Raw genomic sequence first — 110,397 nt, 5'->3', positions numbered from 1 at the left:
CCGCGGCCGCCTGTTCGTCGATGCCTCCAGTACGGACGGTTCGGCGGTCGGTGATCGCAACGTTTCGGGCACCGAGGTCCGTTCGGTGCGCCTGGGGGCCGAGGGACGCTACGGCACACTGGGCTGGGTGGTGGAGGGTGACTTCGCCGACAACGCGGTGGCCTGGAAGTCGGTCTACGCCACGCTGGACCACACCCTGTTCGGCCTGCCGGCCGATCTCACGATGGGCAACCGCTTGAACGATCGCGGTATCGATGGCTCCAGCAGCACCTCCAACACGCCGTTCCAGGAACGCAACGTGGTCGGCACGTTGATGCTGCCGCAGCGCGGCCTGTTCGGTGTCGGGCTGACCGAGCGGGTGTACGGAAAGGGCTGGCACGCCAGCCTGTCGGTGGCCGGCAACGATCTCAACAACGCCGGCACCGACAACGACAGCCAGACCTGGGCCACGCGCGTGCACTGGAATCCGCTGGACACCGCTGGCGCCACGTTGCATCTGGGCGCATGGGCGTTCCACGAGAAGATTCCCGCCGGGGCCAGCGGCGTGGTGCGCAGTTCGGCCATCGCGGGGCATTTCAACGATCTGGTCAGGATCACGCCGGGCACACTGCTGGGCGCCGAGCGCAGCACCGCGTACGGTGCGGAACTGGCCGGCTTCTTCGGCCCGGCGTGGGCAACGGGCGAGTGGGGTACGCGAAGCCTGCGCGGGGCCGATGCCGGCGGTCGCTACGATCGCGACCACGCGGCGTGGGCGATCTCGGCTGGCTGGTTCCTGGCGGGCGCCCAGCCTTCGTACTCGGGCAAGGCCGGTACCTGGGGGAAGGTGAAGGTCGCCGATCCGGTGACGCGCGGCGGCGGCGGTGCCTGGGAGCTGAAGGGCCGCTATGAAGACGTGGACTATGCCGAGCTGCCCAGTGGTGGTACCGGTAACGCGTGGACCCTGGGCGCGAACTGGTACCTCAACGATTTCAGTCGCGTGATGTTCGAAGCCGTCCGTTGGCAGACCCGTCACCGCAACGGCAGCGCAATGGGCAGGGATGAAGGCACCACCTTCAATACCCGCCTGCAGCTGGTCTTCTAGGGCAGGGGCGCCGCCTGCACTCTGGTCACAGCAGCAACAACGCTGCGATGAGTGCAGGTGGCATCACCAGCGCGCCGACGCGCAGGAAGTCGAGCGCGCTGACATGCTCGCCTTCGCGACGCAACGCCATCAGCCACAGCATCGTGGCCAACGAGCCGGTCACCGACAGGTTCGGGCCCAGATCCACGCCGACCAGCAATGCGGCACGGGTCTGCGCGGGCAGGTCCGCCATCTGCCCCAACGAACCAGCCGCCAGGCCGACCGGCAGATTGTTGGCCACGTTGCTCAGCAGTGCAGCGGCGCCGCCGGCCAGCCAGCTGGCCTGGTGCGGCGACGTTTTCGCCAGCGCCTGCAGCGCGCTGGCCGAACTCTGGATGACACCGGTCTGCGCTACCGCTTCTACCAGCACGAACAGCCCCGCCACCAGCGGCAGCACCCCCCAGGATACGTGGCGTAGCAGCGGCAGCGGGCTGCGTCGCTGGCGGATCGCCACCGCCACCACGCTCAGCGTGCCCGCGCAGAAGGTGGTCAGGCCCAGCGGCCCGTTCAAGGCGGACGTAACCAGCAGCACCGTGCCGGTGAACAGCACACCCAGCGCACTCAGGCGCCCACCCTCGGTCAACGGGCGATGCGCCGGCGCGGCCACCAGCGGCTGGGGGATCTCGCGCCGATGCACCCAGCGCAGGACCAGATAGGTGGCACCGATCGCCGCCGCCGACGGCAGCGCGAACTGCGCCAGCCACTGCAGCAGCGGCGGCATGTGCTGGCCGTACACCACGAGATTGGCCGGGTTGGAGATGGGCAGCACGAAGCTGGCCGCGTTGGCGATGAAGGCACAGACGAACAGGTAGGGCAGGGGATTGGCCCGGGCCGCCTTGCAGGCCGCGTAGACCGCCGGCGTCAGCACCACGGCCGTTGCATCGTTGGACAGGAATACCGTCACCAGCGTGCCGACCAGGAACACCAGGTCGAACAGGCGCCGCCCCGATCCGCCCGCGTGCCGCACCGCGTACAACGCCAGCCAGTCGAACAGCCCTTCGCGGCGGGCGAGCTCGGCCAGCACCATCATGCCGACCAGGAACAGGTAGACATCGCGGCCTTCGGCCACGGCGTGCCACGCGGTTTCCAGCGATACCGCACCCAGCAGCGGCAGCAGGGCGGCAGCACCCAATGCCCATGCATATTCGGGAATGCGGAAGGGTCGGAACAGCAGGCCGACAGTGGCAACAGTGACCGCTGCCCAGATGACGAGGGAGGAAGAGGGGGCGAGCATGGGGTAGGGGCTTCAGCGGCGCCTGCAGCGACACTGGCGCGAGTGGTCCTGTCGCGCGAGCAGCGGATGGGCGGCCGCTGCAAACATCGCAGGTTCCGGGTCGCAGCATCATAGCGCGCGGACCGGTGCAGCGAGTGATGCGGCCCGGCGCGTTCCGTGACGGACGCGGGCATCCAGGCCGTCGTCGCGTCCACGTGCTCTGAACATCATGATCAACCGCTACCAGCTGATGCCGGGGCCGGCGCAGTCGGGGCTGTGCATCAAGGTCGCCTCCCAGGACGAGGCCGCGCAGAAACTTGAAGCCGAAGTAGTGAAGCTGCTGGGGCCGGAGTGGTAGCCCCTGCCACTGCGGGATGCGCGGCAGGTCCGCAGGGTGCCCGGCGGGTGGCCCACCCGGGCAACGGGCATCGCGCCCGATGCCCGTCGCGTGAGCCCCTTACTTGGGCATCAGCACGGTGTCGACCACGTGGATGACGCCGTTGGACTGGTTGACGTCGGCAATGCTGATGCCTGCCTTGCCACCCCTTGCATCGATGACCCAGAGCTTGCCATCGTGGAGCGCCACGGTGAGAGGCTCGCCCTGCACAGTCTTGAGGCTGGCCTTGCCGCCGTGCTTGCGGGCATCGGCCAGGAGCTGGGCGGAACTGTAGTTGCCCGGGACAACGTGATAGGTAAGGATCCGTGTCAGCTGCGCCTTGTTTTCAGGCTTCACCAGCGTGCCGACAGTGCCCGCAGGCAGCTTGTCGAAGGCCCCATTGGTGGGCGCGAAAACAGTGAACGGGCCGGTGCCGTTGAGAGTGTCGACCAGGCCCGCTGCTTTGACCGCTGCGACCAGCGTGGTGTGATCCTTGGAATTGACGGCATTTTCGACGATGGTCCTCGTCGGGTACATTTCTGCCCCGCCCACCATTACGGTGTTGGCGGCGAAGGCGCTGGAGCCGGCCGAAACAAGTACAGCGAAGCCGACTGCGGCGGTGATGCGCTGAAGAGCGTTCACGGTGCATTCCTTTCTGGATGACCCGCACAGCGCGGGCATCTTTCCTACGGCGTGTGAGCTCGAACGGATGCAGCGGCCATCAAAGGCGCGCGCCAGCATGGGCGTTGGCCGGGCGCTGGAGGATGAGCGGGAGCCGTTTGCTGCGACGCCTGCGTGGTGACGACGCGAACGTCCTACACCCTCGCGACACGGTGCATTCACGGCCACCGACACCCGCGCTGTCCACACTGCACGTTCCTTCCACAGCACGAGGTGCCCCATGGCCACCTGTGATGTCTGCGGCAACAACTACGACAAGAGCTTCACCCTCCAGCAGGGCGGGCGCAGCGGCACGTTCGATTCGTTCGAATGCGCGATCCACGCATTTGCACCGCGCTGCGCACACTGCGATTGCGCTGTTATCGGGCATGGTGTTGAAGGAAACGGCCAGATCTTCTGCTGCGCACACTGCGCCGGTCATTCAGGTGTACAGGGTTTAGCCGACCGGGCCTGAGTCGCCGTCAACGCCATCCCGCTCCTGCCCAGAGACAAGCGAAGAAACCCGCACGACCCGCGCTGCGCCCGAACCAGCAAGCAGCGCCAGTGCCCGCCGCTTCTGCGCTGGCATCCCCGCCACGGCCTCCGACGCCAACACCACGTGGAATTCCCTGGCGTTGGCGTCCAACGCTGTAGCCAGGACACACGAATCGGCCGTCATGCCACACAGGCAAAGGCGGCGCACTCCCAGTTTGGCCAGCAGAATCGGCAAAGGGCTGGCCAGAAAGGCCGAGTGCTTGGGCTTGAGCACGAAGTAGTGACCAGGCAAAGGCGAGAGAAGGCTGGCGATTCGCCCTGCCGGGCCACCGTCGCGCCGGCACTGTTCCACCTGCTGGCGGAAGTCGCGCTTCCAATCCGAGAAATTGTCATTGGCGTAGATGACCGGCCAACCGCGTTCGTCGAAGTGATCCCTCAGGCGCCGGATCTGCCGGGCCGCCCGCTCTGCCGCCGGCGCCAGCTTTCCAGCGCCAGGGAAGTCGAATCGGCTGAACATGTCGATGATCAGCAGGGCCGTCGATGGATCAGCTCGCATGGCTCAATCACCTGTCTGTGCGTGTGGGGCCTCAACCGGCTTGGATTGCGGGGAGTCCTTCTGGCGCAGGAAAATCGTCAGCACCACCAGGGACAGCACAGCCAGGAATTCGCTCTGCCAGTTCTGCATGGATTCGAACCAGAATGTGCTGCTGGCGAGGTGCTCCACAAAGCCTGGCGGCGGCAATCCCTTCAACTGCTGTTCGGCCTCCTCGGCACGCCAGCTTCCCACTGCATGCAGCGTAAAGCTGAACAGGAACAACAGCCCGAACGCGATCGCAAGCGAATGACCGTAGAGCGTCTTCCATGGACCACCGCGCCTTACCGGCCACGGCGTGGGCCCCGGCTCGACGCGATTCTGTTCCTGCGCAGGGTCCAGCGGCCGCGATTCGGCCGAGCCGCGCTGGCGGAGGCTGACCGTCAGGAGCACATACATCCCCATCTGCAGGAACTCGCTCTCCCAGTTCTCGAATGTCGCGCTGACGAAGTGCCCCGTCGCGAGGTAGTGCCAGAGATCGATCGGCGCGCGTCCGTACTCGGCCAGTTCCTGGTTGTGCACGTGATGCCCGGCAACCGCCTGCCCGACGATGAACACAAGCGTGAGCACAAGCAGCACCAGCGAGAGACCGTTGCGTTTCCACATGCAACACCTCGTTCAGTCTGTTCCAGAGGCCGTGCGCGAAGCTTGCGCGGGTAGCAGGCCATGACCCGTGAATCCGGCGCATCCAGAATGTGAGGCGGACTCAACGCTTTCCGGTCGGGTCAGGATCAGGACGTTCGTAGTCTTCCGGTACGGCCTTGGGGCCATCGCCGTCGTCGGGCATGTCGTGCTCCTTCCACTTGGCTCGATCGTTGCGCCGCTTGTCCGGCGTGTGCGCCTTCGACTGATCGTCCACGTCTGTCGTCGGATTGAAGGGCAGCTTGTCGTTCATGGGCAGCTCCTGCGGCTAGAGACCGAAGACTGCACCGGGCCGGGTTAACACCATGACCCCGTAGAATGAACGCCGTGCACACCGGGATGTCACCGAAGCGGGATGGCGGCCTTGCGATGCTGGCGTCCCGAGCTCCTGGAGAAGCACGATGCAGGCATTGACCTATCACGGCCGCAAGGATGTGCGAGTCGAGACCGTACCGGACCCGGTACTGGCGGCCGAGGATGATCTGATCCTGAGGGTAACTGCCACCGCCATCTGTGGATCGGACCTGCACCTGTATCGCGGCAAGATTCCGGATCTGCACGATGGCGATGTGCTCGGCCACGAGTTCATGGGCGTGGTGGAAGAGGTCGGCAGCGGCGTGACCCAGGTGCAGCCGGGCGATCGTGTGGTGATCCCTTTCGTGATCGCCTGTGGAGAGTGCTTCCATTGCCGCCTGGCCGAGTATGCCGCTTGCGAAACCACCAATACCGGCAAGGGCGCCGCACTGAATCAGAAGGGCATGCTGCCTCCGGCCGCACTGTTCGGCTACAGCCATCTGTATGGCGGCGTGGCCGGGGGCCAGGCCGAATTCGTGCGCGTACCGAAGGCGAATGTAGGCCCGCTGCGCATTCCGGAAGGCATTGCGGATGAGCAGGTGCTGTTCCTGTCCGACATTCTCCCCACCGGCTACCAGGCTGCGCTGAACGCAGGGGTGAAGGCGGGCTCGACGGTGGCCATCTTCGGTGCGGGCCCGGTGGGGCTGATGAGCGCGGCCTGCTGCCGCCTGCTGGGCGCAGAGACCATCTTCATGGTCGACCATCTTCGTTACCGTCTGGATTATGCGCGCCGTACCTACGGTGTGACGCCCATCGACTTCAAGGAGATCGAAGACCCGGCGGACTACATCCTTGCCCAGACCAGCGGGCGGGGCGTGGACGCCTGCATCGAGGCGGTGGGCTTCGAGGCCGAGGGCAGTGCGCTGGAGTCAGCATTGACTGCCGTGAAGCTGGAGGGCAGCAGCGGCGTGGCGATCCGGCAGTGCATCGCGGCAGCACGCCGCGGCGGCGTGGTCAGCATCCCGGGGGTCTACGCTGGCTTCATCCATGGTTTTCTGCTGGGTGATGCGTTCGACAAGGGGCTGACGTTCAAGATGGGGCAGACGCACGTGCAGGGACTGATGCCGGAACTGCTCGACGCAATCATGGAAGGAAAGCTGCACCCGGGTGACATCATCTCGCACCGGATGCGCCTGGCCGATGCAGCTCAAGGCTATGCAATGTTTGATGCCAAGGACGATGACTGCCGCAAGATCGTACTGACACCCTGAGCGTGCCGCCATGAGCGCGATTGTCATCGCCTGTGTCTACGCCCTGTGGCTGGCTGCCGGATCGCTGGATTTCCATTTTCACCGGCGCACCGATCTTCCGCACACTTCCGCGATGCGCGAAAGCCTGCTGCATGGGGTGCAGCTGCTGCTGATCGGCAGCGGCGTGCTTGCCTGGCTCCTGCTGGAGAACACATTGTCGCTGGTCGCGCTTCTGGCAGGTCTGGTCATCGCACACGCGGTCGCCGGCTATCTCGATACCGTCAGCGCGGACGGCCGTCGACGCATCAGCCCGGCGGAACAACATGTGCACAGCGTGCTGGATGCCGCGCCGTGGGTCCTGCTGGCCTGGGTGGGCTGGCAGGCCCACCCGCGGTGGTCGCTCGAAGTGAAGCCTGCAGCACCGGACGTCTGGTGGCTCACCCTGCTGCCGGCGCTGGGCCTGGTGGTGCTGCCATGGCTCTGGGAACTGCGGCAGTGCGGGCGTGCAAGACAGCGCACGCAGACGGGGCCGTGAGGATCATGGTACCGGGCATTCATGTGCCCGCCACGCCATCAAGACAGACATGTGACCGCCTGCCGCCTACGTTCATGGCGTATCTCCATTGCAGGTCTGCCACCCATGCAGGATGTGACGTCATCCTCTTCGCTGTTCAATCGCGCACGCCAGGTGCTGGTGCAGCAACCGGAATTGCCTTTGCCCGGTGGCGGCCAGACGCTGCAGCGTTGGCAGGCGCTGGCAGCCTGGGGGGCAGAGGATCTTTGCCTGGCCAAGGTACTGGAGGCCCACTATGACGCCCAGGCGATTGCTGCCGAGTTGAGGGCGCCCATCCCTGCTGAAGACACGTTGCTGGCGGTATGGGCTGCAGAGGGTCCGGCCAACACCGTTCGCATCGATGCCGGCGGTGGGCTGTACGGTGACAAACCCTGGTGTTCCGGCAGCGCATGGGTGGATGCGGCACTGGTAACGGTTCGCAACCCGCAGGGCGTGTGGCTATGCCAGGTGGCGGCGGAACACTGGCACACACTTGCGGGCGAGCCATGGCCTGCCGTGGGCATGGCCGCAATCCCTTCCACCACGGTGCGCTTTGACGGCGCACCGATGGTGATCCTGGGGGCGCGCGATGACTACCTGCAGCGCCCGGGCTTCTGGCACGGCGGGGCAGGCATCGCGGCGGTCTGGTTTGGTGCAGCGGCTGCATTGGCCGAGCGCATGCGCCCGGCCTGCACCGAGGGGAATCGCGCGCGGCTGCTGGGTGAAGTGGACCTCGCCCTGGCTCCGGCAGCCGCGCTGCTTCGCGAACTGGCGGCGCACATCGACGCGGCGCCTGAACTGGCCCATCGCGAAGATGTATTGCGCGTGCGCTGTGTCGTTGAGCGCGCGGCAACGCGTGTGCTGGACCTGGCGGGTCGCGCGCTGGGCCCGGGCCCGATGTGCCTGGAGGACGCCCATGCCCGGCGCTGCGCGGACCTGACCGTGTTCCTTCGCCAGAGCCACGCCGATCGCGATTGGGAATGGCTGGGCGAGCAGCGTGCAGCACAGGAGGCAACATGGGCGCTGTAGCCAGGACACCCCTGCAAGGGGAAGGAACCCAGGAGCAGGCCTGGCTGCACTGCGATTGGCTCTGGCAGCAACCGACCACATCGGCAACCGCACTCTGCAGCGGGCATGACCGCATGGTGGTGGTCGCGCCGCATCCGGACGACGAAATCCTCGGCTGTGGCGGGCTGCTGCATCACGCTGTGGGGCAGGGTATCGACGTCAGTGTCGTTGCCGTGACCGACGGCGAAGCATGCTACCCGGGCGAGCCGTGGTGGACGCCCGAACGCCTGCGATCAGCGCGCCGAGCGGAGCTTGCCGCGGCATTGGGCGAACTCGGCATTCCGGTCGGCTCCATCTTCCATCTGGGTATCGCCGACGGCGCGGTCAGCGCGCATGAGCGGGGGCTGGAAGGTTGGCTGCAGCAGTATCTGCAACCGCGCGACCTGGTGCTGGCGCCATGGCGGTTTGATGGTCACCCCGATCACGAAGCGGCAGGGCGCGCTGCCTGCCGCGCCGCGCGGGCGGTCGGTTGCCACCGGCTGGAGTACCCGGTGTGGGGCTGGCACTGGCTTGACCCTGCCTGCGCACATATGGCGTGGGAGGTTCCGAAGCTGGTCGACATTTCAGCCGTGGCGTCCGCAAAGCGAAACGCGATCGCGCATTTCCGTACGCAGACGGGCGACGTGGCGGGCCTGAACAGCCCGCCGGTGCTGCCCGCACATGTACTCGCCCGATTCTTCCGAAACTACGAGGTATTCCTTGCATGAGCGCGCAGCCGTACTTCGATGACCTGCATGAGCAGGAGGACCCGTTCGGCTACCGCAGCCGGTGGTATGAAGAGCGCAAGCGTGCGCTGCTGCTGGCAAGCCTCAGCCAGCGCCAGTTCGCTCGCGGCTGGGAACTGGGGTGTTCCAACGGCGTACTGACCGAGGCGCTGGCCGCACGTTGCGAACGCCTGCTGGCAACCGACATCAGCCCACGTGCGGCGTTCCAGGCGCGCCGCAACCTGGCCCATCTGCCGCACGTGCAGGTTCATTGCGCCAGCCATCCCGAGCAATGGCCGCCAGGACGCTTCGACCTGATCGTCTGCGGCGAAATGGGCTACTACCTGGGGGCAGGCGCACTGCGCGAGCTGCGCGGTGGCATTGATGAAGCACTTCGCGATGACGGCCTGCTGGTCGCCTGCCATTGGTTGCCCTCGTTCCACGGACGCGCGAGCCGGACCGAGGTGGTGCATCGATGCCTGGGGGAAGGCCTGCAGGAAGCCTTCCACTACCGCGATGCGGACTTCGTGCTTCAGGGATGGACACGGGGCCCCTTGTCATTGGCCCGGAACGAGGGCCTGCGGTGATAGGCGTCCTGATACCCGCCCACAACGAGGCGGACAGTATCGCGCGGTGCCTGCAATCCATCCGGGTGGCGGCCCTTCACCCGGGCCTCGGCGGCGAAGCAGTGGAGGTGATGGTCGCGCTGGATGCGTGTACGGATGCAACGGGCACCATCTGCCGCCAACACCAGGTCGGCAGCGTACAGCTGGATGCACGCTGCGTCGGTGTCGCCCGGGCCGCAGCCGCTGCTGAACTGCTGGGGCGGGGCGCCAGGTGGCTGGCAAGCACGGACGCTGACAGCGAGGTGCCTCCCGAGTGGCTGGCCGCACAGGTTCAGGGCAGTTGTGACGCTTTCTGCGGACTGGTGGACATAGCGACGTCCTGCCAGGGTGAACGGCGCCTGCGCAGGGCATTCCAGGCAAGACAGCAGTGGGGCGACGATCATGGGCGCATCCACGGTGCCAACCTCGGCGTCTCTGCCTGTTCCTATCGGGCCGTGGGCGGCTTTGCTCCCCTGCACTGCAGTGAAGACGTGGCGCTTGTCAGAGCGCTGCAACGCTGCGGTGCGGTGGTGCGATGGGCCGGCGCTCCCGTGGTGATGACAAGTGCGCGTCTGCAGGGGCGCGCTACAGGCGGATTCTCCGCTTATCTGGCGGCGCTGGATGGCGAGCGCTCTCGCGCGGAAGCATCGGCCCTGATCACCTGAGGGGCAGCCACTCCGTCACGCAAGCGCCCCGTGTTATCGGAGCGTGCGGTTGAGGAGAGCGTTGGGACAGCGCGGGCCACGAAGGCCCTCATCCCTGCCTACCTCCGCGAAGCGATGATGGACGAGCAGGAAATTTCCTGCGTCAGAAGGAATGAACGTGCCCCTCCGTGCAGTCGCCTACGCAAGTGAGGCGACATCGGGGCTTTCCATGGACCATGTGGATGACCTCGCCAGGGCCGCCGCCCGCTTCAACTTCGAAGCCGGCGTTACGGGTGTACTTCTTTACGACGGGCTCCGTTTCCTCCAGTACATCGAGGGACCGGAAGACAGCATCAACGTGGTGTACAGCCGCATCTCGATGCGGCTGCTGTGGGTCGATGCCTCCGAGATCCGCAGCGTGGCGCGCAGCAACTGGGATGGGCTCTCCCGTGGCGGCGGGCTGCGCCAGCTGAGCCTGGTGGTGGCCCCGCACCTGGGGTGACCACCCCATGGCAATCAATGCGCCGGCGGTTGCACGCAGACATCCCCCATGACGCGCCGAACCGTCTCCTGCAACTCGCCGACGTGGAACGGTTTGGCCACGAAAGCGGCGCGACGGTGACGCTGCGGCACCAACTGGTCATAGACCGCGGATACGAACAGGAACGGAATGCCGAGTTCCGTCAGGCGATCAGCCACCGGGAAGACCACGCCGTCGCGAAGCTCGACATCGAGCACGGCGCCGTCGAATCGCTGGTTGTCCAGCAGCCCCAGCGCATCGAACACGCTGTAGGCATGCGTCACCTGGTCGCCTGCGTCCTCCAGCGCCTGTTCCATCAGCGCAGCCAGGTCGAGCTGGTCTTCCACCAGCAGCAGGTTGCATCTGCGCTGGCTCATTCCGGATTCCATACGTGCACGCCTGTGTTGTCCTGGGAACTGCAGTCTGTGCTGTGCTGCATCAACGCCATGCGTGTGCATTGTCAGCCCGGCGCGAAGCCTCCCCCGAGCGCGCCGCCAACCGGGTGGAGGAGGTGTGGAAGGTGCCCTGGATTTCGTTGACGGCGTCTTGGCACGCGCTGTGGATACTGCCGCCGTCCCCCGCATCGGAGATTCTGTCATGCCGCTATCCGGAACCGATTCTGTCGCTCCAGGCGTACTGCGTGTCGAGTGCATGCCACTCGACTGCGGCGGTGCCGCCATCGTCGTGGAGCTGGACCGGGCGCCTGAACGGGCCTGGATGAAGTCGCTGAAGCGAGCACTGCTGGCCGACGACGCCATGGAAGGCGCACAGGCCAAGTTCGATGGGCGCTTCGTCTACGTCGTGGGCGTGGATGGTGGCGGGCATCGTGCTCAACATCGGGTAATGCAGGCCGTGATGGCGGCGGGCGGCGCGTGCGCCTCGAACGCCAGGCGCGAGCGACCTGCAGCCGGCGTGGGCGTATCCAGCGCACTGGCGACCTGAGAGCACCTCCTGGGTGAAACACAGGGCTGCGGATGTTATCGCCGCATCACCACTGCGTGCAGCGCCCACCTTCAACGGCTCACACCGGCCGACAGGGCAGTGATTGCCGGCGCTCCACCATGGCCTCCGGAGGCATGTCGCCCCGCACCGGAGAACGAAATGGCAGACCAGAACAACGCCCGAAGCGAGCGCCTGTTGAAGTGGCTGCAGGACGCCTACGCCATGGAGCAGGAGGCGGAGACCATGATGAAGGCCATGGCTTCGCGGATCCAGAACTATCCCCACCTCGCTGCACGGGTCGCCCAGCACGTCCAGGAGACGCAGGGGCAGGCCGCCTCGCTGCGCCAGTGCATTGAAGCGCTTGGAGGAAGCGTGCCGACCGCCAAGGGACTGTTCGCCAGCATGACTGCGGCTCTCCATGCGGCCGGCACAAGCCTGATGGAAGACGAGGTGGTCAAGAGCGTGGGGCTCTCGTTCGGCTTCGAAAACACCGAGATCGCCACCTACCGGGCGCTGGTGATTGCTGCCGAGCGTGCCGCAGCGCCGGACATCGCCGCGGTCTGTGGCCAGATCCTGCAGGAAGAGATCGCCATGGCGCGCTGGCTGGAAGACCACCAGGACGGCCTGGTCGGTGCGTTCCTCAATCGCGACGAAACGCCGGGCGCGCAAGCCAAGCGCTGACCCCGAAGCCAGCACAGCCAGCCATTGGAGAAACCCCATGTTCTTTCATCACAAGAAGCTGATGTACACCGTGCGCGTGCGCGAATCCAACCCGCAACTCGCCAGCCTCATGCTTGAACAGTTCGGCGGCCCGCAGGGCGAGCTTGCTGCCGCCATGCGTTACTTCACCCAGGGACTTGGCGAATGCGATCCGGGCCGCAAGGACCTGCTGATGGATATCGCCACCGAAGAGATCAGCCATCTGGAGATCATCGGCACCATCATCGCCATGCTCAACCGCGGGCCGAAGGCCATTCAGTCCGAAGGGCTTGCCGAGGCCGAGGATATGCGGCTGCTGGGGCAGAACAGCACCAGCCATACCGAGCAGATCCTGTACGGTGGCGGGCCGGCACTGGTCAATTCCAGCGGGGTGCCGTGGACAGCGGCCTACATCGACTCGATCGGGGAACCTACCGCCGATCTGCGCTCGAACATCGCTGCGGAAGCGCGCGCCAAGCTGGTGTATGAGCGCCTGATCAACGTCACCGATGACCCCGGCATCAAGGACGCGCTGCGTTTCCTGATGACGCGCGAGATCGCGCACATGAAGTCATTCGAGAAGGCGCTGCACAGCATCCAGCCCAACTTCCCGCCGGGCAAGCTGCCGGGGGACCCTGCGTTCACCGATCTGTACATGGACATGTCGCAGGGCGACGGCGCCGACGACCTGCAGGGCAGCTGGAACAGCGGCGAGCTATGGGAGCGGGTCAGCGACCGCGAGGCACAGACCGCTGTGGATGGTGGCGACGGCGGCGGCACGGTGGACCTGGACGCGCGCGAACAAGCGGCGGTGCAGGCCATGGCCCTGCGTACACTCTCCGACCCGGAAGCGCGGCCGACCACCGGGGCCGAGCTGGGGGCCGGCCCGGGCGCGGGAGCACTGGACCTGCCACCACGCGAGCCATGAAAGGGCTGGGGCGCCCATCTGTGGCGCCCCAGTGGCGAAGCCCTTGATCAGCGTCAAGGCGTACGAAAGTGGGCGGACATCACGTCCGCCCACGAAGAGGTGCATCTGGCTTCAGGCGCGATCAGCGCTGCTGGCCGCCGCGGTTGTTGCCGCCGCCGCGTTCCTGCTGTTGCTGCCCGCCGCCCTGGTTACCGCCCTGGTTTCCACCCCCGCGGCTGTTCTGGCCGCCTTCGCGGCCGATGTCCGCCATGTGCTGGCGATCCTGGCTCACCGCTTCGCCGCCCTTGCGGCCGGCTTCACGTGCTTCTTCCGAGCTGAATTCATGGGCGTTGCCTGATTCGTGCGCGGCACGTCCACCCTTGGCGGCGATCTCGCGCTGCTTGTCCTCGTCCATCGAAGCGAAACCGCGGTTGCTGTTGCCCTGGTTCTGGTTCTGGTTGGCCATGGAAAGTCTCCCTGGGTTGAGCCGCCCGACTGGCGGCAGGGACCATCTTCCAGATCCGGCGCTAGACCGCGGTGGCATGACCGCCAACGTGGCGTCATCCGGAAGCCCACGATTCCTCATCCGGTCTCCACGAAACGTGGTGCACGCGCGTGTGCGCCGCAGGCGCGCCCGCCGCGCTCGATCACGTGTCAAAGCAATGCGGCGGGCCCGCGCCTCAACTCGACGCAGCCTCTACGCCGGCCTCACTGCACATACGACCCGCGTCGCTAAGGTAGAGCTGTCTGCAACAACCGGTGGTGCCATGCCTTTTCGTGCGATTGCCTATGTGAGTGAAGCTTCCCGAAGCCTGACCGAAGACCGGCTGCAACGGCTTGTGGCCGAAGCGGTGCAGTTCAACGAATCCGTCGATGTCACCGGTACATTGCTGTTCGACGGCTCGCGCTTCCTGCAGTATCTGGAGGGCCCGGAGGCCGGGATCAATGCGGCTTACGCGCGCATTCTCGCGGCCGGCAGCCACAGTGGGATCGTCGAACTGAACCGGGGCAGGGTGGGGCGCCGGCAGTTTCCGCACTGGCGGATGCGCAGCGTGCGGGTGGATGAGCTCGCGCTGGGGAAGATTGCCATATCCGACTGGACCGGCTTCGTGCGCAGCGCGTCGGCGCTGGAGTCGGGCGCCAGCGCACTGGATCGTCTGCTGTCGGTCTCGCAGTTGCAGACGGATGCAGGTGCGGGAGAGACCCTGGAACCGTACGGGCAGCTGGTACGATGACGGCGGCGGCCGCCCCGCGTGCATCCGCTCCACTGCGTGTCGGCTGTGCGGGCTGGTCGCTGCCGCGCGCGGATCAGGAAGCGTTCGGGGCGGGCGACACCGCGCTGCAGCGCTACGCCACACGCCTGCCGATGGTGGAGATCAACTCATCCTTCTATCGACCGCACCAGGCCAGGACCTATGCGCGATGGGCGGCGAGCGTGCCGGAGGGCTTCCGGTTCGCGGTGAAACTGCCGCGAGAGATCAGCCATGAGCGTCGGCTGCGCGACGCAATGCAACCGCTCGAGCGGTTCCTTGAAGGCGTGCTGGAGCTGGGTGAAAAGCTCGGGCCGTTACTGCTGCAGTTGCCGCCGAGCCTGGTGTACGACACGGCCACGGCCATAGCATTCCTGCGGGGCCTGCGCGCGCGTACCCAGGCCGATGTGGCGTGCGAGCCGCGCCACCCGAGTTGGTTCACGCCGGAAGTGGATGCGCTTCTGAGCGCGCATGGCGTGGCACGGGTTGCCGCGGATCCGGCACGTGTGCCGGCGGCAGCGACGCCCGGCGGTGACCGCGCGTGGAGCTACTGGCGCTGGCACGGCCAGCCACAGATCTATCGCAGTGCCTACGACGAACCCACCCTTGCCCACCTTGCGCGGCAGCTGCTGGCCGAGGCCGACGTGAAACGACCCGCCTGGTTCGTACTGGACAACACCGCACTGGGTCACGCCACCGGCAACGCCCTGCACCTGCAGGCGCTGCTGCAGGAGAAGGAACATGCCTGAAGGCCCTTCGATCGTCCTGCTGCGCGAAGCAGCGAGCCACTTCAAGGGGCGCGTGGTCCGCGCCGTCTCCGGGAACAGCCGGGTCGACCTGTCGCCGCTGCAGGGCAGAAGGGTCAAGGCGGTCCGCAGTTGGGGCAAGCACTTCCTGCTGGAATTCAGCCGCCACACACTGCGCATCCATCTGATGATGTTCGGCAGCTGGCGCATCGACGAACGGAAGCCAACCCCGCCGCGTGTATCCCTGCGGTTCGACAATGGCGAGCTGAACTTCTATGCGTGTTCCGTGCGGCTGATCGACGAGCCGTTGGACGAGGTCTACGACTGGCGCGCGGACGTGATGAACGATGCATGGGATCCGAAGCTGGCCCGGCGCAAGCTGAAGGCAATGCCGGACGTCATGGTTTGCGATGCGCTTCTGGACCAGACGGTCTTTGCCGGCGTGGGCAACATCATCAAGAACGAGGTGCTGTTCCGTATAGGCTTGCACCCCGCCACGCGGCTGGGCGACCTGCCACCGCGCAGGCTCACCGCGCTGATCACGCAGGCCCGCGCCTACAGCTTCGATTTCCTGGAATGGAAGCGCCGCTTTGAGCTGAAGAAGCATTGGCAGGTGCACACGAAGAAGGTCTGTCCCGTGTGCGGTGGCCCGATCAGCAAGCTCTACATGGGCACCACCCGGCGGCGCACGTTCTTCTGCCCGAACGACCAGGTGCTGTACGAACCCTGAGGCCGCCGTCCATGGCGGCCGGCTTCGGGGCGCGTCGATCAGGCGGCTTGGGCCGCCTTGGCATTGCCGCCGCCCTTGGCCAGCAGGGTGAGCTTCTCGTCGGTGGCCTTCTCTTCCTCAAGCGTCTCCAGCAGCAGCGGCAGGGCATCCTTGTAGCCCAGCTGCTTGGCCAGCGCGGCGATGGTGCCGTAGGACGCAATCTCGTAGTGCTCGACCTTCTGCGCGCCGCCGATCAGGGCCGCATCCCGCACCGGCCCCTTGTCGATGCTGTCGATCACTTCCTTGCCTTCTTCCACCAGGCCCTCCATCGCCGCACACTTGATGCGCTTCAGGCGAATGCCCAGGATCTCCACCACCTGGTCGATGCGCTCGATCTGGCCCTGGGTTTCTTCCAGGTGCGTCTCAAACGCCATGGCCAGGTCCGGGTTCTCGGCCGCACGGGCCAGGCGTGGGAGGGCCTTGGTCAGCTGCTTCTCGGCGCTGTAGATGTCCGAGAGTTCGTGGATGAACAGGTCTTCCGCCGTCTTGATAGCCATACTGGGCTCCGCAGTGAGTGGAGTGCCCAGCGTAGGTCCTGCCCGGTTTCGATCGGGCAGGGGCCAGGTGAAGGCCGCATGGGAGCGTCCACCCGAACTCTGCGCGCTGTCTTCACGATGCGGAATCTGTCGACGTCTGTTGGCGCCGATGCATCCAGGTCTTCGCCATGGCTTCACAATGGCATCGCTTCGTACCCATGCACCGGCCGGTACGGTCACTTCACGCCCGATCACCCGTGGAGACTCCCATGAGCGATGACAAGAAGAACACCGGCAGCCCGGACCGGGATCGTATCAACGTCAACGAAGATTACGAGCTGCAGTACTGGACCGCGACGCTGGGCGTGTCCGCCGCAGAACTTCGTGCCGCTGTCGCGGCGGTCGGCCCCACCGCCGTTGCGGTCCGCAAGCATCTGGGAAAATAGCGCGGAGTTGCCCATGTCGCTGGTCGAGTACCGCCGCAAGCGTCGTTTTGACCAGACCCAGGAGCCCGAGCCGGGCAAGGCGCTACCGAAAGGCCAACGCGCCATCTTCGTGGTGCAGTTGCACCATGCCAGCCGCAGGCACTACGACTTCCGCCTGCAGGTCGGGGACGCGCTGAAGAGCTGGGCCGTGCCCAAGGGGCCCAGTTACGACCCGAAGGTCAAGCGCATGGCGGTGGAGGTGGAGGATCATCCTGTCGACTACGCGAGCTTCGAGGGCGACATCCCCAAAGGCCAGTACGGCGGTGGCCATGTTGCCCAGTTCGACCACGGTGTATGGGCCACCCAGGGCGACCCGGAAGCACAGCTTGCCAAGGGACATCTGCGCTTCGAGCTGTTCGGCGCCAAACTGAAGGGCGGATGGCATCTGGTCCGCTCCGGGAAGCCGGCGCGCCAGCCGCAGTGGCTGCTGTTCAAGGAGGACGACGAATTTGCCGGCGATATCGAGGCGGACGATCTGCTGGCGGATGTCGCTGAACCCCTCCGGAGGATCTGAAGCGGTCGGGCGCCGGCAAGACTTCAAAGAAGAGGCTCGCCACTGTACCCGCCAGGCGCACCCGGGCAAAGAACTGGACGAAGAAGGCCCTGGCGCTCAGCAAGGCAAGAAGGGCCGCAGCGCCGTCCGGTCCATTCGAACCGCAGTTGGCCAGGCTGGGAGACGCGCCGCCCCAGGGCGAGCAGTGGGTCCATGAGATCAAATGGGACGGGTACCGCATCCTTGCCACGGTCGCCGAGGGCAAAGTGCAGCTTTGGTCCCGGAATGCACTGGAGTGGACCGGCAAGATCCCCGAGATACGTGACGCGGTGGCGGCACTGGGCCTGACTTCAGCCGCACTGGACGGCGAGCTCATCGCCGGCGCCGGCACCAAGGAGGACTTCAACCTGCTGCAGGCCACGCTCTCCGGCGAGCGCCAAGGTGTGCTGACGTATGCCCTGTTCGATCTGCTGCATCTCGATGGTGTGGATGTCGCTGATGCGCCCTTGCTGGAGCGCAAGGCCTTGTTGCAGTCCGTGCTGGAAGGGCAGGGCCGCCCATTGGCGTTCAGTTCGCACGTTCAAGGTGATGGCGATGAAGCCTATCGCGTGGCCGGCGAGCAGCATTTCGAGGGCATCATCTCCAAGCGCGCCGACCGCAGCTACCAGAGCGGCCGCAGCGAGGATTGGCGCAAGACCAAGCAACTGGCCAGCGACGAATTCGCGGTGGTCGGATATACCGCTCCAAAAGGCAGCCGCACCGGCTTCGGCTCGCTGCTGCTGGCCAGGCCGGATGCGAAGCATGGCTGGCTCTACGCCGGCCGCGTCGGGTCTGGGTTCTCGGACGAACTGATCGGTGACATCAGCAAGCGCATCAAGGGCGGTGGCGGCCGCAAGCCGACCGCCTACGTACCCACGCAGGACACCGACCTGCGCGCTGCGACCTGGTTCGAGCCGCGTTTCGTGGTCGAGGTCTTCTACCGCGGGATCGGTGGGCAGCAGCTGTTGCGCCAGGCGTCGTTGAAGGCGGTGCGGGCCGACAAGGATATCGCCGACCTTGCCGATTCCGATCGCGCTGGAACGTCCCCGGCGGCGGCGCGCACACCGGCAGCCTCGCGACCTGCGCGCAAGGCCAGGAAGGCACCGGTGGCCGATCGCGCGCCGCCGTCGCTGTCGTCTCCGGGCAAGATCCTGTTTCCCGGCGACGGTTACACCAAGCAGGACGTGTGGGATTACTACACAGCAGTGATGGATCATCTCCTGCCCGAGGTGATTGATCGCCCGTTGTCGATCATCCGATGCCCCAGTGGCACCGCAAAACCCTGCTTCTTCCAGAAACACCATACGGCCGGACTGGAACTGGTCGACGCGGTAAGGCTGAAGGAAGAAAGCGGCATCAATGCCCATTACCTGGTCGTGCGCGACCCGGCCAGCCTGCTCGAACTGGTGCAGTTCAACGCATTGGAATTCCATCCGTGGGGCAGCCACGCCGAAGCGCCCGAGCAGGCCGACCGGGTGGTGTTCGATCTGGATCCAGGACCGGACGTGCCCTTTGCCGAGGTCAAGAAAGCGGCCACCGACATCCGCAAACTGCTGGCGCAGCTGGAGCTGGAGTCATTCCTGCGTGTATCCGGCGGAAAGGGCCTGCACGTGGTCGTGCCGCTCAACCCGGGATGCGATTGGGACCTGACCAAGCGCTTTGCGAAGGGTTTCGCCGAAGCGCTGGCGCAATCCGAGCCGCAGCGGTTCCTGGCAACAGCCACCAAAAGCCTGCGCAACAAGCGGATCTTCGTTGACTATCTGCGAAACGGGCGCGGAGCAACGGCGGTCGCGTCCTACTCGTTGCGGGCCAGGCCAGGAGCGCCGGTGGCGCTGCCGATCGCATGGGGTGACTTGGCCAAACTCACGCGCGCCGACGCATTCACGATCAAGGATGTGCCGCCAAAGCTCAAACGGCGCCGCAAGGACCCGTGGGCCGGCATCGAGAAAGTGGAACAGAATCTCGCGCGGTGGGCGCAGGCGGACCCATAGCCTGCGCTCGTGCCCGGTACCGTCTGTCGGCCCGAATCCGACTGATTCACAATATGCACGGCGTTGAAACAATTGTCCGACGCAGTTGGCCTATGCTTGGGGCGCGGAATCTGGGGGGATTCTCTACAGGAGCAGCCGATGCCGATCCGGGCAGTCGCATACGTCAGTGAAGCGGGCCCAGCCGTTGCGGGTGATCCGCTGGGCCTTGGCAGTGGGAAGCTGGATGATCTGGTGGATGATGCCGCCCGCTTCAACCGTAATGCGGGCGTGACCGGGGTGCTGCTGTTCGATGGAGCCCGATTCCTGCAGTACATGGAGGGGCCCGAAGACGGCTTGAGCGTGGCGTACTCACGGGTGCTCGGTGCTACCAGCCACACGGGACTGATCGAATTGCAGCGCGGCAGGGTAGGCAATCGGCGTCTCCCGTTCTGGCCGATGCGCTGGCTCCCGACGCAGCCGGCGGTGATGAGACGCCTGGCCTGCGCAGACTGGCTGGGGTTTGTGCAGCACAGCGACGGCCAGGCCGAGGCTGAGACGGCGATGGACGTCATGGTCAGGTTGGTCGAACCCTATGCCATCGCGGCCTGACGTGATGGCTCAACGACCTCCATAGCGCGCCGCCCACGGGATCTCTCCGCTGCACACGTTGAGGTGCCCGGTGCGCATCACGCAATACATCCGGGCATCCGAGTCGGCACTGGCAGCAATGAAGTCCAGCGCCTCGGCGAGCATGCGGATGAACTGCGGCTCGGGGTAGAACGCCGCCCATTCCGGCAGCATTTCGTCCAGCTGCGCGATCATCAGGTCGATCTCCAGGTGCGTGCTCACAGCGGGCTCCTCCTTCCAGTCAAGCTAGCGACCGCACTGCAAGGGACGCGTCGTCGCCCGCACAGCGGGCGCAGGCGCGTCGCCCACGCGATGTTCACCGGCCTTTGATCGGCATCGATGCTGCTATGCGTGTGAGCATTTCCTGCACGGCTGCACCACTGCTGTTTCACCCCCGGCGGCGTATCACGGGAGGCTTCCAGCTGACTCTGCAAGGGTGTATTCATGGCCGACCCGTTACCGCGCGCCAGCCTCTGGTCCCGTGATGCCCAATCGAACAGCTTCCGTCCACTTGCCGGAACCACGCAGGCGGACGTGCTGGTGGTTGGTGCTGGCATGACCGGCCTGCTGACAGCGGCCCGCCTGGCCGATAGCGGCCTGGATGTGCTGGTGGTCGATGCGGGGCCCATCGGCGGGCGCAATACGGTGATGTCCACGGGCAATCTTTACGCGCCCGTTTCCCGGCTGGCAGACCTGATCGCGCGTTGGGGCGGTGACACGGCCAGTCGTATCGTGCAGTGGCGGCAGCAGGCGCTGCGGTCCATCGAAACACTGGTTCACCGCTACGATCTGCGCTGTGGCTTCGAACGCGTGGCCATGCAGTACGGCATGCAGGAGCGCACCCGCGAGGTCACTGCGCGATTCGAGCGTGAGCTGCAGGCCTATCAGCGCGTCGGCCTGCAATGCGAACACCACCAGTCCGGGCTGCCGTTCACCTTGGGCCACGCCTTCCGCGTTGCAGATCAGGCGCAATTGGATCCGGCGGCGTTCTGCATTGAGCTGGCGCGACATCTGGCGGGCCGAGTGCGCATCCACGACTGGACCCGGATCAACAGCATCGAGGCATCCGCCGGCGTTGCGACGGCCGACGGCGCCCGCATCCACGCCAGGCACTTCGTGTTGGCCACCCATTCGCCAGCAGGTTTCAACCTGGTGCAGGCCGAGATGGAGGTCTACCGCGAATACGGCGTGGCGGTACCGGTTGCCACGCCGCCCGCGGCAGGCATTCATTGGATTGCCGATCGGCACCGCTCGTTGCGCGGGGTGCGCGGTACTGATGGCCGTGACTGGCTGGTGCTGGTCGGCGAGACCCACCGCACCGGCGAAACGCCGCCGATGGATCCAGCCCAGCATCTGGTCGCCGACGCGCATCGCAATTTCACCGTGCAGGGCGAGCCGCTGTGCTGGTCCGCGCAGCAGTTCCGTGCAGCCGACCATTTGCCCTACATCGGCAGCAGCGCGCACGACAATGTTTGGGTGGCTACCGGCTATGGGCCGGACGGCTTGACCTGGGCGGGCGTGGCCGCGCGTGCGATTACCGAGGGAATCCTCGGCACGACCAGCGAGATCGAGCAGCTGCTCAGCCCCATGCGCTTCACACCGTTGCGCTCGGCGGCCGGCTGGGCCCGTACCAATGGCACGGTTGCGCGGCACATGGTGGGAGATCGCCTTGCTGCTGTGCCGTCGCACTCACCCACCGAGCTGGCCCGTGGCTGTGGCGCGCTCCTGGACGTGGGTGGAAAGCGAACTGCGGTCTACCGCGACGAGGGAGGGCGCCTGCACACGATGTCGGCGCTCTGCCCGCACCTGAAGTGCGTTGTTCAATGGAATGGCCATGAGCGCACATGGGATTGCCCCTGCCACGGCAGCCGCTTTTCCGCAACCGGAGCGCTGCTCGAAGGCCCTGCCAGGCAGGGCCTCACACCAGAACAGGCATAGGCGCAGGTAGCCGCCGGAGCAGCGACCTCAGGCTTCGGCGGTCGCGTCCGCATCGCAGGGCATGCAGCGTTCCTTCTTGGACTTGATGTCTGCAGCCGTCTTCGCCAGTGCCTCATAGCGCTGGCGTATCTCTTCAAGATGCGCCGGCTCCATCGACTCCAGGTTCAACAGCTCCTGGTTGGCATCCTTGCTGACACGGATCAGTTCATCCAGTTTGATGTGCAGCGCTGCGGTATCGGCGTTCTGCGTATGCTGGATCAGGAACACCATCAGGAAGGTCACGATGGTTGTTCCCGTATTCACCACCAGCTGCCACGTGTCATTGAAGTGGAAGGCCGGCCCGCTGGCAGCCCAGGTGATGATCACCCCCAGCGCTGCGACGAATGCCCCCAGGCTGCCGGACAATCGCGCCGTCGCGGCCGCGACACGGGCGAAGCCGCGCCGGATCACTCGTCACCTCCCGCGGCCTCCTCATCCGTGCGACGGTCTGGCAACCTCACCCGCTCCCCAAGGCGCTTGGCCTGCTCGTCCGGCGTGGGTGCAGCGACGAAGGGAGAGATCGGGTCGCTGGCGGGGAAGGTCTCCTGCAGCGCTTCGTCATGATTGCGGTGGTTGTGCAGCTTTGCCTGCAGCGAACTGACAGGATCGGGGCGCTGCGCCTCCGTGTCCGGATGGGGAAGGTCTTTCTGGTCGCGTTGCATGGTGCATCTCCAGGTTGATCACCACCTCGCAGGTGGTGGGCCCAGCATAGGAATGCGTTGTGAGCGGCCCCATCAAGGGCGGGGCAACGTGATGTCAAACCTTCAGGCAACGCGCACTAACAATCAGCAGGGCGGGGGAGCCCGGCGTCGGCCGCGGCGGCGCCACGCCATCACCTGGCCCACCACAGCCGTCAACAGCAGCATCGCATTTGTCACCACGAAGACCACGCTGCCCAGCATCGCGCTGTACACCGTGAACAGCGCAGACGCGGTCATCTGGCCTGCGAACAGCCACCTGGACACGGCTTCCGGGTTGGGCGACTGCCACTGCTTCACCATCTGCCGGATCAAGGTTGCCATCAGTACCGCCGTCGCGGCCCAGCCAAGTATGTCGGGGTGCATGAGGGCCTCCGGTGTGTGGACAGCCCCACGCTAGCCCTTGGCTGGGCAACGCCGTACGAACGAGAGGTGAAGACAGCATCCCGCCTCCGGCGCCCTCGCGCCATTCACTCCGGACCGGTGACAATGGCCGCTCGGGCGCACCATGCGCGATCCGCCCACCGAATGCAGGAATGCTGAGATGTCCAACACCCCCTTTGGCGAATCGTCATGTGCTGCCGCAGCCAGCGGCTGCATCGAGGTCCGCGGTGCGCGCGAGCACAACCTGAAGAATGTCGATGTCTCCATTCCACGCAATGCACTGGTGGTGTTCTCCGGCGTGTCGGGGTCCGGCAAGTCCTCGCTGGCCTTCGGCACGGTCTTCGCCGAGGCGCAGCGGCGCTACTTCGAATCCGTCGCGCCCTACGCACGTCGCCTGATCGATCAGGCCGGCGTGCCCGACGTGGATGCCATTGACGGGCTGCCACCGGCGGTCGCCCTGCAGCAGCAACGCGGTGCCAGCAATGCGCGCTCATCGGTGGGCAGCGTGACGACGTTGTCCAGCCTGGTGCGCATGATGTACTCGCGGGCAGGGGCCTACCCGGCCCACCAGCCCATGCTGTACGCCGAAGACTTCTCGCCCAACACCCCACAGGGTGCCTGCAGCACCTGCCACGGCCTGGGGCACGTCTACGAGGTGACCGAAGCGCTGATGGTGCCGGACCCGTCGTTGAGCATCCGCGAGCGCGCCATCGCCTCCTGGCCACCGGCCTGGCATGGCCAGAACCTGCGCGACATCCTGGTCACGCTGGGCTACGACATCGACGCGCCGTGGAAGAAGCTGCCGAAGAAGGACCGGGACTGGATCCTGTTCACCGAGGAAACGCCCACGGTGCCGGTCTATGCCGGCTTCACGCCGGCCGAGACCCGCGCCGCGCTCAAGCGCAAGCTGGAGCCCAGCTACATGGGCACGTACACCGGCGCACGCCGCTACGTGCTGCACACCTTTGCCAACACCCAGAGCGCGCTGATGCGCAAGCGTGTTTCCCGCTACATGGAAGGCCGCCTGTGCCCCGCCTGCCAGGGAAAGCGCCTGAAGCCGGAAGCGCTTTCGGTCACCTTCGCCGGCGTGGACATCGGCGAGTTCATGCGGCTGCCGCTGGACCAGCTGGCGGCCTTGCTCGAGCCCATCGCGCAGGGCGATTTCAGTGCACACAGCCACGGCGCGCGTACCAGCAGGCGTGCAACGCCCCGCGATCGCGCCAAGCGGGCAGCAAGTGGCCGCGCGACCCACGAAGGCGCCCCCGACGTGCGTCTGACCTCAGCCCTGTCAGAGGAAAAGCGCCTGGCGGCACAACGGCTGGCCGGTGGGGTCATGGCGCGGGTACGACAACTTCGCGAGCTCGGCCTGGGCTATCTCTCACTGGACCGCGCCACGCCCACACTGTCGGCCGGCGAACTGCAGCGCCTGCGCCTGGCCACGCAGCTCAGCTCGTTGCTGTTCGGCGTGCTGTACGTGCTCGACGAACCGTCGGCCGGCCTGCATCCGGCCGACAGCCAGGCGCTGTACGACGCGCTGGAACGGCTGCGCGACGGCGGTAACTCGGTGTTCGTTGTTGAACACGATCTGGAGCTGATGCGCCGCGCGCAGTGGCTGGTAGATGTGGGCCCGCAGGCAGGGGAACATGGCGGACGCGTTCTCTACAGTGGCGAGCCCGACGGCCTGCGCAACGTTCAGGATTCGCGCACGGCGCAGTATCTGTTCGACCGGGTGCCCGCGCCGGCCAGCCGGCAGCGCAGTGCCAACAGCTGGCTGACGCTGAAAGGCATCCACCGCCACAACCTGCACGGTGTGGATGCGCAGGTGCCGTTGGGGTTGCTGACTGCAGTGACCGGCATTTCCGGATCGGGCAAATCCAGCCTGATGGCGCAGGCGCTGCCCGAGCTGATGCTGCTGCACCTCGGGCATGAGACGGCAGACGACGGCGCCGACAGCGCACCTGCCGAAGGACCCACCGTAATCGAAGCAACGCGGGGCCAGCTGGCCGGCGACGTGGACGCCATCCAGCGCGTGGTGCAGGTAGACCAGAAGCCCATCGGCCGCACGCCACGCTCCAACCTGGCTACCTACACGGGCCTGTTCGACCACGTGCGCAAGCTGTTCGCCGCGACACCCGACGCGCGCCGTCGCCGATTCGATGCGGGCCGCTTTTCGTTCAACGTAGCCAAGGGGCGATGCGAGACCTGCGAAGGCGAGGGTTTCGTCAGCGTCGAACTGCTGTTCATGCCCAGCGTCTATGCGCCGTGCCCCACCTGTCACGGCGCCCGCTACAACGAGGCCACGCTGAAGGTGCAGTGGAACGGCCGCAACATTGCCGAGGTCCTGCAGATGACGGTGGACCAGGCCCATGCGTTCTTCGCCGAAGAAGAGGCCATCGCCCGCCCGCTGCAGTTGCTGCAGGAGATCGGCCTGGGCTACCTGCGGCTGGGCCAGCCGGCCACGGAGCTTTCAGGGGGTGAGGCGCAACGCATCAAGCTGGCCACAGAGCTGCAGCGCAGCCAGCGCGGGCGCACGCTGTACGTGCTGGACGAACCCACCACCGGCCTGCATGCATCAGACGCGGACAGGCTGCTGGTGCAGCTTCAGCGGCTGGTGGACGCAGGCAACACGGTGGTGATGATCGAGCACGACATGCGTTCTGTCGCACAGGCCGACTGGGTGATCGACGTCGGCCCGGGCGCAGGCAGCGCGGGCGGCACCATCGTGGCAGCGGGGCCACCGCATCAGGTGGCCCGCGCCAAGGGCAGCAGGACGGCACCGTTCCTGGCATCCGAGCTGGGGCAGGGTGTGCGCGAGCGGAATCGTCCGGCAGGAGGCGCCTAGCCGCAGGACAGCAGCGTCCAGCAACGATCGGCAATCTCTGCCGCGCCAGGGTGGCCGCGCAGGCTTGATCGTTTCGCAAGGCGGCACTGCAGGTCGTCCATCCAGGCTGACCGGGTACCGTGCGGATCTCTCACATAGATATCGCAGGCAAGCCGGATGACCGGCGCCACTTCGTGCCGGAAACTCATCGCGGGCAGCGCACCCAGATTGAACGCGGTTTCCCAGTGGGCCAGCTCGCGCTCCACATCGACAACGTGCTTGCTTCTTCCGTGGCTCACGGCGCCTACCCCTGTTCGAAACCTCACTGTACACGCTTGCTGCCGGGAGCCTGTTCATCACAACCGTTCATACAACGCGCTTGCCGGCACGTTCCCCTAACGGCAACAGGCCCACAGTCAATCGGCAGCACACTTGCTGCGACGGAGAATCGAAATGAACAGCGTCCCCGAACAGAACAGGATTGACCGCTCCAACGCTTCCGCTGAAGCAGCGCAGCCCGTGCAGCAGGGGCAGGTCGAGGGGGGCGAGCCCGGCGCGGAGGAGCCTGGCCGGCAAGGGGAACAACAGCAGCAGGACAAGAAGGATCGTAGCGATTCGAATCCAACGGACGAAAAGAAAGGCGGTCCCGGCGGTGATACGCACCGCTGAATAACAGGAGGAGCCGCGCGCCGCGCGGCTGCTTCCGCGCAGCAGACAGGGAGCGCGCATGTCCTCGCAAAGCCAGGCGATCAGCCTGATGACCAAGATCATGTACCAGTGCCGCCCGGAGAGAACGACGACGATGGCGCAATGCCGTTGCTGCGATGCGCCCAGTCCTGGCGGGATGGAGTGCGCACGGTGCCTGACCGGAAGGCTTGGCGAAACGATTCACAATCGTGGCGCAGCGTTCGGCTGGCTGGAGTCGTTCCGCAGGGTCCAGCAGGACGAAGCACACGTATTCGAATGCGCAAAGCGCGCCGATGCGGCATCTTCCTAGGCGTCGCATCCAGACCTGACATCGCGCAGGCGTATGCTCGGGTCATCCAGGAGCAACGCCATGACTTTTCCGATCTGCATCTACGATAGAACGGGCACGGGGCTCCGGCTGCCCACGGGGTGGTGGATCGACCTTCAGTCCGATCTGCCCGCGCTGGTGAACGGCGCCGCACGTATCGACCTTCCGCGCTCTTCGAAAGACGAGCATCCACGCTTGGATCCAGAGGTCCTGAGGGACCTCTTCCGGCGCATCGGGGGTTCGCAGTGGCTAGGTTGAATCCGGTGCGTTCCCTGGGAGTGCGCTGGCTGTTCTTCCGTCTTCGCAACGGCCAATCCATCAGTCCCGCCAGGTTGATGTCCGTCTGGTCCGAGGCTGCCGAATCCAATGAGTGCGCCGTGCGCCGCGAGATCATCGACGGCGCAGGCTACGTCTATGCCCTGTACGCGCCCAACAGCCTGCTTTCCCCCCGGCGTGTGGAGCTGCGCATGAGAGCGCTGCTGGAGGAGGCGGGCTACGCCTTCACGATGGGTAGCCTGGCAGGGCGTCACCCCGGCGACGGTTGAGGCGCGGCGCTGAGGCGCCGGCCGGACAGTCCATGTGTCGCTCTCATTCGGGGCCATCAGGCTCCAGAGGTTCGTCAGGTGCGGGATCGAAGAGCGCCAGCATCCGTTCCCGCCGGCACTGTTCGAGCCAGTGGTGCCATATCTCCACCTCGTCCATCAGCCCCGTGGCACCGCACGCGGGGCACGTGAGCGTCGTGCCCAATGGACTCGTCTTGATGCCCTCGTCCTGAGTCATTGATGAGCGCAAGCCGCAGCTCTTGCAGGTGGATCGCAATTGATCGAGGCGAACGATGGCCCCATTGCGCGCAAGAAGGGGCTGGATCGCGTGGATCCGGAAGGCATTGGGAGGATGCATGGCCGTGTCGTCTGGGGCTGGACACGGGAGCAAAGGATTCTGCGCCGGAGAAGAGCCGTGAGAGCGCAGTGTGCTTTGTTGGAGGTTAACCCTTCATCAAGGTGCACACCGCGCGCCATGATTGGCCTGAAATCCCACGGCCGCAATCGTGCACTGACGTGGACGCCGGCGCTCGTCCGGTGCCGGCCCTGCCTCTGGGCAGGAAGGGCTCCGCCATCACAACGGAGCCCCGTACACTCACTTTTCCTGCAGGAACGCCAGCAGATCCTGGTTGACCTTGTCCTTGTGGGTGTCGGTCAGGCCGTGCGGCGCACCCGGGTAGACAATCAGCTTTGCGCCCTTGATCAGCTTTGCCGACTGGCGGCCCGAGATATCGATCGGCACGATCTGATCGTCGTCACCGTGGATCACCAGGGTAGGAACATCGAACTTCTTCAGGTCGGCGCGGAAATCGGTGGCCGAGAACGCGGCGATCGAATCGTAGGTGTTCTTGTGGCCGCCCTGCATGCCCTGCGCCCACCACGCATCGATCAGCCCCTGCGACACCTTCGCGCCCGGGCGGTTGAAGCCGTAGAACGGGCCCGACGGAATGTCCTTGTACAGCTGCGCGCGGTTCTCCATCTGTGCCTTGCGGATGCCATCGAACACTTCGATCGGCAGGCCGTTGGGGTTGTCGGCGGTTTTCAGCATGAACGGCGGCACCGAGCTGATCAGCACGGCCTTCTTCACCCGCCCGGTGCCATGCCGGCCGATGTAGCGCGCCACTTCGCCGCCACCGGTGGAGAAGCCCACCAGCGTCACATCGTGCAGGTCCAGCGTATTGATCACCGTGGCCAGGTCATCGGCGTAGTGATCCATGTCGTTGCCGTCCCACGGCTGGCTGGAGCGCCCGTGGCCGCGACGGTCATGGGCAATGACGCGGTAGCCGTGGTTGGCCAGGAAGATCATCTGCGATTCCCAGCTGTCCGAGTTCAACGGCCAGCCGTGGCTGAAGGTCACGACCGGGCCGTTCTTCGGGCCCCAGTCCTTGTAGTACAGCTGCACGCCATCGGCGGTGGTGATGTAGCTGGCGGTGCGCGCGATGCTGGTGACTGCCGCCGGCGTGGCCGGTTCGGCGGCCTGCGCGGACAGGCCGGCCTGGACCGAGAGGGCGAGGGTGGCAACGGCCAGGGTACGGGCGAAGGTGTTCATGCGGGAACTCTCATGGGTGGGTGGTGAGACGTACTTTGCGCCAGCAATCAGGCATCTGGGATATGACAAGTCCGAATTTCTTGATAGATCGTCCTGATTGCGCGGACCCACAGTGGGGTCGACTGGATGATCATCCGAAGCTGCCCGACCTGGGCCTGCGCACTACCGAACGAGCCAGAGGCGCTTGCAATGGTGGCATTGCAGCCGGTTCCGCATTGCTTCCCGGAACGCAACATGACGTACCCCTTCACGGCGCTACCGCACCTGCGGCGTGCTGCCTAGGCTGATCCCACACGGCACCTGCCGTGTCCCGGGCCCACCGCTCACGCAGTGCCCACCTTCCCATGAACCACGCAGTGCTGGCGTGCCAGGCATCCGCGCCCTGGCCGCGCCGCGCCCTGCGTCGTGGGAAAGCGCCCGGAATCGCTAGCGCCAGCCTTCCATTGCTGCCCGCCCAACGCCTCATCGTGGAGATCCCTCATGTTCAGTATGGAAAACACCGCCGCGCCCATTGCTCCCGCCCTCGATGAACTGGTGCCCTCGCGTTACGCCCTGAAAGTGGGCGACGTCGAAGTGCTGGTGATCAGCGATGGCGTCCTGCCGTTGCCCACCCAGATGCTCGGCCACAACGTACCGGCCGCCGACCGTGCCCAATGGTTCGAAGAGATGTACCTGCCCCAGGATGCCTTCGACTGGGCATTGAACGTGATGGTGGTGCACAGCGGTGATCGCACCATCCTCATCGATGCCGGCCTGGGCATGGACCCGGACCTGCAGCTGCCGCGCGCCGGCCAGCTGATCCGCCGCCTCGGTGCCGCCGGCATCAGCCTGGGCGAAATCACCGACGTGGTGATCACCCACATGCACATGGACCACGTCGGCGGCCTGCTGGTTGAAGGCGTAAAGGAACGGCTGCGCCCGGACCTGAAAATCCACGTCGCAGCCGCGGAAGTGGAGTTCTGGAAGTCGCCGGACTTCAGCCGTACCAACATGCCGCAGGGCTTCCCCGATGCACTGCGCGCCACGGCCAAGCACTTCTGGGCCGAGTACAGCAGCTATGTGCACACCTTCCAGGACGAACAGCAGATCGCGCCGGGCGTGACGGCCCGCCGTACCGGTGGGCATACCCCGGGACACTGCGTGGTGCGCGTAGCGTCCGCGGGGCAGGCCCTGACCTTTGCCGGTGACGCGGTGTTCGCGGTCGGCTTCGACCAGCCGAACTGGCACAACGGCTTCGAGCACGATCCGGAGGAATCCGCACGCGTACGCATCGCTCTGCTGAAGGAACTGGCCGGTACCGGCGAAATGCTGGTGGCCACGCATCTTCCGTTCCCGTCAGTGGGCAGGGTGTCGCTGGACGGCGAGACGTTCCGCTGGGTGCCGGTGTTCTGGGACTTCTGATCGGATCCTGCGGATACAGCGCAAGCAAGGGTTTTCGACGGGGCGCATCAGCGCCCCGCTCGAATCCCGTAAGGGCGGCCGACAACAGACCCCATCCCTACCCGGGGAACTACTGAATGGCGGTCGGGCGAGCCAACCGCTGCAGCTTGTGCGGGTTGCGCTGTACCAGGATTTGCGTTATCCGCTCGCCATCGGTCTCGAAGGCCATCGCCGCCTCCAGCACGCCATCGAAATAGCGCAGCAGTCCCAACCGTCCATTGAGCATGGCCGGTACCATCCGCAATTGCGCGCTGCGCCGCAGGTGCGGGGCATACAGCAGCTGGGCAATGCGTGCGCCGCCGAGCAAAGGCCCGGGAAAGCTGGTGACGATACCGCCGCCGTCTCCCACCAGTTCGGCCGATTCGGCCATCAACGCCTTCATCGTGCGGAAATCGCCGCTGGACGCGGCCTCGGCGAAGCGGCGCAGCAGTTTCTGGTGCACGTCCTGCGGGACGTTGTAGCGCGGGCGCTCCTGCCTGAGCTGCTGGCGCGCGCGATGCACGATCTGCCGGCAGGCGGCCTCTGTCTTGTCCAGGGTGCGCGCGACCACGGCGTAATCCTGATCGAACACATCGTGCAGGAGGAAAGCCGCACGCGCATCCGGGGCCAGCCGTTCCAGCACACTGAGGAAGGCGACCGACAGATCGCTGGTGGTTTCCAGCACGTACTCGGGCGTGGCGGTGTCATCGGTCAGCAGCGGCTCGGGCAACCACATGCCTACATAGTGTTCTCGCGCATGCCGGGCCAGGCGCAGGCCATCAATGGCACGACGGGTGGTGGTCGCCACCAGCCAGGCTTCCGGATTCTCGATCTGTGACTGGTCGGCGCCATGCCAGCGCAGCCAGACATCCTGCACCACGTCTTCGGCTTCGTGCGAAGACCCGAGCATGCGGTAGGCCACGCCGAACAGGCGCGGGCGGAGGCGTGAGAACAGCGCAGTGGATTCGTCCATGCCAGCGTAGACGGGACAGGTCCCCGGATTGTGACACCCGGGAACCTGTCGTTGGTGCCAGCGCCGGACGTGCGATCAGTGCGGCGGCAGCACCGCCGGCTTGCCGATGTCCTTGATCAGGAACACCACGAACTTCGCCGGCTCGGTGGCGCTGGCGTTGCGGCCTACGGTGTGCAGATCGGCCGGGCCTTCATGGAAGGCCTCGCCCGGGCCAAGGGTGACTTCCTTGCCACCAGCAACACCCATCACGATCCGCCCTTCCAGGACATAGACGAAGCCATGGGCATCGTGGCGGTGGACAGGATCGGCGCCACCCGGCGGATACTCCACGGTAAGGATCAGCGCTTCCTTGCCGGGCTGCTCCGGCAGGGCGCGGGTCATCACCTCGCGCACCAGGGGCTGGGGCGCAGCAGAGGGCGGGGTGGCGGCAGCGCCGCACAGTGGCAGCAGCGCAAACAGGGCCAGAACAGAACGACGCATGGCAGGTCTCCAAAGCGGTAGAGCAGGGCCGCAGCATGGGGCAGCGGCGGAAGGATCAGGCCAGGCCGGCCTTGTCCAGGCCAAAGGCCGCGTCCAGCGTGCCGGGCGTGGTACGGAAGGCAACGTTGGCGCGGTTCCAGGCGTTGATCGCCATCACCGCGTGGGTGAGGTCGACCATTTCCTGATCGGACAGCTGGCCGCGCACGCGCGCGTACAGCTCGTCGGGCACACCCTGCGCCGGCAGCTGGGTCAGTACTTCGGTCCAGGCCAGGCAGGCGCGCTCGCGCGGGCTGAACAGCGTTGATTCACGCCATGCCGCCAGGTGATGCAGGCGCAGCGGGCGCTCACCACGCAGGGTGGCCTCCTTCACGTGCATGTCCAGGCAGAAGCCACAGCCGTTGAGCTGCGATGCACGGATGTTGACCAGATCGATGATGGCCGCTTCGATCGAGGCGGTGTGGGCGGCATGCGAGTACAGGCCGAGCTTCTTGAACAGTTCGGGGGATTGCGCGGCGTAATCCAGGCGTGCGGTCATGGTGTGTTCCTGTAGCGTGTGAAGGGCACAGCGAGGCTAGGCCTGCATTCGCAATGCCGGTAGGCGGGGGCCGGGCCGCACGCTGTTGCATGAAAAGCACCAATGTCCTGTCACAGCGGGCGATGCTCGGCCGTCTGCCGGGCATGGACACCTCATCGCACCTGCGCACCGCATCGCGCCCTGCCAGCGAACAGGTCTGGCAGGCCTTCCTCGCCGCATTGCGCGAATTGCCGCCCGATGCACGTGCGGTACTGTTGCTGCACGACGTGCTGGGCGCCGGATTCGAGGACATCGTGCCCCTGCTGGCGCTCGATCTTGCCGCGTGCAGGCAACGGTTGGCGCTGGCGCGGAGCCACCTGCACGCACAACGTGCCCGCCTGGAGCCAGGCCACCCATGAACGCCGCAACGACCCGCCCGGCCAGCGACGGCCACGATGCGCTCAATGCGTCCTTCTCCACCAGCTACGCCGGCGTGCTGGCCTTCATTGCAGTGGCGTCCGAGGGCAGCTTCGCGCGCGCGGCCGACCGCCTCGGCATCGGCCGCTCGGCCGTCAGCCGCAGCGTGCAGAAGCTGGAAAGCCAGCTGGGCGTGCGGTTGTTCCTGCGCACCACGCGCTCGACCACGCTCACCCGCGAAGGCGAGCTGTTCCTGGAGGGCTGCAACCCGGGCGTGACCTGCATCCTGCAGGCGCTGGAGGAAATGCGCGACCTGCGCGAGGGCCCGCCGCGCGGGCACCTGCGCATCAGTGCCAGCCACGGCTTCGGCCGGCGGGTGATTGCCCCTTTGCTGGCAGCCTTCCGTGCCGAGTACCCGCAGGTATCCGTGGAGCTGCTGCTGGACGAGCAGGCCCCCGACCTGGCCGGTGACCGCATCGACGTGGCGTTTCGCGATGGCCTGCTGGAAGACAGCCAGGTGATCGCCAAGCAGCTGGTGCCGATGCAGCTGGTCGTATGTGCATCACCGGCGTACGTGCAGGTGCACGGCCTACCCGCGTCGGTGGACGCGCTGCCCACGCATGCCTGCATCGGGCGGCGCCTGCCGGGCGGACGCATGCAGCCCTGGGAATTCCGTGTCGACGGTGCCGAAGTACACCTTCAGCCGCCTTCCGCAATGGTGTTCAACGATGCCGACCTGGCCCTGCAGGCCGTGATCGACGGGCTGGGCATCGCCCAGCTGCCCAGCTATCAGGTGCGTGAAGCGCTGTGGGCGGGCAGGGTGGTGACCTGCCTGGATCGGCATGCGCCGCTCGATCGCGGTCACTACCTGTGCTATCTCAGCCGCCGCCAGCTGCCCAAGCGCGTGCGGGCCTTCATCGACTTCAGCACGCAGCGGGTGCGCGCGCTCGAACTGGATGTGATCTCGCACTGGGAAGCTCGCCAGCAGGCCACCCCTCTGAAGCCAGTCGCACAGCCTGCCTGGGCCTGAGCACACTGGTGCGTGCCGGGCAACAGTGCGCGGCCCTTCAAGGGCCTACTGCCTCGCGCCCGCGCCACCTACGATGCCTGCGCCCGGCCACACCCCGGTAGCCCTTTTCATTCCAGGAGACGCGCAATGAAGTTCCTCGTCATCGGTGGTACCGGCCGCATCGGCAGCAAGGTGGTGGAGCGCCTGCGTGTCGCCGGGCATGCGGTCGTGGTGGCAGCGCCCTCCACCGGGGTGGATGTGCTGACCGGCGAGGGCCTGGATGCCGCCATGGACGGCGTCGACGTGGTGGTGGACCTGGCCAACTCGCCCTCGTTCGAAGATGCGGCTGTGCTTTCGTTCTTCGTAACCGCCGGCCACAACATCCTTACCGCCGCTGCCCGTGCCGGCGTACATCACCACGTTGCGCTTTCCGTCGTAGGCACCGGCAAGCTGGCAGCCAGTGGCTACTTCCGCGGCAAGATTGCCCAGGAGCGGCTGATCCGCGACTCGGGCCTGCCGTACACCATCATCCATTCCACGCAGTTCTTCGAGTTCCTGCCGGGCATCATCCAGTCCGCCGGCGATGGGGAGACCCTGCGGCTACCGGCCGCCGACGTGCAGCCGATTGCCGCCGAGGATGTTGCCGAAGCGGTGGCACGCATCGCGCAGCAGGCGCCAGCCAATGGCGTGCTGGAGATCGCCGGGCCGCAGCGCAGCGCGATGGCGGATCTGGCCAGGCGCTATCTGCAACTGACGGGTGATTCCCGGCAGGTCGTTGCGGATACCGAGGCGCTGTACTTCGGCGCGCCGCTGCAGATCGACACGCTGGTGCCGATCGGGCACGCGTGGCTGGGGCAGGTCGATTTCGAAGCCTGGCTGCAGCAGTCCGGCCTGTTGCAGCGGCAGCCTGCCTGAGCGGCCATCGATCGCCTGCCAATGACCGAGCTGAAGCCTCCTTCGCCCGCCATGCTGGACCGCTACCAGGGCGACGACGTGAAGCCGCTGTACACCGGCCGCGTGCGGGTGAGCGGTGGCCAGGCCCAGCACGGGCGGGCGTCCGGCGTCGTGCGGTCGGACGACGGTGCACTGGCGGTGGACCTGCGCCTGCCGCCGGAACTCGGCGGGCCTGGCGGCGGCGCCAATCCCGAGCAGCTGCTGGCCGCAAGCTACGCTGGCTGCTTCCACGGTGCCATGGTGCTGGTGGCCGCGCGTGCCGGCCTGCTGCTGCACAACCCCAGCATCGAAGTGGCGGTCACCTTCGCCCGTGATCCGGCAGATGGGCTGTACCTGCTGTCGGCCGAGATCGTGGTACATCTTCCCGGCATGGATGAGAACCTCGCCTGCGAACTGGTGCGCAACACCGAACGCGTCTGCCCATACGCCAAGATGTTCCATCGTGGCATCAGCCATGCGGTGCATGTTCGGGTCGGCCCGCAGGCTCCGCCTCTGTAGAATCGAGCCATGCTCGACTCCGGGAAGGTCCTGGCCTGACGATTACACGGCTAGGCCGTATTCCGCCACAACCCAGCTCGGCTACGATGGTGGCGCCGGCAACCTGGCCGGCGGGGCAGGGGGCGCAATGGACATGCAGGCACGGGGCGGATTCGAACCGCCCGCGAAGACCGATTCGCAGGAACTCACGTTCCACTGGCTCTACCAGCGGGTGCAGGGGCTGGTTGAGCACAGCATCTACCCCAAGGCGGGCAGGGTGGAGACGTGGGCGTTCCGCATCGGCATGGGTGCGGCGATCATCGGCATTCTCATGGGTCAGCTTCCGGATCGATGGCTGCCTTTTGGCGCAGTGCTCCAGGTGGTGGTTGCCTGCCTGGCAATCGAAATCGGAGGGTTCATTGTCGGTGGCGTCCTGGCCGCCCGCAGGGGCATTCGCCAGTTCAGCCAGCCGCGGCTCTCGCACGCCCGGGAGATGGATGAAGACTTTGCCCACTGGCAAGCAGTGGTGAGCGAGCTTCGCGACTTCCCGCGCGTCCAGCGCGAGCGGCGACTCAAGTTCGTCAGCACCTTGCGCACAAACATGATGGAGCGCATGGGCATGATGTATGGCGGCCTGCAGCGGCTGGGACCATTCCCGCTGTTGATTGCCCTCTACCTGCAGTTCCGTGGATGGAAATGGGGTGACTGGGCAGGCGCTTTCGATGTTGGCCTGCTAGGCGCACTGCTCATCTTCGCCATGGTGCTGCTGTACCTGCTGGGCTGGATGCTGATCGGCCTTCGCACCAGGCTCGATACCTACGTTGCCTTGTTGGAAGGCTCCATCCACGAGCCCGAGCCCTCCCAGTCAACGCCCTTGTAGCGTCGGGCCATCATGTTCTTCATGTTGAGGGACAAACAGGATTGTGAGCCATCCAGTGAGGCATACACATGGCCCAAGTTGGCAGGGTCGTACATTTCGCCGACTTCACAGATCTGTACCCCGCAGATGGGCATAGTGGCCCTTCGGTAGTGTGAGCGCGTCCATCCAGCCACGGGGTTTCCCCGAACGCCAGGAGGTCACTGTGCCAAGTTGTGATGAAGGAATGAAGTTGACGCGTCGCCAGGTGATCGCCGGCGGCGTCACGACCGTGGCGATGTCCGCCGCACCGGGGGCATCATCGCTCGCCGCCGAACTGGCGGCGCCCCCGCCGCCCAGGCCGCCGGTCATCAGCACGGTGGCCTTGACCGTCAACGGCGAGCGGCGGGAGCTTGAGCTCGACACCCGGACCACGCTGCTCGATGCCCTGCGCGAACATCTGAAGCTGACTGGAACGAAAAAGGGCTGCGACCACGGTCAATGCGGCGCCTGTACCGTGCTGGTCAACGGTGAGCGCATCAATGCCTGCCTCAGCCTGGCGGTACAGCACCAGGGCGATGCCATCACCACCATCGAAGGCCTCGGAACGCCCGATGACCTGCATCCGATGCAGGCCGCCTTCATCAAGCATGATGGCTACCAGTGCGGGTATTGCACGCCGGGGCAGATCTGTTCGGCGGTGGCGGTACTGGACGAGATCAAGCGGGGTGTGCCCAGCCATGTGCAGGCGGATGTCAGCGCACGCCCCCGGGCCACCAACATGGAAATGCGCGAACGCATGAGCGGCAACCTCTGCCGCTGCGGCGCCTATTCCAATATTGCCGAGGCGATGGCAGAGGTCGCTGGCGTGACCTCTGCAGGGAGGCGCTCATGAGGGCCTTCAGTTACGAACGCGCGAAATCCCCGGCCGAGGCCGCCAGGGCCGTCGCCGGTACCGAGGGCGCGAAATTCCTGGCTGGAGGGACCAATCTGCTCGACCTGATGAAGCTGGAGGTCGAGACGCCAGCGCACCTGGTCGACGTGCAGGACATCGGCCTGGACAGGATCGAACCCACCGACGAAGGCGGCCTGCGCATCGGCACGCTGGTCACCAATACCGCACTGGCCTCGCATGAGCGCGTGCGCCGCGACTACGCGGTGCTGACCCGCGCGATCGTGGCAGGTGCTTCCGGGCAGTTGCGCAACAAAGCCACCACCGGCGGCAACCTGCTGCAGCGCACGCGCTGCCCGTATTTCTACGATCCCAATCTGCCCTGCAACAAGCGCCTGCCCGGATCCGGCTGCGGCGCACTCGAGGGGTTCTCCCGGCAGATGGGCGTGATCGGCACCTCGGACAGCTGCATCGCGACCTATCCGGGTGACATGGCGGTGGCCCTGCGGGTGCTGGACGCCTCGATCCAGACCGTCAGGGGTGACGGCAGTACGCGCAGCATCCCGATTGCCGATTTCCATCGTTCCCCCGGCGACAAGCCGCAGCAGGACAACGTGCTGCAGCGCGGTGAGCTGATCACCCACGTCACGCTGCCACAACCCCTGGGCGGTCGGCACGTGTACCACAAGGTACGTGACCGCGCGTCCTATGCGTTCGCACTGGTGTCGGTCGCCGCGGTCGTGCAGCGTGACGGCTCGGCGCGGTTCGCCTTCGGTGGGGTCGCGCCGAAACCGTGGCGCGTCGAGGCAGCCGAACCGCTGCTGCGCGACGGCGTAAAGGCCGCGACCCGGCAGGTGTTCGCCGGTGCCCGCCCGACGCGGGAGAACGCGTTCAAGATCGCGCTCGCCGAGCGCACCCTCGCGGCGGTGCTGGTGGAAGGAGAGCGCTGATGCCCCTTGAATTCAACGCCCCCGCCGGCGACAACCTGTTCGACAAGGCCAAGGTCGTCGGCAAGTCGACGCCGCGCATCGACGGTCCACGCAAGACCACCGGCACCGCCCCCTACGCCTACGAGCGCCATGACGTGGCGCCGAACCAGGCCTACGGCTACATCGTCGGTGCGGGTATCGGCAAGGGGCGCATCATTTCGATGGATGCCTCCCGCGCACGTGCCGCGCCCGGCGTACTGGCGGTCATCACCGCACCGGAAACCAAGCCGGTCGGCACATCGAACTGGAACAATGCACCGTTGTTCGGCGGAGCCGAGGTGGCCCACTACCACCAGGCCATCGCCTGCGTGGTGGCAGAGACCTTCGAGCAGGCCCGCGCCGCCGCGGCGCTGATCCGCACCCGCTACGAGCGCAGCAAGGGCCGCTTCGATTTCCCGGCCCTGGCACCGTCCGCGCCGCTGGCAAAGGGGCGTGACGGCAAGCCCGACCGGCAGGCGCTGGGCGATTTCGACACTGCCTACGCGAGCGCCGCGGTCAAGCTCGACGAGACTTACCACACCTCCGACGAAAGTCATTCGATGATGGAGCCGCACGCCACCATCGCCGCCTGGGAGGGCGACACGCTCACGCTGTGGACGGCGAACCAGATGATCGACTGGGCCAGGCAGGGCATGGCGGCGATCCTCGGCATCGATCCTGCCAAGGTGCGCGTGGACTCGCCCTATATCGGCGGCGGCTTCGGCGGCAAGCTGTTCATCCGTGCCGACGCGGTGCTGGCCGCGCTGGCGGCCAAGCAGGTCGGGCGGCCGGTGAAGATCGCGCTGCAACGCCCGTTGATGCCCAACAACACCACGCACCGGCACGCCACCCTCCAGCGCGTGCGGATCGGCTGCGGAAAGGATGGCCGGATCTCCGCCATCGCCCATGAGAACTGGTCGGGCAACATCAACGGCGAGGATGGCGAAAACGGCACCCTGCAGACGCCCAAGCTCTATGCAGGCGCCAATCGCCTGGTGGCCAATTACATTGCCACGCTCGACATGCCCGAAGGCAATGCGATGCGCGCACCGGGCGAAGCACCGGGCCACATGGCGCTGGAAGTGGCGATGGACGAAATGGCCGAGAAGCTGGGTCTCGACCCGATCGCGTTCCGCATCCTCAACGAGCCCGAGGTGGTACCCGGCGATCCGTCCAAGAAGTTCTCCGACCGCAACCTGGTGCGCTGCCTGCGCGAAGGCGCGGAGCGCTTCAACTGGAACAAGCGCAACCCCAGGCCGGCGCAGGTCAGGGAAGGGGACTGGCTGGTCGGCATGGGCGTGTCTGCGGGCTATCGCGGTGCACCGACGATGAAGTCGGCGGCGCGGGTCCGGCTTGACGGCCAGGGCGGGGTGATTGTGGAGACCGACATGACCGACATCGGCACCGGCTCCTACACAATCATCGCGCAGACGGCAGCCGAGACCATGGGCGTGCCGCTGGAGCGGGTCCAGGTGACCCTCGGCGACTCCCGTCATCCCGCCTCCGCCGGTTCCGGCGGCCAGTGGGGCGCGGCAAGCTCCACCGCAGGCGTGTACGCGGCGTGCGTCAGCCTGCGCCGCAAAGTGGGCGAGAAACTGGGCTTCGACGGCGACACCGCAGACTTCGCCAACGGCCGCATCCAGGCGGATGGGCGGACGATCAAGCTGGCGGAGGCGGGCACACTGTCGGCGGAGGACGGCATTGCCTTCGGCGACTTCAAGCAAGGCTACGACGTCGGCACCTATGCAGGGCATTTCTGCGAGGTTGCCGTGCATGCCTACACGGGAGAGACGCGCATCCGCCGCATGCTTGCCGTATGCGATGGCGGCCGGATCCTCAATCCGCTGTCTGCACGCAGCCAGGTCATCGGCGGGATGGTGATGGGTGCGGGCGCGACCCTCATGGAGGAGCTGGTGGTCGACAAACGGCTTGGCTTGTTCATCAACCACGACCTGGCCGGCTACGAGGTTCCCGTGCATGCCGACATCCCGTACCAGGAAGTGGTCTTCCTCGACACGCTGGATCCGGTGATCTCGCCGATGAAGGCCAAGGGTGTGGGTGAACTGGGCATCTGCGGGGTCGGCGCCGCGATCGCCAATGCGGTCTACAACGCAACCGGCGTGCGCGTGCGCAACTATCCCATTACCCTGGACAAGCTGCTGCCCGGCTTGCCTGACGTGGGCTGACCCTTGCGCATGGACCGACCCGCAGCCTCGCCCAATCTGGACGTCTCCGCCGCAGGCGGAGGGGAGCCCGGCGATCTTGCCGAGGACCTGTCCGCAGCGCCGGGCTTCCTCGCCGAAGGCAGCCCGCGCGGCGTACTCGAGACGGCCTTGACGCGCGTGCGCGCGGGGGAGCACGCCGTGCTCGCGCTGGTGCTGGAAACCGATGGCTCCACCTACGCCGGTGCCGGCGACATGGTGCTGTTCTGCAACGGCGGCCAGGTCGGCTGGCTGAGCGGCGGATGCCTGGAGCCCGAGCTCGCGCGACGCGCGGAGCAGGTGGGCGCGGCAGGGCGGGTCGACTGGATCGAGATCGACACCCGCAGTGACGACGACCTGTTGAGCGGGTCCGCGCTCGGCTGCCGCGGCCGGCTGCGGATTGCGCTCCTGCCATTGCGTGCCATGGCAGGCATCGACGACGTCATCGAGGCTTGGTTGCGCGAGGGTGTGTCACTCCAGCGCGACCTTCGTACGTCGGGGCAGGTCATTTTCCGTGCCGGCCATCGCGAGCAGGCATGGCAGCTGCATCCGATGGACGGAGCGCAGTCCTTTGGCGAGGGCGCATGGCATTTGCCGTTGCTCCGGCTTCCGCGGGCCCTGGTGTTGGGAGGCGGTCCCGAAACGCCCTCCCTGGTTCCGTTGCTGCGCGGCCTGGGGTGGCGGGTCAGCGTGGCCGAACGGCGAGCGCGCTGGGCCTCAGCCGGGCAGGGCGCGGATGCGCATCTTCAGGCTAGCCCGGCCGAGGCCCTTCATGGCGACCCGTGCGACGCGGTACTGGTGATGCATCACGATTTCGAACTGGACCGGGAGGCGCTGGTGGCCCTGGCTGATATCAAAGTTGCGTTCATTGGACTGCTGGGTCCGCGGCGAAGGCGCGAGGACCTGTTCAAGCTGCTGACACCGGATCAGCGCCACCGCCTTTCCCCGAGACTTCGATCACCGGTCGGCCTGGACATCGGCGGCCGAGGGCCAGAGGCGATTTCGCTCAGCATCGCCGCGCAGCTGCAGCAATGGCGAAGCGCGCACGGCAGGTGACTGACGGGCATGCGGTCGTCGTGCTGGCTGCGGGCGGGAGCACCCGACTTGGCCAGCCCAAGCAGCTCCTGACCCGGCAGGGCGAAACCCTGGTACATCGCGTGGTGCGGTTGGCGCGCGAGCTCGCGCCAGCGCAGGTGCTGGTCGTGGTGGGCGCGAACGCACAGGCCGTGACATCCAGCATTGCCGGGCTGGAGGCCACTCCGGTAACCAACCACCACTGGGAACGCGGCCTGGCGAGCAGCCTGCAGGTTGCCAGCGCACACCTGCTGCCCACGGTGACTGCGGTGATGGTCGTGGCATGCGACCAGCCCGCAATCGAGCGCTCCCATCTGCAGGCGCTGCTTTCGGGTGCCCGCTCCTCGGCGTCAGGGTGCGCTGGCACCCGTCATGGAGACGCGCTTGGCATTCCTGCAGTAGTGCCGCGTGCATGGTTCAACTCTGCGGGTGCAAGCGGTGACCGCGGCTTTGGAGCGCGCCTGCGGCAACTTCCCGTCGATACGGTGCATGTCCTACAGGCACCGGAACTGGGCCTGGATATCGATACACCAGAAGATCTTGCGCGTGTGCGCGATGCGGGCTGGATCGATGCCGAGGTTGAGTTGCACGATCACGGTGCCAACGCCCGTCGCGCAGATGACTAGCGGCAGAGCCGGAGCCCGAACCCTCGCTGCCCTCAGCCCTGTAGAGTCGAGCCATGCTCGACTACGGCACGCCACATCGCGCCCCATCAGGCACATCACCAGCAAGAATCTGCAGCACCCGATCCAACAGAACAGGCTCCGGCACGTCAGCCAGTACCTGCTCCAGGTAATCCAACGGCTCCAACTGCCATTGGAGGAGCGCCCGCAACCGCACAACGGCAGGCGCCCGCAGCTCCGCGTCCAGTGAGACCTGCAACAGCAGATGTTGCGGGCGCCTCTCCAGCCACAGCACGGGTATGCCTCGGCAATGAACCTGGAACTCGGCATCTCGATGCCGCTCGACGAACTGGAAGCCCTGTTGTGGCCGAGCCTCCGCGAACTGCATGGCTTGGCGGCGCAATTGCAGAAAGCGATCGCCGGGGATGCTGTGGAAACCGATAGGCGAGGGCTTGGGCGGTGCCAGCCACTGCGTCTGTGCCGCAACCACCACCACAAGACAGAGCGCGGTGGCCACCCAGCGCCACCAGGCCACTCAGCCCTCCGGATGCAGTCGGGTACTGGCGTGTGCGGCAAGGCCGATTCCGGCCATGATCAGCCCCTCCATCACGCGCGGGCCAACGTACTGCTCCAGCTCGCCATTTTCGCGGGCGCGCTGCGCGGCCAGCAGAATCTCCAGGACCACGCGAAGCCCGGCCAGCGAGCAATCGGTATCCGCCAAGGCGATGCGTCGGCCCGGCATCTGATGGCGTTCTGGCCACGGTTGACCATCGGAGGCGGCGCCGGAGCCGATGCTGTGCAGCAGGGCGATGAGGGTGTTCGGGTCCAGCGCCGGGCCGTTGGCAGGCGCGTCGTGGATGGGGTGCGGGGCAGGGGAGTGGGGCTGGGTCATGGCGGGGCTCCTTGCGTGCATGCAGAAGCCGCCACCGATAAAGGTGGCGGACGGTGCGAGGTTCGAAACCCGGTCTACGCTAAAACCGGCAGGCACAAGGCCTCCGCGCACCGCCCGCCATAGCCGGCCGACGGATTGCCAGCCGGCACCACCTGATGGGTGATGCCGGCTGGCAAGCGTTTACTTCAGCGTAGAACCGGGGTTTCGAATCCCGACCACCGATGCGCGGTGGCAGGGCAAGGAATACGCGGACCTATGCGTGATGCCAATGCAGTAGGGCTGATGACGTCACTACTTTCAACATTTTCAGAATCGTTGCATACGACGAAACCAAGCTGGAGCCTTGCGCTGCAACGCTATCGACCATGTCGGTGGTGCAGCTCTGCGCGCTGTCGGCATCCGCCCGGTGGGGCTGTGAGCAAGGCGAATGCGACATGCCTGTCCAGCAATGCGCTTCCGATTGCGCGTGACGCGTCACGTTAATACGTGAAATCTGCGAAGCAAAGCGCTGCGTGTCACCATGTGGCGGGGCGGATCATCAGCAAAATGCCCCTTGGTACCTTATGGACACATCGGCCCAAGAAAGTTTTCATGTCTGGCATGACTGACGGGCAGCAACTACGCAACGCGCAATGGGGCAAGGTGTCGCGCCTGTTCAAGCCTGCGTTGATCATTAGCGCGGCGCTGGCGGCAAGCGCAGAAACGCTCTATCGCACAGGGGTATACCCGCGAGCCATCTTCGAGGCGGGCAGCGCTGATGCTCGAACCTGGTTGTATGTGGCATTGATGTACCTGATCGCCTTTCCAGTACTGTTTCTTTGGATGAGGCGACTGCTCGCAGGCTACCCCATGCCATGGAACCCGCCACTCAAGCGCTGGTTGCTGGGCGCGTTCTCCCTGATCCTCTGCAGCGGAATGATCATGCTGCCGGTCATCGTGCTGACTGTTGGAGGCAGCGCTGCAGGTCGCGGCAAAGGGCTGTATCAGCTGTTCACCGGCAGCCTCTTCGGCACATTCCTTGTGGGAACGGTGCTCGCCTACGGAGCGGCCCTGGGTGCATGGCTGCTGTTTATCGGAACCCCCAAGCTGCTCTTCCCCAAGCTGGCCTCGCGCTAGGCCCCTGCCATAGCTTCCTGGAAGTCCCGATGTTCGAGCCTGTCACCTGCTTCCAGGTCGTCAGTAGCCCTTCAACGCCGCCTTGGTCCGTTCCAACCAGGCGGCATTGTGGCTGCGCGCGTGGCGCGACCAGTGCTGGACATCGTCGATGATGCTGGCGAACATGCTGCGGGCTTGCTCCGCCAATACAGCTCAGGTATGCCACCTCGTCCTTGGCGAGGGAGGATGCGTTCGCAGATGCGGCATTGAGCATGACCGTACATGGCCTTAACCACCTAGGCCTCAGCCGCCAACTAAAAATAGAAATTGGACTACTTACTCTTACGCACATTCTGCCAGGTTGACTTTATCCAATCGTAGGGCGACTTCTTGGCTGTGGCGGCAGACGGCATGTAGCCAGCCCAAGACGTCTCACCCACAACCTCAATTACCATGACAGCCTTTTTATTGAAGGCAACCTTTGCCTTGTCGCGGATATCCGATGGCCCCACTTCATCTTTGGTTACCAGAAGCCACATTGGCTCCACCCAATGCCACCATCCAAATTTTTCCGATTTGATCCACGAGTGAAATTCGGCAGCTTCATCTTTCGAAGGTGACTCAACAGTTACGACGAACTTTCTCATTCAGGATCATCCTCTGACGAAGCTTCGATTCTGGCATTCGACTTAACTGGCAGGCGCCTTGAGGAAGCCTGCGGAAGGATGCCCTGACTATCGTCGCCACGATAGGCACTCTCTATCTGCAGCTTCTGCAATGAGAATGTCTCACTGCGAAGTGCGTCAGGGTTTTTAAGGGCGAAATACACATACGCCGCGAGGTACAGCGCCACAGATAAACCCAAGAAGACCCCAAACATTACAGTTAGCCAGTTTGTTCCTGTCACTGACATTGAGCCGATAGCTCCTGCGGCCATCAATGCTATCAACCACGCAAGAGATTTTAGGACGGTCGACCTCGATCCACTTGAAAGAGCTTGACTGAGCAAGTTCCACACCTCGTGAGACATTTAACCCCCTGACAAATATGCGTTGCCACACATGGCGAGTTACTCGAGATTCGGCGAATAGGCATAGCTCCAACCCATTACGGAGCTTTACTGCTACTTTGTAATCATAGCAGTAGAGCGGGGCGAATGGAGGGCACCCAGGTCGCTTCGTAGCCGAGGCGTCCTGCGCACCAGGATCTGCCATCCACGCGCCGATTGAACGGAACGACGCCGATCTGGAGCGATTGCGCGAATCCGACCCATTTGCACTGAAATTGAGCGTCCGCCAGCATCTGGCGAGATTGGCACCAAGAATGGCAAGGAGCAGGCTCTGTTCTTCCGGTCCGGAAATGAGTAGCAGTGGCCCGATCGCACAGCACGTGCATGCGTTGGCGTTCGGGTACTCGTTGCCGGTTAACATTTTCGTGGACTACCAATGGGCCGGGGTAGGGTTGTGTTGCTGGCGTGGCTGGCCTTTCATCAGCAGCAGTACTGGCTACTGGTCCCGGCTTTCGCCGCGATCTGCTGATTCAACGGCACCCTGCGGGCGCTGGCAGCGGCTCCGGTGGCGTTGGGCCTGTCTCGGGTGGAGCCCTGTGCACGACGGGACTTCTACGGCTACTAGGTGGGCCATCTGGCGTGCCTTGGGCTGGTGGCGCTTATACTGCCGCCGTGAGCACCGGCCAATTCCTTGGTGCTCAAGCATCAGGGGGATGCTATGTTCACAAGGATTGCAGCCGGATTGCTGCTGTGTGCACTCGCCGCGCCTGCGGCAGCCCAGCAGATTTACAAGTGCGTTACCAAGGCCGGGACCGAATACCAGTCAACGCCGTGCGTGAACGGTGAGGCGGCCAAGACGTGGGCAGTGGAGGTTGCACCTCGATCTGAGGGCGTCATTGAGAATGAGCGCCGCCTTGACGCTATTCGACAGCAGAATTCAGCGTCTATCGCGCCTCGGTCTGCACCAACGCGGCCCGTCTATCGGAACGGCGGTGGCGGTGCTCGTCTCCACAGCATTTCCCAGTACAAGGATCCGGACGCATGCGAAGCCGCCAAGGCCGAGCGAGAGCGTGTTTTCCGCATGTACGGCTCCAATCGGCCCTATATGGTGGGTCGCCACATGGACGATATGGTCTGGTCGGCCTGCAAATAGCCGACCCTGAAGAGCTCTTCGTATGGGTGAGTGAGAAATGAAAGACATAGACGAACGTCTCGAACACGCTGACGAGCGCGCCAGAGAATTCTTTGCCCGATTCAATCAGCAGAATGAGTACGCGATCCCGCTGCTCCAAGGTCATCTTTACGCCGAGGAGCAACTTGAAACCATCGTTCTTTCAGTTTTCGATCATCCAGATTGCGTGATCGACGCAAGATTGAATTTTTGGACTAAGACGAAGCTCGCGATGGCGGTAGTCGGGGGAGACCCTCAGTTGTGGAAGGCTGTTGAGAAGCTGAATTCTGCCCGAAATGAGCTGGCCCACGGCAGAGACGCTGCCCACTTGGAGCGTAAGATCGATTCTCTCGTCGCAGCTATGCCACTTAGGCGCGTAGAGCAACTACTCAATGCTCAAACGAGACTGGATCGGATGAAGATCTCAGTAGCCCTCATTTGCGGCTCTCTCGCACGCATGGCTGACAACTGCCAGAGAGCATGACTGGGGTGTAGAAGCAGCGCCCCTACGGAAGCGCCTCACATGCGCTGACGGCGTTTCGGCCCCGGTACCGGCAAGGCCACCAGCAGGTGGCCCGGCGTCAGGGCCAGCCATCACCACTGCCGACCGCTGTTTGCGCCGGCTCACCACGTCCCGCAGATTGACCACAGTGGAAGGATGATGGCGAACGCCGACATTGCGATACCGAGGAAAGAAAAGCCGGCCCAAGGGCATGCCGCGATCTCATCCTTGGCCGGGGACTGAGGGCGCAGGCAAGAGCCGGGCCAGAGGCCCAGCCATTGCCAAGCAGAGGACACGAACGCCGCGATAGCCCGATACAGCATTTCGCATAATGTATATTATGTTCAAAGCATCCCCGGGGACGCTGGCGTACCGTTCGCCTCAATCCCCTCGCGGCCTGGCAGCTACGGCTTCCTCCATCGTTCGATCAGGGTCTTATGCATGCCCCAGGCGATCCAGCCGCAGACCAAGCCGCCCCCCCGCGACAATGATCTCTTCCTCTTCAAAGGCGGCTCCATTCAGTCCTTGATAGGTCACGAAAGCCAACGCTCTCAATGACAGCAAGGCAAACAAAGCTGTAGGCGCCCAAAGCAGGACCTTCATCGTTCTCCCGCCTCCAATTGCATCGGCCGGTCACTTGCCCTGACAGGAACGTGATTTCCGCCCGGCGTGACGCGTCACGTTAATGGTCTATGGCAGTCCGCTGCCGCAGGCCCTCTATCTCAACCTGGCGCCCCTTTCTGCACTAGCTCGAAAGCAGCCCCTTCGCCAGAAGCGTGATTCGGGTCGCCGCATTGAGGTCGTACGCACCCAGATCCTTCGGTTCCACCCAGGCATGGGCATCAAACTCTTCGTTGATCGTAACGTCACGGTTCAGTGCTTCGCAGTCGAAGATCAGGTAGATCATGTGGATCTGCTCGCTGGAACCGTCCGGATAGAGCTTGGTGCGGATGTCGTCGCGGAAGGTCCATGGTTGAACGGCATCGATCTGCAGCGCGTGCCCCAGCTCTTCGCGGATCTCCCGGCGCAGGCCTTCCTCGATGCGTTCGGCGGGCTCCAGCCCGCCGCCGGACAGTCCCCATTGGCCTGGGAATGCACCACGGTCCAACGGCATGCGGCACAGCAGATAGGCGCCCTGGTTCTGGATCAGCGGGCATACGATGACGCGTTGTCTCACAGGGTCTTCCTTGGATGTTGGGCAGATGACGGAAGGATTGTATGAAACCCCGCGGCATCCCGATGGGTTGCAATTGATTTAGCGTGGCAGGTCACAACGAATCTGCGCGACGCGCCGGCTTCACACCCTGCCGCCGGTCACTTCGCAATAGTGCGGGGGTCCTCGTTGTTCGAGTGGTTCATGTCCCCTCCTCCTGCGCCCGTACATCACCTGCCCTGGCGACGGCGCATTGCCATCTACATCCTGCTGGGCTTGTATGTTGCCTACCTCCTGGCCGGCAACATCTTCCTCAACACCCCGCTGTTCGACCAGGTCACCAACCGCAAGCCGCACAAGTTCGTGATGACTACCGGCCCAGCCGTCACCTTGCTGCCCGGCCACGTGATCGCCTGGAACGTGCACATGCGCGGCCACGTCAACCACACCGTCTACGTGCTGCATGCCGACCGGGCAAGCGCCAGGCTGGCAGTCCTGCCGCTGTTCCAGCGCGAAGTTCGGGTTCCGCGCCTGCAGGCCACGGGCGTATCGGCCGAGATCAGCCGTGTTGAAGAGGCCATCCCGCCGCCCCCGCGCAGCGACCAGGGCTGGACGCTGCGTTTCGATGCCATCCACAGCGACAGCATCCGCAGCGCCCGTTTCGGCAAGCTGCTGATCATCGGCAAGGGTCAGGGCACGGTCGGCTTCGTCAAGCAGCTACGCGGCGGTCCTTCGGAACTGCTGGATTCAACCGTCACGTTCAAGGGGGCGGACACCAGCTTCGATGGCGTGCAGCTGCTGGGTGACATGAACCTGGCTGCACGCTTCAGCTACCCGCGCCATTACCGGGACCAGGCACCTGGGCTCGCCAAACTGAAGATACTGCATGCCCAGCTGGATGTTGATGCACGCAGCCAGGGCCTGCGCATGGATACGGATGCCACCACCCCGAAGATCTCCAGCGCACCGGTGCCGGGCCACCTGCAGCTCTCGGCACACCTGATCGCCGGCCAGCTGCAGCCCGGCGACCACGCTCTATGGCAGGTGCCGCTCTATCTTGGGGACGGCGCTCCCGATCGCGGCGTGCTGGCCCTTCAGCTCAATGTGGCCAATGACCTGCGCCTGCAGGCACGCCTGCCAGCCCGACCCGGCTCGGGCAGCGAAGTGGATGCGGACCTGCACGTCACCGGTCGTGACATTCCCTTCCAGGATCCGGCGCAGTTGCTGGAGCGAAGTTCCGGCACGGTGCGCGGCGAATGGACGTTCACCTCGCTCAACTGGATCCCTGCCCTGTTCGTCCGCAAGCCGTGGCTGCAACTGGACGGTGGCGGCACGCTGAAGGCCGACCTGCGGCTGCGCAATGGCGAGCTGAGCGAAGGCAGCACGGTGGACATTCCCTCTGCCGAAGCAGTCGCCGAGGTCGCCGGCGTCCGGCTTGCCGGTACCGCCAGCGCGCATGGGGAACTGAAGGCGGGCTCTCCCAACCAGGCCCTGCTTGCCGTCCGCCTCCCCCGCTTCACCGCGCGTCCCACCGATGCCAAGGACGTTCGGCTGTTCGATGGTCGTGATCTGGCGCTGGATCTGACCGGCGACGGTCGCCTGCAGGAGCTGCGCAAGGGCGTGCGCGCGCACCTGAGCTTCAGCGAAGCCACCATTCCAGATCTGTCGGCCTACAACCGTTATCTCGGTTCAAAACAGGTGCGCCTGCTGCGCGGCACCGGCTCACTCAGCGGTGATGCCACCCTCGATACCGATGGCCGCGTTGGCCATGGCACGGCCCGGCTGTTGGGGCGCAACGCCAGTGCCAAGGTGGCGGGGCTGGACATGGGCGGCGACGTCGACGTGAACGCTACGCTGCGCCGTGGCGACTTCAACCAGCGCCACTTTGATCTGTCCGGCACCACGGTCGAGCTACGCAACGTGCAGGTGGCGGGTACGGAGCGCGCAACCGCCTGGAAAGGCCGCGCGGCCTTCAAACGTGGCCGTATCGATGCGCAGTCGCCATTCCAGGTGGATGCCACCACGGATCTGGATCTCAGCGATGCCCGTCCGTTGCTCGCGCTGTTCGCAGAGCGCACCGACTACCCACGCTGGACGCTGTCCCTCCTCGATTCCGGTCAGGTGCAGGCACAGGCGACGCTGCGCTGGCGCCCTGGCCATCTGGTCATCGATGGACTGCAGGCCGAGAATGATCGCCTGTCGGTACGCGCGCGGCTGGATCTTCTGGAACAGCGCAAACGCGGCGATCTCTACCTGCGCTGGGGACTGCTGGGTGCGGGCATCGAGCTGGACGGTGACCGGCGCCAATGGCATCTGTCCAAGGCACGTGAGTGGTTTGATCAACAGCCTTCCCTGCTGCCGGCAAGCCAGGGCACGAGCGCCGCCGGCTCTTCAGACTGAGAAGGCCCGCAGCCTGCATCCATTCGCGGCCTCTGCGCGTACACGGGATCATGCGCATCAGGGATGCTGGACGGTATGAAGCGGAGTATGAAGCGGAGTTCGCAGGTTTTCGGGCTGCTGGGATGGGTGGCGATCACCTTCGTCGCGGCCGCCCTGGGCGCGTGGGCGTCCACATCCGCAGCCAGCTTCTACGCCACCCTCGATCTTCCCCCGTGGGCACCACAGGCCAGTGTCTTTGGTCCGGTGTGGACCCTGCTCTACGCCATGATGGCGATTGCCGCGTGGCTGGTGTGGCGCGAACGCGGCTGGCGCGGGGCACGACCGGCGCTGATGCTCTACCTGGTGCAGCTTGCCGTCAATGCGCTGTGGAGCTGGCTGTTCTTCGGCTGGAAGCTGGGCGCCCTGGCCTTCGTTGACATTCTTGTATTGATTGCGCTGGTTTGCGCAGCGATCGTCGCGTTTGCGCGCATCCGTCCGACTGCGGCGGCGCTGCTGCTTCCCTATCTGGCCTGGATCTCGTTCGCCTCGGCGCTCAACTTCGCGGTATGGCGAGCCAATCCCGGGCTGCTGTGATCTCCGCCGCTTACGCCTGGGCAACGGCCTGCGGGCGCCAGGTCCGCAGCAGGGCCGGCTTGAACGCCTGCTGCCCGCAGCCGGTAGGGCATCGCACCACCCGCGCCGCAGTATGGCTGACCAGGCCCTGCCCTTCTTCGGCCTTGAAGATCGTCTCGCAGGACAGGCAGCGGGCAACCAGCGAATACAGGTGCAGCAGCCGGCCACTGGCCGGGTCCTGCAGCGCATCCACATCCAGCAGTTCAAACTGGCAGCTGTCAGCCAGCATGCGGTACGGGGACAGGGGCGCGGGCTGCAGGTTCACGGGGCGGTCGCTCAGGGAAGTGGATCCACTCTAGGCAATGATCTGTCGAGCTGATGTGCAGCGTAGATGTATTCTTCGCGAAAACCTCAAGTGCTCGACCTCGTCCCTACATGAAGAATTCAGCTTGGACAGAAGCACGCTTCATACGCATACACTGGTAGGCGAATGCACGATTTTGCTTCACCATTGATGGGTACCGGATGTACCACTGGGCCTTCCAGCCATCCACGAATGATGAGTCCCGCCCTTGATGCCTTCTGCTGAGTCCGCGCACGACACTGCCTTGTCCAGTTGCGCGCGCGAACCGATCCACACCCCCGGCGCGATCCAGCCCTACGGTGTGCTTCTGGTCGTTGAACCGCAGTCCCTGCAGGTGCGCGAGCGCGCCATCAGCCAGCCCGGGCTGCTGCTGCAGTTCGGCGAACCGTTGATGCGGCACGTCAGTGAGGTGTTCGGCGGCGTGCTGGCGCCGTTCCAAGGCTTGTTCCAGCAGGCCGTGATCGGCAGCAGTGCCCATGTCGGTGCCGTGCATCTGGATGGCCACGGCCGGCATCAGCTGCTGGTGCACCGTTCCGCCACCGATCTGCTGGTCGAGCTGGAAGCACCGGTTCCGGGCCAGCCCGGCTCGCTGGAAGAGCTGTATCCGGCCATCCGCGAGCTGATGGCCGGCATCGAGTCGGCCAGCACCGTGGAAGATCTCTGCCAGCTGGCTGCCGCGCACATGCGCCGGCTCACCGGCTTCGACCGCACCCTGGTCTACCAGTTCGATGCTGGCTGGAACGGTGTCGTGGTGGCCGAGGATGGCAACGGCCTGTTGCCGTCCTACCTGGACCTGCGCTTCCCCGAATCGGATATTCCAGCACAGGCGCGCGAACTCTACCGCCGCAACCGGGTGCGCCTGATCGCGGACAACAGCTACACCCCGGCCCCGCTGATGCGGACCGAGGATCAACGCGACGCGCCGCCCACCGACCTGAGCATGGCGGTGCTGCGCAGCGTCTCGCCGGTGCACCTGCGCTACATGCGCAACATGGGGACCGGCGCGTCGATGTCGGTATCTCTGGTGCATGAAGGCCGCTTGTGGGGCCTGGTGTCCTGCCACACCGTGCAGCCACGCCGCCTGCCCTACCACGTGCGCACTGCCTGCGAGTTCATGGGCCAGATCCTGTCGCTGCAGATTGCGTTGAAGGAGCGAGCGCGTGCGATCGAAGAGCGCGTTGCCCGTCGTTCCATACTGGTCAAGCTACTGGGTCGCATGGCCGGCGACGAGGACTTCATGGCGGCCCTGCGCCAGGACGAGGCCAGCCTGCTGTCGCTGACCGGCGCGGCCGGCGCGGCGATCGTGCACAAGGGCGATTGCCTGCGTGTTGGCCAGTGCCCTTCCTCCAGCGACGTGCTGGCCCTGGCGAACTGGCTGGCCACGCAGCAGGCCGGCCAGGAAACCTACTGCACCGATCACCTGGCAGCCGACTGGTCGCCTGCCGCGCACCTCGCCGACGTCGCCAGTGGCCTGCTGGCGGTGTCCATTTCGCAGTTGCATGACAGTTACCTGATGTGGTTCCGCCCGGAAGTGGTGCGCACCGTGCGCTGGGGTGGCGATCCCCGCAAGGAAGCAGCACCGGGCGTGGCGCTGTCCCCGCGCAACTCGTTCGAGGCCTGGAAGGAGACCGTGCAGCAGCGCAGCCTGCCGTGGAGCGACGCTGACTGCGACGCGGCACACGAGATGCGCACGGCCATCGTCGATATCGTGTTGCGCAAGGCCGAGGAAATGGCCGAACTGAACGAGCAGCTGCTCCGCAGCAACAAGGAACTGGAAGCCTTCTCCTATTCGGTCAGCCACGACTTGCGCGCTCCCTTCCGTCACATTGTCGGCTATTCCGAGCTGCTGGGCAGCTCGGCGGGCGAACGCCTGAACGATACCGAGCGCCGCTTCCTGGACACGATCGTGGAATCGGCCAAGTCCGCCGGCACGCTGGTGGATGACCTGCTCAGCTTCTCGCAGATGGGACGCTCCACGCTGGGGCGTGTGCGGCTGGACATGACCGCGCTGGCCGAGGATGTGCGCCGGAGCCTGGCCCTGGACTACACCGGCCGCGACGTGCAGTGGACGCTCGCACCGCTGCCGGAGGTTGAAGCCGATCCGACGATGCTGCGCCTGGTCTGGCAGAACCTGCTGGCCAACGCGATCAAGTTCACCCGCGAGCGCGAACATGCAGTGATCGAGGTTGGTCACGAGCGAAACGACGAGGAAGACCACTTCTTCGTGCGCGACAACGGCTGCGGCTTCGACATGCGCTACGTGGACAAGCTGTTCGGCGTGTTCCAGCGCCTGCACCACGTCGAAGAGTTCGAAGGCACCGGCATCGGCCTGGCCAATGTCCGCCGCATCATCGGCCGCCATGGCGGCCGCACCTGGGCCGAGGGCGAGCCCGGCAAGGGCGCGACCATTCACTTCACCCTACCCCGCTCCACAGGAGAACACCCATGAGGGACCTGCGGCCGATCCTCCTGGTAGAGGACAGCCCCAAGGATGCAGAGCTGACGATGGCCGCGCTTGAGCGCTGCCAGCTGTTGAACGATGTCATCCATGTACGCGACGGCGCCGAAGCGCTGGATTACCTGCGCTGCGAAGGCAAGTTCGCCGGTGCCATGCACGGCGGCCCGGTGGTGGTGCTGCTGGACCTGAAGCTGCCCAAAGTCAATGGCTTGGAGGTACTGGAGCAGGTCCGTGGCGACCCGTACCTGAGCAGCACCCCGGTTGTGATGCTGACCTCTTCGCGCGAGGAGCAGGATCTGGTGCGCAGTTACGAACTGGGCGTCAACGCATTCGTGGTCAAGCCGGTCGACTTCAAGGAGTTCTTTGACGCCATCCAAGGACTGGGCATGTTCTGGGGCATCACCAACCAGCCACCACCGCACCGGCCCAGCGGCTCGGGGCAGCACAATGCGTGATGGATCGCGCCGCAGCGAGCGCCTGCGCATCCTCATGCTGGAGGACAGCGCGCTTGATGCGGAGCTGATCACCGCACAGCTGCGGCGTGCCGGCCTGGAGTTCGAGGTCGAGCGCCTGTGGACGCGCAATGCGTTCATCGAGGCCATCGACAGCCGTGCGTTCGACGTGATCCTCGCCGACCACGTGCTGCCCGGATTCGATGGCGATGCGGCCCTCGCACTGGCACGCGAGCGGATTCCGCAGACCCCTTTCATCTTCGTCTCCGGCACGCTGACCGAAGAGCTGGCGGTGCAGGCGCTGACCCGTGGCGCGCGCGACTATGTAGTCAAGCAGCGCCTGCAGCGCCTGCCGGATGCGATCCGTCGCGCCCGTCAGGAAGCCCATGAGCGCAACCAGCTGCTTCATGCGCAGGCTGCGCTGAATGAGAGCCAGGCGCAGCTGCAGCAGGTGACGGATGCCGTACCCGCGCTGATCGCCCAGCTCGACAACGCGCATCGCTACCGGTTCGCCAACAAGGCGTTCCTGGACTGGCATGGATTCAGCCTGGCCGAGTTGCTGGGCCGGACAGCGCGCGATGTCAGCGGCATTTCCGCCTTCGAACACGCCCTGCCGAGCCTGGAACGGGTGCTGCAGGGCGAACGCACCAGCTTCCAGGTCGAACTGGTGCACCGCAGCGGCCAATCACGATTCGTGCAGATGGACTGCGTGCCGGAGCATGCGGCCGATGGCAGCGTGGCCGGCTACATCTGCCTGGGTAGCGACGTCTCGCAGCTGAAACAGGCCGAGCTGGCCCTGCGCGAGGACAACCAGCTGCTCGAGCAGCAGGTGCAGGCGCGCACGGCCGAGTTGCGCGCCAGCAAGCGGCGCCTGCAGGCGATCTTCGAATCCAGCTTCCAGCATCAGATGCTGCTGGATCTGTCCGGGCGCGTGGTGGATGCCAATGACGCGTCACTGGCCGCAGTACTGGCGGACAAGAAGGACGTCGTTGGCCAACGCTTCGGTGAATCGCTCTGGTTCGCCACAACCGATGGCATCGGCGCGCTGATCGATCGGGCCGTCGCTGCAGCCGTGCAGGGCCGGAGTTCGCTGCATTCACTGGAGCTGGAACTCCCGACCGGGCCGCGCAGCTTCGATTTTTCGTTCCGTCCGCTGCTGGATGCCGAAGGCGTGGTCACCGCCGTGGTCTCCGAGGCCGTGGAAACCACGGCGCGCCTCCAGGCCGAACACGCACTGCGCCAATCACAGAAGATCGAGGCGGTCGGCCAGCTCACCGGCGGCATCGCGCATGATTTCAACAACATCCTGACGGTCATCTCCGGCAACATCGAGCACGCCATGCTGCTGAACGAGCGCGCGGGCGAAGCCGGAGCGACGGTCAGCCGCGCCCTGGACAACGCGCTGAAGGGTGTCGGGCGTGCCGCCAGCCTGACCCAGCGCCTGCTGGCGTTTGCCCGACGCCAGCCGCTGCACAGCCAGGCCGCCAACCTCCACGAGCGCCTGCTGGACATGCACGACATGCTGCAGCGTGCACTGGGTGAGCTGGTGCAGCTGGAGATCCGCAGCGCCGAGGACATCTGGTGCGTGGAGATCGACATCAGCCAGCTGGAGGCCTCCGTACTGAACCTGGCGGTGAATGCCCGCGATGCGATGCCGCACGGCGGCCGGCTGGTGATCGAGGTCGACAACAGCCACCTCGACCACGACTACGCTGCCCTGTTCCCGGATGCAACACCAGGCCAGTACGTGATGTTGCGGGTGCGCGACAACGGCCATGGCATGGACGCGGCCACCCTGGCCCGCGTGTTCGAACCGTTCTTCACCACCAAGCAGGTCGGCCGCGGCACCGGGCTGGGACTGTCGATGGTACATGGGTTCGTCAAACAGTCCGGCGGCCACGTGCTGATCGATTCGGTGGAAGGCGGCGGCACCAGCATCACCATGATGTTCCCGCGCTCGCCGCTGGCCCTGCCCCGCGAAGCACACATCCCGCAGACCGGCCTGGCCGGCTACTCATCGCGCGAGGAAACCATCCTGGTGGCCGAGGACAACGACGATGTCCGCGCCCACACGGTGGATTCGCTGCGGCTGCTCGGCTACCGCGTGCTGGAAGCCCACGACGGCCCCTCCGCACTGCGGTTGCTGGAGCGCCCCGATACCAGGGTGGACCTGCTGTTTTCGGACGTGGTGATGCCCGGCATGTCGGGCTGGGAACTGGTCCGTCAAGTCCGCGAACGCTGGCCGGAAGTGGCCGTCCTGTTCACGTCGGGCTATCCACGTGCCCACGATCAGGCGGGGAGCCAGGGACGCGCGGTTGCCCTGCTGCCGAAGCCGTTTACGCGAAGTGACCTGGCGCTGGCGGTACGCACTGCGCTGGAGGCCGCGCCACACTGAGCTCAGGAGGCCGGGTCGCCTGCGCCAGCGGCGATCCGGTTGATGTCCGCGCACTCCACCGTGGCCGGCGGATGCTCCCTGCCGGCCAGTGCAATCATCGCCTGACCGAGAGCCAGATTGCTGGTCATCAGCGATGGCGCAATCGCGCTGGCCAGCTTCATCAACGGCGCACCGCTCCAGTACAGGGGCTTCAACAGGGCATGACGGGTGCCGGTGCCCGGGACCGGCCTGACACCGCCCGGGCGCAGCATCACGGTGCGCACCGGCAGGCCCTGCAATGCGACCTCGGTCTCGCCCTTGATCGTCAACGGCATCAGCCGGCTCCGAGGGTCCGCGCCGGCACCGGATACATACAAAAAGCACCCTTCGGGATTCGCAGCCGCCCAGGCACGGGCCACCGCCAGGGTGGTATCCAGGGTCACGCGTCGGTACTCGGCCTCTGCCGTGCCAACCGGAGGCGCCCCGGCACAGTAGAAGCAGGCATCGAACCCGGCCAGTTCATCCGACCGGTCCTGGATACGCAGGAAGTCCGGAACGATCAGTTCGCTGCCGGCGCCGCTCAGACTTCCCGGATGGCGGACCAGCGCTGTCAGGCCGGACACCTGTGGTGAGCGTTGGCAGGCCAGCGCCACACCCTGCCCGACCAGGCCTGCGGCACCGGTCAACAGAATCCGTAATGCGCCCGTCCCGGCCATCGTCATCCCCGCTAGAGTTTCACGAAACGCTGGATCTTCCGCGCCAGCCAGCCACTGAACACCAGCGGCGCATCCAGCGATGACACGCAGATGCAGGGGACACCGGGCGCGGTCACCGGTTGATGTTCCACGTCTTCGTCCAGATCTGCCACGTCACCCGGTGCGAACAGCCCCAGCGCATCGTTGTAAGAACCCCGCAGGATCTGGGTCAGTTCGCTGCGGCCATGGCTGTGCATGGGCAGGCATTTGCCCGGGGCGATCTTCAGCATGATCAGCGAAGGCATCTGCTCTGCACGGATGCAGTGCACGCCCGGCGCCATCCAGCGCCAGCGCAGGTCGCTGAGCGAGGCGCCGAAGTACGGATGCAGCGATGCAGGCAGACGGTCCGGATTGGCCTCGGGGCGCTCCTTCGGCACGGGGCGTGCGACCCCAGCCATGGGCACCGGCGCCTCCGTGGCCAGCTGCATCAGCATTGCCTCGCGCAGTTGTTCGCGTCGCGTCTCCGCTGCAGGTGGTTGGGTCTGCTCCAGCAGCACCGAGCCGATCGCTTCGGCGTCACGCAGGCGCTGACGGCAATGCGGGCACTGCTCCAGATGGGCACCGGCGACGATGCTCAACGGCGCCGGCAGCGCGCCGGCGGCATAGCTCATCAGGGTCGATTCGTGCAGATGGTGGTGCGGATTCACAGCGCACCTCCCACTTTGGCCTGAAGCTGCAGAAAGGCGCGGCGCAGGTGCGATTTGACCGTTCCCAGCGGCATGCCCAGCGCCTCTGCGATCTCGCTGTGGCTCTTGGCCTCGAAATAGGACATCCGCACCAGCCGCGCCTGTACCGCGGGCAGTTCGTTGATGCGCTGACGCAGACGTGCCTGGTCGGCGAACTGCTCGGCACTGCTGCGCTCGATCACATCCAGTGTGGCAGCGTCCTCCACCGCTGCCTGCACCTGCATCCAGCTGCGCTCGCGACGGATGCGATCGATATGCAGGTTTCGCGCAATCCGGTACAGCCACGTACTGAGGGCGCCTTGGGCTGCGTCGTAGTCGGCGGCCCGCAGCCACAGGCGCAGCAGGCATTCCTGGGCCAGTTCCTCGGCGACGCCGTCGGGTGCACCCAGGCCGCGCAGGTACACGCACAGCCGCGGCATGAAGTAGTCATAGATCCGCATGAAACAGTCGCGGTCGCGCAGGCGCGCCACGCCGTCCATGTCACCGGCCCAGTTCGTCGGCTCGCTGCTCGGCTGCTGGGAACTGGACACGGTGCGTGCGCTATCGAAGTTGAGGAGTGTGCTGGCGGCGTCAGGGTACATCCGGGTTCGCGGCGGGCGGGTGAAGGTCTGTCCTCTGTACGCGCAGGGGCAGCAATTGGATGCAGACGGCACGACGCATCCAACCGGCCGCCCCCGCCGTATGACCTGGGCCCTCCTCTTCCGGATGAAGACCCATGCGCACTGCCTGGCTGCTGCTGTGCCTGCCCCAAGCCGCGCTGGCGGCACCCTGGTTGCGAAGCGAGGGCGTGGCCACCTCCGCGCAGGGCGACCTCCTCTACCGTGAAGTGCACTGGCGACGCGAGGCAACGGAGGGCGCCGAGCGCTGGGTGCTGTACCAGTGCCCGGATGGCCAACCCTTCGCCCGCAAGCATCTGCCCGCCAGCGCCCGCCCACAGGCACGGGGATATTCGCTGGAGGACCGCCGCAGCGGCCAGACCGCCGAGGTCGACGCCGCTGGCGACTCGGTGTCGATTGCATGGAAGGAGGATGCCGCCAGTGAGCTGCGCAGGCGCCGGCTTGAACAGCCGGCGGACGCGGTGATCGATGCGGGGTTTGATGCCGCAGTACGCCTGCACTGGCCGGCGCTGCTGCGCGGCGAGCGCATCACACTGCCGTTCCTGGTGCCTGCACGCCAGCGCTACTTCCCGGTGCAGGTGCGGCGCATCGGCCCGGTACGCTGGCAGGGCATCGACGCCCAGGCCATCGAGGTCAGCCTGGACACCTGGTACGGCGGCATCGCGCCGCGCCTGGCCCTGGTCTACGCCACGGCCGACCGTCGCCTGCTGGAGTTCCGCGGCACCAGCAATCTGCGCGATGCGCGCGGCACTTATCCGCAGGTGACGGTACGCTTCCGCTCGCCAGCTGCCGAGCGACCGGCAGGTGACTGGCAACAGGCGTGGGCGCAGCCCCTGGCCGAGCGTTGCGCCGTGACGCCCAGGTGAAGCGAAATTCAGTTCGAAGTGGCGCATCCATTGCGCACCCTGCTGCGTAAAGGAAGACACGACACCCGCCGAGATCCGCCATGGCCTCTGTAGCGCCCCTCCCCCGTCGACGCTGGCGCCTGCTGCGTACGTTGCAGCGGTGGGTGGATACCAGCAACGCCACAGAGACCACCGGCGAACAGCCAGGACGCATCGACTGGGTGCGCGCGGTACCCTTTGCACTGATGCACCTGGCCTGCATCGCGGTGATCTGGGTGGGCGTGTCATGGACGGCGGTCGTCGTGGCCACGGCGCTCTACGCCGTGCGCATGTTCGCCATCACGGCGTTCTATCACCGCTACTTCTCGCACCGCACCTTCCAGGCATCGCGTCCGGTGCAGTTCGTGTTCGCAGTCATCGGCGCGTCCAGCGTGCAGCGCGGCCCGCTGTGGTGGGCCGCCCATCATCGCCACCACCATCGGCATGCCGACCAGCCACGGGACCCGCATTCGCCGCGCGAAGGCGGCTTCTGGCGCAGCCACATGGGCTGGTTCCTCACCCGCGAGGCATTCGCGACCGATCTGTCGCGGGTACCTGACCTGGCGCGCTTCCCCGAACTGCGCTGGCTCGACCGTTTCGATACCGCCATTCCCGTGCTGCTGGCCGTCGGACTGTATGCATTGGGTGCAGCACTGGAACGCTGGGCGCCTGGCCTGCACACCACGGGCCCGCAATTGCTGGTGTGGGGCTTCTTCATCTCCACCATCGTGCTGTTCCACGCCACCGTCACCATCAATTCGCTGGCCCACCGTTTCGGCCGCCGCCGCTTCGAGACCCGCGACGACAGCCGCAACAACCTGTGGCTGGCGCTGCTCACCTTCGGTGAGGGCTGGCACAACAACCATCACTTTTTCCCCGGCACCGTGCGCCAGGGCTTCCGCTGGTGGGAGGTGGACCTGACCTGGTACGGACTGCGCGCGATGGCGGCGCTGGGCCTGGTCAAAGGGCTCAAGCCCATCCCCGGGTGGGTTCTGGCCAAGGCGAGGTACTGAGATGCGCATCGCGGTCATCGGCTCGGGTATCGCGGGGCTGGCCAGTGCCTGGTGGCTGGATGGCCAGCACGACGTCACGCTGTTCGAGGCCAACGATTACCTCGGCGGCCACACCCATACCCACGACGTGCAGGTGGCGGGCCGAGGCATGGCGGTGGATACCGGTTTCATCGTCTTCAACCCCCAGCACTATCCCTTGCTGTCGGCGCTGTTCGACGAGTTGGGCGTGGCCTCGCAACCGACCACGATGAGTTTCTCCATGCACAGTGAGCGCAGCGGCGTGGAGTACAACGCCACCTCGCTGGATGGGCTGTTCTGCCAGCGCCGCAACCTGGTATCGCCGCGCTTCTGGGGCATGCTGGCCGACCTGCGCCGGTTCTATCGCGACGCGCCGTTGCTGCTGGCCGAAGAAGACGGCCCCACGCTCGGCGATTACCTGCGCAGCCAGCGCTATGGCGAGGCATTCATCGACGAGCACCTGCTGCCGATGGCCTCGGCGCTGTGGTCCTCGCCGACGGCCACCGTGCAGGCGTTCCCGGCGCGCTACCTGGCCCAGTTCATGGCCAACCACCAGATGCTGCAGATGACCGGGCGGCCAAGCTGGCGGGTGGTCAGCGGGGGATCGACGCGCTACGTGGATGCGCTGCGTCGCCGCTGGCGCGTGCATGAGCGGCTGCAATGCCCGGTCAGCAGGGTCGAGCGCATGCCCTGGGGTGCACGCGTGCACAGCAGCGCCGGCGTGGAGGCCTTCGACGAAGTGATCCTGGCCTGCCACAGCGACCAGGCACTGGCGTTGCTTGCCGACGCAGATACCGTCGAGCGTGAGGTCCTCGGCGCCATCCGCTATCAGTCCAACGAAGCGGTGCTGCATACCGATGCGTCGTTGCTGCCGCGCAACCGCAAGGCGTGGGCGGCCTGGAACGCGCACGTACCACAGGATCGCGCGGCGCCCTGCACGGTCAGCTACTGCATGAACCTGCTGCAGGGCCTGCCGGGCGACATCCCCCTGGTAGTGACCCTCAACCGCAGCGAGGCAATCGATCCGGCCAAGGTGCTGCGGACCCTGCATTACGCGCACCCGGTACACGACCACGCTGCAGTGCGCGCACAGCAGCGCTGGGCGGAACTGCAGGGCCGCCGCCACACATGGTTTGCTGGCGCCTATTGGGGCTGGGGATTCCACGAGGATGGCATCCGTAGTGCCCGCCACGTGGTCGATGCCCTGCAGGCCTGCGCTCCGCATCGGAACGTATCGGCCTCGGATGAGGTGGCGGCATGAGTGCCAGCGCGCTCTACATCGGGCAGGTGATGCATCGCCGGCATCATCCGCATCCGCATGCATTCCGTTACCGCATCGCGCAGCTGCTGCTCGACCTGGATGAACTCGACACGGTGTTCGCCGGGCGCTGGTTGTGGTCGGTCAATCGCCGCAACCTGGCCGAGTTCCGCCGCAGCGACTACTTCGGTGATCCCGCGCGGCCGCTGGCCGATGCGGTACGCGACCACGCTGCAGGCACGCTTGGCTACCGGCCAGCCGGTCCGGTGCGCCTGCTCACCCACCTCCGCTTCGCCGGGCATGTCTTCAACCCGGTCAGCTTCTACTACTGCTACCAGGCCGACGGCAGCACGCTGGACTGCATCGTGGCCGAGATCACCAATACCCCCTGGAAGGAACGGCACGCCTATGTGCTGCCGGTTGCCACGGCGCTCCACGAAGGGGCGTCATTGCGTTGGCAGTTCGACAAGCGCTTCCATGTCTCGCCGTTCATGCCGATGGATTGCCGCTACGACTGGCGCTTCAACCGACCGGACCAGGACCTGCGCGTGCACATGCAGGTATGGCGCGACGGGGTGCGCCAGTTTGATGCCACCCAGGCCATGCAGCGACATGCCTTGAACGGCCGTGGGCTGGCCCGGGTGCTGGCCTGCTATCCGCTGATGACCACCCAGGTGGTGGCCGCCATCCACTGGCATGCACTTCGGCTGTGGATGAAACGCAACCCCGTGTACGACCACCCTGCTCTTGCCGAGAAACCACGATGAACTCGATGACCCCTCTGGTCGCCCTGCCGCGCCCCGGCGCCCTGGATGCGCTCCTGCGCCGCCGCCTGCTGGCCCAGCTTGCCCCCATGCGCGACGGTCGCCTGTGCGTACGTGACGCATTGGGCGAGGTCTGGCTGGGCGATGCCCGTGGCGAACTGCATGTCACCGTCACCATCGATGACCCGGGGTTCTATCGCAAGGTTGCAGCGCAAGGCAGTGTGGGCGCAGGTGAAAGCTACATCCAGGGCGAATGGCACTGTGATGATCTGGTGGCACTGATCCGGCTGCTGGTACGCAATCGCGACCTGCTGGACGGCATGGAGCGTGGCCCGGCCCGCGTGGGTGGCTGGCTGCTGCGGGGCTGGAACCGCCTGCGCCGCAACAGCCGTGAGGGCAGCCGCCGCAACATCGCCGCGCACTATGACCTGGGCAACGATTTCTTTGCCCTGTTCCTGTCGCCGGACCTGATGTACTCGTCGGCGTTGTTCGCCCGTGAGTCCGAACCGCTGGAATCGGCCTCGCGGCGCAAGCTCGACCGCATCTGCCAGCAGCTGCAGCTCAAACCCGGCGACCGCGTGGTGGAAATCGGCACCGGCTGGGGTGGTTTCGCGGTCCATGCCGCCCGGCACTACGGCTGCCATGTCACGACCACCACCATCTCTGCGGAACAGCATGCGCTGGCCGCCCGGCGCGTACGGGAGGCGGGCCTGCAGGACCAGGTCACGCTGCTGATGCAGGACTACCGCGACCTGCAGGGCCAGTTCGACAAGCTGGTGTCGATCGAGATGATCGAAGCGATCGGCGCCGAATACCTGGACACCTACATGGCCACGCTGCAGCGCCTGCTCAAGCCTGATGGCGTTGCCCTGCTGCAGGCCATCACCATCGAGGACCACCGCTACGAACAGGCCCGGCGCAGCGTCGATTACATCAAGCGCTATGTGTTCCCGGGCAGCTTCATCCCATCGATCAACGCGATCATGGCCGCCAAGAGCCGATCCAGCGACCTGCAGCTGATCGCCCAGCAGGATTTCGGCCACTCCTACGCATTGACCCTTCGCGCCTGGCGCCAACGTTTCCTGGCCCAGCTGCCGGCAGTGCAGGCGCAGGGCTTTGACGCGCGCTTCTGCCGGCTGTGGGAATTCTACCTGGCCTATTGCGAGGGTGGCTTCCTGGAACGTTCGATCGGCGTCTCGCATCTGCTGCTGGCCCGTCCGGACCACCGGCCCATTTTCGCTGCGACCGACAGCCACTGACATGCATCGCTTCTGGGCCAATCTGCTCGGCAACCAGCTGGTCTGGCTGTGTGCCGTGGCCGGCGCGGGCCGCGGCTGGCAGTGGCCCGCGCTACTGGCCGCGTCGCTCTACGTCGGCAGCCAGCTGTTGACCTCACCGCGCCCCCGGCTGGATCTGCGGCTGTTGATGTTGGCACTGGCCTGCGCATGGCTGGTCGACGCCAGTGCCGCCGCCAGCGGCACGGTGCGCTACGCGGCGGCCCCACTGGATTGGGCGCCACCGCCGTGGATCATGGCGTTGTGGGCGGCGTTCGCGATGACGCTGACCACGTCGATGCGCTTCCTGCAGCACCACCCGGCCCTGCCGGCCCTGTTCGGCCTGCTGCTGGCACCGCTGGCCTATCTGTCTGCCGCACGCGGTTTCGACGCAGTGCGGTTCGCAGATCCCGTATGGCCAGGACTGCTGGTACTGGGCGCGGGCTGGAGCATTGCGCTTTCCCTGCTGTGCCGGACCGCCCGTCGCGGCATGCACATCCCGCAGCCGCCCTTCGCAGGAGCGTCGTCATGATCAATCTGATGTGGGTCCTGCTGTACGCCGTACTGGTGATGAGCTGGGGCTGGGCCTGGCAGCGCCGCAGCCACAACATCGGCGTGGTCGATGTGCTCTGGGCAAAGGGCGTGGGCGCCTCGGCGCTGTTGCTGGCGCTGCTCGGCGACGGTGCGGTGATGCCGCGGATCGCGCTGGGCGTGCTCGGCGGCCTGTGGGGCAGTCGACTCGCCCTGCACCTGTGGCACCGGGTCCGTCACGAAGAAGAGGACGGACGCTACCGCTACCTGCGCCAATACTGGCACGGCCACCAGGGCAAGATCTTCGGCTTCTTCATGGCGCAGGCGTTGCTGATCGTCCTGTTCGCCCTGCCCTTCGTGGCGGTGGCTGCCAATCCTCGGGCCGACCTGACCCTGTGGGTGGTGGCCGCAGCGCTGGTCTGGCTGCTGAGCGTCGGCGGCGAAAGCCTGGCCGACCGCCAGCTGGCGCGTTTCCGCGCCGACCCGGCGAACAGGGGCCGCACCTGCCGCGTCGGACTCTGGCGCTATTCCCGCCACCCCAACTACTTCTTCGAGTGGCTGCACTGGTTCACCTATGTCCTGCTCGCGGTCGGCTCGCCACTGTGGTGGCTGGCCTGGGCCGGCCCGCTGCTGATGTACGTGTTCCTGCGCTATCTGAGCGGCATTCCATTCACCGAGAAACAGGCGCTGCGCAGCCGCGGCGACGACTATCGCGCCTACCAGCGCAGTACACCGATGTTCTTTCCCTGGTTTCCCCGTTCTTCCAAGGAGCATTCCGCATGAGCGCGATCCCGTCACTGAACCCAGCCGAAGATGCGGAAACCGGGCTGATCGCCTGGGCCGAACGCGGGCTGGTCCCCGATGCGGCGCTGCGTGCGGGCATCCGCCGCTTGTGCGCGCAGCGCCTGCATGAGGAGAGCGAGGGTGGCATCGAAGGCCAATCGGCACGCTTCAGCCGGCGCATCGCCGAGCTGGCCGACAGCCCGCTCGCGTTGCATACCGACGCAGCCAACCGCCAACACTATGAAGTGCCGGCAGCCTTCTTCCAGGCCTGCCTGGGCAAGCGACTGAAGTACAGCAGCTGCTACTACCCCACCGGGCGCGAAACGCTGGACCAGGCGGAGGACGCCATGCTGGAACTGTACGGCCAGCGCGCCGGACTGGCCGATGGCCAGCAGATTCTTGAGCTGGGCTGCGGCTGGGGCTCATTGACCCTGTGGATGGCCGAACGCTACCCGCAGGCGCATATCACCGCCGTCTCCAACTCGCACAGCCAACGCCAGCACATCATGGCGCAGTGCCAGGCGCGCGGCCTGGACAACGTCAAGGTGCTGACCTGTGACGTCAACCAACTTGATCTGCCGACAGCCCGGTTCGACCGCTGTGTCTCGGTGGAGATGTTCGAGCACGTACGCAACTACGAGCGCCTGCTGGCAGGCATCGCACGGTGGCTGAAACCGGATGGCGCGTTGTTCGTGCACATCTTCGCCCATCGCACACTGATGTACCCGTTCGAGACAGACGGCCGCGACAACTGGATGGGCCGCCACTTCTTCACCGGCGGACTGATGCCGGCCGCCGACACGCTGCTGCATTTCCAGCGCGACCTGCGCCTGGATCAACGCTGGTTGCTGGACGGCACCCACTACCAGCGCACGGCCGACCACTGGCTGGCCAACCAGGATGCCGCCCGCGAGCAGGTGATGCCGGTGCTGATCGCCACCTACGGCCAGGCTGCAGCGAAGGTCTGGTGGCAGCGCTGGCGGATGTTCTGGATGGCATGTGCCGAACTGTTCGGCTACGACGACGGCCAGCAGTGGCTGGTCGCCCACTATCTGTTCCGACCCCGCTGAGGTGCCCCATGCGCATGTTCTCGCTGCTTCCGCTGATCGCAGTCGGCCTGTTCGGCTCAGGCTGCTCCTCCAGCGACACCCGGCCGCTTCCGCGTGCGCCGTCGGTGGATGTGCCACGCTTCATGGGCGACTGGTACGTGATCGCCCATATTCCGTCCTGGCCCGAACGCGATGCCTACGATGCGGTGGAAAGTTATGCCTTGAAGCCCGACGGGCGCATCCAGACCACCTTCACCTATCGCAAGGGCAGCTTCGATGCGCCGCAGAAGTCGATGCACCCCGTCGGCCGTGTCGAGAAGGAAGGCAATGGCGCGATCTGGGGCATGCAGTTCATCTGGCCGATCCAGGCCGAGTACGTGATCGCCTGGCGGGATGACGACTACCGCCAGACCATCGTGGCGCGCAGCAAGCGCGACTATGTCTGGTACATGGCGCGTACGCCGCAGGTGTCCGACGGCGACTACCAGAAAGCCGTGCAGCGCATCGCCGAAATGGGCTACGACATCCGCCGGCTGCGGCGCGTGCCGCAATCCATCCGGTAGTGCGTGGCAACAACGACCCGATTGCGCCCTGCGTCATGCATCACCCGGCAGAGGATGCCAGAATTCCCGGACAGACCTGAGCCGGGGATCAGCACGATGGGCAGCCACGCAGAAGCGACATGGAACGGGCTTGAAGTGCGGCAGATCCGTGCGAGCGACCTGGATGTGATCTGTGCCCACCGCGAAGCCATGTTCCGCGAGAGTGGGCGGACCGAGGAGGTCCTGCGGGCGATGGCGGCTCCTTTCCGTGCCTGGCTGGCGCCGCGCCTGGCCTCGGGCGAGTACTTCGGCCATGTTCTTGCAGACCAGGGCAGAACCATCGCCGGCATTGGCCTGATGCTGATCGACTGGCCACCCCACCCTGCCCATCCGGAACAGGGCTGCCGCGGCTACGTCCTCAACGTGTATGTGGAACCGGAGTACCGCCGCCGGGGCATCGCCCGGAAGCTGATGGTCCTGGCAGACCACGCCTTCGCCGAGCGTGGCGCCACCTACGCGGTCCTGCATGCCACCGCGCAAGGGAAGCCGCTGTACGCCGACCTTGGCTGGGCCGGAACCAGCGAGATGGCACGCAGCCTGCGCGACGAGGGGCGAACGCCCTGAAGTCGATCCCGGCCGGTGCGGATCGGTGGCATGCCGCACCGGAAGCTTCCCGATGACATCCACGCCAAGCGCCATCACGCTTGCGGAAACGGCTTGTTTCCGCCCTGGCAATCCATCCCGCCAATGGATAGCCCCGAATCGATGGATAAAGCGCATCGATTCTTAGGAATAATCGCAAAAATCAAGCAATTTCGATGTTCGCCGCGACAGCAGCGCCAGAATGGTCATCACGCCCCATGGGCGCCGATCACCTCCCTGCGCATGAATGGACCTCCTGCCCCGCGCCCGCTGCGACTGGCACTACTGGACGACCACGAAGTCGTCCGTCGCGGCACTGCCCTGCACCTCTCCCGCGACGCCCGCTTCCGTATCGTCGCCAGCCACGCCCGCAGCGACGAACTCATCGACAGCCTCCAGCAGATGCGGGTGGATGTCGCGATCATCGATCTGACCCTGGCCCGCGACGATCGCAGCGCGTCCGAGCTGACCCCGCTGCTGCGCGAGCACTTTCCTCGCGTCACCCTGCTCGCTTTTGCGACCCTTTCACCCTCGATCCACATCAACCAGCTCATCGCCACGGGTGTCAGCGGCGTGGTCAGCAAGGCCGAACCACTGCCGATGCTCGCGGACGCGATCGTGCGGGTATCGCAGGGCCTTCCGCGACTGCCACCCGACTGCACGCTGCCGGGAGACTGCGAAGAGCTCAGCCGCAACGAGCGCGAAGTACTGGAGCTCCTGCTGGCGGGCCTGACCGTTTCGGAAATCGCGCTCCGCCGCCATCGCAGCATCAAGACCGTCAGCACACAGAAGGTTGCGGCCCTGCGCAAGCTCAGGCTGCGCAACGATGCCGAGATCTACGCCATGCGGCAGCAGCTGGAATCACCGTGAAGATGCGCGATCGAATGCGTACATCCACCCTCCTGCTGTTGGCGCTCATCCTGCTTCCCGCCGCGTCGGCCGAGGATGCGTCATCACTTGAATGGGGGCCGGGGCGCGAAGTCCGGGTGGCGACCACGCCGTCGCTGCACCCGGTACCCGCTGCACTCGCTGGCGGCACGACGTTGCCAAGCCTGGCCCATGGCTACGCCAATCTGGTTGCACGGCGTTCGCAGCTGCAGTTCCAGGAGCACCAGCATCCCAGCACCGGCGCATCGGTGGCTGCCGTCTGCAGACGCGAAGCGGATCTGGTACTGGTGATTGGCAACCACCTGCAGCCACCCTGCCCCGGCCTGGTGGCATCCAGCACGTTCCGCGGTGGCAAGACGATGCTCGCCGGCCGCAGCGGCGAACGCCTGCCACGCGATATCACGGAACTGGACCACCAGGTCCTGGCCGTGCTCGAAGGGGGGCCGTATGCGGGATGGCTGGCCGCGCGCCATCCGCACGTCCGCCTGCTACACCTGGCCGATCGGCACGCCACGCTGGCAGCTGTTGAAAACGGCACCGCCGATCTGGCAATCGGCCTGGAAACGACCCTGCGGCCCCTGATCCGTCGGCATTTCGCCGGGCACTTGCACCTGCAGCCTTTCGACAGCGATTTCTCCACCGACCTGCACCTGCTTGCGCGCCACGAAGATCGCCAGCTGCTGGAGCGCATCGAGCGGGCATTGCACGACATTACGCTGGAGGAACATGCCGGCCTGTTGCAGCTATGGGCCCAACAGGCGGCCCCCGCCTCGCTGGAGCACGTCCTGGACTGGATGCGTCAGCTGCCCCCGCAGTGGCTGCCGGCCCTGGCTGCCGCATTGGCAGTCGCCCCGTTCCTGTGGCATGCCTGGCACAGGCGCCTGCGTGCTGAAGGCCGTGCCCGCGCCCGCGCGATTGGCATGTTGAGCCACGAGGTGCGCAATTCGGCCCAGGCAGTCCTTGCCTCGATCGACCTGCTCAGCCAGCCGTCGGCGCCCATGGGGCAGCGAGAAGCGCTGGCGGCTGCACATGCCGCGGGCTCCTCGCTGCGCAACCTGCTCAACCGCTCGCTGGAGTTCTCACGCCTGGCCAGCGGCACCTTCAAGCCGCACGTAGAACCTTGCGACATTGCACGACTCTGCCGCCAATCGCTGGATGCAATTCGTCCCCAGGCTCGGCAGCGCGGGCTGGCGCTTCGCTTCGACTGCCTCCCCGAGCCCTGCCCCATTGTCGCCATCGATCCGGAAGGACTGCGCCGGATCATCGACAACCTGCTGGGAAACGCACTCAAGTTCACCGACGTCGGCGGCATCGAGCTGCGCCTTCAACTGACGCCAGGCAACCACCCTCGTGAGCTCATGCTGGATGTGATCGACAGCGGAATCGGCATCACTGCAGAGCAACTCACCGTGCTGTTCCAGCCATTCCAGCAGGGCGAAGACGGCAAGGAGCGCGGAGGCAGCGGATTGGGACTGATGATCGCGCATGCGCTTGCCCGCGCAATGGGCGGCAACCTGTCAGTACACAGCGTCCCCGGGCGCGGCAGTCGCTTCACCCTGCGCCTGCCGGTACGCCCGGCCAAGGCCAAGGTCACGTCAGCCGCCACCGCCGGCGCGGGAACGCCGCTGGGCGGGCTTGAGCTGCTGCTGGTGGAGGACCATGCCCTCAATCGCCGGGTCATCAGCGAGCAGCTGCGCCGCCTGGGTGCCGATGTACACGCGTCTGGCGACGCCGCCAGCGCGCTTGCCGAGCAGGCCGTGAGACCGCGCAGCGTGATCCTGCTCGACATCGGGCTCGGGGACATGGATGGCTATGCGCTGGCCATGCAGTTGCGCAGGCAGGCGCGCGCCCCGCTGCGACTGATCGCGCTGTCGGCACGCCGTGATCGTCGGCATGTGGCGCGCTGCCGGAAAGCAGGGTTCGACGCCACCCTGACCAAGCCACTACAGCTTGAGTCACTGCTGCGGGCGCTGGAGCTGCCGGCGACCGGACAGGCCATCGCAACGGGCACAGCCGCAGGTGACCCCGACTACATCACGGACATCGGCCACGAGCTGCTGCGGATCGAACAGGCCATCGATGACGCCAGTGCCACTGACCTATGCCATCACGCGCATCGGCTTCAGGGGGCCCTGCAGATATACGGGGCTGCCGCAGAGGCGGACACGGCGGGCGACCTGTGGGAGCTGGGTCGCGACGCCACACCCGACTGGGCCGATGCGCGACGCCTGTTGCGCGTCCTTCAGCAATGGCATGGCTCCCGCGCTGCGGAAGCCATGCCCGGGGTCTGATCAGGCCGCCAGACGCTCGACCTGGCGACGGGTCAGGTCGTTGAAGCGACCCAGCGACATCAGATGCTGGTGGATCAGCGCCAGCCAACCACTGCGATGCCACTCGATCACAGTGGCTTCCGGCAGCGCGACGAACTTCTCGACGTCGACGACCTGGAAACCATTGAGGTTGAATTCACGGCCATCCGGGGTACGCACGGTGGCGTTGCGCTCGACCAGCAGGCCGTTGTCGATCAGGGCCTTGGAGAAGGCCTGGGTCTGTTCGTGCTCACGGGTGAACTGGCCACAGAACTCCAGCGCCTGCTGCACCATGTCGGTGGCCTTGCCATCGACGAACAGCGGCTGGCCTTCGTCACCGCCCTTGACCACGCGCGAGCTCTCTTCGTCGATGCCCAGCAGGAAATCATTGTCCGAGCCGGTGTCGATGAAGATGAAGGGGTGGCGACGCAGGTAGGCCGGGATATAGGCCTCGTCTTCCCACAGGCCATCCTTGATGAACAGGTTCTGGTCGGATACGCCAACGGCAGCCATCGGCACTGCGGTCGGGCCAGCGAAGAGGATCGGGAAGTGGTGCAGCGCCAGCGAGAACTCGCCGAGCACCAGCGGAATGGCGTTGTTGCCCGCGGCAAACTCGAGCCTGCCCGGCAGGATGCGCAGGTCGGCGTGCACATCGGCCTGCAGCGGCACCGGACGGGTGTAGAACAGGGGGGCGTTGCTCGGCGCCGCTTCGGTGGTGGTGTCGCTGGTGGTGGTCATCTTGGGAACCGTTCGATCATGCGCGCCTGCCATCCCGGGCGCGCCAGCGGGAACAACCTGAATCCCGCATTATCAACAAGCTCGATGACAACGGCCACCCCATCGTCGGCCTATTTCAGCTGCAGGGGGTAGCGCTGCCAGAGCACATGGACCAGGAAACCGGCCAGTTCGGTGTCACGCGCGCTGACCGCCGCGCGGATCTTGTCCAGCAGCACCATGTCCGAACAGGACCGCACATCCGCGTGGTTGGCCTGCCCTGCCCGGCGCGCGCGGTAGCGCGCGGCCCGTTGCGCGTCACTCATGGCGTACCCGAACTTGGGCGGACGGCCGCGCTTTCGCGGCAGGGTCAGCTCCAGGGTTCCGGGGTCTTTGTCATCACGCATGAGAAGGGTGCGGGCGGCGGCGAGCAACGGGGGGTGCGCAATTTATCGTGAGGCATCACTTTAATCCAGCCTTTTCTGCAGTTTTGTTGCGATGCAATGCAAAAAATCGCATCCCGAGGACCCCATCCACGCATGGCGTGGATCTACTGCAGAGCTCGCGACCCGATCGCCCTGTAGATCACGCCATGCGTGGATGCGCGCCCCCGAACACAAAAAGGGGAGCCCGCGAACGGGCTCCCCCCACGTTTCCTCATGCAGCGCGTACCGGCTCGTAGCCGTGCAGGTGCGCCTCGCTACTCGCCCGCCCCTGGCTGAGCGAACGCAGCGACGTGGTGTAACCCACCAGCTGCGCCAATGGCGCAAAACCACTGACCTCAGCGCGACCGTCCTGGTCCTCGATGCGGGCGATGCGACCGTGGCGCCGGTTGAGGTCGCCGACCACATCGCCCACCGACGCCGACGGCGAATGCACCGTCACCGCCATCACCGGTTCCAGCAGCTGCGTGCCACCTTCGGCCAGCGCGGCCTTGATCGCCTCGGCACCCGCGCGATGGAACGCCATCTCCGAAGAGTCCTTGGCATGGGTCTGGCCATCGACAAGACTGACCTCGATGCCGACCACCGGATGACCCTGCGGCCCTTCCGACAGCGCGGCACGTACACCCTTCTCGACCGCAGCGATGAAGCTGCGCGGCACCACGCCACCGACGATGCGGTCGTTGAACACCACCTGGTCGTCCTCACGCGGCGACACATCCAGCACCACGTGCGCGAACTGGCCCTGTCCACCGGTCTGCTTGACCAGTCGCCCGACGACGCCGGTCATCGCACGCAGCGGCGTCTCCTGGTAGGCCACGCGCGGCGCACCTACGCCCACGTCCACCTTCCACTCACTGCGCAGGCGCTCGACCATCACCTCCAGGTGCAGCTCACCCATGCCCCAGACCAGGGTTTCCGCCGTGTCGCGATCGGTTTCGACGCGGAACGACGGGTCTTCCTGGGCCAGGCTGGCCAGGCCCTGCGCCATCCGGATCAGGTCGGCCGCACGCGCCGGCTCCAGGCGCCACGCCAGCACCGGCGCCTGGGCCTGGATATTCTCCAGGCGCAGCGGCTGCGCACGGCCGCTCAGCGTTTCGCCACTGACCGCATCCTTCCAGCCCAGCACCGCGACAATGTCACCGGCCACGGCCTGCTCGATGTCGTGGGTCTGGTCGGCCTGCACCCGCACCAGCCGGCTGACGCGCCGACCCTGCGGATGCTGCGAACTGGCCACGGCGTCGCCCACCTTCAAGGTGCCCGAGTACAGCCGCACGAAGCTCAGCGCGCCGTGCTGCTGGTGGGTGATCTTGAACAGCAGGCCGGCCAGCGGCCCCTCCGGATCCGGCGGCAGCACCACCTCGCCCTCATCGCTTTCAGCGCTGACGGCAGGGCGATCCAGCGGCGACGGCAGGTAGTCGACCACCGCATCCAGCAGCGTCTCGATGCCCTTGTCCTTGAACGCAGCACCGGCCAGCACAGGCACGCCCGCACCCGCCAGCGTCGCCCGGCGGATCGCCGCGCGCAGCTGTTCGGCATCGATCACGCGACCTTCCAGCCAGGCATCGGCCAGTTGTTCATCGTGATCGGCCACGGCTTCGACCAGCGCATCGCGCTGAGCCTGCCACTGCGCGCGTGCCGCGTCGTCCCACGGGGTCACCGTGGTTACGGCGCCATCCTGCCAGTGCAGTACGCGTTCATCGACCAGGTCGACCCAGCCGTTGAAGCCGCTTTCGCTGCCCAGCGGCACGCCCAATGCCCACGGTCGCGCCTGCAGTTTGTCCTGCAGCTGCTCCAGCACGCGCTCGAACGAAGCGCCTACGCGGTCCATCTTGTTGACGAAGGCGATCAGCGGCACGCGATGGCGACGCGCCTGGCGCCATACCGTCTCGGACTGCGGCTGCACGCCGTCCACGGCCGAGAACACGGCCACGGCACCGTCGAGCACGCGCAGTGAACGTTCGACTTCGATGGCGAAGTCGATATGGCCGGGGGTGTCGATCAGGGTCAGCCGATGCGGCGGCAGATCACGTGGCGCCCACTGCGCCTGCACGGCGGCAGCGCCGATGGTGATGCCGCGTTCGCGCTCGATCGCCGAGAAATCGGTGGTTGCATTGCCGTCGTGCACTTCGCCGACGCGGTGGATCTCGCCGCTTTTCCACAGCAGGCGTTCGGTCAGCGTGGTCTTGCCGGCGTCGATGTGGGCAATGATGCCGAGGTTGCGACGGCGGGAAAGGACGTGGGTGTTCATAAAGAGGTTCCTGCAAAGCCAACTTCAGGGGCCGCACACCCCGGTTGGCGACAGGGTGCGCGGCTAGCGTTCGGTCTCGGCGATCTGGTGCATGGCACGTTCTCCTTCGCAGTACTGGGTAGAGTCGAGCAGGTAGCGTCGACTGGGTAGCGTCGACTGGGTAGAGTCGACTGTTAGTCGACTAACAAAAAACAAAAACGAAAAGAGCGCCCCGGAGGGCGCTCTGTCGAAGGTCCAGCGATGGCCGCTTCAACGGCCTCGTGGGGCTCCAGGCAGACACGCCCGTTCCGCGCTTGCGCGGGTCAGGGTGAAAAACTTCAGGAGCGGCATCCGGTTCATGGGGCGCATTCTAGACCTGCCAATCTGGCGCGCAAGTGAATATTGCACACATTAATAGAACGATGAAGCCGACCGACATCGGGGTCGGGTCCCTTTGCCCAAAGCAAAGGGCTCTGACCCCTGCCATGCCCTACTTGCAGTCGTGCAGCTTGCGCGCCTCACCCACGGTCGCCGCCTGGTCGTCGCCCATCGAGATCCACCCCTTCAGCGACGTCGCCGGGTCCATGTGTGGCAGCCGTGCGCCACCGTGGACAACCACTTCGGTCCAGCTGCCCACCGGCGCCAGTTCCGACAGGCGTGCCGCCTGATCGTCCTCGGTACTGAACATGTCGTCCGGGCCCGCCGGAGGCGTGGTATTCACGGTTTCCGTCTTGCGGGTCCGGACCCGAAGTGCACCGTCCGGCAGCCGCTGGGTGATCACCTCGTATCGCTCAACACCATACGCCCAGCTGCTTTCGCCAACGCTGCGGGTCTCGCTGCCGTCATCGGCCACGGTCACCACCTCGCCTGCCGGCCCGATGACGCCCGCGACAGCCCCCAGGCCTGACATCAGCGCCTGGTAGACGATCATCTGCCGCTGTTCGGAGGTCAACGCACCGGCCTTGAGCTTGGTCGCAGGAATCTTCAGGTACGCCGTCTCCCTGCACAGCACCAGCACCTGCTGGTCGTCCCAGCTCACCGACATTTCCTCGTTGGCGAAGTACTGCGTCTTCATCGACGTCACAGCGGCACCGTCGCTACTGGAATGCCGGGTCTCGATCAGCGAGGCGTTCTCGGCCGCGTCGGTCAGCGAAACCTGAGCGGTCGACGCCGCATTGGCAGCGCAAGCGGAAGCAATCATTGCGGCGAGCAGCACGCTGCAGGTAACGGTGCGGAACATGGCATCAGTCCATTGAAGAAAACGAAGCAATCATGATACCCGGAGCAACCTGGCGGGCCCTCGCTCAGGTCACCACCACCAGCGGCACCCCGCGCCGCGGGTGCTCCAGCACCACCACATCCTGCTGGTAGACCCGCTGCAGGTTGTCTTCGGTCAGCACCTGCAACGGCGTGCCGTCGGCCGCCACCCTGCCCTGTTCCAGCAGCACGATGCGGTCGGCATAGCCGGCGGCAAGATTGAGGTCGTGCAGCACCACGATCACGCACGCACCGGCTTCGGCACAGGCGCGCACACTGCGCAGCGTGCGCTCCTGATGGCGCAGGTCCAGCGCGGCGGTCGGCTCATCCAGCAGCAGCAACGGCGTATCCTGCGCCAGCACACGCGCGAACGTGGTGCGGGCGGACTCGCCACCGGACAGCTGCTGCACCTCGCGCAGGCGCAGCGCCTGCAGTTCGGCGGCATCGATGGCCGCTTCCACCCGGGCATCGTCCGTGACCGGGTCCGGCGGGTGTGGCAACCGGCCCATCGCCACCACCTCCTCTACGCTGAAGGCGAAACGAACGCCGTGCTCCTGCGGCATTACCGCGCGCTCGCGCGCCAGCGGCCCGGCCTTGTAGCTGGCCAGCGGTTTGCCCAACAGGCTCACCTCGCCCGCATCGGCGCACAGGTCGCCGGCCGCTACCGCCAGCAACGTGGACTTGCCTGCGCCGTTCGGGCCAACCAGCGCAGTCACGGTACCCGGCTCGAACGCCAGCGAGATGCCATGCAGGATCTCGCGCTGCTGGCGGCGCACCACCAACTCGTGCAGCTTCAGCAGTACGCTCATGGCGCCGCCTTGCGGCGCTGCTGCAGCACCAGCCAGAGGAAGAACGGCGCGCCCAGCGCGGCCGAGAACAAGCCCAGCGGAATCTCCGCCGGCGGATCGAGCGTGCGGGCCGCGGTGTCGGCCACCACGATCAGCAGCGCGCCCAGCAGGCCGGACAACGGCAGCAGCCAGCGATGCCCGGGGCCGACCAGCAGGCGCGCCACGTGCGGCACTACCAGGCCCACGAAACTGATCGAACCGGCAAAGGCCACCGCCGCGCCCACCAGCAGCGCACTGAACGCCACCAGGCGACGCCGCGTGCGGGTCACGTCCAGCCCGAGGTGCTGCGCCTGGCGTTCGCCCAGCGCCAGCATGTCCAGCGGCGTGGCCAACCGCTGCAACGCGAACACGCCGATGGCAAACAGGGGCACCACCGCCGCCACATCGGCCCAGTTGGCACGCGCCAGCGAGCCCATCTGCCAGAACACCAGCGACTGCAGTTCGCTTTCGCTGGCGATGTAGGTGAGGAAACCGATCAGCGCCGAGCAGAACGCGGCCATCGCGATGCCGACCAGCAGCAGCGTGGCATTGCCACTGCCTTTCCCGGGCCGCGCCAGCGCATAGGTCAGGCCGATCGCCAGCGCACCGCCAACGAACGCGGCCACAGGCACCAGCCAGCCGGCTGCGCCCGCAGCGCCGAGAACAATGGCAGCCACTGCCCCCAGCGCAGCACCCTGGCTGACACCGACGATGCCGGGATCGGCCAGCGGGTTACCGAACAGGCCCTGCAGACTGGCACCGGCCATCGCCAGCGACGCACCGACCATCGCACCCAGCAGGGCACGCGGAATGCGCAGCTGCCAGACCACGGCCAGGTCGCGGCCGCTGACTGCTTGCGGATCGAGCAGCCCCAGCTTCACCGCCAACGCCTGCATCACCTCCAGCGGCGGCAGCCGCAGCGGGCCCACGGCGAACGAGGCCAGCACCGTACCCAGCAGTGCCAGCAACGCCACCAGCAACATCGTCCGCCCGCGACGGCGGCGCCGATCCGCCGGACTCATGCCTTCGGCAACGCCGCCAGGGCCTTGGCCAGCGCCAGCGCGCCCGCACCGGAACCGACACTGGTGTACTTCAGCTGCACGTCCGGCATCACCCAGACCCGATTGGCCTGCCCGGCCGGGGTCTGCTTCAGCGTCGGGTACGCCTTCCACAGGCCCTCGGCACCGCCGAACAGCTGCAGGTCATGCTCGGTCACCAGGATCACCTCCGGCGCTGCGGCGACCACGCCTTCATTGCTCAGCTGCGAGTAGTTCTTCACCCCCGCCTCGGTGCCGATGTTGACGCCGCCAGCCAGCGCGATCAGCTGCGCCGAGGCGCTGTCGGCACCGGCAACAGTCGGTGAGCCGCCAGCGCCGGTGGCCGACACGTGGATCAGTCGTGGCGCATGGCCCAGGCCCTTGCCAATCGCTGCAGCCTCGTCGAGCTGACGCTGCACCTGCGTGGCCAGTGCTTGCCCTGCCTCGGCCAGCCCTAGTGCCGCGGCGACCTTGCGCACCTTGTCCGGCGCTGGCTGCAGGTCATCGATGACTACCGCCGGCTCGCCCACTTCGCGCAGCTTCTTGGCCAGTTCGGTATGGCGGCGCAGGCTGTTGCCGAGGAACAGCGAGCCCTGCAGGCTCAGCACGCCCTCCACGCCAGTGGTTCGGTTGAACAGGAACTGGTGCGGCGCGGCCAGGCCGGCCTGGGTGGTGGTGTTGGTCGGCGCGGCAAATACCTGCTTGCCCAGCCCCAGTGCTTCGATCACCGCGATGACGTCGTCGCCACCGGCGATGATCCGGCTGGTATCGGCCACTTCGATATCGGCGCCATCATCGGAATGCACCTTGGCCGGCAGCACCGCCTTCTGGCCGTGCACGGCCGGCATTTCGGCTCCTGCCACGCGCTGCCAGCCTGCCGGCAGCGCGGTTTCCGCAGCGGCCGCCGTTGCTGCGGGCGACTCGGCAGGCGTATCGGCATCAGAGGGAGCCGACGAGCCGCCACAGGCAGCCAACGCCAGCGCAACAGCGAACGGAAGCGCACACAGGCGCAGACGGGACGCGATGTTCATGCACATTCTCCTTGCTGGCAGGGCGACGCGCACGCCGCCCCACCGTGTGACTTACTGCTTCGGGGTGATGCGGGTGATGCGGTCACCCTTCGGGTCTTCAGCGCCGCGCGACTTGTTCACCGCGAACACGTTGCCCTTGCCATCGGCGCGGACGTGGTTCGGCAGCGTGCCGCCATCAAGATTGGCGACCACCTTGCCGTCACCGTTCACCACGGTGACCGTGCCAGCGCCACGGTTGCTGACGTAGGCGAGGCCGGAGGCATCATCGAAGGCGACGTTCAGCGCGCCGGCGCCGACCGGCACATCGTGCAGCACCCTGCCGGCGGCCACGTCGACGATCAGCAGGTTGTCGGTGCCCTGCGAGGCCACGTACAGGCGGTTGCGTGCCGCATCAAAGGCCACGCCCGAGGCACTGATCGAATTGCCCAGATCGATGACCTTCTCGACCTTGCCGCTGGCCACATCGATCACCGCCGCTTCCGGGGTGCCGATGCTGACGGTGAACAGCTTGCCGCCCTTCTCGTCCAGCACCAGGCTCATCGGGGTGAACTTGCCGTCGTCCACGCCGGATTCCAGCGTCACCTGCGGCAGTTCCTTGAAGGTCTTCGCATCGAACACCGACAGGTGGTCCTCGCCGGTGGCAGAAGCGAACACCTTGCCGCGCGTGCCGTCGACCACCACGTCGCGCGCGTGCGGCACGGCATCGACCGGGAACTGATGGACCAGCGACAGGTCCTTCTGGCGATAGACCGCGATGGAATTCTGGCGGGTGTTGGTGACCCAGACATTGCCGTTGGTGTCATCCACGCCCACGCCGTAGACCGCATAGACCGCACCATTGGTGCTGCCCGGCACCTGCGCCGGGGTGATCGCCTTGGTCACCTTCAGCGACTTCGGGTCCAGCTTCAGCAGCTGCGACTGGGTCACCGGCGGGCGGCCCACCGCCGAGGTCACGAACACCGCATTGCTGGCGGCGCTGTAGGCCGACTGGTACAGGCCCGGCACCAGCTTGTTGGACTGGGTGGCGAACTGCGCCTGGCCGGACAGCGGCAGCTGCGGCGAGACGCGCAGCTTCAGCACGGTGGCCGCAGCCGGTTGGCTGGCGCGCACCACCACCGGATGGGTGCCCGGCACCGCGTCGGCCGGAATGCTCAACTGGGCCTTGAAGTTGCCATCCGCGTCGACCACCAGCGGCTGCGCGTTGAGCACGCTGTCGCCACGCAGCAGGCTGACCTTCTGGCCCGGCACGAAACCGCGGCCGACCACGTCGGCAGTGCTGCCGGGAACCACGTTCTCACCGCGTGAGACGACTTCACCCTTGAAGGTGGCGTTGGCCGGCTGGTCGAACACCGGCTGCGCGGTGGCGGTCACCGCCAGCAACAGGCCGGCGGCGAGAGAGGTGAGACGGAAAGACGGACGGAACGACATGGAAGGCTCCTTGCACACGTAGGCCGCGCCACGTGACGCGGGATTCATCGGTTGCCTGGGCCGCTGCACGCCGGCAGCCTCGCCTGGGTAGTGGGGTCGCACGGCATCGCGTGCGAAGGGATTCACTCGGCGGCGTTGTCACCATCCGTGGGGGCACCGTCACCGGCGCTGCGATCGGTCACGCCGTACAGTTCATGCAGCGCGGCATGGAACGAGGCCGGCAGCATCGGGCCGTGTCCCAGCCCCGGGAACTCGCGGTACTGCACGCTCATGCCCGGCACCTTGGCCAACCGTTCTGACAACTGCCACGCCGCATCCGGCGTGGCGCCACCGATGCGGCGCAGGTGCGCGACCACCCTTGGGTTGCTCAGGTCGCGCTTGCCACGATCGCCAACACGCTCGGCACCGCCCAGCATCAACCAGAGCTTTGCCGGCTGGCCATGCACGTTCTGCACGAACTGCTGTTCCGGATCACCCAGCGCCGCGCCCTGGCTCCACCACAGCGAGGGACTGGCCGCCAGATAGGACTGGAAGGCGGCGGGACGGGTGTACAGCGCATTGAGCACGAACAACCCACCCAGCGAGTGGCCCCACAGCGCTTGCTGCTGCGTATCGATGCGTGCGCGACGCTCGACTTCCGGCTTGATGCGGCGTTCGATCACATCCAGGAAGACCGCAGCACCACCGCCGACCGCCTGTGTCGTACCGCTCTCATCGTCGGCGCGGTCGATCCACGCGGTGTAGTCGCGGGTGCGCGCCTTGGAATCGATGCGCAGGTCGTTGTCGTAGCCGATCAGCACCAGCACCGGTGGCGCCTTGCGCGCGGCCAGCTCGGCCAGCAACGGCTGATCCAGCACCATGGCGACGGCATTGCCGTCCAGCGCGTAGAGCACCGGGGAGGGCGTCTTGCCGGCCTTGGCCGGAATCACCAGGTTCACCCGCCAGCGGCGTTGCTGGTCGGGACTGTCCACCACGAAATGCTCGAAGCGATAGCTGGCCGCCGGCTCGTCGAGTACGGTGTGGCCAATTTTCTGCAGTGGATTGCGCTGCTGCGCATGGGCGTACGGGGTGGCCAGGAGCAGACCCATCATCAAGGCGGCCAGGCCGCGGGCCAGCGGACCACGGCGCGAAGGCGGGACGAAATGCATCATCAGCGGCGGCAGGAGCGACCAATGGCCGCCGGTTCATAGGGGACCGCAGTCTACCTTAAACGCGAATGATTATCACATCGATCAAACGTCACACTGTGTATCACGCGCGCGATACGTTCATTTTCCCGGTTGCACCGGAAACACTGAATCCACTATTTTGCCCGGCAGCGGGGCGCAGGAGCGCCCTACCCTCGCAGGGCTGCGGATGGATGGGTGATCGAGCCATCGGCCGCGCCCTGTCTATTGCCAAACCTATCCACGCATGGCGTGGATCTACTGACCACCACCCACGGGAATGGATCCCGTGACTGCGAGAACACCTTGAAGCGCACCACCCTGATCGCCCTTTCCCTTGGCCTGCTCGCACCGCTGGCCGCCCATGCCGCACAGGACCTGCCAACGCTCTACCAGGCCTTTGAAGAGGCCGGCAATTCGTCACTGGGCATGGACCAACTCAACCAGACGGTGACATTCACTGCCGTCGCACTGAGCGTTTCCAGCAACCTGGCGGGCGAGCCACTGATCGAGGCCGGCGATGACCAGGGCAATGTCCTGGCCCGGCTGACCAGCGACGACGAACAGCAGGCGGCCAAGCTGGGCGCACTGGAAGAAGGCGCGACTTTCACCGCCAGCTGCACGCTGCAGTTCAGCTCGGGCACCGATTACCTGTCCTTCGGCGATTGCACCATCAAGTAAAGATGAAGCCGGCAAAATGCCGGCTTCTTTTCTTTGCCTCTGTAGCGTCGAGCCATGCTCGACTCATGCATCATCACGGCCCCGTAGGCACCGGACCATACACATTCTCCTGCGGCGTGCCCGGCAGCAGCGAGAAGATCATGATCACGATCCCGCCACCCGGTACCAGCGCCAGCAGGAACAGCCAGCCCGACTGGTTGCAGTCATGCAGGCGGCGTACGGTCACTGCGATCAGCGGCACGATCGTGGCCAGCCACATCACACACAGCAGCACCACCATGCCGATCAGGATGCCGGCCAGCGCTTCGGCACTGTTGCGCAGGAGGATCGCCAGCACGCCGGCCAGCAGCATCACTGCCGTTGCGACCAGGAACAGGAACAGCTGGTACATCCAGTACTCGCGGCGGTTCGCGCGGCCCTCGAACTGGGCGTAGCGCTTCAACGGCAGAATCATTTCCTGCACGGCATCGATCCTTGAAAAAGTAGCCGCGCAGTGTGCCAAATGAACGTGCCGGGAACAATGTTGCCACTGCAGGGTCGAGCCGTGCTCGACTGCCTTACCGAATATGCCAACAAGCCTGCCAAGAGCGAAGTCGAGCATGGCTCGACGCCACATGAACCGGGTCAGCGGCCCTTCGCGGCGCGCGCAGCCTCGCGCTCGGCGCGCAAACGATCCAGCTTTTCCTTCAACTTGATTTCCAGCCCGCGCGGCACCGGGTTGTAGTACACCCGTTCGCCCATCGCATCCGGGAAACCGGTCTGGTCGAGCGCGATGCCACCCTCCGCATCGTGGTCATACTGGTACTCGGCGCCGTAGCCCAGTTCCTTCATCAGCTTGGTCGGCGCATTGCGCAGGTGCAGCGGCACTTCTTCTGTGCCGCTCTCGCGCACATCGGACTTGGCCTGGTTGAAGGCCGCATAGCCGGCATTCGACTTCGCCGTGCTGGCCAGATAAAGCACCAGCTGGGCGAACGCGAGCTCTCCCTCCGGACTGCCCAGCCGCTCATAGATGTCCCACGCTTCCAGCGCCATGCTCTGCGCACGCGGGTCGGCCAGGCCGATATCCTCGATGGCCATGCGGGTCAGCCGGCGCGCCAGGTAAGACGGATCGCAGCCGCCATCGAGCATGCGGGTCAGCCAGTACAGCGCGGCGTCCGGGTTGGAGCTGCGCACGGATTTGTGCAGCGCCGAGATCTGGTCGTAGAACTGCTCGCCGCCCTTGTCGAAGCGGCGGGTACGATCGGCCAGCACCTGGGTCAGGGTCTGCGGCGTGATGCGCCCACCCTCCCCGCCCGCCAGCTCAGCGGCGATCTCCAGCAGGGTCAGCGCACGGCGCACGTCGCCGTCGGCGGCGGTCGCAATTTCCAGCAGCAGCTCGGGAGCGACCTCGATGTGCTCTTCACCCAGGCCGCGTTCGCGGTCACCCAGCGCACGCTCCAGCGCCTCAACGATGTCTGTGGGCGAAACGCCTTCCAGCACATGCACGCGGCAACGCGACAGCAGCGCCGAATTCAGCTCGAAGGATGGATTCTCGGTGGTGGCACCGACGAACAGGATGGTGCCGCGCTCGATATGCGGCAGGAACGCATCCTGCTGCGCCTTGTTGAAGCGGTGCACCTCATCCACGAACAACACGGTGCGGCGGCCTTCGGCGAAGCGTTGCGCGGCCTCGGCCAGCACCTGGCGCACCTCCGGCAGGCCGGACAGCACGGCAGAGATGGCGCGGAATTCCGCATCGGCGTACTCGGCCAGCAGCAGCGCCAGCGTGGTCTTGCCGCAGCCCGGCGGCCCCCACAGGATCATCGAATGCACGCGACCGGATTCGACCGCGCGGCGCAGCGCACTGTCCGGCGCCAGCAGGCGCTTCTGCCCGACCATTTCGTCCAGGGTGCGGGGGCGCATGCGCTCGGCCAGCGGGCGCATGTGTTCCCGATCGACGCTCAGCAGATCGGGTCCGGGGAATGAAGTGGAGCGATGTCTTGGCACCCGGTCATTGTACCGCGCCGCCCAACGGTAGCGCCGGACCGTGCCCGGCGGGCGGGACGCGATGTCTGGTAGTGCCGGCCGCTGGCCGGCAGATCAAAAGCATGTCAACCAAGGTTGACACCCACCAAAGCGGTGCCGGTTGAAACCCACCAGAGCGGTTGGCGCCGGGCCACAGGATTCGGTAGTGCCGGCCGCTGGCCGGCAGATCAAAAGCGTGTCAACCAAGGTTGACACCCACCAAGGCGGTGCCGGTTGGCACCCACCAGAGCAGGTAGGGCCAGGCCATGCCCGGCGACCACCATCAATTACCGATGACGTCGGTGCCCTTCGGCGGCGTAAAGCTGAAGGTGCCGGCGGCGAAGCCCGGGTTGCGCTTCCAGCCACTGAAGCTGATCACGGTACGCTGGCCAACCGCATCGGTGATTTCCATCTTGGCCAGCCCCTGCGCGTTGAAGCCCAGCGCGGCGTACTGGAAGCTGGCTTCGGTCTCGCGCTTCGGCGACAGCGACAGCCACTGCAGGCCGTCGCGCTGCGCGGCCTCTTCGCTGACGTCGTACTGCTGCTCCAGCAGCGCCGGGTTGATCAGCGCGGTCAGCGGGCTGTTCTGCTCTTCCTTGCCCTGCTCGCGCACGGTGGCCTGCTCCAGGTCCGGCTCGTACATCCAGACCTTCCTGCCGTCGGCCACGATCAGCTGTTCGTGCGGGCGCACGTATTCCCAACGGAACAGGCGCGGCGCCGACAGGGCCACGCGACCACTGGTTGATTCCTTCACCTTGCCGCGACTGTCGAACACCTGCTGGCTGAACTGGCCATCCAGGCCCTTCAGGCCGCTGGTGAAGGTCTTCAGGTCATCGCGGGCGCCAGCCCAGGCGCTGCCGGCGGCGGCGCAGGCCACGGCCAGGGTGGTGGTGGCAAGGAAACGGCGGAAGCGGAAGTTCATGCGGGAATCCTGTGGGCGCGGGCGCCAGGAAAGGTGGTTGCCAGTGTGCCCGGGGAAAGATGAATGGGCGATCAGGGCGACATTATGCCGCCCTGAACGTCCATCGGCGATTCAGCCACCGGATCCCGGCAGCTTGCCGTACAGCACCTGGCCGCGGAAGCCACGCCGCACTTCGCGATACAGCGCGCGGAACGCCGGATAGTCCTGCGGCTGGCACAACGCCTCTGGCCCACGCACTGCATTCTGCTGCAAGCGGTGGTGCACGATCACCTCCTGGCCCTCGCGACTCCAGTCCACCCGGTACTCGCCGGCTGCATTGGCGAAACGCTGGCTGGCCGGGATGGCGATGATCGGCGCATTGGCCGGGAACTGCAGGCGATAGGTTTCCTCGCGCAGGCTGGCATTGCAGTAGAACGGCGTTTCGTTGGCCGGCGCCGAGGCGGTGGCGTACAAGCCACGCACCGACTCGCCGCCCGGCGGGTCCGGCACGGCCATGCCGCCGGCCACGCTGAAGTCGGCGTAGTCCTCGGCCTGGAACGCCATGCGATAGCCAAACGGCCGGGTCAGATCGACCGGCACGCCCTGGATCTGCAGCTGCCCTCGCCCATCGAAACCGGAGGCGGCCATGATCTGCTCTTCAGCGCGCGCACGGTTCTGCGCGTTGAGCTGGGAGAACTGGGCACGCATGCCGATCTCGGCGTTCTCGCCCAGTTTCGGAATGGTCTCGCCGCGCAGGTTGCCGTTGGCGTCGAAGGTGAAACGCACCTCCATCGAGGTGGCATTGCGCTCCGGCGTGTTGGCCGGGGTGCGTGCCAGCGTGGCGTCGCGGGTACGCATCACCGGCGCACCCAGATCACCTTCCGGCAGCTGACCGAAGCGCGCCCACGCGGTGGTCGAATCCAGGTAGAGATCAAACTCGGGAATGTAGGTGATGGCGTGGTTGAAGCGGCCCAGCACCGGAATCTTCGGCAGCGTCGGACCGCCGCCGGCACCGATCAGCACCGGCGAGCTGGCGATGCCCTTGGCCGCCAGCAGCGCCTCCAGGATCGTCACATGGTCCTTGCAGTCGCCATAGTGGTTGTCGAGGATGCTCTGCGCGCTGTTCGGCTCCAGCCCGCCATTGCCCAGGTACACCGCCACGTAGCGGATGTTCTGCGCAACCCAGCGATACAGCGCATCAGCCTGCTCGCGGCGGTCGCTGATACCCGCGGTGATCTCATCACCCAGCGCCTGCAGCGCCGGGGTCACCTCGGCCGCCGGGCCCGCCTTGAGCTGGTAGGCGCGACCCATCTGCGACCAGTCACGATAGGTACTGGCCATGATGTTCGGGCCGAACTCCCAGCCCGCCGCCGACCAGTTCTGCGCCGGCATCGCCTCGCGACGCTGGTAGCGCCAGCGCCACTGCGCCTGGCCGTTCTTCACCGTCGGGCGATCGCTGCCCTGCACGCCGCGGCTGTCGATGAACATCGGCAGGTTGGCCGGCGCACTCAGGGTGACTTCGGCGTCCTCGTACTCGGTGAACACATTGAAGGTCTCCCACAGGCCGAAATAGCCCGGGAAGTACGGCGTGGCTTGGGTGCGGCGCACCTGGTAGTACAGACGGGTGCCCGGGGCCAGGTTCGGGAACACGATCACCCGCACCTTGCGGTCGGCATACATCGCCGCCGAAGCGCTGGAGTAGCTCTCCTGGGTGTAGATGCGGTCGGCCGGCACGTCGCGACGCTGGCCGTCGGCGGTGATGGTGTAGGCGCCGAGCACTTCCAGCGTCTCCATCTTCTCGCTGTAGCTCAGCCGCACCTGGCTGAACTGCTCGACGGAGGCCTTGGTCTTGAGCAGGACTTCGTAGGTTTCGGTCTGCACATTGCCCGCATCCGGCCGCACCTGGTAGTCGGCGCGGTAACGGACAATGCTGAAATTATTGCTGGCTTCGGTATCGCCGCTGGTGGAAGGCGGCGCCGTGGCGGGCGCGGAGGTGGCGGTGTCTGCCAGTGCCGGGCCGGCAGCCAGGAAGGCTGCCAGCGCCAGTGCCAGCGCGCTTGGTACGGGGTGAAGCATGCGTCGGTTCCTTGGACGTCGTGGGGGATACGTCGGGTCTTACTTCGGCGGCGGCGGTGCCAGCACCGTGCGGTCGCCGTTGTGCTCGGGCGGACTGACCACGCCGGCCGCTTCCATGGCCTCGATCAGTCGCGCCGCGCGGTTGTAGCCGATCTTCAGCCGGCGCTGCACGCCGGAAATTGAGGCACGGCGGGTCTCGGTGACCACCCGCAGCGCTTCGTCATACAAGGGGTCGGACTCATCGCCGGCAGAGCTGTTCTCGGGCAGGCCGGTGGCACCGACGACCACGCCGTCGCCCATCGTCTGCACTTCGTCCAGCACGCCGTCGACATAGTCGGCCGGGCCCATCGCCTTGAGATGTTCGACCACGCGATGCACTTCCTCGTCGGAGACGAAGGCGCCGTGCACGCGCTCGGGCATGGCGGTGCCCGGCGGCAGGTAGAGCATGTCGCCGTGGCCGAGCAGGGTTTCCGCACCGGACTGGTCGAGAATGGTGCGCGAGTCGATCTTGGAGCTGACCTGGAAGGCGATGCGGGTGGGGATGTTGGCCTTGATCAGGCCGGTGATCACGTCCACCGACGGGCGCTGCGTGGCCAGGATCAGGTGGATGCCGGCCGCACGCGCCTTCTGTGCCAGGCGCGCGATCAGCTCTTCCACCTTCTTGCCGACGATCATCATCATGTCGGCGAATTCGTCGATGAAGATGACGATGAACGGCAGCGTCTCCAGCGGGCGCGGTGCCTCGCCCAGCTCCGGGTTCGGCTTGAACAGCGGGTCCATCAGCGGCTGGCCGGCGTCTTGGGCTTCCTTCACCTTCTTGTTGAAGCCGGCCAGGTTGCGCACGCCCACCGCGCTCATCAGCTTGTAACGGCGCTCCATCTCGGCCACGCACCAGCGCAGGCCGTTGGCGGCCTCCTTCATGTCGGTGACCACCGGCGCCAGCAGGTGCGGGATGCCCTGGTAGACGCTCAGTTCGAGCATCTTCGGGTCGATCATCAGCATCCGCAGGTCTTTCGGCGAGGCCTTGAACAACAGGCTCAGCACCATCGCGTTGACCGCCACCGACTTGCCCGAACCGGTGGTACCGGCCACCAGCAGATGCGGCATGCGTGCCAGGTCGGCCACGGTCGGGCGACCGGCGATGTCCTTGCCCAGCGCCAGGGTCAGCACACTGGCCGACTTGTCATATTCCTTCGAGCGCAGCAGCTCGGACAGGAAGATCATCTCGCGGGTGACGTTGGGGATTTCCAGGCCGATCACCGACTTGCCCGGAATGACGTCGACCACGCGCACCGACTTCACCGACAAGCCGCGCGCGATGTCCTTGTCCAGCGAACTGATCTGGCTGACCTTGATGCCCGGTGCCGGCTCGATCTCGAAGCGGGTGATGACCGGGCCGGGATTGGCGCCGACCACCTGCGCATCGATGCGGAAGTCCTTCAGCTTGAACTCGATCTGCCGCGACAGGGTCTCCAGCGTTTCTTCGTCGTAGCCCTTGGGCTGCGGCTTGGGATCATCCAGCAGTGCCAGCGGCGGCAGGTCCGAGCCATCACCGTTGACGCCGCGGAACATCGGAATCTGGGTATCGCGCTTGGCCCGATCGCTCTTCTCGATCACCGGCTCCGGACGCGGCTCGATCTTCACCGGCTCGCGCTTGGCGCGCACCTCGGCGTCGGCCTTGCGCACTTCCTGGCGCTCCTCGCGCATCACCCGGGTCTGCTTCCACTCGGTGACTTCTTCCTTCTTGCGTTCCAGCAACGGCGCCAGCGACATCACGCCGCGGCCGATCTTCTCCATCACCGTGAACCAGGACAGCCCGGTCGCGAGCGTGATCGAGGCCAGCAGCAGCACCAGCACGAACAGGTTGGCGCCCAGCGCGCCGAAGCCCACCGTGAGCGAATTGCCCACCAGCTTGCCGAGGATGCCGCCGGCGCTGGAGACGTCGCCACTGAACAGGCGCACGTGCAGGAAGCCGGTGCCGGCGATGAGGAAACCGACCAGGCCGACCAGGCGCAGCGCAGGATCCAGGTCGTTCTCGCCCTTGCTCTCGCGCTTGAGCCCGAACATGGCGATCCACGCCAGCGCGCCGAGCACCACCGGCAGCAGGAAGGCGATGTAGCCGAACAGCTGCAGCAGCACGTCGGCGATCCAGGCCCCGGCGCGGCCACCCAGGTTGTGCACCGGCGCGACCACGCTGCCGGTATGCGACCAGCCCGGATCAGTCGCTGAATAGGTGAAAAGACTGGCCGCCAGGTACAGCAGGGCCGGCGCGATGGCGATCAGGCCCAGATCGCGCCAGAGACGCTGGCGGCGTGGATTGTCGGTCGTCGCCGCCGCGGCCGTGCGACGTGACGCCTTGCTGTCGTCGGACTTGGAGCGTTCGGGGACCTGCTTCGCCACCTTAGACCATACCTTTGGAATGCGCTGTTAGTGATTGATAATAAATGAGACGGCGTCAGTTTTCAGTTATGCGACGTCCGGCAGGCCAATCCGGGGGCCGAAACCACTGCTGGATGACGGCGTTCCGTTCATCGGCTTGAATCGCCCTGCCCCAGCCGCCACTCTATGACCAGCCAAGGATGCTGCGCAAACATCGCCAGCGCCTTGTCCCATCTACCTTTTCGCGAGTTTACATGAGCACCAGCCTGCCCTCCCGCCACCAGCGCCTCGTCATCCTCGGTTCCGGCCCGGCCGGTTGGACCGCCGCCGTCTACGCCGCTCGCGCCAACCTGAAGCCGGTCGTCATCACCGGCCTGCAGCAGGGCGGCCAGCTGATGACCACCACCGAGGTGGACAACTGGCCGGGTGACGCCCACGGCCTGATGGGCCCGGACCTGATGGCGCGCATGCAGGCCCATGCCGAACGCTTCGAGACCGAGGTCATTTTCGACCACATCCACACCGCCGACCTGTCGCAGCGCCCGTTCAAGCTGATCGGCGACAGCCACGAGTACACCTGCGATGCGCTGATCATCGCCACCGGCGCCACCGCCAAGTACCTGGGCATCCCGACCGAAGACGAGTTCAAGGGCCGCGGTGTGTCCGCCTGCGCCACCTGTGACGGCTTCTTCTACCGCGACCAGGACGTGGTCGTGGTCGGTGGCGGCAACACCGCCGTGGAAGAGGCCCTGTACCTGTCCAACATCGCCCGCAAGGTCTACCTGGTCCACCGCCGCGACACCCTGAAGGCGGAAAAGATCATGCAGGACAAGCTGTTCAAGAAGGTGGCCGAAGGCAAGATCGAGACCGTCTGGCACCACCAGGTGGAAGAAGTGCTGGGCAATGATGCCGGCGTGACCGGCGTGCGCGTGAAGTCCACCCTGGACGGCAGCACCCGCGACATCGACGCCCACGGCTTCTTCGTGGCCATCGGCCACCACCCGAACACCACCCTGTTCGACGGCCAGCTGGCAATGAACAACGGCTACCTGGAAATCCGTTCGGGCCTGGGCGGCAATGCCACCCAGACCTCGGTGGAAGGCGTCTTCGCCGCCGGCGACGTGGCCGACCAGCACTACCGCCAGGCGATCACCTCGGCCGGCTTCGGCTGCATGGCCGCACTGGACGCAGAGCGCTACCTGGACGCACAGGGCAAGGCCAGCTGAGAGGCTGACCCGCTCCGGTAGGGCCGAGCCACGCCCGACTCCGGATGAAAGGCCGACGCCAGTGCGTCGGCCTTTCTGTTTCATCTGCCCTATCCTTCCCTCATGCCTTCCCCCCGCTTCCTCGACTCCCTGCAGTCCATCCCCGCCACCGACTGGAATGCCCTGCACGACGGGCAGAACCCCTTCGTCAGCCACGCCTTCCTCTCAGGCCTTGAACAGCACGGCTGCCTGCGCGAGGACTGGGGCTGGCAGCCCCGGCACTTCACGCTCTGGGAAGGCGACAGCTTGGTCGGCGCCATTCCGGGCTACCTGAAGACCAATTCGCACGGCGAGTTCGTGTTCGACCATGCGTGGGCCAACGCGTATGCCCGTCATGGCCGCGACTACTATCCGAAGTGGCTGGGCGCGGTGCCGTACTCACCGGTCACCGGCCCGCGGTTGCTGGCCCGTCACGATTCAGATCGCGCCACCTTGCTGCCGGCATTGCGCGAGGCGCTGCCGGCACTGGACGTGTCCTCGGCCCATATCAACTTCCACACCGCAGTGGACGAGGCGCTGTTCGGCGATGACTGGCTGCTGCGCGAAGACGTGCAGTTCCAGTGGCAGAACCCGGGTGACTGGGCGACATTCGACCAGTTCCTCGGTGCGATGAACCACAAGCATCGCAAGAACATCCGCCAGGAACGGGCCAAGGTCACCCGCCAGGGCATCACCTTCCGCGTGGTGCACGGCGATGAAGCCAGCCGCGCGGACCTGCAGGCGATGTATCGCTTCTACCTGCAGACTTTCCTCGAGTACGGCAACGCCCCGGCGCTCACCGAGGCCTTCCTGCGCCATCTGGCCATTTCATTGGGCCGCGGGCTGGTGCTGTTCCTGGCCGAACAGGACGGCGAGCCGATTGCCGGCGCGCTGTGCCTGCGCGGTGGCGACACCCTGTACGGCCGCTACTGGGGCGGCGCCACCCTGCCCGGCCTGCACTTCGAGGCCTGCTACTACCAGGGTATCGAGTACTGCCTGCGCGAAGGGCTGACCCGATTCGAACCGGGTGCACAGGGCGAGCACAAGCTGGCGCGGGGCTTCCTGCCGACGCTGGTGCGCAGCCGGCACTGGGTGGCCGATGCGGATTTCGCAGAAGCACTGCAGGACTGGTGCCGGCAGGAACGGCGCGATGTGCGGCGCTACCAGCAGGAGCTGCAGGGGCATGGGCCGTTCCGCGTAGAGCCGTAGTGCCGAGCTGGCTCGACTGGCGCGGCGCCGAGAAGCGTGCCAACCAAGGTTGGCACCTACCAGGGCAGTGGGGCGCGCCAACCAACGTTGGCACCTACCAGGACAATGGAGAGCGCGCTGCGCTCAGGTGCACTGCCAGAAGTGCCCACTCACCCGACACGTCGCGCACCAGAACGTATAGAGCATGCCGCCGCTGCCCCATAGCAGCGTGCCCTCACTCGTGGTGGGCAGCGTCGAATCCAGCTGCATCACGAAGGGCATCTCCTCGCCGCAATCGACGCACGCCGGGTACCAGGCACGCTGCACCCAGCTGGGCGCGCCGCCCACGCGCGACAGGTTCTGCCGATGGTTGGACTGGCCCCAGTCCTGCTGCTGCCACCGCCTGGTATCCATGGCGACCAGGCCGATCTCGGCACGCACCAGGTCACCGCTGTCGGTCGGCGTGGCCGGCACCTCCAGACGCTGGCTGGGGTGGCAGCTGGGCAGGCCGACGGCATCGTGGCGATAGAAGCGCACGGGCGGGTCTTCCCAGCCGCAGCAGTCCAGGCACAGGCCCAGCGTGATCTCACCCGCCGCGCCCGGCTGCAGCGCGGCAGCGTCGGTTCGCATCAGGCGCTGCAGCGGTGCATGGCAGCTGCCACACAACGCTTCCATCGGTCCTCCCATCTGCCCCGCATGGTGCACCTGCCCACCATTCCAGGTTGGGTGCAGGCGCCAGATACGCTTGCGCCAGCTCGGTTCGTCCGCCTGCTGCGCGCGATGCTGCTCGCGGCCAAAGCGGATGTGCAGCGGCCGCTCCCCATGCAGGCGGCGCGGCAGCGGCCCATCCGCCACGCCGGCCCAATGCGCCCAGACCTCAGCATCCAGCGCGCCCCAGTCAGCGAGGTAGCCGCGGGCAACGGCATAGCTCTCGGGCTGCGCCGCGAGCAGCAGCGCCCTGGCCCGCGCCATTTCTCGATCGTCATCGGCTTCGGCCAGAATCTGTGCCCACTGCACGGCAGTGGCAGACGGCAGACCCCGCCACACCTGCGAAGCCAGCTGCAGCTCATTCTCACTGGCAATCGCCAGCAAGGCCTCCCAGTCGTCCTGCAGCACCTGCGGCGCCTGGTAGCTGGCGAATTCGATCACGCTGGCCTGCAGCTCACCGCGCTCACCATCACGATAGCGACGCCAGGCCTCGGCACAGACCGGCGCAACCGCTTCGTCGGGCAGCAGATCCAGCGTCATGTCGAGAAAGGCCGAGCTGGGTGAACGCCGGGCAAGGGCCAGCCGCATCAGCGCACCGAGCTGGCCCGGCTGCTCAGTCGCCAACGCCAGCAGCATGCTCTGGCTGTCGTTGCACGTGCGCGGGTTGTCGTGCACATCGAGGATGGCGGTGATCGCGTCACTCATGCGTGGGCTCCTTGCCGTTGGACACTGATGTTGCCAGACATCAGCGGTCACCACGGCGAATACAATGAGGGCATGACCCGCCAGCTGCCCTGGCGCCTGGCTGATGCGCCCGACGCCCCCTTTCCTCCAGCCGAGACCGCGCTGCGCCAGCCCGATGGCCTGCTCGCCGTCGGCGGTGACCTGCACCCGGTGCGCCTGCTCAATGCCTACGCTGGCGGCATCTTTCCGTGGTTCAGCGAGGGCGAGCCGATCCTGTGGTGGTCGCCGGACCCGCGCATGGTGTTCCGCACCGAGGGCGTGCATCTGTCCAGCCGGTTCCGCCGCCAGCTACGCAGCAGTACGTGGGAGGTCACCGCCGACACCGCCTTCAGCCGCGTGATGCGCGCCTGTGCGGCAGCACCGCGGCCCGGCCAGGACGGCACCTGGATCAGCCCGGCGATGGTCGAGGCCTACGGCCAGCTGCACGACCTGGGCTTCGCCCATTCGTTTGAAGTCTGGGACCGGCAGACCCTCGTCGGTGGCATCTACGGGGTGGCAATCGGGTCGATGTTCTTCGGCGAAAGCATGTTCAGTGGCGCCAGCGGCGGCTCCAAGATCGCACTGGCCGCCCTGGCATCCACCCTGCATGGTTGGGGCTGGGAACTGATCGATGCCCAGGTGGAGAATCCGCACCTGCTGCGGATGGGCGCCGAGCACCTGCCGCGCGCGGAATTCCTGCAGCACGTGCGCCGGGCCGTGCGCGGTGACGGCCGGGAAGGCCCATGGACCCAGGCGGTTGGACGCCTGCCAGCACGGCGTTTGGCCGGGGGTTAACACAAACTTTGCAAGCTGGCGCCGTCACGCGTAAAATACCGCGCCTTAGGCCCAGCGTGGCCGTTTTCTGAACCGCACAGGACTACATGTCGAAAGACGATTCCATCGAGTTCGAGGGCACCGTCAGCGAGACGCTGCCGAACACCACTTTCCGCGTTCGCCTGGAAAATGGGCACGAAATCATCGCCCATATCTCCGGCCGCATGCGCAAGAACTACATCCGCATCCTCACCGGTGACCGGGTCAAGGTTGAAATGACCCCGTATGACCTGACCAAGGGTCGTATCACCTACCGCATGAAGTAAGCGGTCGGCGCCTGGCGCCACTCGACAAGGCCAGCCCTGGTTGCTGGCCTTTTGTCATGACCGGAATCCGGCCCTGCCGGAGGTCACCGTGACCGAGCTCACCGTGGCATCGGTCAGCCCCGCTTGCGGCAGATTCGCGCCTGCAGCCGCCGCGGCATCGTGGGATCCGATCCAGTCCGGATCGCCACCCCCTCCCGATCATGAACGCCCTGCTCCCGCACGTCCTGCTGCCGGCAGTTCTGCTGGTCAGCCTCCCCCTGGCGGCATTCGCCGCTGAACCCAGCAAGCCCTCCAACGCGTCCGAGTGCATTGCCCTCAGCGCCAATCGCGATATCCGCCCCTCCAGCACGGAACGCGAGGTGTTGCTGCGCGACGGTGACAACCACTATCGGGTGCACCTGCAGAAGCGCTGCCTGGGCGCTGCCGCCTCGGCCAGCTATGTCTTCTTCACGCCCAGTACCCCTGAACGGATCTGCGGCGATGCCCGCAGCACACTGAAAACCGACAGCAACCACTGCACCGTGACCCGGATCGAACCGATCGATGCGGCGACCTTCAGGCGGCTGGCGCAGCAGGGGCGTTGAGTTGCAGTGAATGCGACAAGGGCGGCCGAAGCCGCCCTTGTCATTTCCAGTCTTTCACGCCAAGCCTGCGGCGTCAGCTCATTCCACCGTGACCGGCAGCAGCCGCTCCGGCTCGGCCTGGGTCTCGACCACCAGCTCGTCGTCGCGCACGTCGATGCTGACCTTGCCGCCGTTGACCAGCTTGCCGAACAGCAGCTCGTCGGCCAGCGGACGCTTGATCTTGTCCTGGATCACGCGGGCCATCGGACGGGCACCCATCAGCGGGTCGAAACCATGGTGGGCCAGCCAGTCGCGCGCGGTCGGGGTGGCCGACAGGCTGACGTGCTTGTCCTGCAGCAGCATCTCCAGCTCGATCAGGAACTTGTCGACCACGCGCAGGATGTGCTCGAAGCCCAGCGCCTGGAACTGCACCACCGCGTCAAGACGGTTGCGGAATTCCGGGGTGAAGCTGCGGCGGATGGTCTCCATCGCGTCGGTGGCATGGTCCTGCTTGGTGAAGCCGATCGACCGCCGCGAGGCCTGCGCGGCGCCGGCATTGGTGGTCATCACCAGCACCACGTTCTTGAAGTTCGCTTCGCGACCGTTGGTATCGGTCAGCACACCGCGGTCCATCACCTGCAACAGGATGTTGAAGATGTCCGGATGCGCCTTCTCGATCTCATCCAGCAGCAGCACGCAATGCGGCGTCTTGACGATCTTCTCGGTCAGCAGGCCGCCCTGGTCGAAACCGACGTAGCCCGGAGGCGCGCCGATCAGGCGGCTGATCGAATGCGGCTCCATGTACTCGGACATGTCGAAGCGGACCAGCTCGATGCCCAGCTGCAACGCCAGCTGCTTGGTCACTTCGGTCTTGCCGACGCCGGTCGGGCCGGCGAACAGGAAATTGCCGATCGGCTTTTCCGGGTTGCCCAGGCCCGAACGGGCCAGCTTGATCGCCGAGGACAGCGTCTCGATGGCCGGGTCCTGGCCGAAAATCACCATCTTCAGGTTGCGCTCCAGGTGCTGCAGCACATCCTTGTCGGTGGCACTGACCTGCTTGGCCGGGATCCGCGCCATCTTGGCCACGATCGCCTCGACCTCCTCGACGTCGATCAGCTCCTTGCGCTGCTCCTCGGGCAGCAGGCGCTGGCGGGCACCGGCCTCGTCGATCACGTCGATGGCCTTGTCCGGCAGCAGGCGGTCGCCGATGTGCTTCACCGACAGGTCCACTGCGGCCTGCAGGGCCTCGTCGGAGTAGGTCACACCGTGATGCAGCTCGTACTTGGACTTCAGGCCCTGCAGGATCTCGTAGGTCTCGCCCACCGTCGGCTCGACGATGTCGATCTTCTGGAAGCGGCGCGCCAGCGCGCGGTCCTTCTCGAAGATGCCGCGGTATTCCTGGAACGTGGTCGAGCCGATGCAGCGCAGCTCGCCCGACGCCAGCGCCGGCTTGATCAGGTTGGACGCATCCATGGTGCCGCCCGACGCCGAACCGGCACCGATGATGGTGTGGATCTCGTCGATGAACAGCACCGCGTTGGGCACCTTCTTCAGTGCCGTCAGCACGCTCTTCAGGCGCTTCTCGAAGTCGCCACGGTACTTGGTACCAGCCACCAGTGCGCCCAGGTCGAGCGAGTAGATCACCGCGTCGGCCAGCACGTCGGGCACCGAGCCTTCGATGATGCGGCGGGCCAGGCCCTCGGCGATGGCCGTCTTGCCTACGCCCGCCTCACCGACGTACAGCGGATTGTTCTTGCGGCGGCGGCAGAGGACCTGGATGGTGCGCTCGATCTCGTCGGCACGGCCGACCAGGGGGTCGATGCGACCTGCCCGGGCCTGGTCGTTGAGGTTGCTGGCGAATTCGGTCAGCGCATCCCCCTTGGGCTCGCCCTCCCCGCCTTCCATGCGGCTCTCGCCCTCCGGGGACGAAGACGACTGCTCGCCTTCATCGCCCAGCTTGGCGATGCCATGGGACAGGTAATTGACCACATCCAGCCGGGTCACATCCTGCTGGTTGAGGTAATAGACAGCGTGGGAGTCCTTTTCGCCGAAGATGGCGACCAGCACATTGGCGCCGGTGACCTCCTTCTTGCCCGAGGACTGCACGTGGTACACGGCCCGCTGCAGCACACGCTGGAAGCCCAGCGTCGGCTGGGTGTCGCGGCCATCGTCTTCCGCCAGGCGGGACACGGAGGCCTCGATGGCCTGCTCCAGCTCCTGGCGCAGGCGGTCGGCATCGGCACCACAGGCCTTCAGTACGGCCTGGGCTGACGGGTTGTCGAGCAGTGCCAGCAGCAGGTGTTCGACCGTCATGAACTCATGCCGGGCCTCACGGGCGCGCTTGTAGCACTGGCCGATGGTGTGTTCGAGGTCTTTGCTGAACATGGATTACTCCGGCGGCAGATGGGGACAATATGCGGCCTGACTACGCGATTTCCATCACCCTAGCGGATTGCTGCGTTCAGATGGCGTTAGCAGTACAGATCGCTTGATCTTCATTCACTCCAGGACAGCCCACACAGCATGAGCGAACCCTACCTGAGCCGCTGGCGATTGCGGCGTGATGGCCCGGCCCTCCGTACGCCTCACGCCCGGCTCTGGCCGGTGCTGACCGCTGCGGGCGAGCCAGCGATGCTGAAGATCAGCAGCGAGACCGAGGAGCAGAACAGTCATCGCCTGCTACGCTGGTGGAACGGCGATGGCGCCGCCCGCCTGCTGGCCCACGAGGGGCCTGCGATCCTGATCGAGCGTGCCCGCGGTGACTCGCTGCGGCAACGCTCGATCGAGGGCGACGATGACGCCTGCACCGCGATCCTGTGCCAGGTCCTGCAGCGGCTGCACCGGCCACGGAGCGCGCCGCCAGCGGAACTGGTCTGCCTGCGTACATGGTTCGCCGACCTGCTGCAGCCAAGGGCTGTGCTGCCGCCACTGCTGGAACAGTGCAGATCACTGGCGGAGGGGCTGCTGCATGACGAACAGGAGATCCGCCCGCTGCACGGCGACCTGCATCATGACAATGTGCTGGATTTCGGCCCGCGCGGCTGGTTGGCGATCGACCCGAAGCGACTGCTGGGGGACCGTGCGTTCGATTACACGACGATGTTCAGCAACCCGGACCTCTGTGGTCCGGGCATCCACGTTGCGACGCGGCCCGAGCGGTTTGCGATCCGCCTTGAGCAGGTCTGTGCGCTGGCCGAACTGGAACGCACACGCCTGCTGCGCTGGATCGCGGCCAGCACTGCGCTGTCGGCAGTGTGGTTCAGGGATGACGGCGACCCGGCCGATATCGACGAGACAGTCGCCCGGATGGCCCTGGAGGCGCTGGCGGAGAGGTGAGACCCGCGCTTGGCAGGTGCGCACCTTGGCGGGCACGCCCCATCCACGGTCGATACGGGCTTCTGCCTTGGTAGGTGCCCACCTTGGTGGGCACACCCATCCGGGATTGATGTGCCCGGACGAGAACCGGCAGCTGGTCAGGCCTTTTCCATCGTGCACAGCAGCGGGTGCTGGTTCATCCGCGAGTACTCGTTGACCTGGGCGACCTTGGTCTCGGCCACTTCGCGGGTGAACACCCCGCACACGCCGCGGCCGCGGGTGTGGACGTGCAGCATCACCTGCGTGGCCTTGTCCAGGTCCATGCTGAAGAACTGCTGCAGCACATCCACCACGAAATCCATCGGGGTGTAGTCGTCATTGAGCAGCATCACCTGGTAGAACGGCGGCGGCGCCACTTCCGGGCGCGCGGCCTCTACGGCGACGCCGTGCTCGTGCTGGGAATCGGGGGAAGACTCATGGGGCATCGGGCCATTATAGAGGCTCGGGCGCGCCTGCGTCGGCCTGCCGCAGATTGGACGGCACGCACGCCCACCGTCACAATTGCACCCTCTCTCAACACTGTTTCACAGGATTTTCATGAAAAGGACCCTTCTCCCCGCCCTCCTGATCGCTCTGGCTGCCACCGGCTCCGCTGCCGCCGCAGACGCCGACAAGGCCGTGGCCCGCCATCTGGACAAGCTGGGCTACACCTACGAAGTCGATGAGGACGGCGACTACCGCATGGTCTTCGACGTCGAGGGTGACCGCACCCAGATGGTCTACGTGCGTTCGTCGGTGGAAGATTTCGGTACCCACAACATCCGCGAGATCTGGTCGCCGGCCTACAACGCGAAGACCAAGCAGTTCCCGGTGGCCGTGGCCAACCGCCTGCTGGAAGATTCGCAGGATGCCAAGATGGGCGGCTGGGTAAAGCAGGACACCACCGCCATGTTCGTGGTCAAGATCGACGCCGATGCCACTGCCGACCAGCTCAGCGACGCCATCGATGCGGCCATCCGCACCGCCGACGCCATGGAGCTGGAACTGACCAAGAAGGACGAGTTCTGAGTTGAACGCCACGCCGGACCCGCGCTGGGCACCGCACGCCACCGTCGCCACGGTGGTGGTCGACGGCGGCCGCGTGCTGCTGGTTGAAGAGACCATCGATGGCCGGCAGGTGCTGAACCAGCCGGCCGGCCACCTCGAGCCGGGCGAAAGCCTGGCCGAGGCGGCCCTGCGCGAGACCCGCGAGGAAACTGGCTGGACGGTGCAGCTGACCCATTTCATCGGCTGCTACCAGTGGACTGCCGGCGACGGCACCGCCTTCCTGCGCTTCTGCTACGCGGCGCGCCCGGTCTCGCACGACCCGGCGCAGCCACTGGACACCGGCATCGACCGCGCGCTGTGGCTGACCCCGGCCGAACTGCAGGCCGCCGGCGAGCGCCAGCGCAGCCCGCTGGTCTGGCAGGTGGTGGCTGATTACCTGGGTGGCCAGCGCCATCCGCTTTCGCTGGTCCGGGAGGTCGCATGAGCACTCCGCGCGTGATGGTGGGCGTCTCCGGAGGTGTCGACTCTTCGGTCGCCGCCTGGCGCCTGGTACAGCAGGGCGAAGCCGTGGCCGGCCTGTTCATGCAGAACTGGGCCGACGATGGCAGCGGCGACTGCCGCGCCGAGGACGACCGCCGCGATGCGGTGGCCGTCTGCGGCCTGCTCGGCATCCCGTTCCACTTCCGCGATTTTTCAAGCGAGTACTGGCAGGGCGTGTTCGAGCACTTCCTGGCCGAGTACGCCGCCGGTCGCACTCCGAATCCGGACGTGCTGTGCAACCGCGAAGTGAAGTTCAAGCACTTCCTGGATGCCGCCCGCGAGCTGGGCGCCGAACGCATCGCCACCGGCCACTATGCACGGGTGACCCAGCGCGGCCACCAGTGGCTGCTGCTGCGCGGCGCCGACCGTTCCAAGGACCAGAGCTACTTCCTGCACCAGCTGGGCCAGGACCAGCTGGCGGCCACCCTGTTCCCGATCGGCGACCTGGAAAAGACCGACCTGCGCCGGATCGCGCGTGACGTCAGCCTGCCGACCCACGCCAAGAAAGACTCCACCGGCATCTGCTTCATCGGCGAGCGTGACTTCCGCGAGTTCCTTGGCCGCTACCTGCCGGCCAGGCCCGGCCAGATCCTCGACCCGGCCGACGGCAGCGTGATCGCCGAACATCCGGGCGTGTTCTATTTCACCCTGGGCCAACGCGAGGGCCTGAACATCGGCGGCGTGCGTGGACGCCCGGCCGCGCCGTGGTACGTGGTCGGCAAGGATGTGGCCAGCAACGTGCTGTACGTGGACCAGGACCGCGACAGCAAGTGGATGCTGTCCGAGCGCCTGCGTTCGGAAACCGCGCACTGGATCGCCGGTTCGCCGCCGGCACGGCGCTTCGAATGCACCGCCCAGACCCGCTACCGCCAGCCCGATGAGCCGTGTACGGTCCAGGTGCTGGACGATGGCAGCGTGCTGGTCACCTTCGCGCGCCCGCAGCGCGCCGTTACCCCCGGTCAATCGCTGGTGCTGTATGACGGTGACGTGTGCCTGGGTGGCGCGGTGATCGCCGCCACCGATGCGCCGCTGGAACAGCGCCTGCGCACCACCCCTTCCCCTTTTGAGGTAATCGCTGCATGAGTTTCACTGTCGACGACCGCGTCCTGGCCCTGGCCGGCATTGCCCAGGCCCTGCAGCAGGTACGCCGTATCGCCGATACCGGCCATTCCGACGCCGCCGCCGTGCGCACCGCCGTGGACAGCGTGTTCCGTGTCGATGCGTCCTCGCCGCAGGAGGTGTTCGGTGACCGCCATGCACTGAAGTCCGGCCTGCGCCTGCTGCACAACTACTTCCGCAGCCAGGGCCAGGACCCGATCCTGCCCAAGCTGGCCCTGTCGGTGCTGCAGCTGGAGCGCCGCTTCGTTCAGGATGGCGCCACCGTGAACAAGGTCGCCTCGGGCATCGAGCGGGCCCAGCGCCAGGCCAACGAACTGGGCGACAGCGGCCACCCGGACGTGCTGGCCAACCTGGGAGGCCTTTACGCCGACACCATCAGCCACCTCAAGCCGCGGGTCATGGTGCAGGGCAACCCGCACTATCTGGGCCAGGCTGGCGTGGTGGCCGAGATCCGCGCCCTGCTGCTGGCCGCGGTGCGCGCGGCGGTGCTGTGGCGGCAGCTGGGTGGCAGCTACTGGGACTTCCTGTTCGGGCGAAAGGCGATGATCGAGGCCGTGGACCGGCAGCTGGCCTGAGGGTGTGGGGTCGGATCCCTTTCCAGCACGGAAAGGGCTCTGACCCCGAAGCCGCCAAGGCGCCGGAAAACCGGCGCATTCAGAATGCACTTCGAGGCATATCGACGTTAAAGAGAAAGGGGGTACGGCCGATACATCCTCCGTGCACCTCCCGAGAACGTCCATGTACTCACGCATTTTCATCCGTCTGGCCGCCCCCCTGGCTCTGACCCTGCTGCTCCCCTTCGCCATCGGTTTCGAATGGCCGGCCGCCCTGCGCTGGGCGATCCTGACCACGATGACGCTGAGCTGGCTCGGCTTTGCGTGGTGGACCACCCGCGCCCAGGCACACCGTTCCCCGGAACACGCCCGTGTCCTGCGTGAGCAGGACCAGCTGCTGACCGAACTGCGCAATTTCGTCGGCAACGAGATCGAGGGTTCGCGCGGCGAAGTGGAACGCGCCCGTGACCTGATCCGCCAGGCCGTCTCCAGCCTCGGTGGCAGCTTCGATGCGATGAACCGCAAGTCTCGCCAGCAGAGCCAGGCCCTGTCGCGCATCGTCGACCGCGCCGGTGACGAAGGCAATGCCGGCCTCGACGTTGCCCGTTTCGCCCAGCACGCCAGCCACCGCATGGAACAGCTGGTCGAAGCGCTGGAACAGGTGAGCGGCCAGAGCAGCACCACCGTGCAGCACATCGACCAGATGGCGCAGCACCTTGATGGCATCTTCGCGCTGCTGGAGGACGTCAAGTCGATCGCCGACCAGACCAACCTGCTGGCCCTGAACGCTGCCATTGAAGCGGCACGTGCCGGTGAAGCCGGTCGTGGCTTCGCGGTGGTCGCCGACGAAGTGCGCAACCTGTCCGAGCGCTCGACCACCTTCAACGAGCAGATCCGCAAGCTGGCACACAGCTCCAAGGACGCCATCGCCAAGGTGCGCGAGACGGTCTCGCACATGGCCTCGCGTGACATGGACCGCTCCCGCGAAGCGCGCCAGGAAGCGGCGGCGATGCTCGACAACGTCGCGCAGATCAACGCCTCGCTGGGTGACGGCATGCGCGAAGTGTCCGAGTGCGCCCGTTCGATCGATGGCAGCGTAGCCGAAGCCGTGCGCGCCCTGCAGTTCGAAGACATCGCCACCCAAGCGCTGGGCGGCGTGCACACCCACCTGGACCGCCTGACCGCGATCAACCGCGAAGCGGTGGCCCTGCAGGAACTGCTGCACCGCAATGGCGGCGTATTCGACGAAGAGATCGCCACCGCCCTGCAGCGCACCGGCAGCCGCCTGCGCGAACTGCGCAGCGAATGGGAGCGCCCGCCGCACAAGCCGGTTGCCCAGCAGAGCATGGGCGCCGGCACCGTCGAGCTGTTCTGATCCTGATGTCCGCTGCCCTCGCCGGCAGCCCGCAAGGCCCCGGTTCGACCGGGGCCTTTGCCTGTAACCCGCCGTTGGATGCATCCTGTACCCGCACCATGACACTGATCCGCGCCCTGCCCTCTCTCACCGATACCGAGCGCCCGCGCAACGCGAGCGTGCGTGAGCAGCTGCAGCAGCTGGAGGATGTGGCACGCGAGGAGATCCGCGAACTGCAGCAGCTGGCGGACGCGCGCCCCGCCCCGTCGCGGGCGGACGAGGCACTGCTGGGACTGGCCTGGGACCTGGGGTTGGACGGGGAAGCGCTGAAGTAGATCCACGCCATGGGTGGACAGCTTTCATCCGCCGGTGTGACGCCTGGCCCTCGCCGCAACATCCACGCATGGCGTGGATCTACCGGGGTGGCGAAATCGTTGTGGCATGATCCACCGATCCCGTTCATGGAAGACCGATGGCCATCACCCTGATCGCACTCCTGCTGATCGAGACCGTCCTTCTGATGGCCTGGGTGGCCGGTTATTTCAGTTGGGGCATCACCCTGTTCAACGAACGCATCGCGGCGTCACCGGCCATGCAGGCCCGGCTCTCGCTGGGCAGCCTGGAACGTGACCTGCCGCAGGACAGATGGCTGCAATTGGCCTTCCATGCGCTGCCCGATGGCAGCATGGCGTTCCGCGAGAGCTTCGCGCCAAGCTTCGGCCTGCGCTACTTCCCGGTGATGCGCGGTCGCATCGTACTCAACGCGCGACGGCACGAAGTGCGGGTGATCGGCCTGTGCAGCTGGTTCGTGGCGATCCTGTCGCTGCTGCTGTTGCCGCTGGTGGCGATGCGCCCGGTGGTGGCGCCGATGCTGCTGGTGCTTCCGCTGTTCCTGGCCAGCTATCTGGTCCAGAAGCGGCGCTATGCGGCCATTGTAGAAGCGCTGCGCGTGCAGCTGAGGGCGGATTTTCCGAGGTAGATCCACGCCATGCGTGGATGATCGAGAGGCACAGGCATCCGTGCCGACCAACGGTCGGCCCCCACCAAAGCGGGTTGCGGTAGATCCACGCCATGCGTGGATAGGCACAGCAGCCAGGGTCAGTTCCAACCAGTGCAGCTGATCACCGCACCAGCATCACTTCCCCACTGGCATCGGTGCGCAGCGAAACCGGCTGTGGCTGGCGCAGCCACTGCGCCAGGTCGCGCGGGCTTAGCGGTCGCGAGTACAGGTAGCCCTGGATCTCGTCGCAGCCCTGGCGGCGCAGCATGTCTTCTTCCTGGTGCGTTTCCACGCCCTCGGCCACCACCTTCATGCCCAACGCGTGGCCCAGGTGCACGATGGCCTGGGTCACTTCGGCCGTACCCGAATAGTGCAGCATGCCCTGCACGAAACTGCGGTCGATCTTCAGGCGCCCCACCGGGAAGCGGTTGAGGTAGTTGAGATTGGAGAAGCCGGTACCGAAGTCATCCACCGCCAGCGGCACGCCGTGCCGTTCCAGCACGTCGAAGCAATGGCGCAGGATGTCGGTGTCACGGATCAACGCCGACTCGGTCAGTTCCAGCTCCAGCCGCTGCGGTGGCCAGCCATGGGCGTGGCAGATTTCGATCACACGCTCGGCAAAGCCGCGGTCTCGCAGCTGTACCGCAGAAACATTCACCGCAATGCGGTCGAAACGCAGACCGGCACGGTCCCAGGCGGTTGCCTGGCGGCAGGCCTCATTCAGCACCCAGTCGCCGATCCGCACGATCTCGCCGCATTTTTCGGCAATGGGGATGAACTCGGCCGGGCTGCAGTAGCCGATCCCGGGGCGGTGCCAGCGCAACAGTGCCTCGATCGCCGGCGGCTCGCCGTGGTGGGCGTGCAGCAGCGGCTGGTAGGCCAGGCTGAACTCTTCGCGCTCGATGGCGCCGTGCAGGGCATGCTCCAGCTCCAGCTTGCGCTGGATGCGGGCCAATGCGTCCTGGCTGTAGTACTGGTAGGTGTTGCGCCCCGCTTCCTTGGCCGCGTACATCGCGGCATCGGCGGCACGCAGCAATGAATCGAAATCGGTCTGTGCATCGCCCAGCATCGCGATGCCGACGCTGGCGCCGACCTTCAACGTGGTCTCGCCACGACGCAGCGGCTCGGCCAGCGAAGCGATCAGCTTGCGCGCGACGTGGCCGGCGTCTTCCGGCTCGGCCAGGTCGCGCAGTACCACGATGAATTCATCACCACTGAAGCGGCCGAACAGGTCGTTGTTGCGCAGGTTCTGGTGCAGGCGCGTCGCAGCGGCCTTCAGCAGCGCATCACCGGTGGCGTGGCCGAAGCTGTCGTTGATGGTCTTGAAGCCATCCAGGTCGATGAACAGCATCGCCAGCGATGTGCCACGGTCACGTGCTTCTTCGATGGCCTCTGCCGTCTGCTCGCCGAGCAGCACGCGATTGGGCAGGCCGGTCAGCAGATCGTAGTGGGCCAGCAGTTCGATGCGCTCGTTGGCTTCGCGCTCGCGGGTGATGTCACGGAACAGCACCACGAAGCGCGGCGGCAGGCCGTCACGGCGGTCCAGCTCGATCAGCACCTGCACCCAGACGCGCAGGCCGGACTGGCGGTAGAAGCACAGGTCCAGCTGCTCGGGCAGCCCGCCGTTGGCGATGCGCGCCAACGCCGCTTCGAAGGCGTTGCGTGAGTCCTCGGTGTACAACGCCAGCGCCTGGTCGAGGGTGATCGGTTCCTTGCGCAGGCCGTGAATGCGATAGCACTCCTCGGTCCACTGCATGTGCCGGGTCTTCACCTCGATCTCGCAGCCGCCGATGCGGCCCAGCGCGGAGACGCGGTTGAGCAGCTCGGTGCGCCAGCGGATCAACGCGTCGGTCTGGTGCTGCTCGGTGATGTTCTGCACCTGTCCGAGCAGTCGCTTGGGCTGTCCGTCCATGTCCAGCAACGGCTGCATCCACAGCCGCAGGTGCTGCGACGGCTCATTGCCCCGGGTCAGTTCCAGTTCGAGATTGGCGGCACGGCCATCGCGCCACAACCGCCGCCACGCCGCACGCAATGCGCCACGTGAACGTGGGTGCAGCTGCTTCAGCCAGCGCCGCTGGCCGGGTACGGCGCCCTGCTCCAGCGCAAGCATCGAACGCAGCTCCGGCGACCACCAGAAATGACCACTGTTGGGGTCGAACGACCAGCTGCCCATGCTGGCGATGCGCTGGGCCTCGCTCAGGTGCAGCTGCTGTTCCTGCAGCAGCCCTTCCAGCTGCTTCTGCTGTTCGATATCGGTATGGGTACCGACCATGCGCAGCGGCTGGCCATCGGCGGTGCGCGCGACCACGCGGCCCCGGTCCAGTACCCAGCGCCACTGGCCATCGGCCTGGCGGAAACGGAACTGCGCGCTGTACTGCTCGCTCAAGCCACGCAGATGCTCTTCCAGTGCGGCCCGCACCTGGGCGATGTCCTCGCCGTGCACGCGGGCCAGCATCTCGGTGGCGGTTTCATCGCCCACTGCCGGGGTGCGCACCACACGGTCACTGGGAATGTCCCAGTCCCACAGGCTGTGGCCGGCACTGTCCAGCGCCAGCTCCCAGCGCCCACCGCCGCCGAGCGGCACCGGTTCGGGAATGCTCAGCGTGAAGGCCAGCAGGTTGCCGGCGCCATCGTGCACAGCGCGCAGGTGGCCATCGTAGTGCCCGTGCGGGCCACCCGGCAGCGTGCAGGCCACGATGCCGCCATCGGCAGCCATCAGGCGCAGATCTTCCAGCATCGGCGCATACGCAGCCACGGTGGCCGGCAGGCCATGCTCGCGCGCAGCCGGATTGGCCGCCAGCGGGCGACCCGTGCGGTCGACGATGACCAGCGCCGACGCAAGCGGGTGCTGCAGCAGGCTGGCGATGATCCCTTGGTCCACGCGATCTTGCTCCGGATGACACGCCCGTCAGCGGGGCACGCAGTGGTTAACGGCGCCTGCGGCGGATAATTGAGTGGTCAGGGCGCACCTGCGCGGTAAGATGGCCGGCGCCCCTTTCATCCAGCCCCTCCATGCCTGCAGAACCGACCGGCAACGCCCCAGTTCCCGACCCGCGGATGGCGCAGGCGCTGAGCCGCGACCGGCGGCGGGTGGTGCTGAGCTACCTGGTGATGGCATTGGCCTGGATGATCGCCTCCGACAGTGCCGTGCAGGCACTGGTGCCGGATCCGCAGCAGGCGGCGATGTGGCAGAGCGTGAAGGGCTCGTTCTTCGCACTGGCCAGTGCCGGCCTGCTGTATCTGCTGTTGCGGCCGCTGGCCGAGCATGTGCTGCACACCCATGCGCGCCAGCAGGCCTCGGAGCTGCGCCTGCGGCAGATGTTCGAGGGCAACCCCGGCCCGATCCTGGTCTACGACCTGGACACGCTGGCGATCCTCGATGCGAATCCGGCTGCCTGTACCGCCTTCGGCTGGGAGCGTGACGAACTGCTGGAGCAGACCATCGACGCGTTGTGGCCGCCAGGCCAGGACCAGGCGCTGCAGACCAAGCTGGAGGCGATCCGCGAGGCGCCGGAGGAACTGTGCATCCTGCGTGCCCAGCTGCAGCTGCGTGACGGCTCGCTGCGGCAGATGGAACTGCGCTCCAACGCCATCAGCTATGACGGCCACAACGCCCGCTTGTTGATTGCCATCGACCGCACTGCCGAAGACCTGGCCCAGCTGCGCCGTGACCAGGCGCTTGCGCGGGTGGAAGAAGCCCACGAACTGGCGCGCATCGGCGCCTGGGAACTGGACCCGTCCACCGGCATGGGCCGCTATTCCAACCAGGTCTACCGACTGCTTGGCCGCCGGCCGCCGGAAGCCCGCCGCTGGCACCGCTTCGACGAGCTGCTGGTTCCCGCCGACCCTGCCACCGCCACCCAGACCGAACAGCTGCTGGCCGACCTCTGCTCGGGTGATCCGGTGCAGGTGGACGTACTGCTGCCCCTGCTGTCGATGGACGGACGCGCCCTGATGGTGCACCTGCGTGCCGCCAGTGGTGTCGATGAGTCCGGCCGCAGCCGCGTGCTGGGCACCCTGCAGGACGTGACCGAGCGGGAGCAATCGCGGCGCCTGCTACGCGAGCGCGAGGAGCAGTTCCGCGAACTGGTGCGGGTGCTGCCCGATGGCGTGGTGATCCTCTCCGACGAGCACGTGCTGTACACCAACGCCTGGGCGGCCAGCCTGTTCGGCTATGGCAGCCATACCCTGCTGGGTGAGCCGCTGTCGGCGCTGGTCGCTGCCGGTGATCTGGCCCGCGTCCGCGGCCAGCTGCGTGCAGGGCAGCCACACCTGGGCCCCGGCCACAGCAGCGTGGTGGCCATGCAGCGCGCCGACGGCCGCAGCTTCCATGCCGGCCTGGCGGTGGGCGAGGTTCGCTATGGTGGCCGCGACTGCAAGCTGCTGATCGTGCGCGACCTCAGTGATTCCGAACGGACGCGCAGTGCACTGGAAACCAGCAACCGCGAACTGCAGGCGATGGCCGGCCGCCTGTTCTCCCTGCAGGAAGACGAGCGCCGCGCGATCTCGCGCGATCTGCACGACGACATCGGCCAGGCGATCACGGCGATCAAATTGTCCGCCCATGCCGCGCAGGACGAGCACGATCCGCAACGCCGCGCCGAGGACCTGGCACAGATCGTCAGCCTGGCCGACACCACGGTAGCCAAGCTGCGCGACATCTCCACCCTGCTGCGCCCTCCGCAGCTGGACGCGCTGGGCCTGGAAGCGGCCCTCAGCTGGCAGGCACGGGTGCTGTTCCGTTCTTCGCAGGTGGAGCTGCTGGCCGAGATCGAGCCCCTGCCGCATCGCCCCGACAACAGCATCGAACAGGCCTGCTTCCGCATCGCACAGGAGAGCCTGACCAACGTGCTGCGGCACGCGCGCGCGAGCCAGGTACACCTGCAGCTGCGCGACATCGGCAAGCGCAGCCTGCACCTGCAGATCCGCGACGACGGCGAAGGTTTCGACCCGGACGGCCCGCGCGGCCTGGGTCTGATCGTGATGCGCGAGCGCGCGCAGAGTGTCGGCGGCCATGTGCGCATCGAGTCCGCACATGGCGAAGGCACCCTGATCGACGTTCACCTCCCCTACCAGGCGGCCAGCATGGCCGCCGTTGAGTCACCGGAATACTGAGCCTATGTGGAATCCCAACCAGCCGCCGGTCAGCATCGATGATGCACCCGATCGCCTCGGTGCCGGCAACCCCGAGCTGCAGGCGATGGTCGCCGAAGCGGCCTCCGGCGGCACCGCGCTGATGCTGATGCACGTGGACATCGACCACTTCGCTTCCGTCAACGAGAACATGAGCGCCGAGGTGGGTGACCAGGCGCTGGTGCTGGTGGCGCAGCGGCTGCAGTCCTACCTGCGGGGTCGCGGCAAACTGTGGCGGCATGGCAGCGACGAGTTCCTGATCGCAGTCCCGCGCAACGCCGACGTGCCGCTGCCGGAGGACTTCGCCGAGGAGATCCGGCAACAGATGGAGTTGCCCCTGTCGGTGCTGCCGTACACGCTGTTCATGACTGGCAAGCTGGGGGTGAGCCTGTGCCCGGAACACGCCAGTAACGCCTCGCGACTGCTCGACCACGCCGAGGATGCGCTGTACCAGGCGGCCCGCGAAGGTGGAAACGCGGTGCGCATCCATGCAGTGGATACCCCGCCGAGCGCGCACAGCGAGAGCATCATCGCGCGCCAGATCGTCGACGCGATCCCCAACGGCGAGCTGAAACTTCGCTACCAGCCGCTGGTCAGTGCCCGCGACGGCCATGTGGTGGGCATGGAGGCGCTGCTGCGCTGGCAGTCCCCCACGCTGGGCATGCTGGTGCCGGAGCGCTTCATGCGCACCGCCGAGCGGCTGGGCATCATCGTGCAGATCGGCACCTGGGTGCTGGAAGGCGCGCTCAAGCAGGCCCGCCTGTGGCGCGACCAGGGCTTCGACGACTTCACCATTGCCGTGAATGTCTCCACCCTGCAGCTGCTGCGGCCGAACTTCTTCGCTGAAGTGATGGGCCTGATCCAGGCCGCGGGCGTGCCGGCACAGATGCTGACGCTGGAGATCAACGAAAGCGCGCTGACCAACAATGTCAATTTCGTGCACGAGACACTGGCCAACCTGCGCAACGAAGGCATCAGCCTGAGCCTGGACAACTTCGGCACCGGCGATTCCAGCCTCAGTGCGCTGGTGCGTTACCCGGTGGACAAGCTGAAGATCGACCGCAGTTTCATCAAGAGTGCACCAGCCGGCAACCGCGAGGCAGCCATCGCACGCGCGATCATCGCCATGGGCCACCAGCTGGGCATGACGGTCATTGCCAACGGCGTGGAATCGCAGGCGCAGCTGGGCTTCCTGCGCCGCAACGACTGCGACGTGTTCCAGGGCTACCTGTTCGGCGAACCGATGTCGGCCGATGCCGCCGGCATGACCCTGCGCCGCCGCTACCTGCGCCCGGAAGCCTTCGCCGAGACCCGCCCGGACCGCACACTGCTGCTGCTGGACGACGAGGAGAACGTGCTGCGATCGCTGGTGCGCCTGTTCCGCCGCGATGGCTACCGCATTCTGGCCGCCGGCAACGTGCGCGATGCGTTCGATCTGCTGGCGATCAACGACGTGCAGGTGATCCTGTCCGACCAGCGCATGAGCGACATGAGCGGCACCGAGTTCCTGGGCCGGGTGAAGATGCTGTACCCGGATACGATCCGCCTGGTGCTGTCCGGTTACACCGATCTGAACACGGTGACCGACGCGATCAACCGCGGCGCGATCTATCGCTTCCTGACCAAACCGTGGAACGACGATGAGCTGCGCAAGCACATCCACCAGGCATTCCGCACCTATGAGGAGCAGCGTCGCAGCAACGCCGGTCCGGCGCCTGCCGAGAGCGGGGATGGCGGCGAGGATCGCCCGCTGCGGTAACGATCCCGTCTGGTAGAGCCGACCGCTGGCCGGCTGCTCTCGATGCCTGGCTCAAAGGGGTTGCCGGCCAGCGGCCGGCACTACCCGAAGCGCAAACCCAGGTCGGGGACAAGCCCTGGTAGAGCCGGCCGCTGGCCGGCTGCTCTCGATGCCTGGTTCAAAGAGGTTGCCGGCCAGCGGCCGGCACTACCCGAAGCGCGAATCCAGGCCGGGGACAAGCCCTGGTAGAGACGGCCGCTGGCCGGCTGCTCTCGATGCCTGGTTCAAAGAGGTTGCCGGCCAACGGCCGGCACTACCCGAAGCGCAAACCCAGGTCGGGGACAAGCCCTGGTAGAGCCGGCCGCTGACCGGCTGCTCTCGATGCCCGGTTCAATGGGGTTGCCGGCCAGCGGCCGGCACTACCCGAAGCGCGAATCCAGGTCGGGGACAAGCCTTGGTAGAGCCGGCCGCTGGCCGGCT

The 110,397-nt window shown here is 66.2% G+C and carries 116 protein-coding genes and 1 pseudogene (1 of these 117 only partly in view); 71 read left to right on the top strand and 46 right to left on the bottom strand.

The window, feature by feature from the left end:
- Positions 1-1,081, top strand: the 3' portion of a protein-coding gene (locus tag AC5P9L_RS11435) for an OprO/OprP family phosphate-selective porin (protein WP_138969980.1). The gene continues 353 nt to the left of window position 1, outside the view; 1,081 of the gene's 1,434 nt are visible here — the last part of the coding sequence; its start codon lies beyond the left edge, outside the window; the stop codon is at positions 1,079-1,081.
- 25 nt (positions 1,082-1,106) lie between these two features.
- Here AC5P9L_RS11435 and AC5P9L_RS11430 read toward each other — a convergent pair whose 3' ends face one another.
- A complete protein-coding gene (locus AC5P9L_RS11430; RefSeq protein WP_227415527.1) occupies positions 1,107-2,354 on the bottom strand; it encodes an arsenic transporter in 1,248 nt (415 codons plus the stop codon).
- A gap of 208 nt (positions 2,355-2,562) precedes the next feature.
- On the opposite strand from AC5P9L_RS11430, the gene AC5P9L_RS11425 reads away from it, so the two are divergent.
- The gene (locus AC5P9L_RS11425) at positions 2,563-2,691 is read left to right on the top strand and encodes a hypothetical protein (RefSeq protein ID WP_261280069.1); all 129 of its coding nucleotides are present in this window, start codon (positions 2,563-2,565) and stop codon (positions 2,689-2,691) included.
- Between the two features lie 99 nt (positions 2,692-2,790).
- Here AC5P9L_RS11425 and AC5P9L_RS11420 read toward each other — a convergent pair whose 3' ends face one another.
- On the bottom strand, positions 2,791-3,390 hold the full coding sequence (locus tag AC5P9L_RS11420; RefSeq protein WP_423159924.1) for a fasciclin domain-containing protein: 600 nt from the start codon (positions 3,388-3,390) through the stop codon (positions 2,791-2,793).
- Positions 3,391-3,610: 220 nt separating this feature from the next.
- Between AC5P9L_RS11420 and AC5P9L_RS11415 the strand changes: the two genes are divergently transcribed.
- The gene (locus tag AC5P9L_RS11415; protein WP_005409710.1) at positions 3,611-3,844 is read left to right on the top strand and encodes a metallothionein; all 234 of its coding nucleotides are present in this window, start codon (positions 3,611-3,613) and stop codon (positions 3,842-3,844) included.
- On the opposite strand, the gene AC5P9L_RS11410 is transcribed toward AC5P9L_RS11415, so the two are convergent.
- The 3 genes from AC5P9L_RS11410 to AC5P9L_RS11400 all read right to left on the bottom strand — a co-directional run bounded on the left by AC5P9L_RS11410 (position 3,827) and on the right by AC5P9L_RS11400 (position 5,351).
- A complete protein-coding gene (locus AC5P9L_RS11410) occupies positions 3,827-4,420 on the bottom strand; it encodes a cysteine hydrolase family protein (protein ID WP_262101594.1) in 594 nt (197 codons plus the stop codon). The two genes, AC5P9L_RS11415 and AC5P9L_RS11410, sit on opposite strands and share 18 nt — an antisense overlap.
- Before the next feature lie 3 nt (positions 4,421-4,423).
- Positions 4,424-5,062 (bottom strand): DUF6766 family protein, encoded by a 639-nt coding sequence (locus AC5P9L_RS11405; RefSeq protein WP_227416052.1) that lies wholly within the window; start codon positions 5,060-5,062, stop codon positions 4,424-4,426.
- A 100-nt stretch (positions 5,063-5,162) separates the two neighbouring features.
- Positions 5,163-5,351 (bottom strand): hypothetical protein, encoded by a 189-nt coding sequence (locus tag AC5P9L_RS11400; protein ID WP_005409707.1) that lies wholly within the window; start codon positions 5,349-5,351, stop codon positions 5,163-5,165.
- 148 nt (positions 5,352-5,499) lie between these two features.
- Here AC5P9L_RS11400 and AC5P9L_RS11395 point away from each other — a divergent pair, with 148 nt between their 5' ends.
- The 7 genes from AC5P9L_RS11395 (at position 5,500) to AC5P9L_RS11365 (ending at position 10,718) form a co-directional block, all read left to right on the top strand.
- Positions 5,500-6,663: a zinc-dependent alcohol dehydrogenase gene (locus tag AC5P9L_RS11395; protein WP_005409706.1), complete on the top strand. Its 1,164-nt coding sequence runs from the start codon at positions 5,500-5,502 to the stop codon at positions 6,661-6,663.
- Between the two features lie 10 nt (positions 6,664-6,673).
- Positions 6,674-7,177 carry a hypothetical protein gene (locus AC5P9L_RS11390; RefSeq protein WP_099531282.1) on the top strand — a complete coding sequence of 168 codons (504 nt, stop codon included), beginning with the start codon at positions 6,674-6,676 and terminating at the stop codon, positions 7,175-7,177.
- Positions 7,178-7,282: 105 nt separating this feature from the next.
- Positions 7,283-8,224, top strand: a complete 942-nt coding sequence (locus AC5P9L_RS11385; protein ID WP_099531281.1) for an acyl-CoA dehydrogenase — start codon at positions 7,283-7,285, stop codon at positions 8,222-8,224.
- Positions 8,212-8,970, top strand: a complete 759-nt coding sequence (locus AC5P9L_RS11380) for a PIG-L deacetylase family protein (RefSeq protein ID WP_088436492.1) — start codon at positions 8,212-8,214, stop codon at positions 8,968-8,970. The genes AC5P9L_RS11385 and AC5P9L_RS11380 overlap by 13 nt, the downstream gene beginning before the upstream one ends.
- Positions 8,967-9,554, top strand: coding sequence for a class I SAM-dependent DNA methyltransferase (locus AC5P9L_RS11375; protein WP_049459500.1), 588 nt, complete (start codon positions 8,967-8,969; stop codon positions 9,552-9,554). Before AC5P9L_RS11380 ends, AC5P9L_RS11375 begins: the two co-directional genes overlap by 4 nt.
- A complete protein-coding gene (locus AC5P9L_RS11370; protein WP_099531278.1) occupies positions 9,551-10,237 on the top strand; it encodes a glycosyltransferase family 2 protein in 687 nt (228 codons plus the stop codon). Before AC5P9L_RS11375 ends, AC5P9L_RS11370 begins: the two co-directional genes overlap by 4 nt.
- Before the next feature lie 151 nt (positions 10,238-10,388).
- The gene (locus AC5P9L_RS11365; protein ID WP_227416050.1) at positions 10,389-10,718 is read left to right on the top strand and encodes a BLUF domain-containing protein; all 330 of its coding nucleotides are present in this window, start codon (positions 10,389-10,391) and stop codon (positions 10,716-10,718) included.
- Between the two features lie 14 nt (positions 10,719-10,732).
- Here AC5P9L_RS11365 and AC5P9L_RS11360 read toward each other — a convergent pair whose 3' ends face one another.
- Positions 10,733-11,125 carry a response regulator gene (locus tag AC5P9L_RS11360; RefSeq protein ID WP_227416049.1) on the bottom strand — a complete coding sequence of 131 codons (393 nt, stop codon included), beginning with the start codon at positions 11,123-11,125 and terminating at the stop codon, positions 10,733-10,735.
- Between the two features lie 262 nt (positions 11,126-11,387).
- On the opposite strand from AC5P9L_RS11360, the gene AC5P9L_RS11355 reads away from it, so the two are divergent.
- From AC5P9L_RS11355 to AC5P9L_RS11345, 3 genes are all read left to right on the top strand, one after another.
- Positions 11,388-11,678, top strand: a complete 291-nt coding sequence (locus tag AC5P9L_RS11355; protein WP_224119206.1) for a hypothetical protein — start codon at positions 11,388-11,390, stop codon at positions 11,676-11,678.
- 159 nt (positions 11,679-11,837) lie between these two features.
- Positions 11,838-12,359 (top strand): ferritin-like domain-containing protein, encoded by a 522-nt coding sequence (locus AC5P9L_RS11350; RefSeq protein WP_012480288.1) that lies wholly within the window; start codon positions 11,838-11,840, stop codon positions 12,357-12,359.
- A gap of 37 nt (positions 12,360-12,396) precedes the next feature.
- Positions 12,397-13,305: a manganese catalase family protein gene (locus AC5P9L_RS11345; protein ID WP_012480287.1), complete on the top strand. Its 909-nt coding sequence runs from the start codon at positions 12,397-12,399 to the stop codon at positions 13,303-13,305.
- 121 nt (positions 13,306-13,426) lie between these two features.
- Here AC5P9L_RS11345 and AC5P9L_RS11340 read toward each other — a convergent pair whose 3' ends face one another.
- A complete protein-coding gene (locus AC5P9L_RS11340) occupies positions 13,427-13,750 on the bottom strand; it encodes a KGG domain-containing protein (RefSeq protein WP_005409695.1) in 324 nt (107 codons plus the stop codon).
- A 301-nt stretch (positions 13,751-14,051) separates the two neighbouring features.
- Between AC5P9L_RS11340 and AC5P9L_RS11335 the strand changes: the two genes are divergently transcribed.
- The 3 genes from AC5P9L_RS11335 to AC5P9L_RS11325 are packed head-to-tail and all read left to right on the top strand — an operon-like array spanning position 14,052 to position 16,010.
- Positions 14,052-14,519: a BLUF domain-containing protein gene (locus AC5P9L_RS11335; protein ID WP_227416048.1), complete on the top strand. Its 468-nt coding sequence runs from the start codon at positions 14,052-14,054 to the stop codon at positions 14,517-14,519.
- Positions 14,516-15,283, top strand: a complete 768-nt coding sequence (locus AC5P9L_RS11330) for a DUF72 domain-containing protein (RefSeq protein WP_133050518.1) — start codon at positions 14,516-14,518, stop codon at positions 15,281-15,283. Before AC5P9L_RS11335 ends, AC5P9L_RS11330 begins: the two co-directional genes overlap by 4 nt.
- The gene (locus tag AC5P9L_RS11325; RefSeq protein ID WP_133050519.1) at positions 15,276-16,010 is read left to right on the top strand and encodes a DNA-formamidopyrimidine glycosylase family protein; all 735 of its coding nucleotides are present in this window, start codon (positions 15,276-15,278) and stop codon (positions 16,008-16,010) included. Before AC5P9L_RS11330 ends, AC5P9L_RS11325 begins: the two co-directional genes overlap by 8 nt.
- A gap of 38 nt (positions 16,011-16,048) precedes the next feature.
- Here the strand turns inward: AC5P9L_RS11325 and AC5P9L_RS11320 are convergent, their stop codons facing one another.
- A complete protein-coding gene (locus AC5P9L_RS11320) occupies positions 16,049-16,546 on the bottom strand; it encodes a YciE/YciF ferroxidase family protein (RefSeq protein ID WP_049441022.1) in 498 nt (165 codons plus the stop codon).
- Between the two features lie 248 nt (positions 16,547-16,794).
- Between AC5P9L_RS11320 and AC5P9L_RS11315 the strand changes: the two genes are divergently transcribed.
- The 3 genes and pseudogenes from AC5P9L_RS11315 (at position 16,795) to AC5P9L_RS11305 (ending at position 20,121) form a co-directional block, all read left to right on the top strand.
- On the top strand, positions 16,795-16,971 hold the full coding sequence (locus tag AC5P9L_RS11315) for a DUF3606 domain-containing protein (RefSeq protein ID WP_065426543.1): 177 nt from the start codon (positions 16,795-16,797) through the stop codon (positions 16,969-16,971).
- Between the two features lie 13 nt (positions 16,972-16,984).
- A pseudogene (gene ligD / locus AC5P9L_RS11310) lies at positions 16,985-19,533 on the top strand (DNA ligase D).
- Between the two features lie 138 nt (positions 19,534-19,671).
- The gene (locus AC5P9L_RS11305) at positions 19,672-20,121 is read left to right on the top strand and encodes a BLUF domain-containing protein (RefSeq protein WP_279915511.1); all 450 of its coding nucleotides are present in this window, start codon (positions 19,672-19,674) and stop codon (positions 20,119-20,121) included.
- Between the two features lie 9 nt (positions 20,122-20,130).
- Here AC5P9L_RS11305 and AC5P9L_RS11300 read toward each other — a convergent pair whose 3' ends face one another.
- Positions 20,131-20,361: a hypothetical protein gene (locus AC5P9L_RS11300; RefSeq protein WP_279915510.1), complete on the bottom strand. Its 231-nt coding sequence runs from the start codon at positions 20,359-20,361 to the stop codon at positions 20,131-20,133.
- A gap of 222 nt (positions 20,362-20,583) precedes the next feature.
- On the opposite strand from AC5P9L_RS11300, the gene AC5P9L_RS11295 reads away from it, so the two are divergent.
- Positions 20,584-22,077 carry an FAD-dependent oxidoreductase gene (locus tag AC5P9L_RS11295; RefSeq protein ID WP_279915509.1) on the top strand — a complete coding sequence of 498 codons (1,494 nt, stop codon included), beginning with the start codon at positions 20,584-20,586 and terminating at the stop codon, positions 22,075-22,077.
- A 27-nt stretch (positions 22,078-22,104) separates the two neighbouring features.
- On the opposite strand, the gene AC5P9L_RS11290 is transcribed toward AC5P9L_RS11295, so the two are convergent.
- From AC5P9L_RS11290 to AC5P9L_RS11280, 3 genes are all read right to left on the bottom strand, one after another.
- Entirely contained in the window at positions 22,105-22,527 is a 423-nt protein-coding gene (locus AC5P9L_RS11290) for a low affinity iron permease family protein (RefSeq protein WP_111190977.1), read from the bottom strand.
- On the bottom strand, positions 22,524-22,778 hold the full coding sequence (locus AC5P9L_RS11285) for a hypothetical protein (protein ID WP_279915508.1): 255 nt from the start codon (positions 22,776-22,778) through the stop codon (positions 22,524-22,526). Before AC5P9L_RS11285 ends, AC5P9L_RS11290 begins: the two co-directional genes overlap by 4 nt.
- Positions 22,779-22,901: 123 nt before the next feature.
- Complete coding sequence (locus AC5P9L_RS11280; RefSeq protein ID WP_069138524.1) at positions 22,902-23,180, bottom strand: hypothetical protein; 279 nt, start codon at positions 23,178-23,180, stop codon at positions 22,902-22,904.
- A gap of 178 nt (positions 23,181-23,358) precedes the next feature.
- Between AC5P9L_RS11280 and AC5P9L_RS11275 the strand changes: the two genes are divergently transcribed.
- Entirely contained in the window at positions 23,359-26,040 is a 2,682-nt protein-coding gene (locus AC5P9L_RS11275) for an excinuclease ABC subunit UvrA (protein ID WP_279915507.1), read from the top strand.
- Here AC5P9L_RS11275 and AC5P9L_RS11270 read toward each other — a convergent pair.
- Positions 26,037-26,285 (bottom strand): hypothetical protein, encoded by a 249-nt coding sequence (locus tag AC5P9L_RS11270; RefSeq protein WP_235646762.1) that lies wholly within the window; start codon positions 26,283-26,285, stop codon positions 26,037-26,039. The two genes, AC5P9L_RS11275 and AC5P9L_RS11270, sit on opposite strands and share 4 nt — an antisense overlap.
- 187 nt (positions 26,286-26,472) lie before the next feature.
- On the opposite strand from AC5P9L_RS11270, the gene AC5P9L_RS11265 reads away from it, so the two are divergent.
- From AC5P9L_RS11265 to AC5P9L_RS11255, 3 genes are all read left to right on the top strand, one after another.
- Positions 26,473-26,688 (top strand): hypothetical protein, encoded by a 216-nt coding sequence (locus AC5P9L_RS11265; RefSeq protein WP_279915506.1) that lies wholly within the window; start codon positions 26,473-26,475, stop codon positions 26,686-26,688.
- 58 nt (positions 26,689-26,746) lie between these two features.
- The gene (locus tag AC5P9L_RS11260; RefSeq protein WP_005416562.1) at positions 26,747-27,016 is read left to right on the top strand and encodes a hypothetical protein; all 270 of its coding nucleotides are present in this window, start codon (positions 26,747-26,749) and stop codon (positions 27,014-27,016) included.
- Between the two features lie 281 nt (positions 27,017-27,297).
- Positions 27,298-27,579: a hypothetical protein gene (locus AC5P9L_RS11255; protein WP_005416560.1), complete on the top strand. Its 282-nt coding sequence runs from the start codon at positions 27,298-27,300 to the stop codon at positions 27,577-27,579.
- Between the two features lie 43 nt (positions 27,580-27,622).
- Here AC5P9L_RS11255 and AC5P9L_RS11250 read toward each other — a convergent pair whose 3' ends face one another.
- Both AC5P9L_RS11250 and AC5P9L_RS11245 read right to left on the bottom strand, forming a co-directional pair.
- Positions 27,623-27,934 carry a hypothetical protein gene (locus AC5P9L_RS11250; protein WP_026346984.1) on the bottom strand — a complete coding sequence of 104 codons (312 nt, stop codon included), beginning with the start codon at positions 27,932-27,934 and terminating at the stop codon, positions 27,623-27,625.
- Positions 27,935-28,171: 237 nt separating this feature from the next.
- Positions 28,172-29,125, bottom strand: a complete 954-nt coding sequence (locus AC5P9L_RS11245; protein ID WP_279915505.1) for an alpha/beta fold hydrolase — start codon at positions 29,123-29,125, stop codon at positions 28,172-28,174.
- Positions 29,126-29,605: 480 nt separating this feature from the next.
- Between AC5P9L_RS11245 and AC5P9L_RS11240 the strand changes: the two genes are divergently transcribed.
- Positions 29,606-30,526, top strand: a complete 921-nt coding sequence (locus AC5P9L_RS11240; protein ID WP_279915504.1) for an MBL fold metallo-hydrolase — start codon at positions 29,606-29,608, stop codon at positions 30,524-30,526.
- Positions 30,527-30,635: 109 nt separating this feature from the next.
- Here AC5P9L_RS11240 and AC5P9L_RS11235 read toward each other — a convergent pair whose 3' ends face one another.
- From AC5P9L_RS11235 to AC5P9L_RS11225, 3 genes are all read right to left on the bottom strand, one after another.
- Positions 30,636-31,517 carry an RNA polymerase sigma-70 factor gene (locus AC5P9L_RS11235; protein ID WP_279915503.1) on the bottom strand — a complete coding sequence of 294 codons (882 nt, stop codon included), beginning with the start codon at positions 31,515-31,517 and terminating at the stop codon, positions 30,636-30,638.
- Between the two features lie 75 nt (positions 31,518-31,592).
- The gene (locus tag AC5P9L_RS11230) at positions 31,593-31,997 is read right to left on the bottom strand and encodes a cupin domain-containing protein (protein ID WP_069138529.1); all 405 of its coding nucleotides are present in this window, start codon (positions 31,995-31,997) and stop codon (positions 31,593-31,595) included.
- Between the two features lie 55 nt (positions 31,998-32,052).
- Positions 32,053-32,532: a carboxymuconolactone decarboxylase family protein gene (locus tag AC5P9L_RS11225; RefSeq protein ID WP_134729273.1), complete on the bottom strand. Its 480-nt coding sequence runs from the start codon at positions 32,530-32,532 to the stop codon at positions 32,053-32,055.
- 89 nt (positions 32,533-32,621) lie between these two features.
- On the opposite strand from AC5P9L_RS11225, the gene AC5P9L_RS11220 reads away from it, so the two are divergent.
- The 10 genes from AC5P9L_RS11220 (at position 32,622) to AC5P9L_RS11175 (ending at position 41,985) form a co-directional block, all read left to right on the top strand.
- Positions 32,622-32,930, top strand: coding sequence for a sigma factor-like helix-turn-helix DNA-binding protein (locus AC5P9L_RS11220; protein ID WP_279915502.1), 309 nt, complete (start codon positions 32,622-32,624; stop codon positions 32,928-32,930).
- Complete coding sequence (locus AC5P9L_RS11215; RefSeq protein ID WP_279915501.1) at positions 32,927-33,958, top strand: LysR family transcriptional regulator; 1,032 nt, start codon at positions 32,927-32,929, stop codon at positions 33,956-33,958. The genes AC5P9L_RS11220 and AC5P9L_RS11215 overlap by 4 nt, the downstream gene beginning before the upstream one ends.
- Positions 33,959-34,084: 126 nt before the next feature.
- Positions 34,085-34,852, top strand: coding sequence for an SDR family oxidoreductase (locus tag AC5P9L_RS11210; protein ID WP_279915500.1), 768 nt, complete (start codon positions 34,085-34,087; stop codon positions 34,850-34,852).
- A 21-nt stretch (positions 34,853-34,873) separates the two neighbouring features.
- Positions 34,874-35,389: an OsmC family protein gene (locus AC5P9L_RS11205; protein WP_279915499.1), complete on the top strand. Its 516-nt coding sequence runs from the start codon at positions 34,874-34,876 to the stop codon at positions 35,387-35,389.
- A gap of 127 nt (positions 35,390-35,516) precedes the next feature.
- Positions 35,517-36,248 (top strand): hypothetical protein, encoded by a 732-nt coding sequence (locus tag AC5P9L_RS11200; protein WP_279915498.1) that lies wholly within the window; start codon positions 35,517-35,519, stop codon positions 36,246-36,248.
- A 223-nt stretch (positions 36,249-36,471) separates the two neighbouring features.
- Positions 36,472-37,119, top strand: a complete 648-nt coding sequence (paoA, locus tag AC5P9L_RS11195; RefSeq protein ID WP_005416549.1) for an aldehyde dehydrogenase iron-sulfur subunit PaoA — start codon at positions 36,472-36,474, stop codon at positions 37,117-37,119.
- Complete coding sequence (locus AC5P9L_RS11190) at positions 37,116-38,066, top strand: FAD binding domain-containing protein (RefSeq protein ID WP_087802615.1); 951 nt, start codon at positions 37,116-37,118, stop codon at positions 38,064-38,066. The genes paoA and AC5P9L_RS11190 overlap by 4 nt, the downstream gene beginning before the upstream one ends.
- Complete coding sequence (paoC, locus tag AC5P9L_RS11185; RefSeq protein WP_279915497.1) at positions 38,066-40,270, top strand: aldehyde oxidoreductase molybdenum-binding subunit PaoC; 2,205 nt, start codon at positions 38,066-38,068, stop codon at positions 40,268-40,270. Before AC5P9L_RS11190 ends, paoC begins: the two co-directional genes overlap by 1 nt.
- Before the next feature lie 9 nt (positions 40,271-40,279).
- On the top strand, positions 40,280-41,341 hold the full coding sequence (locus AC5P9L_RS11180) for an XdhC family protein (RefSeq protein ID WP_279915496.1): 1,062 nt from the start codon (positions 40,280-40,282) through the stop codon (positions 41,339-41,341).
- Positions 41,317-41,985, top strand: coding sequence for a nucleotidyltransferase family protein (locus AC5P9L_RS11175; protein ID WP_279915495.1), 669 nt, complete (start codon positions 41,317-41,319; stop codon positions 41,983-41,985). Before AC5P9L_RS11180 ends, AC5P9L_RS11175 begins: the two co-directional genes overlap by 25 nt.
- A 61-nt stretch (positions 41,986-42,046) precedes the next feature.
- Here the strand turns inward: AC5P9L_RS11175 and AC5P9L_RS11170 are convergent, their stop codons facing one another.
- Both AC5P9L_RS11170 and AC5P9L_RS11165 read right to left on the bottom strand, forming a co-directional pair.
- Complete coding sequence (locus tag AC5P9L_RS11170; protein WP_279915494.1) at positions 42,047-42,499, bottom strand: hypothetical protein; 453 nt, start codon at positions 42,497-42,499, stop codon at positions 42,047-42,049.
- Between the two features lie 18 nt (positions 42,500-42,517).
- On the bottom strand, positions 42,518-42,874 hold the full coding sequence (locus AC5P9L_RS11165) for a hypothetical protein (protein ID WP_049439588.1): 357 nt from the start codon (positions 42,872-42,874) through the stop codon (positions 42,518-42,520).
- A gap of 591 nt (positions 42,875-43,465) precedes the next feature.
- On the opposite strand from AC5P9L_RS11165, the gene AC5P9L_RS11160 reads away from it, so the two are divergent.
- Complete coding sequence (locus tag AC5P9L_RS11160) at positions 43,466-43,990, top strand: transporter (protein ID WP_164261149.1); 525 nt, start codon at positions 43,466-43,468, stop codon at positions 43,988-43,990.
- A gap of 311 nt (positions 43,991-44,301) precedes the next feature.
- Here AC5P9L_RS11160 and AC5P9L_RS11155 read toward each other — a convergent pair whose 3' ends face one another.
- Positions 44,302-44,616: a hypothetical protein gene (locus AC5P9L_RS11155; protein ID WP_262221736.1), complete on the bottom strand. Its 315-nt coding sequence runs from the start codon at positions 44,614-44,616 to the stop codon at positions 44,302-44,304.
- Positions 44,613-44,906, bottom strand: coding sequence for a hypothetical protein (locus tag AC5P9L_RS11150; protein WP_262221735.1), 294 nt, complete (start codon positions 44,904-44,906; stop codon positions 44,613-44,615). The genes AC5P9L_RS11155 and AC5P9L_RS11150 overlap by 4 nt, the downstream gene beginning before the upstream one ends.
- Before the next feature lie 790 nt (positions 44,907-45,696).
- On the opposite strand from AC5P9L_RS11150, the gene AC5P9L_RS11145 reads away from it, so the two are divergent.
- The gene (locus tag AC5P9L_RS11145) at positions 45,697-46,131 is read left to right on the top strand and encodes a DUF4124 domain-containing protein (protein WP_032954165.1); all 435 of its coding nucleotides are present in this window, start codon (positions 45,697-45,699) and stop codon (positions 46,129-46,131) included.
- Positions 46,132-46,168: 37 nt separating this feature from the next.
- Positions 46,169-46,633 carry a hypothetical protein gene (locus AC5P9L_RS11140; RefSeq protein WP_005416536.1) on the top strand — a complete coding sequence of 155 codons (465 nt, stop codon included), beginning with the start codon at positions 46,169-46,171 and terminating at the stop codon, positions 46,631-46,633.
- A 453-nt stretch (positions 46,634-47,086) separates the two neighbouring features.
- On the opposite strand, the gene AC5P9L_RS11135 is transcribed toward AC5P9L_RS11140, so the two are convergent.
- Positions 47,087-47,254, bottom strand: a complete 168-nt coding sequence (locus tag AC5P9L_RS11135) for a hypothetical protein (RefSeq protein WP_157803269.1) — start codon at positions 47,252-47,254, stop codon at positions 47,087-47,089.
- Positions 47,255-47,396: 142 nt separating this feature from the next.
- Positions 47,397-47,828 (bottom strand): nucleoside triphosphatase NudI, encoded by a 432-nt coding sequence (nudI, locus tag AC5P9L_RS11130; protein ID WP_043033528.1) that lies wholly within the window; start codon positions 47,826-47,828, stop codon positions 47,397-47,399.
- 180 nt (positions 47,829-48,008) lie between these two features.
- Here nudI and AC5P9L_RS11125 point away from each other — a divergent pair, with 180 nt between their 5' ends.
- Positions 48,009-50,204 (top strand): AsmA family protein, encoded by a 2,196-nt coding sequence (locus tag AC5P9L_RS11125; protein ID WP_043033620.1) that lies wholly within the window; start codon positions 48,009-48,011, stop codon positions 50,202-50,204.
- Positions 50,205-50,291: 87 nt separating this feature from the next.
- Entirely contained in the window at positions 50,292-50,777 is a 486-nt protein-coding gene (locus AC5P9L_RS11120) for a TspO/MBR family protein (protein ID WP_043033530.1), read from the top strand.
- A 10-nt stretch (positions 50,778-50,787) separates the two neighbouring features.
- Here AC5P9L_RS11120 and AC5P9L_RS11115 read toward each other — a convergent pair whose 3' ends face one another.
- Entirely contained in the window at positions 50,788-51,081 is a 294-nt protein-coding gene (locus AC5P9L_RS11115; RefSeq protein ID WP_033835164.1) for a hypothetical protein, read from the bottom strand.
- A gap of 250 nt (positions 51,082-51,331) precedes the next feature.
- On the opposite strand from AC5P9L_RS11115, the gene AC5P9L_RS11110 reads away from it, so the two are divergent.
- The 3 genes from AC5P9L_RS11110 to AC5P9L_RS11100 are packed head-to-tail and all read left to right on the top strand — an operon-like array spanning position 51,332 to position 56,425.
- Complete coding sequence (locus AC5P9L_RS11110) at positions 51,332-53,569, top strand: ATP-binding protein (protein WP_099473160.1); 2,238 nt, start codon at positions 51,332-51,334, stop codon at positions 53,567-53,569.
- Positions 53,566-54,033 (top strand): response regulator, encoded by a 468-nt coding sequence (locus AC5P9L_RS11105; protein WP_019659676.1) that lies wholly within the window; start codon positions 53,566-53,568, stop codon positions 54,031-54,033. Before AC5P9L_RS11110 ends, AC5P9L_RS11105 begins: the two co-directional genes overlap by 4 nt.
- Positions 54,026-56,425 carry a response regulator gene (locus AC5P9L_RS11100; RefSeq protein WP_495230617.1) on the top strand — a complete coding sequence of 800 codons (2,400 nt, stop codon included), beginning with the start codon at positions 54,026-54,028 and terminating at the stop codon, positions 56,423-56,425. The genes AC5P9L_RS11105 and AC5P9L_RS11100 overlap by 8 nt, the downstream gene beginning before the upstream one ends.
- 2 nt (positions 56,426-56,427) lie before the next feature.
- Here the strand turns inward: AC5P9L_RS11100 and AC5P9L_RS11095 are convergent, their stop codons facing one another.
- From AC5P9L_RS11095 to AC5P9L_RS11085, 3 genes are read right to left on the bottom strand one after another with little or no spacing between them, the layout of a single operon-like run.
- Positions 56,428-57,120 (bottom strand): Rossmann-fold NAD(P)-binding domain-containing protein, encoded by a 693-nt coding sequence (locus AC5P9L_RS11095; RefSeq protein WP_099473174.1) that lies wholly within the window; start codon positions 57,118-57,120, stop codon positions 56,428-56,430.
- Positions 57,121-57,131: 11 nt separating this feature from the next.
- On the bottom strand, positions 57,132-57,806 hold the full coding sequence (locus AC5P9L_RS11090) for a ChrR family anti-sigma-E factor (RefSeq protein WP_279915493.1): 675 nt from the start codon (positions 57,804-57,806) through the stop codon (positions 57,132-57,134).
- A complete protein-coding gene (locus AC5P9L_RS11085) occupies positions 57,803-58,426 on the bottom strand; it encodes a sigma-70 family RNA polymerase sigma factor (protein ID WP_005409629.1) in 624 nt (207 codons plus the stop codon). Before AC5P9L_RS11085 ends, AC5P9L_RS11090 begins: the two co-directional genes overlap by 4 nt.
- Positions 58,427-58,560: 134 nt before the next feature.
- Here AC5P9L_RS11085 and AC5P9L_RS11080 point away from each other — a divergent pair, with 134 nt between their 5' ends.
- The 12 genes from AC5P9L_RS11080 to AC5P9L_RS11025 all read left to right on the top strand — a co-directional run bounded on the left by AC5P9L_RS11080 (position 58,561) and on the right by AC5P9L_RS11025 (position 70,399).
- Positions 58,561-59,328, top strand: a complete 768-nt coding sequence (locus AC5P9L_RS11080; RefSeq protein ID WP_049430556.1) for a hypothetical protein — start codon at positions 58,561-58,563, stop codon at positions 59,326-59,328.
- Positions 59,329-59,408: 80 nt separating this feature from the next.
- Positions 59,409-60,359, top strand: coding sequence for an acyl-CoA desaturase (locus AC5P9L_RS11075; RefSeq protein ID WP_111193284.1), 951 nt, complete (start codon positions 59,409-59,411; stop codon positions 60,357-60,359).
- A gap of 1 nt (position 60,360) precedes the next feature.
- Positions 60,361-61,638 (top strand): NAD(P)/FAD-dependent oxidoreductase, encoded by a 1,278-nt coding sequence (locus tag AC5P9L_RS11070; protein WP_099473155.1) that lies wholly within the window; start codon positions 60,361-60,363, stop codon positions 61,636-61,638.
- Positions 61,635-62,402, top strand: a complete 768-nt coding sequence (locus AC5P9L_RS11065; RefSeq protein ID WP_099473153.1) for a DUF1365 domain-containing protein — start codon at positions 61,635-61,637, stop codon at positions 62,400-62,402. Before AC5P9L_RS11070 ends, AC5P9L_RS11065 begins: the two co-directional genes overlap by 4 nt.
- On the top strand, positions 62,399-63,658 hold the full coding sequence (locus AC5P9L_RS11060) for a class I SAM-dependent methyltransferase (protein WP_279915492.1): 1,260 nt from the start codon (positions 62,399-62,401) through the stop codon (positions 63,656-63,658). The genes AC5P9L_RS11065 and AC5P9L_RS11060 overlap by 4 nt, the downstream gene beginning before the upstream one ends.
- Position 63,659: 1 nt before the next feature.
- The gene (locus AC5P9L_RS11055) at positions 63,660-64,205 is read left to right on the top strand and encodes a DUF2878 domain-containing protein (RefSeq protein ID WP_227415848.1); all 546 of its coding nucleotides are present in this window, start codon (positions 63,660-63,662) and stop codon (positions 64,203-64,205) included.
- On the top strand, positions 64,202-64,987 hold the full coding sequence (locus AC5P9L_RS11050; protein WP_043033542.1) for a DUF1295 domain-containing protein: 786 nt from the start codon (positions 64,202-64,204) through the stop codon (positions 64,985-64,987). The genes AC5P9L_RS11055 and AC5P9L_RS11050 overlap by 4 nt, the downstream gene beginning before the upstream one ends.
- Complete coding sequence (locus AC5P9L_RS11045) at positions 64,984-66,057, top strand: SAM-dependent methyltransferase (protein WP_495230616.1); 1,074 nt, start codon at positions 64,984-64,986, stop codon at positions 66,055-66,057. The genes AC5P9L_RS11050 and AC5P9L_RS11045 overlap by 4 nt, the downstream gene beginning before the upstream one ends.
- A gap of 8 nt (positions 66,058-66,065) precedes the next feature.
- Positions 66,066-66,599, top strand: a complete 534-nt coding sequence (locus tag AC5P9L_RS11040) for a lipocalin family protein (RefSeq protein ID WP_049397265.1) — start codon at positions 66,066-66,068, stop codon at positions 66,597-66,599.
- Between the two features lie 54 nt (positions 66,600-66,653).
- Positions 66,654-67,202, top strand: a complete 549-nt coding sequence (locus AC5P9L_RS11035; protein WP_224481980.1) for a GNAT family N-acetyltransferase — start codon at positions 66,654-66,656, stop codon at positions 67,200-67,202.
- Positions 67,203-67,232: 30 nt separating this feature from the next.
- Positions 67,233-68,090, top strand: a complete 858-nt coding sequence (locus AC5P9L_RS11030) for a response regulator transcription factor (protein WP_227415849.1) — start codon at positions 67,233-67,235, stop codon at positions 68,088-68,090.
- Between the two features lie 2 nt (positions 68,091-68,092).
- Positions 68,093-70,399, top strand: coding sequence for an ATP-binding protein (locus AC5P9L_RS11025; protein ID WP_100443336.1), 2,307 nt, complete (start codon positions 68,093-68,095; stop codon positions 70,397-70,399).
- On the opposite strand, the gene AC5P9L_RS11020 is transcribed toward AC5P9L_RS11025, so the two are convergent.
- From AC5P9L_RS11020 to AC5P9L_RS10980, 9 genes are all read right to left on the bottom strand, one after another.
- Positions 70,400-71,155 (bottom strand): SapC family protein, encoded by a 756-nt coding sequence (locus AC5P9L_RS11020; protein ID WP_005409617.1) that lies wholly within the window; start codon positions 71,153-71,155, stop codon positions 70,400-70,402.
- Between the two features lie 110 nt (positions 71,156-71,265).
- Positions 71,266-71,538 carry a hypothetical protein gene (locus AC5P9L_RS11015; RefSeq protein WP_005409616.1) on the bottom strand — a complete coding sequence of 91 codons (273 nt, stop codon included), beginning with the start codon at positions 71,536-71,538 and terminating at the stop codon, positions 71,266-71,268.
- Between the two features lie 250 nt (positions 71,539-71,788).
- The gene (gene fusA / locus AC5P9L_RS11010; RefSeq protein WP_062607001.1) at positions 71,789-73,825 is read right to left on the bottom strand and encodes an elongation factor G; all 2,037 of its coding nucleotides are present in this window, start codon (positions 73,823-73,825) and stop codon (positions 71,789-71,791) included.
- A gap of 469 nt (positions 73,826-74,294) precedes the next feature.
- Positions 74,295-75,044: a hypothetical protein gene (locus AC5P9L_RS11005; RefSeq protein ID WP_043033550.1), complete on the bottom strand. Its 750-nt coding sequence runs from the start codon at positions 75,042-75,044 to the stop codon at positions 74,295-74,297.
- 64 nt (positions 75,045-75,108) lie between these two features.
- Positions 75,109-75,870: a heme ABC transporter ATP-binding protein gene (locus AC5P9L_RS11000; RefSeq protein WP_227415850.1), complete on the bottom strand. Its 762-nt coding sequence runs from the start codon at positions 75,868-75,870 to the stop codon at positions 75,109-75,111.
- Complete coding sequence (locus tag AC5P9L_RS10995) at positions 75,867-76,910, bottom strand: FecCD family ABC transporter permease (RefSeq protein ID WP_087803523.1); 1,044 nt, start codon at positions 76,908-76,910, stop codon at positions 75,867-75,869. Before AC5P9L_RS10995 ends, AC5P9L_RS11000 begins: the two co-directional genes overlap by 4 nt.
- A complete protein-coding gene (locus AC5P9L_RS10990) occupies positions 76,907-77,956 on the bottom strand; it encodes a heme/hemin ABC transporter substrate-binding protein (protein ID WP_099596999.1) in 1,050 nt (349 codons plus the stop codon). Before AC5P9L_RS10990 ends, AC5P9L_RS10995 begins: the two co-directional genes overlap by 4 nt.
- Before the next feature lie 51 nt (positions 77,957-78,007).
- Entirely contained in the window at positions 78,008-79,384 is a 1,377-nt protein-coding gene (locus AC5P9L_RS10985) for a YncE family protein (protein WP_043033554.1), read from the bottom strand.
- A 122-nt stretch (positions 79,385-79,506) separates the two neighbouring features.
- On the bottom strand, positions 79,507-80,535 hold the full coding sequence (locus tag AC5P9L_RS10980; protein ID WP_024957363.1) for an alpha/beta hydrolase: 1,029 nt from the start codon (positions 80,533-80,535) through the stop codon (positions 79,507-79,509).
- Positions 80,536-80,856: 321 nt separating this feature from the next.
- Here AC5P9L_RS10980 and AC5P9L_RS10975 point away from each other — a divergent pair, with 321 nt between their 5' ends.
- Positions 80,857-81,231 (top strand): hypothetical protein, encoded by a 375-nt coding sequence (locus tag AC5P9L_RS10975; RefSeq protein WP_005413292.1) that lies wholly within the window; start codon positions 80,857-80,859, stop codon positions 81,229-81,231.
- A gap of 73 nt (positions 81,232-81,304) precedes the next feature.
- Here the strand turns inward: AC5P9L_RS10975 and AC5P9L_RS10970 are convergent, their stop codons facing one another.
- The 5 genes from AC5P9L_RS10970 to AC5P9L_RS10950 all read right to left on the bottom strand — a co-directional run bounded on the left by AC5P9L_RS10970 (position 81,305) and on the right by AC5P9L_RS10950 (position 88,612).
- On the bottom strand, positions 81,305-81,694 hold the full coding sequence (locus AC5P9L_RS10970; RefSeq protein ID WP_005413291.1) for a DUF805 domain-containing protein: 390 nt from the start codon (positions 81,692-81,694) through the stop codon (positions 81,305-81,307).
- A gap of 161 nt (positions 81,695-81,855) precedes the next feature.
- Positions 81,856-83,154 carry a replication-associated recombination protein A gene (locus AC5P9L_RS10965; RefSeq protein WP_005413290.1) on the bottom strand — a complete coding sequence of 433 codons (1,299 nt, stop codon included), beginning with the start codon at positions 83,152-83,154 and terminating at the stop codon, positions 81,856-81,858.
- Positions 83,155-83,518: 364 nt separating this feature from the next.
- A complete protein-coding gene (lolA, locus tag AC5P9L_RS10960; RefSeq protein WP_024958744.1) occupies positions 83,519-84,157 on the bottom strand; it encodes an outer membrane lipoprotein periplasmic chaperone LolA in 639 nt (212 codons plus the stop codon).
- A gap of 111 nt (positions 84,158-84,268) precedes the next feature.
- Positions 84,269-86,212: a DUF3857 domain-containing protein gene (locus tag AC5P9L_RS10955; RefSeq protein WP_227415852.1), complete on the bottom strand. Its 1,944-nt coding sequence runs from the start codon at positions 86,210-86,212 to the stop codon at positions 84,269-84,271.
- A 39-nt stretch (positions 86,213-86,251) separates the two neighbouring features.
- Positions 86,252-88,612 (bottom strand): DNA translocase FtsK, encoded by a 2,361-nt coding sequence (locus AC5P9L_RS10950; RefSeq protein WP_107431873.1) that lies wholly within the window; start codon positions 88,610-88,612, stop codon positions 86,252-86,254.
- Positions 88,613-88,845: 233 nt separating this feature from the next.
- Here AC5P9L_RS10950 and trxB point away from each other — a divergent pair, with 233 nt between their 5' ends.
- Both trxB and AC5P9L_RS10940 read left to right on the top strand, forming a co-directional pair.
- Positions 88,846-89,817, top strand: coding sequence for a thioredoxin-disulfide reductase (gene trxB, locus AC5P9L_RS10945; RefSeq protein WP_005409600.1), 972 nt, complete (start codon positions 88,846-88,848; stop codon positions 89,815-89,817).
- A 102-nt stretch (positions 89,818-89,919) separates the two neighbouring features.
- Positions 89,920-91,044 carry a GNAT family N-acetyltransferase gene (locus AC5P9L_RS10940; protein ID WP_062606991.1) on the top strand — a complete coding sequence of 375 codons (1,125 nt, stop codon included), beginning with the start codon at positions 89,920-89,922 and terminating at the stop codon, positions 91,042-91,044.
- Positions 91,045-91,167: 123 nt separating this feature from the next.
- Here the strand turns inward: AC5P9L_RS10940 and AC5P9L_RS10935 are convergent, their stop codons facing one another.
- Positions 91,168-92,436 carry a hypothetical protein gene (locus tag AC5P9L_RS10935; protein ID WP_172711748.1) on the bottom strand — a complete coding sequence of 423 codons (1,269 nt, stop codon included), beginning with the start codon at positions 92,434-92,436 and terminating at the stop codon, positions 91,168-91,170.
- A gap of 72 nt (positions 92,437-92,508) precedes the next feature.
- On the opposite strand from AC5P9L_RS10935, the gene aat reads away from it, so the two are divergent.
- From aat to AC5P9L_RS10920, 3 genes are all read left to right on the top strand, one after another.
- Positions 92,509-93,249 carry a leucyl/phenylalanyl-tRNA--protein transferase gene (gene aat / locus AC5P9L_RS10930; protein ID WP_032966047.1) on the top strand — a complete coding sequence of 247 codons (741 nt, stop codon included), beginning with the start codon at positions 92,509-92,511 and terminating at the stop codon, positions 93,247-93,249.
- An 86-nt stretch (positions 93,250-93,335) separates the two neighbouring features.
- A complete protein-coding gene (infA, locus tag AC5P9L_RS10925; RefSeq protein WP_005409596.1) occupies positions 93,336-93,554 on the top strand; it encodes a translation initiation factor IF-1 in 219 nt (72 codons plus the stop codon).
- Positions 93,555-93,754: 200 nt separating this feature from the next.
- Positions 93,755-94,138, top strand: coding sequence for a hypothetical protein (locus AC5P9L_RS10920; RefSeq protein WP_062606987.1), 384 nt, complete (start codon positions 93,755-93,757; stop codon positions 94,136-94,138).
- A 78-nt stretch (positions 94,139-94,216) separates the two neighbouring features.
- Here the strand turns inward: AC5P9L_RS10920 and clpA are convergent, their stop codons facing one another.
- Positions 94,217-96,502: an ATP-dependent Clp protease ATP-binding subunit ClpA gene (gene clpA, locus AC5P9L_RS10915; RefSeq protein ID WP_005409594.1), complete on the bottom strand. Its 2,286-nt coding sequence runs from the start codon at positions 96,500-96,502 to the stop codon at positions 94,217-94,219.
- A gap of 138 nt (positions 96,503-96,640) precedes the next feature.
- Between clpA and AC5P9L_RS10910 the strand changes: the two genes are divergently transcribed.
- Complete coding sequence (locus AC5P9L_RS10910; protein ID WP_060380214.1) at positions 96,641-97,453, top strand: APH(6) family putative aminoglycoside O-phosphotransferase; 813 nt, start codon at positions 96,641-96,643, stop codon at positions 97,451-97,453.
- Between the two features lie 137 nt (positions 97,454-97,590).
- Here the strand turns inward: AC5P9L_RS10910 and clpS are convergent, their stop codons facing one another.
- Positions 97,591-97,917, bottom strand: coding sequence for an ATP-dependent Clp protease adapter ClpS (clpS, locus tag AC5P9L_RS10905; protein WP_005409592.1), 327 nt, complete (start codon positions 97,915-97,917; stop codon positions 97,591-97,593).
- 112 nt (positions 97,918-98,029) lie between these two features.
- Between clpS and AC5P9L_RS10900 the strand changes: the two genes are divergently transcribed.
- The 7 genes from AC5P9L_RS10900 to AC5P9L_RS10870 all read left to right on the top strand — a co-directional run bounded on the left by AC5P9L_RS10900 (position 98,030) and on the right by AC5P9L_RS10870 (position 103,025).
- The gene (locus AC5P9L_RS10900) at positions 98,030-98,500 is read left to right on the top strand and encodes a hypothetical protein (RefSeq protein ID WP_005409591.1); all 471 of its coding nucleotides are present in this window, start codon (positions 98,030-98,032) and stop codon (positions 98,498-98,500) included.
- Between the two features lies 1 nt (position 98,501).
- Positions 98,502-98,963, top strand: a complete 462-nt coding sequence (locus AC5P9L_RS10895) for an NUDIX hydrolase (protein WP_005409590.1) — start codon at positions 98,502-98,504, stop codon at positions 98,961-98,963.
- Positions 98,960-100,102, top strand: a complete 1,143-nt coding sequence (gene mnmA / locus AC5P9L_RS10890; RefSeq protein WP_060380213.1) for a tRNA 2-thiouridine(34) synthase MnmA — start codon at positions 98,960-98,962, stop codon at positions 100,100-100,102. The genes AC5P9L_RS10895 and mnmA overlap by 4 nt, the downstream gene beginning before the upstream one ends.
- The gene (hflD, locus tag AC5P9L_RS10885) at positions 100,099-100,713 is read left to right on the top strand and encodes a high frequency lysogenization protein HflD (protein ID WP_012480133.1); all 615 of its coding nucleotides are present in this window, start codon (positions 100,099-100,101) and stop codon (positions 100,711-100,713) included. The genes mnmA and hflD overlap by 4 nt, the downstream gene beginning before the upstream one ends.
- 163 nt (positions 100,714-100,876) lie before the next feature.
- Complete coding sequence (locus AC5P9L_RS10880; protein WP_005409587.1) at positions 100,877-102,067, top strand: methyl-accepting chemotaxis protein; 1,191 nt, start codon at positions 100,877-100,879, stop codon at positions 102,065-102,067.
- 98 nt (positions 102,068-102,165) lie between these two features.
- The gene (locus AC5P9L_RS10875) at positions 102,166-102,381 is read left to right on the top strand and encodes a hypothetical protein (RefSeq protein ID WP_032966708.1); all 216 of its coding nucleotides are present in this window, start codon (positions 102,166-102,168) and stop codon (positions 102,379-102,381) included.
- A gap of 137 nt (positions 102,382-102,518) precedes the next feature.
- Positions 102,519-103,025 (top strand): hypothetical protein, encoded by a 507-nt coding sequence (locus tag AC5P9L_RS10870; RefSeq protein ID WP_005413277.1) that lies wholly within the window; start codon positions 102,519-102,521, stop codon positions 103,023-103,025.
- A gap of 142 nt (positions 103,026-103,167) precedes the next feature.
- On the opposite strand, the gene AC5P9L_RS10865 is transcribed toward AC5P9L_RS10870, so the two are convergent.
- Positions 103,168-105,927 carry a bifunctional diguanylate cyclase/phosphodiesterase gene (locus tag AC5P9L_RS10865; RefSeq protein ID WP_495230615.1) on the bottom strand — a complete coding sequence of 920 codons (2,760 nt, stop codon included), beginning with the start codon at positions 105,925-105,927 and terminating at the stop codon, positions 103,168-103,170.
- A 131-nt stretch (positions 105,928-106,058) separates the two neighbouring features.
- On the opposite strand from AC5P9L_RS10865, the gene AC5P9L_RS10860 reads away from it, so the two are divergent.
- Together AC5P9L_RS10860 and AC5P9L_RS10855 are read left to right on the top strand one after the other, a co-directional pair.
- Entirely contained in the window at positions 106,059-108,161 is a 2,103-nt protein-coding gene (locus tag AC5P9L_RS10860) for a sensor histidine kinase (protein WP_114618421.1), read from the top strand.
- Between the two features lie 4 nt (positions 108,162-108,165).
- A complete protein-coding gene (locus tag AC5P9L_RS10855) occupies positions 108,166-109,938 on the top strand; it encodes an EAL domain-containing protein (RefSeq protein ID WP_005409582.1) in 1,773 nt (590 codons plus the stop codon).
- Positions 109,939-110,397 lie beyond the last annotated feature (459 nt).

This window comes from Stenotrophomonas sp. YJH_SMC_64 (genome assembly GCF_059371375.1).
This window is presented reverse-complemented; position numbering and strand designations above follow the sequence as displayed.

Coding starts and splice junctions, on each gene's coding strand:
- AC5P9L_RS11430 (WP_227415527.1), bottom strand. CDS start 2,354: ATGCTCGCCCCCTCTTCCTCCCTCGTCATCTGGGCAGCGGTCACTGTT.
- AC5P9L_RS11425 (WP_261280069.1), top strand. CDS start 2,563: ATGATCAACCGCTACCAGCTGATGCCGGGGCCGGCGCAGTCGGGGCTG.
- AC5P9L_RS11420 (WP_423159924.1), bottom strand. CDS start 3,390: ATGCCCGCGCTGTGCGGGTCATCCAGAAAGGAATGCACCGTGAACGCT.
- AC5P9L_RS11415 (WP_005409710.1), top strand. CDS start 3,611: ATGGCCACCTGTGATGTCTGCGGCAACAACTACGACAAGAGCTTCACC.
- AC5P9L_RS11410 (WP_262101594.1), bottom strand. CDS start 4,420: ATGCGAGCTGATCCATCGACGGCCCTGCTGATCATCGACATGTTCAGC.
- AC5P9L_RS11405 (WP_227416052.1), bottom strand. CDS start 5,062: ATGTGGAAACGCAACGGTCTCTCGCTGGTGCTGCTTGTGCTCACGCTT.
- AC5P9L_RS11400 (WP_005409707.1), bottom strand. CDS start 5,351: ATGAACGACAAGCTGCCCTTCAATCCGACGACAGACGTGGACGATCAG.
- AC5P9L_RS11395 (WP_005409706.1), top strand. CDS start 5,500: ATGCAGGCATTGACCTATCACGGCCGCAAGGATGTGCGAGTCGAGACC.
- AC5P9L_RS11390 (WP_099531282.1), top strand. CDS start 6,674: ATGAGCGCGATTGTCATCGCCTGTGTCTACGCCCTGTGGCTGGCTGCC.
- AC5P9L_RS11385 (WP_099531281.1), top strand. CDS start 7,283: ATGCAGGATGTGACGTCATCCTCTTCGCTGTTCAATCGCGCACGCCAG.
- AC5P9L_RS11380 (WP_088436492.1), top strand. CDS start 8,212: ATGGGCGCTGTAGCCAGGACACCCCTGCAAGGGGAAGGAACCCAGGAG.
- AC5P9L_RS11375 (WP_049459500.1), top strand. CDS start 8,967: ATGAGCGCGCAGCCGTACTTCGATGACCTGCATGAGCAGGAGGACCCG.
- AC5P9L_RS11365 (WP_227416050.1), top strand. CDS start 10,389: ATGAACGTGCCCCTCCGTGCAGTCGCCTACGCAAGTGAGGCGACATCG.
- AC5P9L_RS11360 (WP_227416049.1), bottom strand. CDS start 11,125: ATGGAATCCGGAATGAGCCAGCGCAGATGCAACCTGCTGCTGGTGGAA.
- AC5P9L_RS11355 (WP_224119206.1), top strand. CDS start 11,388: ATGCCACTCGACTGCGGCGGTGCCGCCATCGTCGTGGAGCTGGACCGG.
- AC5P9L_RS11350 (WP_012480288.1), top strand. CDS start 11,838: ATGGCAGACCAGAACAACGCCCGAAGCGAGCGCCTGTTGAAGTGGCTG.
- AC5P9L_RS11345 (WP_012480287.1), top strand. CDS start 12,397: ATGTTCTTTCATCACAAGAAGCTGATGTACACCGTGCGCGTGCGCGAA.
- AC5P9L_RS11340 (WP_005409695.1), bottom strand. CDS start 13,750: ATGGCCAACCAGAACCAGAACCAGGGCAACAGCAACCGCGGTTTCGCT.
- AC5P9L_RS11335 (WP_227416048.1), top strand. CDS start 14,052: ATGCCTTTTCGTGCGATTGCCTATGTGAGTGAAGCTTCCCGAAGCCTG.
- AC5P9L_RS11330 (WP_133050518.1), top strand. CDS start 14,516: ATGACGGCGGCGGCCGCCCCGCGTGCATCCGCTCCACTGCGTGTCGGC.
- AC5P9L_RS11325 (WP_133050519.1), top strand. CDS start 15,276: ATGCCTGAAGGCCCTTCGATCGTCCTGCTGCGCGAAGCAGCGAGCCAC.
- AC5P9L_RS11320 (WP_049441022.1), bottom strand. CDS start 16,546: ATGGCTATCAAGACGGCGGAAGACCTGTTCATCCACGAACTCTCGGAC.
- AC5P9L_RS11315 (WP_065426543.1), top strand. CDS start 16,795: ATGAGCGATGACAAGAAGAACACCGGCAGCCCGGACCGGGATCGTATC.
- AC5P9L_RS11305 (WP_279915511.1), top strand. CDS start 19,672: ATGCCGATCCGGGCAGTCGCATACGTCAGTGAAGCGGGCCCAGCCGTT.
- AC5P9L_RS11295 (WP_279915509.1), top strand. CDS start 20,584: ATGGCCGACCCGTTACCGCGCGCCAGCCTCTGGTCCCGTGATGCCCAA.
- AC5P9L_RS11285 (WP_279915508.1), bottom strand. CDS start 22,778: ATGCAACGCGACCAGAAAGACCTTCCCCATCCGGACACGGAGGCGCAG.
- AC5P9L_RS11280 (WP_069138524.1), bottom strand. CDS start 23,180: ATGCACCCCGACATACTTGGCTGGGCCGCGACGGCGGTACTGATGGCA.
- AC5P9L_RS11275 (WP_279915507.1), top strand. CDS start 23,359: ATGTCCAACACCCCCTTTGGCGAATCGTCATGTGCTGCCGCAGCCAGC.
- AC5P9L_RS11265 (WP_279915506.1), top strand. CDS start 26,473: ATGAACAGCGTCCCCGAACAGAACAGGATTGACCGCTCCAACGCTTCC.
- AC5P9L_RS11260 (WP_005416562.1), top strand. CDS start 26,747: ATGTCCTCGCAAAGCCAGGCGATCAGCCTGATGACCAAGATCATGTAC.
- AC5P9L_RS11250 (WP_026346984.1), bottom strand. CDS start 27,934: ATGCATCCTCCCAATGCCTTCCGGATCCACGCGATCCAGCCCCTTCTT.
- AC5P9L_RS11245 (WP_279915505.1), bottom strand. CDS start 29,125: ATGAACACCTTCGCCCGTACCCTGGCCGTTGCCACCCTCGCCCTCTCG.
- AC5P9L_RS11240 (WP_279915504.1), top strand. CDS start 29,606: ATGTTCAGTATGGAAAACACCGCCGCGCCCATTGCTCCCGCCCTCGAT.
- AC5P9L_RS11235 (WP_279915503.1), bottom strand. CDS start 31,517: ATGGACGAATCCACTGCGCTGTTCTCACGCCTCCGCCCGCGCCTGTTC.
- AC5P9L_RS11230 (WP_069138529.1), bottom strand. CDS start 31,997: ATGCGTCGTTCTGTTCTGGCCCTGTTTGCGCTGCTGCCACTGTGCGGC.
- AC5P9L_RS11225 (WP_134729273.1), bottom strand. CDS start 32,532: ATGACCGCACGCCTGGATTACGCCGCGCAATCCCCCGAACTGTTCAAG.
- AC5P9L_RS11220 (WP_279915502.1), top strand. CDS start 32,622: ATGAAAAGCACCAATGTCCTGTCACAGCGGGCGATGCTCGGCCGTCTG.
- AC5P9L_RS11215 (WP_279915501.1), top strand. CDS start 32,927: ATGAACGCCGCAACGACCCGCCCGGCCAGCGACGGCCACGATGCGCTC.
- AC5P9L_RS11210 (WP_279915500.1), top strand. CDS start 34,085: ATGAAGTTCCTCGTCATCGGTGGTACCGGCCGCATCGGCAGCAAGGTG.
- AC5P9L_RS11205 (WP_279915499.1), top strand. CDS start 34,874: ATGACCGAGCTGAAGCCTCCTTCGCCCGCCATGCTGGACCGCTACCAG.
- AC5P9L_RS11200 (WP_279915498.1), top strand. CDS start 35,517: ATGGACATGCAGGCACGGGGCGGATTCGAACCGCCCGCGAAGACCGAT.
- paoA (WP_005416549.1), top strand. CDS start 36,472: ATGAAGTTGACGCGTCGCCAGGTGATCGCCGGCGGCGTCACGACCGTG.
- AC5P9L_RS11190 (WP_087802615.1), top strand. CDS start 37,116: ATGAGGGCCTTCAGTTACGAACGCGCGAAATCCCCGGCCGAGGCCGCC.
- paoC (WP_279915497.1), top strand. CDS start 38,066: ATGCCCCTTGAATTCAACGCCCCCGCCGGCGACAACCTGTTCGACAAG.
- AC5P9L_RS11180 (WP_279915496.1), top strand. CDS start 40,280: ATGGACCGACCCGCAGCCTCGCCCAATCTGGACGTCTCCGCCGCAGGC.
- AC5P9L_RS11175 (WP_279915495.1), top strand. CDS start 41,317: ATGGCGAAGCGCGCACGGCAGGTGACTGACGGGCATGCGGTCGTCGTG.
- AC5P9L_RS11165 (WP_049439588.1), bottom strand. CDS start 42,874: ATGACCCAGCCCCACTCCCCTGCCCCGCACCCCATCCACGACGCGCCT.
- AC5P9L_RS11160 (WP_164261149.1), top strand. CDS start 43,466: ATGTCTGGCATGACTGACGGGCAGCAACTACGCAACGCGCAATGGGGC.
- AC5P9L_RS11155 (WP_262221736.1), bottom strand. CDS start 44,616: ATGAGAAAGTTCGTCGTAACTGTTGAGTCACCTTCGAAAGATGAAGCT.
- AC5P9L_RS11150 (WP_262221735.1), bottom strand. CDS start 44,906: ATGGCCGCAGGAGCTATCGGCTCAATGTCAGTGACAGGAACAAACTGG.
- AC5P9L_RS11145 (WP_032954165.1), top strand. CDS start 45,697: ATGTTCACAAGGATTGCAGCCGGATTGCTGCTGTGTGCACTCGCCGCG.
- AC5P9L_RS11140 (WP_005416536.1), top strand. CDS start 46,169: ATGAAAGACATAGACGAACGTCTCGAACACGCTGACGAGCGCGCCAGA.
- AC5P9L_RS11135 (WP_157803269.1), bottom strand. CDS start 47,254: ATGAAGGTCCTGCTTTGGGCGCCTACAGCTTTGTTTGCCTTGCTGTCA.
- AC5P9L_RS11125 (WP_043033620.1), top strand. CDS start 48,009: ATGTCCCCTCCTCCTGCGCCCGTACATCACCTGCCCTGGCGACGGCGC.
- AC5P9L_RS11120 (WP_043033530.1), top strand. CDS start 50,292: ATGAAGCGGAGTTCGCAGGTTTTCGGGCTGCTGGGATGGGTGGCGATC.
- AC5P9L_RS11110 (WP_099473160.1), top strand. CDS start 51,332: ATGCCTTCTGCTGAGTCCGCGCACGACACTGCCTTGTCCAGTTGCGCG.
- AC5P9L_RS11105 (WP_019659676.1), top strand. CDS start 53,566: ATGAGGGACCTGCGGCCGATCCTCCTGGTAGAGGACAGCCCCAAGGAT.
- AC5P9L_RS11100 (WP_495230617.1), top strand. CDS start 54,026: ATGCGTGATGGATCGCGCCGCAGCGAGCGCCTGCGCATCCTCATGCTG.
- AC5P9L_RS11095 (WP_099473174.1), bottom strand. CDS start 57,120: ATGGCCGGGACGGGCGCATTACGGATTCTGTTGACCGGTGCCGCAGGC.
- AC5P9L_RS11085 (WP_005409629.1), bottom strand. CDS start 58,426: ATGTACCCTGACGCCGCCAGCACACTCCTCAACTTCGATAGCGCACGC.
- AC5P9L_RS11080 (WP_049430556.1), top strand. CDS start 58,561: ATGCGCACTGCCTGGCTGCTGCTGTGCCTGCCCCAAGCCGCGCTGGCG.
- AC5P9L_RS11075 (WP_111193284.1), top strand. CDS start 59,409: ATGGCCTCTGTAGCGCCCCTCCCCCGTCGACGCTGGCGCCTGCTGCGT.
- AC5P9L_RS11070 (WP_099473155.1), top strand. CDS start 60,361: ATGCGCATCGCGGTCATCGGCTCGGGTATCGCGGGGCTGGCCAGTGCC.
- AC5P9L_RS11065 (WP_099473153.1), top strand. CDS start 61,635: ATGAGTGCCAGCGCGCTCTACATCGGGCAGGTGATGCATCGCCGGCAT.
- AC5P9L_RS11060 (WP_279915492.1), top strand. CDS start 62,399: ATGAACTCGATGACCCCTCTGGTCGCCCTGCCGCGCCCCGGCGCCCTG.
- AC5P9L_RS11055 (WP_227415848.1), top strand. CDS start 63,660: ATGCATCGCTTCTGGGCCAATCTGCTCGGCAACCAGCTGGTCTGGCTG.
- AC5P9L_RS11050 (WP_043033542.1), top strand. CDS start 64,202: ATGATCAATCTGATGTGGGTCCTGCTGTACGCCGTACTGGTGATGAGC.
- AC5P9L_RS11045 (WP_495230616.1), top strand. CDS start 64,984: ATGAGCGCGATCCCGTCACTGAACCCAGCCGAAGATGCGGAAACCGGG.
- AC5P9L_RS11040 (WP_049397265.1), top strand. CDS start 66,066: ATGCGCATGTTCTCGCTGCTTCCGCTGATCGCAGTCGGCCTGTTCGGC.
- AC5P9L_RS11035 (WP_224481980.1), top strand. CDS start 66,654: ATGCCAGAATTCCCGGACAGACCTGAGCCGGGGATCAGCACGATGGGC.
- AC5P9L_RS11030 (WP_227415849.1), top strand. CDS start 67,233: ATGCCGCACCGGAAGCTTCCCGATGACATCCACGCCAAGCGCCATCAC.
- AC5P9L_RS11025 (WP_100443336.1), top strand. CDS start 68,093: ATGCGCGATCGAATGCGTACATCCACCCTCCTGCTGTTGGCGCTCATC.
- AC5P9L_RS11020 (WP_005409617.1), bottom strand. CDS start 71,155: ATGACCACCACCAGCGACACCACCACCGAAGCGGCGCCGAGCAACGCC.
- AC5P9L_RS11015 (WP_005409616.1), bottom strand. CDS start 71,538: ATGCGTGATGACAAAGACCCCGGAACCCTGGAGCTGACCCTGCCGCGA.
- fusA (WP_062607001.1), bottom strand. CDS start 73,825: ATGAACACCCACGTCCTTTCCCGCCGTCGCAACCTCGGCATCATTGCC.
- AC5P9L_RS11005 (WP_043033550.1), bottom strand. CDS start 75,044: ATGTTCCGCACCGTTACCTGCAGCGTGCTGCTCGCCGCAATGATTGCT.
- AC5P9L_RS11000 (WP_227415850.1), bottom strand. CDS start 75,870: ATGAGCGTACTGCTGAAGCTGCACGAGTTGGTGGTGCGCCGCCAGCAG.
- AC5P9L_RS10995 (WP_087803523.1), bottom strand. CDS start 76,910: ATGAGTCCGGCGGATCGGCGCCGCCGTCGCGGGCGGACGATGTTGCTG.
- AC5P9L_RS10990 (WP_099596999.1), bottom strand. CDS start 77,956: ATGAACATCGCGTCCCGTCTGCGCCTGTGTGCGCTTCCGTTCGCTGTT.
- AC5P9L_RS10985 (WP_043033554.1), bottom strand. CDS start 79,384: ATGTCGTTCCGTCCGTCTTTCCGTCTCACCTCTCTCGCCGCCGGCCTG.
- AC5P9L_RS10980 (WP_024957363.1), bottom strand. CDS start 80,535: ATGATGCATTTCGTCCCGCCTTCGCGCCGTGGTCCGCTGGCCCGCGGC.
- AC5P9L_RS10965 (WP_005413290.1), bottom strand. CDS start 83,154: ATGCGCCCGCTGGCCGAGCGCATGCGCCCCCGCACCCTGGACGAAATG.
- lolA (WP_024958744.1), bottom strand. CDS start 84,157: ATGAACTTCCGCTTCCGCCGTTTCCTTGCCACCACCACCCTGGCCGTG.
- AC5P9L_RS10955 (WP_227415852.1), bottom strand. CDS start 86,212: ATGCTTCACCCCGTACCAAGCGCGCTGGCACTGGCGCTGGCAGCCTTC.
- trxB (WP_005409600.1), top strand. CDS start 88,846: ATGAGCACCAGCCTGCCCTCCCGCCACCAGCGCCTCGTCATCCTCGGT.
- AC5P9L_RS10940 (WP_062606991.1), top strand. CDS start 89,920: ATGCCTTCCCCCCGCTTCCTCGACTCCCTGCAGTCCATCCCCGCCACC.
- AC5P9L_RS10935 (WP_172711748.1), bottom strand. CDS start 92,436: ATGAGTGACGCGATCACCGCCATCCTCGATGTGCACGACAACCCGCGC.
- aat (WP_032966047.1), top strand. CDS start 92,509: ATGACCCGCCAGCTGCCCTGGCGCCTGGCTGATGCGCCCGACGCCCCC.
- infA (WP_005409596.1), top strand. CDS start 93,336: ATGTCGAAAGACGATTCCATCGAGTTCGAGGGCACCGTCAGCGAGACG.
- AC5P9L_RS10920 (WP_062606987.1), top strand. CDS start 93,755: ATGAACGCCCTGCTCCCGCACGTCCTGCTGCCGGCAGTTCTGCTGGTC.
- clpA (WP_005409594.1), bottom strand. CDS start 96,502: ATGTTCAGCAAAGACCTCGAACACACCATCGGCCAGTGCTACAAGCGC.
- AC5P9L_RS10910 (WP_060380214.1), top strand. CDS start 96,641: ATGAGCGAACCCTACCTGAGCCGCTGGCGATTGCGGCGTGATGGCCCG.
- clpS (WP_005409592.1), bottom strand. CDS start 97,917: ATGCCCCATGAGTCTTCCCCCGATTCCCAGCACGAGCACGGCGTCGCC.
- AC5P9L_RS10900 (WP_005409591.1), top strand. CDS start 98,030: ATGAAAAGGACCCTTCTCCCCGCCCTCCTGATCGCTCTGGCTGCCACC.
- mnmA (WP_060380213.1), top strand. CDS start 98,960: ATGAGCACTCCGCGCGTGATGGTGGGCGTCTCCGGAGGTGTCGACTCT.
- hflD (WP_012480133.1), top strand. CDS start 100,099: ATGAGTTTCACTGTCGACGACCGCGTCCTGGCCCTGGCCGGCATTGCC.
- AC5P9L_RS10880 (WP_005409587.1), top strand. CDS start 100,877: ATGTACTCACGCATTTTCATCCGTCTGGCCGCCCCCCTGGCTCTGACC.
- AC5P9L_RS10875 (WP_032966708.1), top strand. CDS start 102,166: ATGACACTGATCCGCGCCCTGCCCTCTCTCACCGATACCGAGCGCCCG.
- AC5P9L_RS10870 (WP_005413277.1), top strand. CDS start 102,519: ATGGCCATCACCCTGATCGCACTCCTGCTGATCGAGACCGTCCTTCTG.
- AC5P9L_RS10860 (WP_114618421.1), top strand. CDS start 106,059: ATGCCTGCAGAACCGACCGGCAACGCCCCAGTTCCCGACCCGCGGATG.
- AC5P9L_RS10855 (WP_005409582.1), top strand. CDS start 108,166: ATGTGGAATCCCAACCAGCCGCCGGTCAGCATCGATGATGCACCCGAT.